General features: G+C 35.2%; 101 protein-coding genes and 2 tRNA genes (2 of these 103 only partly in view). 60 read left to right on the top strand and 43 right to left on the bottom strand.

The genetic code is table 11. The annotated features are described in order from the left end of the window. The 30 genes from ACFX5D_RS04180 to ACFX5D_RS04035 form a co-directional block, all read left to right on the top strand. Nucleotides 1–2,200 carry the 3' portion of a hypothetical protein gene (locus tag ACFX5D_RS04180; RefSeq protein WP_379856998.1) on the top strand. 689 nt of this gene lie to the left of the window's left edge, so only the last 2,200 of its 2,889 coding nucleotides appear in the window; its start codon lies beyond the left edge, outside the window; it ends in the stop codon at nucleotides 2,198–2,200. 2 nt (nucleotides 2,201–2,202) lie between these two features. Beyond that, nucleotides 2,203–2,412, top strand: coding sequence for a hypothetical protein (locus ACFX5D_RS04175; protein WP_379856997.1), 210 nt, complete (start codon nucleotides 2,203–2,205; stop codon nucleotides 2,410–2,412). 45 nt (nucleotides 2,413–2,457) lie between these two features. Further along, the gene (locus tag ACFX5D_RS04170; RefSeq protein WP_379856996.1) at nucleotides 2,458–2,739 is read left to right on the top strand and encodes a hypothetical protein; all 282 of its coding nucleotides are present in this window, start codon (nucleotides 2,458–2,460) and stop codon (nucleotides 2,737–2,739) included. 71 nt (nucleotides 2,740–2,810) lie between these two features. Further along, nucleotides 2,811–3,116, top strand: a complete 306-nt coding sequence (locus ACFX5D_RS04165) for a hypothetical protein (RefSeq protein ID WP_379856995.1) — start codon at nucleotides 2,811–2,813, stop codon at nucleotides 3,114–3,116. A 2-nt stretch (nucleotides 3,117–3,118) separates the two neighbouring features. Continuing rightward, nucleotides 3,119–3,352 (top strand): DUF3850 domain-containing protein, encoded by a 234-nt coding sequence (locus ACFX5D_RS04160; RefSeq protein WP_379856994.1) that lies wholly within the window; start codon nucleotides 3,119–3,121, stop codon nucleotides 3,350–3,352. A gap of 3 nt (nucleotides 3,353–3,355) precedes the next feature. Further along, nucleotides 3,356–3,601 carry a hypothetical protein gene (locus ACFX5D_RS04155; RefSeq protein ID WP_379856993.1) on the top strand — a complete coding sequence of 82 codons (246 nt, stop codon included), beginning with the start codon at nucleotides 3,356–3,358 and terminating at the stop codon, nucleotides 3,599–3,601. A gap of 17 nt (nucleotides 3,602–3,618) precedes the next feature. Beyond that, the gene (locus ACFX5D_RS04150; RefSeq protein ID WP_379856992.1) at nucleotides 3,619–4,296 is read left to right on the top strand and encodes a hypothetical protein; all 678 of its coding nucleotides are present in this window, start codon (nucleotides 3,619–3,621) and stop codon (nucleotides 4,294–4,296) included. 10 nt (nucleotides 4,297–4,306) lie between these two features. Then, nucleotides 4,307–4,516 carry a hypothetical protein gene (locus ACFX5D_RS04145; protein WP_379856991.1) on the top strand — a complete coding sequence of 70 codons (210 nt, stop codon included), beginning with the start codon at nucleotides 4,307–4,309 and terminating at the stop codon, nucleotides 4,514–4,516. Nucleotides 4,517–4,518: 2 nt separating this feature from the next. Further along, entirely contained in the window at nucleotides 4,519–4,758 is a 240-nt protein-coding gene (locus ACFX5D_RS04140; protein WP_379856990.1) for a hypothetical protein, read from the top strand. 260 nt (nucleotides 4,759–5,018) lie between these two features. Next, complete coding sequence (locus tag ACFX5D_RS04135) at nucleotides 5,019–5,723, top strand: hypothetical protein (protein ID WP_379856989.1); 705 nt, start codon at nucleotides 5,019–5,021, stop codon at nucleotides 5,721–5,723. 9 nt (nucleotides 5,724–5,732) lie between these two features. Continuing rightward, nucleotides 5,733–6,395 carry a hypothetical protein gene (locus ACFX5D_RS04130; RefSeq protein WP_379856988.1) on the top strand — a complete coding sequence of 221 codons (663 nt, stop codon included), beginning with the start codon at nucleotides 5,733–5,735 and terminating at the stop codon, nucleotides 6,393–6,395. 17 nt (nucleotides 6,396–6,412) lie between these two features. Continuing rightward, nucleotides 6,413–6,946 carry a hypothetical protein gene (locus tag ACFX5D_RS04125; protein ID WP_379856987.1) on the top strand — a complete coding sequence of 178 codons (534 nt, stop codon included), beginning with the start codon at nucleotides 6,413–6,415 and terminating at the stop codon, nucleotides 6,944–6,946. A gap of 70 nt (nucleotides 6,947–7,016) precedes the next feature. Continuing rightward, nucleotides 7,017–7,571: a hypothetical protein gene (locus ACFX5D_RS04120; RefSeq protein ID WP_379856986.1), complete on the top strand. Its 555-nt coding sequence runs from the start codon at nucleotides 7,017–7,019 to the stop codon at nucleotides 7,569–7,571. 65 nt (nucleotides 7,572–7,636) lie between these two features. After that, nucleotides 7,637–7,984, top strand: a complete 348-nt coding sequence (locus ACFX5D_RS04115; RefSeq protein WP_379856985.1) for a hypothetical protein — start codon at nucleotides 7,637–7,639, stop codon at nucleotides 7,982–7,984. 16 nt (nucleotides 7,985–8,000) lie between these two features. Then, nucleotides 8,001–8,276: a hypothetical protein gene (locus tag ACFX5D_RS04110; protein ID WP_379856984.1), complete on the top strand. Its 276-nt coding sequence runs from the start codon at nucleotides 8,001–8,003 to the stop codon at nucleotides 8,274–8,276. Beyond that, nucleotides 8,264–9,043 carry a hypothetical protein gene (locus tag ACFX5D_RS04105; RefSeq protein ID WP_379856983.1) on the top strand — a complete coding sequence of 260 codons (780 nt, stop codon included), beginning with the start codon at nucleotides 8,264–8,266 and terminating at the stop codon, nucleotides 9,041–9,043. The genes ACFX5D_RS04110 and ACFX5D_RS04105 overlap by 13 nt, the downstream gene beginning before the upstream one ends. Next, nucleotides 9,034–9,231, top strand: a complete 198-nt coding sequence (locus tag ACFX5D_RS04100; protein ID WP_379856982.1) for a hypothetical protein — start codon at nucleotides 9,034–9,036, stop codon at nucleotides 9,229–9,231. Before ACFX5D_RS04105 ends, ACFX5D_RS04100 begins: the two co-directional genes overlap by 10 nt. Before the next feature lie 11 nt (nucleotides 9,232–9,242). Then, the gene (locus ACFX5D_RS04095) at nucleotides 9,243–9,695 is read left to right on the top strand and encodes a hypothetical protein (protein WP_379856981.1); all 453 of its coding nucleotides are present in this window, start codon (nucleotides 9,243–9,245) and stop codon (nucleotides 9,693–9,695) included. Next, nucleotides 9,695–10,123, top strand: a complete 429-nt coding sequence (locus tag ACFX5D_RS04090; RefSeq protein ID WP_379856980.1) for a hypothetical protein — start codon at nucleotides 9,695–9,697, stop codon at nucleotides 10,121–10,123. Before ACFX5D_RS04095 ends, ACFX5D_RS04090 begins: the two co-directional genes overlap by 1 nt. Before the next feature lie 10 nt (nucleotides 10,124–10,133). After that, the gene (locus ACFX5D_RS04085) at nucleotides 10,134–10,766 is read left to right on the top strand and encodes a peptidoglycan-binding domain-containing protein (RefSeq protein WP_379856979.1); all 633 of its coding nucleotides are present in this window, start codon (nucleotides 10,134–10,136) and stop codon (nucleotides 10,764–10,766) included. Nucleotides 10,767–10,868: 102 nt separating this feature from the next. Continuing rightward, complete coding sequence (locus ACFX5D_RS04080) at nucleotides 10,869–11,468, top strand: glycoside hydrolase family 19 protein (protein ID WP_379856978.1); 600 nt, start codon at nucleotides 10,869–10,871, stop codon at nucleotides 11,466–11,468. A 3-nt stretch (nucleotides 11,469–11,471) separates the two neighbouring features. Beyond that, nucleotides 11,472–11,810: a hypothetical protein gene (locus ACFX5D_RS04075; RefSeq protein ID WP_379856977.1), complete on the top strand. Its 339-nt coding sequence runs from the start codon at nucleotides 11,472–11,474 to the stop codon at nucleotides 11,808–11,810. Between the two features lie 2 nt (nucleotides 11,811–11,812). Further along, nucleotides 11,813–12,367, top strand: a complete 555-nt coding sequence (locus tag ACFX5D_RS04070) for a hypothetical protein (protein WP_379856976.1) — start codon at nucleotides 11,813–11,815, stop codon at nucleotides 12,365–12,367. A gap of 19 nt (nucleotides 12,368–12,386) precedes the next feature. Next, entirely contained in the window at nucleotides 12,387–12,869 is a 483-nt protein-coding gene (locus ACFX5D_RS04065) for a hypothetical protein (protein ID WP_379856975.1), read from the top strand. Nucleotide 12,870: 1 nt separating this feature from the next. Then, nucleotides 12,871–15,057, top strand: a complete 2,187-nt coding sequence (locus tag ACFX5D_RS04060) for a zincin-like metallopeptidase domain-containing protein (RefSeq protein WP_379856974.1) — start codon at nucleotides 12,871–12,873, stop codon at nucleotides 15,055–15,057. Nucleotide 15,058: 1 nt separating this feature from the next. Beyond that, entirely contained in the window at nucleotides 15,059–15,568 is a 510-nt protein-coding gene (locus ACFX5D_RS04055) for a hypothetical protein (protein WP_379856973.1), read from the top strand. A gap of 82 nt (nucleotides 15,569–15,650) precedes the next feature. Beyond that, nucleotides 15,651–16,136 carry a hypothetical protein gene (locus ACFX5D_RS04050; protein WP_379856972.1) on the top strand — a complete coding sequence of 162 codons (486 nt, stop codon included), beginning with the start codon at nucleotides 15,651–15,653 and terminating at the stop codon, nucleotides 16,134–16,136. A gap of 3 nt (nucleotides 16,137–16,139) precedes the next feature. Further along, nucleotides 16,140–17,864 (top strand): hypothetical protein, encoded by a 1,725-nt coding sequence (locus ACFX5D_RS04045; RefSeq protein ID WP_379856971.1) that lies wholly within the window; start codon nucleotides 16,140–16,142, stop codon nucleotides 17,862–17,864. Nucleotides 17,865–17,875: 11 nt separating this feature from the next. Continuing rightward, nucleotides 17,876–21,148 carry a hypothetical protein gene (locus ACFX5D_RS04040; protein ID WP_379856970.1) on the top strand — a complete coding sequence of 1,091 codons (3,273 nt, stop codon included), beginning with the start codon at nucleotides 17,876–17,878 and terminating at the stop codon, nucleotides 21,146–21,148. Nucleotides 21,149–21,204: 56 nt separating this feature from the next. Next, nucleotides 21,205–21,546, top strand: a complete 342-nt coding sequence (locus ACFX5D_RS04035) for a hypothetical protein (RefSeq protein ID WP_379856969.1) — start codon at nucleotides 21,205–21,207, stop codon at nucleotides 21,544–21,546. A gap of 452 nt (nucleotides 21,547–21,998) precedes the next feature. On the opposite strand, the gene ACFX5D_RS04030 is transcribed toward ACFX5D_RS04035, so the two are convergent. The 5 genes from ACFX5D_RS04030 to ACFX5D_RS04010 form a co-directional block, all read right to left on the bottom strand. Next, the gene (locus tag ACFX5D_RS04030) at nucleotides 21,999–23,168 is read right to left on the bottom strand and encodes a tyrosine-type recombinase/integrase (protein WP_379856968.1); all 1,170 of its coding nucleotides are present in this window, start codon (nucleotides 23,166–23,168) and stop codon (nucleotides 21,999–22,001) included. 122 nt (nucleotides 23,169–23,290) lie between these two features. Continuing rightward, nucleotides 23,291–23,377: transfer RNA gene (locus tag ACFX5D_RS04025), tRNA-Ser, on the bottom strand. A gap of 59 nt (nucleotides 23,378–23,436) precedes the next feature. Beyond that, a complete protein-coding gene (locus ACFX5D_RS04020) occupies nucleotides 23,437–24,465 on the bottom strand; it encodes an asparaginase (protein WP_379856967.1) in 1,029 nt (342 codons plus the stop codon). Beyond that, a complete protein-coding gene (locus ACFX5D_RS04015; protein ID WP_379856966.1) occupies nucleotides 24,455–25,591 on the bottom strand; it encodes a 1-acyl-sn-glycerol-3-phosphate acyltransferase in 1,137 nt (378 codons plus the stop codon). The genes ACFX5D_RS04020 and ACFX5D_RS04015 overlap by 11 nt, the downstream gene beginning before the upstream one ends. 64 nt (nucleotides 25,592–25,655) lie before the next feature. After that, a complete protein-coding gene (locus ACFX5D_RS04010) occupies nucleotides 25,656–26,435 on the bottom strand; it encodes a TatD family hydrolase (RefSeq protein ID WP_379856965.1) in 780 nt (259 codons plus the stop codon). A 168-nt stretch (nucleotides 26,436–26,603) separates the two neighbouring features. Here ACFX5D_RS04010 and ACFX5D_RS04005 point away from each other — a divergent pair, with 168 nt between their 5' ends. Then, nucleotides 26,604–27,044: a retropepsin-like aspartic protease gene (locus tag ACFX5D_RS04005; protein WP_379856964.1), complete on the top strand. Its 441-nt coding sequence runs from the start codon at nucleotides 26,604–26,606 to the stop codon at nucleotides 27,042–27,044. 70 nt (nucleotides 27,045–27,114) lie between these two features. Here ACFX5D_RS04005 and ACFX5D_RS04000 read toward each other — a convergent pair whose 3' ends face one another. The 3 genes from ACFX5D_RS04000 to ACFX5D_RS03990 form a co-directional block, all read right to left on the bottom strand. Then, nucleotides 27,115–30,024: a T9SS type A sorting domain-containing protein gene (locus tag ACFX5D_RS04000; protein WP_379856963.1), complete on the bottom strand. Its 2,910-nt coding sequence runs from the start codon at nucleotides 30,022–30,024 to the stop codon at nucleotides 27,115–27,117. A gap of 403 nt (nucleotides 30,025–30,427) precedes the next feature. Next, nucleotides 30,428–31,681 (bottom strand): 2-oxoglutarate dehydrogenase complex dihydrolipoyllysine-residue succinyltransferase, encoded by a 1,254-nt coding sequence (gene odhB, locus ACFX5D_RS03995; protein WP_379856962.1) that lies wholly within the window; start codon nucleotides 31,679–31,681, stop codon nucleotides 30,428–30,430. Nucleotides 31,682–31,765: 84 nt separating this feature from the next. Continuing rightward, nucleotides 31,766–34,540, bottom strand: coding sequence for a 2-oxoglutarate dehydrogenase E1 component (locus ACFX5D_RS03990; RefSeq protein WP_379856961.1), 2,775 nt, complete (start codon nucleotides 34,538–34,540; stop codon nucleotides 31,766–31,768). A 118-nt stretch (nucleotides 34,541–34,658) separates the two neighbouring features. On the opposite strand from ACFX5D_RS03990, the gene ACFX5D_RS03985 reads away from it, so the two are divergent. Next, nucleotides 34,659–35,201 carry a hypothetical protein gene (locus ACFX5D_RS03985; RefSeq protein ID WP_379856960.1) on the top strand — a complete coding sequence of 181 codons (543 nt, stop codon included), beginning with the start codon at nucleotides 34,659–34,661 and terminating at the stop codon, nucleotides 35,199–35,201. Between the two features lie 143 nt (nucleotides 35,202–35,344). Next, nucleotides 35,345–36,355 (top strand): hypothetical protein, encoded by a 1,011-nt coding sequence (locus ACFX5D_RS03980; RefSeq protein ID WP_379856959.1) that lies wholly within the window; start codon nucleotides 35,345–35,347, stop codon nucleotides 36,353–36,355. Between the two features lie 264 nt (nucleotides 36,356–36,619). Here ACFX5D_RS03980 and ACFX5D_RS03975 read toward each other — a convergent pair whose 3' ends face one another. Beyond that, nucleotides 36,620–36,970: a hypothetical protein gene (locus ACFX5D_RS03975; RefSeq protein ID WP_379856958.1), complete on the bottom strand. Its 351-nt coding sequence runs from the start codon at nucleotides 36,968–36,970 to the stop codon at nucleotides 36,620–36,622. A 108-nt stretch (nucleotides 36,971–37,078) separates the two neighbouring features. Beyond that, nucleotides 37,079–38,053: a polyprenyl synthetase family protein gene (locus tag ACFX5D_RS03970; RefSeq protein ID WP_379856957.1), complete on the bottom strand. Its 975-nt coding sequence runs from the start codon at nucleotides 38,051–38,053 to the stop codon at nucleotides 37,079–37,081. Between the two features lie 178 nt (nucleotides 38,054–38,231). On the opposite strand from ACFX5D_RS03970, the gene ACFX5D_RS03965 reads away from it, so the two are divergent. From ACFX5D_RS03965 to ACFX5D_RS03940, 6 genes are all read left to right on the top strand, one after another. Then, nucleotides 38,232–38,753 carry a YceI family protein gene (locus ACFX5D_RS03965; RefSeq protein ID WP_379856956.1) on the top strand — a complete coding sequence of 174 codons (522 nt, stop codon included), beginning with the start codon at nucleotides 38,232–38,234 and terminating at the stop codon, nucleotides 38,751–38,753. A gap of 165 nt (nucleotides 38,754–38,918) precedes the next feature. Further along, nucleotides 38,919–39,518, top strand: coding sequence for a TetR/AcrR family transcriptional regulator (locus ACFX5D_RS03960; RefSeq protein WP_379856955.1), 600 nt, complete (start codon nucleotides 38,919–38,921; stop codon nucleotides 39,516–39,518). Then, entirely contained in the window at nucleotides 39,515–40,858 is a 1,344-nt protein-coding gene (locus ACFX5D_RS03955; RefSeq protein WP_379856954.1) for a TolC family protein, read from the top strand. The genes ACFX5D_RS03960 and ACFX5D_RS03955 overlap by 4 nt, the downstream gene beginning before the upstream one ends. Before the next feature lie 4 nt (nucleotides 40,859–40,862). Beyond that, nucleotides 40,863–41,924, top strand: coding sequence for an efflux RND transporter periplasmic adaptor subunit (locus ACFX5D_RS03950; RefSeq protein ID WP_379856953.1), 1,062 nt, complete (start codon nucleotides 40,863–40,865; stop codon nucleotides 41,922–41,924). A gap of 89 nt (nucleotides 41,925–42,013) precedes the next feature. After that, entirely contained in the window at nucleotides 42,014–45,187 is a 3,174-nt protein-coding gene (locus ACFX5D_RS03945; protein WP_379856952.1) for an efflux RND transporter permease subunit, read from the top strand. A gap of 461 nt (nucleotides 45,188–45,648) precedes the next feature. Then, nucleotides 45,649–46,362: a hypothetical protein gene (locus ACFX5D_RS03940; protein ID WP_379856951.1), complete on the top strand. Its 714-nt coding sequence runs from the start codon at nucleotides 45,649–45,651 to the stop codon at nucleotides 46,360–46,362. An 84-nt stretch (nucleotides 46,363–46,446) separates the two neighbouring features. Here ACFX5D_RS03940 and ACFX5D_RS03935 read toward each other — a convergent pair whose 3' ends face one another. The 18 genes from ACFX5D_RS03935 to aspS form a co-directional block, all read right to left on the bottom strand. After that, nucleotides 46,447–47,163 carry a DsbA family oxidoreductase gene (locus ACFX5D_RS03935; protein ID WP_379856950.1) on the bottom strand — a complete coding sequence of 239 codons (717 nt, stop codon included), beginning with the start codon at nucleotides 47,161–47,163 and terminating at the stop codon, nucleotides 46,447–46,449. A 173-nt stretch (nucleotides 47,164–47,336) separates the two neighbouring features. Then, a complete protein-coding gene (locus ACFX5D_RS03930; protein ID WP_379856949.1) occupies nucleotides 47,337–48,329 on the bottom strand; it encodes a Gfo/Idh/MocA family protein in 993 nt (330 codons plus the stop codon). Nucleotides 48,330–48,487: 158 nt separating this feature from the next. Then, nucleotides 48,488–49,858, bottom strand: a complete 1,371-nt coding sequence (locus ACFX5D_RS03925) for an NADH-quinone oxidoreductase subunit N (protein ID WP_379856948.1) — start codon at nucleotides 49,856–49,858, stop codon at nucleotides 48,488–48,490. A 12-nt stretch (nucleotides 49,859–49,870) separates the two neighbouring features. Then, a complete protein-coding gene (locus ACFX5D_RS03920) occupies nucleotides 49,871–51,313 on the bottom strand; it encodes a complex I subunit 4 family protein (RefSeq protein WP_379856947.1) in 1,443 nt (480 codons plus the stop codon). A gap of 9 nt (nucleotides 51,314–51,322) precedes the next feature. Then, on the bottom strand, nucleotides 51,323–53,218 hold the full coding sequence (gene nuoL / locus ACFX5D_RS03915) for an NADH-quinone oxidoreductase subunit L (protein WP_379856946.1): 1,896 nt from the start codon (nucleotides 53,216–53,218) through the stop codon (nucleotides 51,323–51,325). Between the two features lie 6 nt (nucleotides 53,219–53,224). Continuing rightward, nucleotides 53,225–53,545 carry an NADH-quinone oxidoreductase subunit NuoK gene (gene nuoK, locus ACFX5D_RS03910; protein ID WP_066079401.1) on the bottom strand — a complete coding sequence of 107 codons (321 nt, stop codon included), beginning with the start codon at nucleotides 53,543–53,545 and terminating at the stop codon, nucleotides 53,225–53,227. A 1-nt stretch (nucleotide 53,546) separates the two neighbouring features. Next, a complete protein-coding gene (locus ACFX5D_RS03905; RefSeq protein WP_379851656.1) occupies nucleotides 53,547–54,059 on the bottom strand; it encodes an NADH-quinone oxidoreductase subunit J family protein in 513 nt (170 codons plus the stop codon). After that, nucleotides 54,059–54,604 (bottom strand): NuoI/complex I 23 kDa subunit family protein, encoded by a 546-nt coding sequence (locus ACFX5D_RS03900; protein ID WP_379851657.1) that lies wholly within the window; start codon nucleotides 54,602–54,604, stop codon nucleotides 54,059–54,061. The genes ACFX5D_RS03905 and ACFX5D_RS03900 overlap by 1 nt, the downstream gene beginning before the upstream one ends. A gap of 115 nt (nucleotides 54,605–54,719) precedes the next feature. Beyond that, nucleotides 54,720–55,772 (bottom strand): NADH-quinone oxidoreductase subunit NuoH, encoded by a 1,053-nt coding sequence (gene nuoH / locus ACFX5D_RS03895; protein WP_379856945.1) that lies wholly within the window; start codon nucleotides 55,770–55,772, stop codon nucleotides 54,720–54,722. Beyond that, entirely contained in the window at nucleotides 55,765–56,814 is a 1,050-nt protein-coding gene (locus ACFX5D_RS03890) for an NADH-quinone oxidoreductase subunit G (protein WP_379856944.1), read from the bottom strand. Before ACFX5D_RS03890 ends, nuoH begins: the two co-directional genes overlap by 8 nt. A gap of 18 nt (nucleotides 56,815–56,832) precedes the next feature. Then, nucleotides 56,833–58,200: an NADH-quinone oxidoreductase subunit NuoF gene (gene nuoF / locus ACFX5D_RS03885; protein ID WP_379856943.1), complete on the bottom strand. Its 1,368-nt coding sequence runs from the start codon at nucleotides 58,198–58,200 to the stop codon at nucleotides 56,833–56,835. A 1-nt stretch (nucleotide 58,201) separates the two neighbouring features. After that, nucleotides 58,202–58,732, bottom strand: coding sequence for a complex I 24 kDa subunit family protein (locus tag ACFX5D_RS03880; protein WP_379856942.1), 531 nt, complete (start codon nucleotides 58,730–58,732; stop codon nucleotides 58,202–58,204). Nucleotides 58,733–58,781: 49 nt separating this feature from the next. After that, nucleotides 58,782–60,020 carry an NADH-quinone oxidoreductase subunit D gene (locus ACFX5D_RS03875; protein WP_379856941.1) on the bottom strand — a complete coding sequence of 413 codons (1,239 nt, stop codon included), beginning with the start codon at nucleotides 60,018–60,020 and terminating at the stop codon, nucleotides 58,782–58,784. A 35-nt stretch (nucleotides 60,021–60,055) separates the two neighbouring features. After that, complete coding sequence (locus tag ACFX5D_RS03870) at nucleotides 60,056–60,577, bottom strand: NADH-quinone oxidoreductase subunit C (protein ID WP_379856940.1); 522 nt, start codon at nucleotides 60,575–60,577, stop codon at nucleotides 60,056–60,058. Between the two features lie 3 nt (nucleotides 60,578–60,580). Next, nucleotides 60,581–61,129 carry an NADH-quinone oxidoreductase subunit B gene (locus ACFX5D_RS03865; RefSeq protein WP_035668744.1) on the bottom strand — a complete coding sequence of 183 codons (549 nt, stop codon included), beginning with the start codon at nucleotides 61,127–61,129 and terminating at the stop codon, nucleotides 60,581–60,583. An 86-nt stretch (nucleotides 61,130–61,215) separates the two neighbouring features. Next, nucleotides 61,216–61,581: an NADH-quinone oxidoreductase subunit A gene (locus ACFX5D_RS03860; RefSeq protein WP_379851665.1), complete on the bottom strand. Its 366-nt coding sequence runs from the start codon at nucleotides 61,579–61,581 to the stop codon at nucleotides 61,216–61,218. A 240-nt stretch (nucleotides 61,582–61,821) separates the two neighbouring features. Then, entirely contained in the window at nucleotides 61,822–62,016 is a 195-nt protein-coding gene (locus ACFX5D_RS03855; RefSeq protein ID WP_007137066.1) for a cold-shock protein, read from the bottom strand. 126 nt (nucleotides 62,017–62,142) lie between these two features. After that, nucleotides 62,143–63,894 carry an aspartate--tRNA ligase gene (gene aspS, locus ACFX5D_RS03850; RefSeq protein WP_379856939.1) on the bottom strand — a complete coding sequence of 584 codons (1,752 nt, stop codon included), beginning with the start codon at nucleotides 63,892–63,894 and terminating at the stop codon, nucleotides 62,143–62,145. Between the two features lie 160 nt (nucleotides 63,895–64,054). Between aspS and ACFX5D_RS03845 the strand changes: the two genes are divergently transcribed. Further along, nucleotides 64,055–65,068 (top strand): TlpA family protein disulfide reductase, encoded by a 1,014-nt coding sequence (locus ACFX5D_RS03845; RefSeq protein WP_379856938.1) that lies wholly within the window; start codon nucleotides 64,055–64,057, stop codon nucleotides 65,066–65,068. Nucleotides 65,069–65,245: 177 nt separating this feature from the next. Further along, the gene (locus ACFX5D_RS03840; protein ID WP_379856937.1) at nucleotides 65,246–65,611 is read left to right on the top strand and encodes a toxin-antitoxin system YwqK family antitoxin; all 366 of its coding nucleotides are present in this window, start codon (nucleotides 65,246–65,248) and stop codon (nucleotides 65,609–65,611) included. A gap of 327 nt (nucleotides 65,612–65,938) precedes the next feature. Here the strand turns inward: ACFX5D_RS03840 and ACFX5D_RS03835 are convergent, their stop codons facing one another. The 10 genes from ACFX5D_RS03835 to ACFX5D_RS03790 all read right to left on the bottom strand — a co-directional run bounded on the left by ACFX5D_RS03835 (nucleotide 65,939) and on the right by ACFX5D_RS03790 (nucleotide 82,077). Beyond that, nucleotides 65,939–67,624: a sodium/sugar symporter gene (locus ACFX5D_RS03835; protein ID WP_379856936.1), complete on the bottom strand. Its 1,686-nt coding sequence runs from the start codon at nucleotides 67,622–67,624 to the stop codon at nucleotides 65,939–65,941. 366 nt (nucleotides 67,625–67,990) lie between these two features. Further along, complete coding sequence (gene galE, locus ACFX5D_RS03830; protein ID WP_379856935.1) at nucleotides 67,991–69,010, bottom strand: UDP-glucose 4-epimerase GalE; 1,020 nt, start codon at nucleotides 69,008–69,010, stop codon at nucleotides 67,991–67,993. Next, entirely contained in the window at nucleotides 69,007–70,086 is a 1,080-nt protein-coding gene (locus ACFX5D_RS03825) for a UDP-glucose--hexose-1-phosphate uridylyltransferase (protein WP_379856934.1), read from the bottom strand. The genes galE and ACFX5D_RS03825 overlap by 4 nt, the downstream gene beginning before the upstream one ends. 1 nt (nucleotide 70,087) lies before the next feature. Continuing rightward, nucleotides 70,088–71,257, bottom strand: coding sequence for a galactokinase (gene galK / locus ACFX5D_RS03820; protein ID WP_379856933.1), 1,170 nt, complete (start codon nucleotides 71,255–71,257; stop codon nucleotides 70,088–70,090). Between the two features lie 96 nt (nucleotides 71,258–71,353). Continuing rightward, nucleotides 71,354–73,780 (bottom strand): DUF4982 domain-containing protein, encoded by a 2,427-nt coding sequence (locus ACFX5D_RS03815; protein ID WP_379856932.1) that lies wholly within the window; start codon nucleotides 73,778–73,780, stop codon nucleotides 71,354–71,356. 88 nt (nucleotides 73,781–73,868) lie between these two features. Continuing rightward, nucleotides 73,869–74,915, bottom strand: coding sequence for a glycoside hydrolase family 53 protein (locus ACFX5D_RS03810; RefSeq protein WP_379856931.1), 1,047 nt, complete (start codon nucleotides 74,913–74,915; stop codon nucleotides 73,869–73,871). A 1-nt stretch (nucleotide 74,916) separates the two neighbouring features. After that, on the bottom strand, nucleotides 74,917–75,969 hold the full coding sequence (locus ACFX5D_RS03805; protein WP_379856930.1) for an aldose epimerase family protein: 1,053 nt from the start codon (nucleotides 75,967–75,969) through the stop codon (nucleotides 74,917–74,919). A gap of 471 nt (nucleotides 75,970–76,440) precedes the next feature. Further along, on the bottom strand, nucleotides 76,441–77,502 hold the full coding sequence (locus ACFX5D_RS03800) for a SusE domain-containing protein (RefSeq protein ID WP_379856929.1): 1,062 nt from the start codon (nucleotides 77,500–77,502) through the stop codon (nucleotides 76,441–76,443). 21 nt (nucleotides 77,503–77,523) lie between these two features. Further along, nucleotides 77,524–79,113: a RagB/SusD family nutrient uptake outer membrane protein gene (locus tag ACFX5D_RS03795; protein ID WP_379856928.1), complete on the bottom strand. Its 1,590-nt coding sequence runs from the start codon at nucleotides 79,111–79,113 to the stop codon at nucleotides 77,524–77,526. An 18-nt stretch (nucleotides 79,114–79,131) separates the two neighbouring features. Then, complete coding sequence (locus ACFX5D_RS03790; protein ID WP_379856927.1) at nucleotides 79,132–82,077, bottom strand: SusC/RagA family TonB-linked outer membrane protein; 2,946 nt, start codon at nucleotides 82,075–82,077, stop codon at nucleotides 79,132–79,134. Between the two features lie 472 nt (nucleotides 82,078–82,549). Here ACFX5D_RS03790 and ACFX5D_RS03785 point away from each other — a divergent pair, with 472 nt between their 5' ends. The 3 genes from ACFX5D_RS03785 to fsa all read left to right on the top strand — a co-directional run bounded on the left by ACFX5D_RS03785 (nucleotide 82,550) and on the right by fsa (nucleotide 86,679). Continuing rightward, nucleotides 82,550–83,548: a GntR family transcriptional regulator gene (locus ACFX5D_RS03785; protein WP_379856926.1), complete on the top strand. Its 999-nt coding sequence runs from the start codon at nucleotides 82,550–82,552 to the stop codon at nucleotides 83,546–83,548. A gap of 408 nt (nucleotides 83,549–83,956) precedes the next feature. After that, nucleotides 83,957–86,002, top strand: coding sequence for a transketolase family protein (locus ACFX5D_RS03780; RefSeq protein WP_379856925.1), 2,046 nt, complete (start codon nucleotides 83,957–83,959; stop codon nucleotides 86,000–86,002). Nucleotides 86,003–86,022: 20 nt separating this feature from the next. Beyond that, nucleotides 86,023–86,679, top strand: a complete 657-nt coding sequence (fsa, locus tag ACFX5D_RS03775) for a fructose-6-phosphate aldolase (protein WP_379856924.1) — start codon at nucleotides 86,023–86,025, stop codon at nucleotides 86,677–86,679. A gap of 192 nt (nucleotides 86,680–86,871) precedes the next feature. On the opposite strand, the gene ACFX5D_RS03770 is transcribed toward fsa, so the two are convergent. After that, nucleotides 86,872–87,561 carry an NUDIX hydrolase gene (locus tag ACFX5D_RS03770; RefSeq protein WP_379856923.1) on the bottom strand — a complete coding sequence of 230 codons (690 nt, stop codon included), beginning with the start codon at nucleotides 87,559–87,561 and terminating at the stop codon, nucleotides 86,872–86,874. Between the two features lie 669 nt (nucleotides 87,562–88,230). Between ACFX5D_RS03770 and ACFX5D_RS03765 the strand changes: the two genes are divergently transcribed. The 13 genes from ACFX5D_RS03765 (at nucleotide 88,231) to ACFX5D_RS03705 (ending at nucleotide 108,710) form a co-directional block, all read left to right on the top strand. After that, complete coding sequence (locus tag ACFX5D_RS03765; protein ID WP_379856922.1) at nucleotides 88,231–91,272, top strand: SusC/RagA family TonB-linked outer membrane protein; 3,042 nt, start codon at nucleotides 88,231–88,233, stop codon at nucleotides 91,270–91,272. Between the two features lie 28 nt (nucleotides 91,273–91,300). Beyond that, complete coding sequence (locus ACFX5D_RS03760; RefSeq protein WP_379856921.1) at nucleotides 91,301–92,863, top strand: RagB/SusD family nutrient uptake outer membrane protein; 1,563 nt, start codon at nucleotides 91,301–91,303, stop codon at nucleotides 92,861–92,863. Nucleotides 92,864–92,941: 78 nt separating this feature from the next. After that, nucleotides 92,942–94,489, top strand: coding sequence for an alpha-N-arabinofuranosidase (locus ACFX5D_RS03755; RefSeq protein WP_379856920.1), 1,548 nt, complete (start codon nucleotides 92,942–92,944; stop codon nucleotides 94,487–94,489). Between the two features lies 1 nt (nucleotide 94,490). Next, nucleotides 94,491–96,113, top strand: a complete 1,623-nt coding sequence (locus ACFX5D_RS03750; RefSeq protein ID WP_379856919.1) for an arabinan endo-1,5-alpha-L-arabinosidase — start codon at nucleotides 94,491–94,493, stop codon at nucleotides 96,111–96,113. Between the two features lie 107 nt (nucleotides 96,114–96,220). Further along, a complete protein-coding gene (locus ACFX5D_RS03745; protein ID WP_379856918.1) occupies nucleotides 96,221–97,213 on the top strand; it encodes a glycoside hydrolase family 43 protein in 993 nt (330 codons plus the stop codon). Between the two features lie 14 nt (nucleotides 97,214–97,227). Further along, the gene (locus ACFX5D_RS03740) at nucleotides 97,228–98,223 is read left to right on the top strand and encodes a glycoside hydrolase family 43 protein (RefSeq protein WP_379856917.1); all 996 of its coding nucleotides are present in this window, start codon (nucleotides 97,228–97,230) and stop codon (nucleotides 98,221–98,223) included. Nucleotides 98,224–98,328: 105 nt separating this feature from the next. Beyond that, the gene (locus tag ACFX5D_RS03735) at nucleotides 98,329–99,309 is read left to right on the top strand and encodes an arabinan endo-1,5-alpha-L-arabinosidase (RefSeq protein WP_379856916.1); all 981 of its coding nucleotides are present in this window, start codon (nucleotides 98,329–98,331) and stop codon (nucleotides 99,307–99,309) included. Nucleotides 99,310–99,341: 32 nt separating this feature from the next. Then, entirely contained in the window at nucleotides 99,342–101,309 is a 1,968-nt protein-coding gene (locus ACFX5D_RS03730; RefSeq protein ID WP_379856915.1) for a glycoside hydrolase family 127 protein, read from the top strand. A gap of 92 nt (nucleotides 101,310–101,401) precedes the next feature. After that, on the top strand, nucleotides 101,402–103,387 hold the full coding sequence (locus ACFX5D_RS03725) for an alpha-L-arabinofuranosidase C-terminal domain-containing protein (protein ID WP_379856914.1): 1,986 nt from the start codon (nucleotides 101,402–101,404) through the stop codon (nucleotides 103,385–103,387). A gap of 167 nt (nucleotides 103,388–103,554) precedes the next feature. Then, a complete protein-coding gene (locus tag ACFX5D_RS03720) occupies nucleotides 103,555–105,246 on the top strand; it encodes a ribulokinase (protein WP_379856913.1) in 1,692 nt (563 codons plus the stop codon). Further along, nucleotides 105,239–105,931, top strand: coding sequence for an L-ribulose-5-phosphate 4-epimerase (locus ACFX5D_RS03715; RefSeq protein ID WP_379856912.1), 693 nt, complete (start codon nucleotides 105,239–105,241; stop codon nucleotides 105,929–105,931). The genes ACFX5D_RS03720 and ACFX5D_RS03715 overlap by 8 nt, the downstream gene beginning before the upstream one ends. Before the next feature lie 57 nt (nucleotides 105,932–105,988). After that, the gene (gene araA / locus ACFX5D_RS03710; RefSeq protein ID WP_379856911.1) at nucleotides 105,989–107,503 is read left to right on the top strand and encodes an L-arabinose isomerase; all 1,515 of its coding nucleotides are present in this window, start codon (nucleotides 105,989–105,991) and stop codon (nucleotides 107,501–107,503) included. A 19-nt stretch (nucleotides 107,504–107,522) separates the two neighbouring features. Next, nucleotides 107,523–108,710: an aldose epimerase family protein gene (locus ACFX5D_RS03705; protein ID WP_379856910.1), complete on the top strand. Its 1,188-nt coding sequence runs from the start codon at nucleotides 107,523–107,525 to the stop codon at nucleotides 108,708–108,710. 274 nt (nucleotides 108,711–108,984) lie between these two features. On the opposite strand, the gene ACFX5D_RS03700 is transcribed toward ACFX5D_RS03705, so the two are convergent. The 4 genes from ACFX5D_RS03700 to ACFX5D_RS03685 form a co-directional block, all read right to left on the bottom strand. Next, the gene (locus tag ACFX5D_RS03700) at nucleotides 108,985–109,611 is read right to left on the bottom strand and encodes a hypothetical protein (protein WP_379856909.1); all 627 of its coding nucleotides are present in this window, start codon (nucleotides 109,609–109,611) and stop codon (nucleotides 108,985–108,987) included. Nucleotides 109,612–109,984: 373 nt separating this feature from the next. Beyond that, the gene (locus ACFX5D_RS03695; protein WP_379856908.1) at nucleotides 109,985–111,904 is read right to left on the bottom strand and encodes a glycoside hydrolase family 97 protein; all 1,920 of its coding nucleotides are present in this window, start codon (nucleotides 111,902–111,904) and stop codon (nucleotides 109,985–109,987) included. A gap of 236 nt (nucleotides 111,905–112,140) precedes the next feature. Beyond that, nucleotides 112,141–112,446, bottom strand: a complete 306-nt coding sequence (locus ACFX5D_RS03690) for a hypothetical protein (RefSeq protein ID WP_379856907.1) — start codon at nucleotides 112,444–112,446, stop codon at nucleotides 112,141–112,143. 230 nt (nucleotides 112,447–112,676) lie between these two features. Continuing rightward, nucleotides 112,677–112,756 (bottom strand) — tRNA-Leu (locus ACFX5D_RS03685). Nucleotides 112,757–113,047: 291 nt separating this feature from the next. Between ACFX5D_RS03685 and ACFX5D_RS03680 the strand changes: the two genes are divergently transcribed. From ACFX5D_RS03680 to pth, 3 genes are all read left to right on the top strand, one after another. Then, entirely contained in the window at nucleotides 113,048–113,989 is a 942-nt protein-coding gene (locus ACFX5D_RS03680) for a ribose-phosphate pyrophosphokinase (RefSeq protein ID WP_379856906.1), read from the top strand. A gap of 106 nt (nucleotides 113,990–114,095) precedes the next feature. Next, a complete protein-coding gene (locus ACFX5D_RS03675; RefSeq protein ID WP_379856905.1) occupies nucleotides 114,096–114,707 on the top strand; it encodes a 50S ribosomal protein L25/general stress protein Ctc in 612 nt (203 codons plus the stop codon). A 281-nt stretch (nucleotides 114,708–114,988) separates the two neighbouring features. Then, on the top strand, nucleotides 114,989–115,343 hold the 5' portion of the coding sequence (gene pth, locus ACFX5D_RS03670) for an aminoacyl-tRNA hydrolase (protein WP_379856904.1). The gene runs 320 nt beyond the window's last position; the window shows 355 of its 675 coding nt (coding positions 1–355); its start codon is at nucleotides 114,989–114,991; its stop codon lies beyond the right edge, outside the window.

Below are 115,343 nucleotides of genomic sequence, written 5' to 3'. Positions count from 1 at the left end.
TGATGTTGAATATATCAAGGAAGTTAGAGAACGTATCAGAACGGAAAAAGCTGCCAAAATAAAAGAGGCGTATCTTGAAGAATTGGACGAACTTCTACTGGATGAAATATTTATTTGTACAGGCGGGAGCGATGGGCTTAACCTTGCTTCATTGGGCTATGATGTGATTTGGTTCAACTCCGAAAGTGAGCAAGTAAGCCACAAAGAATATTCATTGCTAAAAACCATTGCAAAGAACGTGTACAATCTTCCTGACATTGATAAAAGCGGTTTAATATACGGTAAAGAAGTTGCGGAAAACTTTTGGGAATTGAAATCAGTTTGGTTGCCAAAGGATAAAATGACAGCAAACGGTAAAGATTTTAGAGACTGGTTAGCCTTTTACCGTTCGTCTGATCTAAACGCTATTAAAGGATTTTTTGAAAACCTAAAACGTGGGGCTTTAAAGTGCAAATTCTTTGACAAAAAACCATCAAAAAGCGGTGCAGGAGTTTACAAAATAAACCTTTCGAACTTGCATTATTTTTTGAATGTAAAAAACTATTACACCTACAAAATTGAGCATAGAAACATAGACATAGCCACCGAGGAGCAAATCATATTTATAAGCATAAAAGGAAATATTGCCAGCAAATCATCCCCGCAATTGATACGCAAGTTTTGCGAGCGCTATTTGAAAGACAAAGGACAAAACCTAGATGTTATCAACTTGATAAAATCAAGCCCTTATTTCAATGAAAATCATTTATTATCCTTGGATAATATCGAATTGGATTTTAAAAATTATGATGCTGAAACGCAATATTTCTTCTTTGAAAATCAAGTTGCAAAAATCACAAAGGAAGGTATCGAACTGAAAAAGCACGGTTTAGCTGAAAATTTCTCTTGGGATAAATCAGTAATAAAGCACACGATTTTAAAAGAAGATCCTTTTTTTGAATATTACAAAGACGAACTAGGGAATGACAGAATTAAAATTTTACGTCAAGATTGTGAATTTCAAAATTACCTTATCAATGGATCACGCATTTACTGGAGAAAAGATTTAGAAGAGCCTTTTAAAAACGAACTTGAAAAACAAAAATACCACCAAGAAAACCTTTTTAATTTGAACGGGGACAACCTAGAGGAAGCACAACACATTGTGCAGGAAAAGCATTATTTGAATAAGTGTTTTGCCCTTGGATATATGTTGCACCGCTACAAACAGGAAGATTACGCAAAGATGTTGTACATCATGGATGATACGGTAAAAGACAGTGATGAAGATGCCAACGGGCGTTCCGGAAAATCTTTGATGTTGAGAGGGCTAAGATGTTTGTTACCACAACGTTTTTTGGTAGATGGAAAAAATAAAAGCATTACAACCGACAAACATATTTTTGACGGACTGGACGAAAACTCAGGATTTATTGAGATTGAGGATGCCGATAAGTTTTTAGATTTCAAATTTTTCTATACCAAAATCACAACGGGCGTAGTGGTGAACCCAAAACAAAGAAAGCCGTTCGAATTAGATTTTGAGGAAGTGCCAAAATTAACCTTAACAACCAATTACGGGCTTGCAAATATTAAGGGTTCGGATATTGGGCGATTGCTTTTTGTTTCCTTCTCGGATTATTACCATGAAAAGACAGATAAGTTTTTAGAACAAAGAAAAGTAAGTACTGATTTTAACAACAAAGCATTTTTTCAAACTTGGAGCAAAGAGCAGTACAATATTTTTTACAATTACTTGATGTTTTGCAATCAATTTTATTTGCAAAACAGAGGTCGTGAGTTTCAGGCTCCACAAGACAACATTTCGATTAACAACTTGAAAGCAGGAATTGGGGACGGTTTCCTAGAATGGGCTGAATCTTATTTCTTAGAAGAGAATTTAAACGTGAAGATCAACAAACATGAATTAAGAGATAATTATGTTCATGTTATTGGTGCAAAATCGGCTAAATCAGTTCAGGAGTTCAGGAAGTCATTGCAAAGCTATTGCAAATTGAAAGGATGGGTTTTCAATCCAGCAGAACAACAGCGAAAAGACGGGCGTATTGTTATCAATGCACAAGATCACCAAGGCAAGAAAACCACTATAGAATGTTTCTACATCAAAGCCGACGACACCGAAGGACCAGGAGAACCGAAAGAGGAACAATCAGAAATGGATTTTGCAAATGAGAATATTAACACTGAATTAGATTTTTAGCTATGAATGAAAATTTAGAATTATACAGAGATTGGTGTTTTGCAAATCATATTTATTTCTATGGCTTTTCAAAGGATTGTCCAGCGGGATTTTGCAAAGTAGTAAAATGGGTAAAAGGAATAGCACAGGAAGGAAAAAAGCTGTTTGCAATTTCCAGTATTGAAAATGAAGTAATGCAGTTATATAAAATAGTTTATCAAATTAATCATTAAAATTTATATTTAAAAAGAATGGCAAAGCAAGGCAAAAAAAGAACAATGAGCATCTGTTTAACAGACGTGGACAAAGCAAGGGTTTTAGTTCACGCCAACGGCAAAAAATACTTAATGATCGAAACTTGGGACTATGATGCTCCAGATAAATTTGACAATGATTTTAGTGTTTCAATTTCCCGAAACAAGGAAGAAGTCGAGAAAGTGAAAAACGGCGAAAAACTAGACCGTATTTTTATTGGCAACGGTAGAATTTGGGAACAAACAGAAGCCACTCGACCAATGACAGAAGCCGAAATAGATGCAGCCGATGATTTACCATTTTAATGAATAATCCAGTCTCCAGTTTCAATCATCAATCCATCAATCAAAATTAATCAATAACCACGCATTATTTTATGAATCTCAAAATCTTAAACTACATAAGAAATAAATCACAATTACAAGCATTATTTATAAGCCAGTTTCCAGCAGATTACATTCGAAATGAAATAAATGCAATTATTCAAAAAACAAGAAAAAGCAGCACACCCGGAACAAATTATTTTGCAAAAAACATATCTACACTAGAAGTTTTAATTTTCATTGACACAAACGGAGTTCCTGACGGTCATCTTTTATCCGAAGAGTTAAAAATCAAACTTCAAGATTACAGGGAAAATTTGGCAAAGGAAAACAGATCTAAATCACTTATAGAAAATTAAAGATGATACATGATTTAAAGATAAAATATGAGTTTGCCCAGCTTCATTTTCAAGGAAAAAAGAACTGGGAACTCAGGAAAAATGACAGAGGTTTCAAAGTAGGCGATTTAATACGGTTTACGGTAGTAGAATTTGGGTTTATGTACACTAGAAAAATAACCCACATTTATCAAAGTACAGAATACGGACTGAATTCTGACTATGTGATACTATCAATTGACAAAACTGAATTATAAAACATGGCACTCAAATCAAGCAATCCAACAAATGCCTTAATAAATCGAAATTTTGTCATTCGTGTACTGGATAATCCCAAAGAAAATCCAGTTAAAAACACAAAACTAACCTCGGCAAACAAGTTGTCGGGGTTCATAAATGACGAAGAACTAAAAATAAAGCTTTTTAACAAGGTTTTAGATGGTGGCAAAGACAAATACACCTTTATGATAAGAAACCGTCTTAAAATCGAATTTCACTCAAAATAACTTTTAAAACGAACACAATGGCAAAAGTAGGCACTGAACGCATATATCATAAAGGGTCTGGAAAGGAAATTTATTGTCAAGTAAATTTCTACAGCAAATCAAAGTTATTTAAAATAATAGATTTTCCAGAAGATATTGAAAAATGGTATGGTTCAAAAGAAACAAGAGAAAATAAATATGGTACTAAATTATATAGCGGAGAAATATGCGCTAAAAGTTACGATGAATGTATTGATTTAGGTAAAAAAGTATATTCAGAATATTATGACCAAAATATTAAAGAAGATAAGATAATTTGTTATCAATTAAAAACAAATCATCCAAGACCAGAATTTCACGGACATAACGATAAACGTGATTTATATCACGCTCCTAGTTTAGCGATTGGACTTCAATACAAAGTAATGTATAGAATTACTATTGGTGAAGAGTGTTTTATAAGTAATTGGAATTATGAAGATTCAAAAACCCCCGACGAAGGCACTAGGTTAGGTGGCGAAAGATTAAATAGAGAAGATGGACATTTAGGTTTATATGATTGGCATAAAATATCTTATACCGGTGAAGCACATTTGTTTTTCAAAAACGTTGAAAAAGGGTTATTGGATATGATTACCAATGTAAATGCTTTTTTCGGCGAATCACCAACTGTTTTACTTGAGAAGATAGAGTCAGGTAAGTTTTTAATGCAATAAGTAGATTTTTATGAATGTAAAATTAAGAATAATTGCAATGCTTATGAGATTGCAAGAACTAGAAAAAGAAAGAATAGAAAGTATAAACAATCGTCTTTATCGGCAATTTGATAACCACTCAGTTATGTTAACTAGACATCCAACGCCTGAACCATTGATTTCTTTATACGACAAAAAAGGCAGACCACTTGAATTGCCTAAATCAAAATATCATAAGTAATCATGAACTATACAAATATCACATTACAAGAATGTATGAAAATAATAGAAGATTTATCTAAAAAAGATTATGCTTTTATAGATGAAATTCCAGAAATTTTACAAAAAGATTTTAATCAATTTATTATAGGTCATACAATTTCATTAATTGAAAATAGAAGTGTTACTTACGATATGAAAGCATATTACAGTAAATTAATGAAACAAGGTACTTCCTATTCAATTCATTGGAAACTACATTAAACGTTCCATCAAACTGACGATTAACTGTTTTACAAAACAATACCACAAACCCTAACCGCTTCACCCCGAAGCGGTTATTTTTTTGCAAAAATTTTGCAAAAGCTTTGCAAAGTTACGCTAACGTACGATAGCGAATGACATCCTATGTTGTCGTTAAATCGTTGGTTTTATCCTACTTATGTTTACAATCGAAATGAATCACACATTAAAATTTTTAAAGTGAAAAAAGCCTAATACTCTATTACAAGCACGAAACGAATATGGACATTGATAACTTGTTAAGAAGAAATTTGTTAGGCGGTCAGGAGTACGAGCCGTTGTTTCCAGTGGTAAGCTGTGATAAGACGAACCTAGGCAGCGGCAATACTTTTGATACCGTAAGATTGATTAAACAAATGGTGATTAAATACAATCATCAGACAAAGAAAGTTGCAATGCTTTTGCAACAAAGTTCATTGAAAGAAACAACCGATAAGATTTACTGGTTTTTGTTCAACCATATCCAGTATAAAGCGGACGGAATGGAACAAATGCTGAGAAGCCCTGCGTGTGCTTTCAAGCAAAGAGTTGAGGGCGTGGATTGTAAAACCTATTCAATATTTGCTAGTTGTTTGCTTGCTAATATAGGTGTTAGGCATTTTATCCGCCAAATAAAACAACCAAGTTTCAGACCGGATCTGTTTACCCATGTGTACGTTATCGTGCCTATAAACCAAGGAACGGGGGACATAAAAGACGGGTATTTCATCGTAGACGGTACAACCAGTAATAACAGAGAACCAATATATACAATGGCACACGACACGGAAGTTAATTTACCACATTACGGGCTTAATGCTCCAAAAACAAACCGCAAAACTGTTGCAAAGAAAACGATAATCGTTGCAAAGGGAAATTCAAACAAACCTATTTATTTAGGTATAGTTGGTTTTTTCGGCTTGTTATTTCTTGGAAAATCTAAATAAAAAAGGGAAATGATATATATCAATGAAGGAGAGATAGGGCTTGGAAAAGCTAAGATTTTAAAAAAAATCAAACTTAAAAAAATCGTCAAACAAGTAAGTATAAAAAATGCAGTCAAAGCGGTAAAGTTTGCCGCACCTATTGCAGCTGGTTTTATACCTGTAGGCGGCGGGGTTGCAAGCAAACTGACATCAAAGGTTTTGAATTCTAAAGCCGGAAATCTGGTAAAAAAAGTCTCAAAATCAAAGGTTGCTAAGAAAGTGGTAAAACTTTCTAAAACGCAAGCTGGAAAATTAGTAGTTAATCAGGCAAAAGCCGTGGCACAGCCTAAAATTGAAGCGATTAAATCCATGACTGCTGCAACTTTTTCAAAAACAGAACCACTGGGCGACTTAACTCCTGTTAAGCAAACTTCACCCGTTGCAAAGGTCGTTACTCCAGTTAATAAAACAGCTACAGCTTATGTAACCGAAGAGCAAAGCGACAATACAGAGCCAGTGGGAGAATTAACTCCCGTTAAGCAAACTTCAGGCTTTGCAAATGAATTGCGAAACATCAAGGTAGATGATTTAGATGTTAATCCCCCTGCAAAAAAAGACAATACCGTGCTTTATGTAGGAGGTGCGGTTGCCTTGGGTGCGATAGCCTATTTGGCTACAAAAAAAAGTAAGTAATTAAATAAATAGTAAAAATGAATAAAGAAGTAGTAATCATTGGAGGAGGGATTCTAGGCGGGATGGTATCAAATGGTGCAAGTACGTTATTACCTCAATCAGAAAGCCCAATACTAAACATTGTATTGGCGGGTGCATCAGTATTTGGTGCAACAAAAGTAAGTGGATCAAGTACAAAGGACAACTTGCTTAAAGGTGCATTAGTTGGTAGTGCAATTGTTCAGGCTTTAATAGCCGTGAAAAAAATATCAGAGAAACATTTAGGTACTGCCATTACCGGAACGGGTAAAGCTTCCCTTTTTGCAAAAGGTGCGGTGGGTTTAGGTTGTCCTGATTATGACGGCGGTTTAAACGGTCAATTCATGGGAGCTGACGGTCATGTTTACGAATTGGACGAAGCAGGTTTAAGCGGGACTTTCATGGACGCAAACGGGAATGTTTTCGAACAAGCGGAAGAAGGATTGCACGGTGCGGATAGCATTTACGGTCAAGACGACGAATCAGGCCTTAATGGTGCAGATGACGCTTTAGAAGCAGAATTATACAGCTAAGAAACGGCTAAAAGTTTCAATCATCAATCAAAAATCAATCATCAGGAGAAATCCTAAAACAATCAATCAAATGAGCAGAAAAGCACAATTATTGTCGGCAGTATCGACATTGAAAGCAAAAGACAACAAAGGAATTCCGCACGTAGGAAGAGTAGCGTTGACAGACAAAACACTTTACTTGAATGTAAATGTGAAAGGTCAAGGAGGAACAATACAGTTAATTGATGTGAATACCAAACGTGAAGTAGGTGTTACAAATCTTGACGGGAATAAATTGAACGCTGGTCGTGATTATATCATTGACGGAATCAGAGTGTTGAAAGGTTCCACTGCCTCCGCAAACGTAAAATCTGAGGTTTATGTGGCTACAGGTACATTGATTGAAGCGTTGCAAAATGCAGAAATCAGAATCAAACAAGCGGGTAACGTATTGGTTGATATGCCAATGAGCGATTTGTATAACCCAAATGCACAGGAACTGTTCAGAAATATTTCAACTTCTCCATTAATCGTTTCAAATCAAGAGTTTGAATTTGAAATCGAATACCCAAGAGGGGTTGCGGTTTCTGGAGCAGCGGATTTAAACATTCGTTTCGAATTCAGAGCGCACCAAGCTAAAGTATAGTACTTATAAAGATAAAAATCAAAAGCCGTAAGCGTTAGGCTTACGGCTTTTTTTAATAAGAAATTATGAAAACAAAAGAAAAAGTAATCAATCTGTTGATCGCTAACGGAGAAAAGGAAGCTTCTGTATTGCTTTCGCTAGAGACTGGTTTTGTGCTTGGTGCAGAGGTTCACACCAATCACGTGAATATGGATAACATAGCAGAATTTGGCTTTAATGATGACAGTGGAATTCCTATTGCAAAATCAAGCCACATAGAGCACTGGAAAAGAAGAGAGGGCGCTGGCTTCCTAGACAGCTTCAAGCCGTTGAATTTCGAAACCGCTTCTAAATCGTTCAATTTTATAGCAAAAACCAAAACTGCCGTAGCCAAAGACACCTATTTCAATATCATCCTTATTTACAAACAATAAGCGTAAAAAAAGTAAAATGAAAGTATCAAACGTTGTTGTTGCAATTGTAAACGAAAACACAAATGTTCCTATAAAAAGCATCACAACCATGGAGGTGCTGAATATTGGCGATGTTTCCGCTGTAGTTAATCGTGTAACGATAAAAGCAGGAGAGAGAAAAACGCTTATAGTCGCAGATGGCACGGTGTCAGACATTAGTCTGGAGGTTGTTTTTTCAGAAGATTTTGCAGCACTGGCGTATGTTAAAAAGATAGAAATAATTTATAAAAAATTAGTGCAATGCGAGAATTAGACGAATTAATAGACAAACTCAATAAGGACCAATATGCAGCGGTTTCTGTTTTCGATTTAGATGCTAATTCGTTTCTGTTTCGCAACAAAACGAATTTTGAAATTATTGAACAATACGGGACGGCAGAGGCTTTCTTTGAATCGCTTTTTGCAAAAGGACACAAAAGATTGAATTTGAATTTGAAGCGCAAAAACGGAAGCACTTACAAAGTGGATGGAGCAGGTTTTGAGGTTAAATTTTCAAACGACAATCAGGAACTGCAACCACAAACGCAAATGCAAGTACAGCCCGCACAAGCAAAAAAAACAGAAGGTGTGTTTTCTAATTCCTTAGGGTTGGGAACGCTCGATGTTATGAATTTGTTGGTTTCTAAAAATGATGCGACACGCCTTATGGCTGAAAATTCGGTTTTAATTTCTGACAACAAGTTGTTAAAAGAAACTAACGAAAGATTGAAAGAAGATGCTTTGGCAACAAAGTACAGCGATAATAAAAGCAAAGGGAATCAGGAAATGTTAATGGGAGCAATCCAAAACCTACCTGCTTTAATGAGTTTTGTAAAGGGAACTCCAATGCCGGCAGCGGGATTAATGGCAGCGGTTGAGGCTTATTCAAGTCCTATAAAACAATCCTTTGCTGATGCATTGCAAAACATTGATGATACAGTTGTGACGGTATTGGGCAGTATCAGCAACGGTTTAAATACCAACGTAGAATTTTCAGGAGAATTAGCGGAACTGTTAAAAAAACACAAGTTATGGGCATAAAGACAAAAATTGAACTGGAGATCACCACAAACAATCCTTTTGAATTAAAACCAAAAATGGAAGCTTTGATTGAATTGTCAAAACTAGATAACGAGGTGTTATTGAAATTGGCAGAATTGTCGAGAAGCCCAAAAGCGATCACGCAATTAAAAACCAATTTTCCGATGATTAAAGGGTTTTTAAGTTAAAAAAACAACAAATGAAACAAGGATTAAAAAACCCGGCTATTGCCGCTTTTGCTTCCAGCCCAAAAGGGCAGGAAGCCATTGCAAAAACAGCTAATCTAGGTATTATGATTTTGAAAATTGGTGTTATAGCCGGTGCGTTAACGTTTGCTTATTACAAAATTTTCAAAGGTTTTTCTAAAGTAAAAGAAGACGTATTATACAAGCCCAGTAACATAAGCGTGACGATAGCCAAAGCAAGAGCAGAAGCGATTTACACCGCTTTGTTAGGATCAGCTAAAAATTACAGTACCGTCGAAAAAAACTTATCAGGATTGAACCACAACGGTTTCGTACGACTTTATAACGAGTTTGGAGAAAGGCGAAGCGCATTATTGACAAATATGAATTTGGTCGAATGGTTACAGGACCAGTTTAATGAAGATGACATTGCAAAATTAAGATTTTTAATAAAAGGATTTTTCTAATGGTAAGCACAAAAAAGAAAATAATAGTAGGCGTGTCCATTTTGGTGTTTGTAACCGGTGTTTATTTCCTGACTAAAAAAGGAAAAGACGGCACTTCAGTACTGGGAGGGAAAAAACCAAAGTACATAGACGAAGGCGATATAAATTTAGTTCCCGTATTCTCTGCGAAGCAAAAAGTAAGCATTTTGTATGATGCGATGAACAAATACAACGGCACGGATGAAACTTTAATATTTGAAGCCTTGACCGATGTAACACAATCCCAATTTGGATTGATAAACAAAGCGTTTGGACATAAAAACTACAATCGAATACTAGGTTACAACACTGTAGGTGGGACTAATTTACCGCTAAAAACATGGCTAAGAGAAGAACTTGGTGATGCAGATTACAATTTATTAAGAAAGAAATTTCCAATTTATCTATAAAAGAAATAATATGAAAGTGAGCAATGATGATAAAATATTAATCGGGGCCGGTGGCTTGGGAGTGATCCTATTGGGTTTTTTGTACTGGAAGAAAAAACAGGTTGAAAAAATTGATGATTTACCAACCTACACGCCCGAAGTAGAACCCGTTTCTACTCCAAAAATGACAAATACACCAGTACAGGGTGCAACTTTAGACCGGAACAAACTTCTAAAAGTGGGAAGCAAAGGACTTGAAGTAAGAGAATTGCAAAGGCTTTTGGGAATTGCGATAGATGGTGCTTTTGGCAGCAAAGAAACCTTACCCGCTTTGCAAAAGGCAAAAGGAGTTTCGGAAATAAGCCTTAATGCGTTTGCTTTTAAAAAAAAAGTAGCAACAGTCTTACCAATAAAAGCATCGTTGCCAAAATCATACCCCAAAAAGGGTCAGAAGTTAATGGCTGCGAAAAACGATACTGCGATTACCAACTCTAAGAAATTGGCTAACGGTTCTTATACCAATACTGGAAAAAGAATTTTAGGGACTTTCAATTATGGAGATTCTCTAGGGACTTTTGTTTCAGTAAATATCAACGGCTATTATTTGATAAACATGTCTGGAGAATTTTATTTTGTTAAACAAGATCAAGTTAAAACCTATTAGAATGACTCAAACAACAGAATCAACATTAATGATTGGCGGAACAATAGCAATACTAGCATTAATGTTGCTATTGCCAAAATCAGAACCTAAAAAAGTGATATTATGACAAGTTTTATAACATTAAATAGTGGTGCTTTTTTAAAGTCTTTTATAAAGTACGGGATTAATAGCCCACTTAGAATTGCTCACTTTTTTGGACAATTAGCTGTAGAAAGTGCCAATTTCACCGCAAACGTTGAAGATATTTCCGTTGCAAAGGCGCAAGCGAATTATCAGAATCACCCCTATTTAGGAAATAAATTGCCGGGTGACGGATACCGATTTAGAGGGCGTGGATTGATCCAATTAACAGGACGTGGAAATTATCAGAAATACAAAGATTATTCAGGTGTCGATGTTGTTAATCATCCCGAATTAGCCTCTGTATTATCTACTTCAATTGATATTGCTTGCTGGTATTGGGTGCATGGCAGTTCTTGGGGAAACCTAAACAAATATGCAGATAAGGACAGTGTAGAATCTGTTACTAAGGGTGTAAATGGAGGAACTAATCATTTAGCACAAAGAAAAACAGCTACCACCTACTACAAAGCCCAAAAAATAACATTGGACTATTTAAAAAAAAAAATCAAATTACTACCAGTTAAACGCATTAGCTGGTCTTGGTTTAATAGCGGTGTTAACAACCATTTGCATTATTAAAAAATGAAAAACACCATAATAACTGAACTCGAATACTTGAAAGATTACTTTTTATTTTGCCTAGTTGTCTTTGCAGGAGTTTTCACCAAAACATACAATGCAGTAAAGAAAGGAAAAAAACCCAGTTTAAGTTGGTTTTTAGCGGAAGCAATAGTAAGCTTTTTTGTTGCAGTCTCAGTATATGCAGTTTGCGACCAATACTTGAATTTAAATAAAATGTTTACCTACGTTATTTGTGCGTGGGGTGGTTCGCTCTCCACACTGATCCATAGCGAAGTTGAGGAGTTAATATCCAGCTTCTTTGAAAGTTTAAAAAAATTAATAAAAACAAAACTTACCTAATTATGATTACAAATTCTCAACATCAAAACCCATTCAATTTATTTTTCAAAGTGCTTTTAATCTGCATCACTCTTTTCGCAATTTTAGTGCTTTTGGATAGTTGCGCTTCAAAGCCAGTGCAGAACACGCACACCATCGAGCGTATTATCGAGCACAGAACCGACAGCGTAAAAACAACGCAGGTGAATGCTGCCATAATTGATAGTTTAATAGTTCAAATTGCAAAAGTGAAAACCGCAAAGCCTGAATGCGACAGTATTACACAAGCTACTTTAGATCAAGTTTTGAAGCAATTAAATACCAGTAAGAAATCAGGCAATAATGAAGCTACCATTCATTATGACGAATTTTTAAAAAAGCTGGTAATAATTTTAAAACAAGCCGAAACCAAAACCGAAAATACCGCTACAAAGAAAATTGATACCGATACCAGCAAGGATAAAGAAATAGTAAAAGTTGAAGTAAAATACATCCCATGGTGGGTTAAATGTTTCGCTTATTGGGGCTTTGCTTGTCTTTTGTATGTCGCATGGAGAATTTCAAGGATTTGGATTTAAAATTTTAAAAAACAACAAAATGAAATTTCAAAAAATTGCCATAGCAGGAGGAATAATAGTATTAGGAATCTATTTACTGAAAGAAAAAGCAAAAAAGTTAACGGCTCAATTTTCGGAGGTTAAAATTTTGCCAGTAGGTTTTAAAAATCTGGACGGTAAATGGAACGACGGAAAACCGTTTGTTACATTCAATTTGGATTTGAATTTTATCAATCCTACCCTTCAAAAATTCACAGCCGACGGTGTTGTTATCACCTTAAAAAAGTTGTTGTTTTATGACAAAAACAATGTTTTTTTAGGAGAATCAACCCTTAACATGACTTCTTTAAGTATTCCAGCAAAATCAAGTACGATTGTTAGAAACGTGCCTGTAATACTCGATTTGCAAACGACAATTGTAAATGCAATTGCAATTATAAACAAAGGCGGTTTCAGTCCTGAAAACATAAAAACGGAAGCTGTTATCAGCGTTTTTGGATTGGAATATAAATTGAAACAATAAAATGAATTTAGCCCAACAATTCAATAGCCTTAACGGTATGATAGTTTCAAGGAAAACCCTTGAATTACTATTAGAAAAAGCCGAAAAAGAAAAACATACTGTAATATCAAAACGGGTCCTGAAAGTGCTTGAAGCTTTTCAGGATGATACGTTTTTGATTGAGATTAATAATTTAGTAGAGCCTTTTGGCTTGAATGGTTCTGACGATGTTCATGGATTACTGGGAGGACTGGATTTTGTACCAACATCAGAAGATGTAGGACTTGGAAAACCTGTTTCTCCTTCCGAAATTTATGACATGGTTACTCAGCGAATGATTGACCTAATCAAAGAAGCAAATAAAGGCGATTATAAAAGGGCTTGGAAAGAAGAGGGTTATTTAATCCCATACAACTTCGTATCTAAAAAAGCATATAGAGGCGTAAACGTGATTATGTTAACACCCATTTTTGGTTTGTTGGACAATCCTTATTTTTTGACTTTCAACCAAATTCAAGAAAAGGGCGGAAAATTAAGAAAGGGAGCAAAAGGGCACAAAGTGATCTATTACTCGACTTTCAGTAAAGAGTATTCCGATGCCGAAATAGAAAAGCTAAACACGGTTATTGTTGATAATAAGCTTGAAAAAGGAGACGAAAAAACAATGTATTTCTTGAAATATTACAACGTTTTTAACGGTTCAGATATTGAGGGAATCAATTTTGATTTAGATAATTTTCCTTTTGCCGGTAAAGTTTCAGACGACAAAATTTTGTCAGGGAATAATAAGAAAATAGAAATGGCCGAGGCAATTATCAAAAATTATCCACAGCCACAACCTGAAATATTTTTCAAAGGAAGCAGGGCTTTTTATTCTCCTGGTGAAGATACAATCAGTATGCCGGATATTTCAAAATTTGACAGTTCTATTGATTTTTACCGTACACAATTGCACGAGTTAAGTCATAGTACAGGACATAAAAGCCGCCTAAAAAGACCTTTTGAAAATGAGTTTGGAACTCCTGAATACGCTTTTGAAGAATTGATTGCAGAATTTGGTTCAGTATTCTTGTCAGCACAAGCGGGAATTATGTTTTTTACCAATAAAAATCACGCTGGGTACTTGAAAGGTTGGAATGAGAGCTTATTGACAGTATTAGAAAATGACAATCGATTTTTAATGAAAGCAAGTAGTCAAGCCCAAAAATTAGCCGATTTTGTATTACAACCTGATGCAAACGGAAATTTCAAGTTTATGAAAGATGTAAATACGGAATCGAAAGCCAAAAAAGCAGTTATAAAGACCATTGCAAAGCCAGTTCCTACAAAATCGACCTCAGGGCTAAAAACCCTGAGGTTACGAAAACCAAAAGAAAAGGTGTTGTCAATTCCTGAACCTGAAAAAGTTGACAAAAACGGACAATACGCACTTTTGGGAGCAGTAAAAAAAGGTTTGAACGCTCCGAGAGTAGAGAAAGTAACCGTTGCAAAGAATGTAAATAAAAACTCCCTTGCGTACAAAATGGCTAATAAGCCTACAAATGTTGACTTTTTTAAAATTGAGAATAAAGACATTGCCGACTTTTTAGGGAAAATAGAGCATAAGAAAAAAGAGAGTATTGTGATCTCTCTCACAGGTGGTCAGGGTTCAATGAAAACTAGAATGTGTTTCCAGTTTATAAATGCCTTGGCTCAAAATTACAAAGTTGGTCATGCCAGTATCGAAGAGCATCCCGAGAGTAGTTTGTATTATGACAAAGCCGAACAATATTTGAATGCCAAAGCGTTGCAAAACATTGAAAGCCCCGAGATCAAAAACGTTTCGGATTTAGAAATATTAATACGAAAAAGCGAAGTAGTTATAATTGACAGTTTCTCAAAAATGCAGGAAATGCAAAAGGGTTTTGAGGTCGATAAGGATTTACGGAAAAAATATAACGGGAAATTATTCATAGTCATATTCCAACAAACCACGGACGGAAAAATGAGGGGCGGAAGCAAAAGCCAGTTTGATGCTGATATTGTTTTGTTTACAGAGAAATTGGCAGATTATCGAGATAATTACATTTATGCCGATAAAAACCGTTACCAAAACAAACCGCTGGATGGGTTGAAATTCAATATTTTCAGTAAAAAGCTTGTCCAGGATAAAACAGAAGAAGTGGCAGAACCAACAACAAATAAAAAATTATCATTTAAAGTAAATTAAGATGAATCTCTACGACTATTACAAGGAAGAATTAGCGACAAAAAAAACATTGTCCTCGAAAAAAGCATTTTTGACAAAATCAGAAAAGGCGCTAAAAGTACATTTAAGTGATTTGGAAGAAGGTAAAAAAACAGGTCCGCATGGCAATATGAAATACGCATATCTACACGGAGAACCTATTACGCATATCAGAATTTCAAAAGTAAAGACAGAAATAAAAGTAATTCAGAATCTAAAAAAATCAATTGAAGACATGAAAGCATCAGGATTAAAAAAACCAACAGTAAGAGGATTAAAAAAAGTATGCAGTCACTTAGTAAAAGCTACAGGTTTGAAAGTAGATGGAACACTAAAAAAAGGCTACAAATATGCGACGGGTGGTAAAATTGTAAAAGTAGCTCCGGCTAAAAAACCAGTTGTAAAAAAGAAAGTGGTCAAAAAACCCGTTGCAAAGAAAAAACCCGTTGCAAAGAAAAAGCCAGCAGTTAAAAAGAAAGCAGCAAAAAAATAAGCGTTAACAAAAAAACAATTAGGCATTAATTTTTTGGGGGATTGTACCAGTTGCAATTTCCCATTAAAATAAAAATAAATACATGGCAATCCAAAAAACACTAAAATTTATAAAAGACTCGACTGGTATTGTTTTGTTGTACAACACACAAAATAATTCACTTGTAGCTTCTTTCAATCCTGCTCAAAGTATGGTGCGAGAAAATGAAGACCCTTACAGATTTAGAATTGTATCTAGTTTAGCCCTTGACAGAGAGGGCTTTCTTTTGGATTATAGGACTATAAATACGGTATTATGTGTGCCTTTAATTGTAGAGGCTAACATCAATGATTTTTTGGCTGAATTGTCGAGGAAGTTTTTTTTTTTAGAGAATAAAGAAAAACACCGCCCGTATGCGGAGGGTGAATTATGTATTTTCAAAAGAAATGGCAATCCAAACAAATTGATATTAGAGGTTAATGATTTTGTTATGGGGATGGTGGAAGGCATTTTTATAGAGGGAACTTATTTGGGAGGAAATTCTGCTTTATTAGTGAGTTTTGATATTGTTGAACGGAAAGAATTTTAAATTATGAAAAAAATAGTACTACTTATTGTCGTTTTGATGCAAACTTGTTTGTTTGCACAAGCCACACAAATCATTGACAAACCCCTAAAATTATCTAGCGTTTCCAAAGGAACTGCTAATGATAGTATTTTGCTTTTGAGTGCTTCAAGATTGGTGAAATACATACCCGTTTCGGAACTTAAAACAGCTACAAATTTAAACTATTTAGCCAATCCAACGGGTGGAACGGTTTTTTCCAGTACAGGAAGCGATGCCTTTTTACCATTGGCAACGGCAACTAATGCGGGCTTGTTTTCACCAGCAGAAAAAACCTCTTTAGGATTGAAAGCAAATATAGCTTCGCCTACTTTCACAGGTTCAGTAATTGTTCCCGATGCTACTTTGTCAACACAAGCTGTAAATAAAGGGCAATTGGATATTGTAAGTCAGTGGACTAAGACTGGTAATGATATAGAAAATAATAATATAGGAAATACCTCCATTAAAATTCTACCACTTAAGAATTTTAGGTTATTAAATTCTGTAAATACTGTAGTAGGACAAATTGATGAAAGTGGTATCGGAACCTTTGGTGCAGGATCAACTTACACATCATTTGGACCAGCTAGTGCTAATGTCCATCTTAAGATGGTTCGCTCCCAAGCCAATGCTGATTTTACTATAGGTAATCCCCAAATCGCACAGGCATACACCTTACGCTCCAGTAATTATTTTGGAACAAGCTACTGGGCAGGAAGTTCTGAAAATTCTGGTTCAGCAGTTGCAGAGCATAGTTTTAACATTGGTAATTCTGTAGGTGATGGTATTACTTCAGGTATCTTTAGAATAGGAAGAACAAGATTGCAGTCTACTGTTGCTATTAAGTACGCTACTGATATATCGGCTAGTTATGATGCAAGAACTCTCATTGATAAAGGCTATCTTGACGCAAGACTAGGAGCTTCAGGTGGCGGTGATATGGTATTGGCATCAATTCAAACTATTTCAGGATTAAAAACATTTCTAGCGGGTAAGTTTGGACTTCGTAATATAGCTGATACATCCACTTCGTTTTTTACCAATACCAATACGGCAAATAGAACATACACTTTACAAGACCGGGATGGGATTTTATTAGACGATACAGATTTAGCTTCTTTGGCACCAAAAGCTTCCCCAATTTTCACTGGTTCCGTTACTGTTCCTGATGCTACGCTATTAACACAAGCAGTGAATAAAGGACAATTAGATTTAAAACAAAATATAAATTCTACATACTACATTGGAACGACAGCAAACGCATTAAACAGAACTTCTGCAATTCAAAATCTAACAGGGGTTAATATTGATGGATCTTCTTTTTCTACTTCATTCATATCTATTTTTAACGGTGTAACAAATACGGATTTTAATATTCCTTTTGCATCTACAAGCGGTAATATTGAATCATTGTATAAAAAAACATCTTTTTCTTTTAATGCAGTTGCAGAACTATTTAAAACCAAGAATGCAACATTTAGCGGTTCAGTTGTGGTCCCTGATGCGACGCTATCAACACAAGCAGTAAATAAAGGACAATTAGATTTAAAACAAAATTTACAAATAGTAAATGATATTGATACAGCAAGTATCTCTAATGTAGGCAAATTGAGGTATTACACCAGCGGAAATATTTCTTACGTTGATATGTCCATGCAAATAGGATCAGGCACTTACGCTTGGGTAAATATTATACAAAACATCTGGTAAAATAAAAAATAATGGGAAAAACATATATAGCGGACAGTTTCAAAACTACTGCAGGGGTTGATTTATTGGCTAGTATTGGTGGCAAGACTGAGAAAGAGATAAATACTTTCTATATTCCGAACAATTATAACTTCGCCTTAATTGGCACGGTAACGGAGAAAAATATAATTATTTCATTTGCACATGACTTATTGAATACGACAGTTAATTTCGGAAGCAATAAAAATATTACATTTAATGGAGGGTCTTTAGTAAATGGCACTATACAAGGTGCTAATTGTCAAGTCGTCGCAGATAAGATTAAAATATTTTCAAGCATGAATACCACTTTTACTGGGACATGGCTTAATGATGTGTACCCAGAGTGGTGGGGAGACAGGAGTATTACTTCCTATGACTGGCAACCAGCCCTACAAAAATCTTTGGACTTTGTGAAATTGAGCAGCGGAAAAGTGAAGTTGTCAGCATACTTATATACTTATTACAACCAATTAACGGTGAGTTCAGGAGTGTCTATTGAAGGCGTATCGAGAGGAGAAACGGCATTGGGAGCAGCAGCTGTAAAAGGTTCGGTATTGTGGTGTCTAGGTAGTTCGTTGGGGTCTACCACTTATGACAATACAGCAATTAAGATTGTTGGAGGAATGACTACATTATCTAATTTTACGATTAAAGGACAACGCTCCTTGACTAAATATGGTTCTGGAATTCAGGTATGTGGCGTAGGTAATGGTTCTGGAAGCGCTGCGTTGTTAGAAGGACTGGTTTTTGAAAACCTTCTGATTCACGGATTTCAAAAAGGCAAGGGATTGCATTTAGTAGCTGGTAATTCAGGAGCGATTACCTATAGTAACTTTAACAACATAAGGCTAAGGGATTGCGCGGAACACTTAACAATTGAATCACTGTCGTCAAATCCGATTTACGGAAATTTAGGTTCGACTGGACTGGCATACACAAATCCCGCAGGTTTTATAAATTCAAATGATTTTAAAGGGTTGTACTTGTCTGGTTACTGCGAAAGTGGGATAAAGATAATAACACAGTACAACACGGATTTAATAAACAGTCAATTAGTCTATACTCCAGCTAATAATTTAACTTTTTCTGGAGTAGTGATAGAGCCGCCATCTTCATCAAATTCACACATCAGACTTGAAGGTGGAGGATCATGTGTTAGAATGCACGACATTAGAATAGAAGCGTTAAATCAAAATTCTACTTTTCAGAATGTGCCAGTAGTGTATTTAGGCGAAGGAGTTAATGGAGTGTACATCAATGGAGATCAATGTTCTGTGCCTATTGTGGATTTAGGATATAACAATCGCATAGAGGGACATAGCGCAAAGAATGCAAATGCATCGCCAGACACCACTAATTTATATAAAAATTCCGCTTTTAAAAGTTTAGATAAAACTGGAACGAACATATACTTACCGGAATGGACTGTTGATGAATTATCCTCAGACGTTGCTGACACTTACTATTGGAGACCTTTACAAAGTAGTAGTACAGTGACGATTAATGAAAGTTCAAATTTTGTAGACACTGAATATAAAACATTATCAATATCGGTTCCACCAAATAAGCAAATCAGAATTTATCAGGATATTGATAGAACACTGCATAAAATTCCATCTGGAAAAGTAAACTGCTTTGCAAAGGCAAGTAATATTAAAGATGTTATATGGACATATCAAGACAGTGTAACTCCTATAGTTTCTGGAGGAACAACTTTTGGAAGAAATTCTTTTGAACAAATTGGAGGATTTTTCCATATAACAGATACTGCTGTGAGTTCTTATTATAGAATTAGTATATTTTGTCAAAATTACGGTAGTACTAACATTGATTTTGAAATTACCATGCCATCTTTCGTTGTTGGTGATGTAACTCCTGCCTTGCCAGCCAAAGTCTTAACAGACAATGGAGGAACTATTTATGGAGTTTTGGCGTATAATACTGTTAAAAATATTAAACCTATATCAAATTCAAATCATAGGGTAGCAGAGGCTCCTAGCGATGTAGTGTTACCTAAAGACGGGAACTTTTTTGAAATCAACGAGACAGGGTTCTACTTTCAAAAAATAAACGCAAATAGTAATAGATTCCCACGAGGAGCTGTTATAACACTACTTTTCAATTTTTCAAACATAGATATAATTGATTCTAATTACATAGATATATTAAAGCCTTTTATATCAAAGATTGGTTCAACAATAACATTACAGACAGTTGAAGGGAATGGCTTATGGAAAGAGATATCAAGGTCGGAACCACAATCGGAGGGATTGTTTTCTGGAGAAATCTCACCAATGGTTAGTGCTGGATATATTACAATAGACAATAGTTACAACTTATTTGAATTGACTAATTCATCAGCTACACCTTTGAATATAAGTCGAATTAACAACATAACGCAACGTTTTACAGCAGGTAAAAGCATCACAATAAGATTTGTGTCAACAGGTAGCAATGTAGTATCGATAATCAATAGCGGTTATATAATACTTAAAAAAACAGGTAACTGGACACCTAACGACGGTGATTGGATAAAATTAGAGACTAGAGGAGATGGTAGTTGGTATGAGATAGAAAGAAAACCATTATTATTACCTGAAATGTACATAGGGTACTCTTTAATAGAAACAAGTGCAAGTATTGCTACAAGTTTTTTAACCCTTCCGATAACAGGTGAAAATTATTTTAAATTAAACAACAGCAGTGCAGGAGGATTAAGCATTGCCCGTATAAATCAGGCAACACAACGATTTAGCCCTGGAACAGAAATAATATTATCGTTTGGAACATTAACTAATGGATTATCTATTGTCAACAGTGCTTATATAACACTATTATACCCAGGTAATTTTACAGCCATAACAGGTGACTGGATAAAGCTAATCACTACAGGGGACGGAACATGGATGGAAGTTCAAAGAAAACCATCAGCACAATACCCATTGGATTTAAGTGTCACGCTTTCAGCATCTAATCTGGCTACAAATTTTTTAACCCTACCTATAACAGGAGAGAATTACTTCAAACTAAGTGCTGCAACATTAGGAGGTTCAATAAGCAGAGTTAATAATGGGGGAACTGCTCGTTTCGGAGGAGGAAAGATAATTATGTTAGAATTCATCAACGTCACAAATACTATTACATTAGTGAATAGTGGTTATTTAACATTAGCAGGAGGAGTTAATTATACGCCGGCAGTGAATGCTGTAATAATTTTATTCACAAGAGGAGATGGTACGTGGAGAGAGATGTCTAGGTTTTAATAATTATGAATAAGCTGAACTTTGAGCCATCTTTTTAAATAAATAAAACATCCACTATGAATAAATTTTTAAACTTAATACTTGGTACAACAGATTTGCCAACATATTTTGCGGGACTGTTTTTTGCTTTGATCGGGCTGGCGTTTTTCTATAAAAGAAAACTTTCAAAAAGAAACAAGGTGTCGAGAAATACACCGTATCGTTTTGATCTAAAATTTTTCACACAGGATAACCTTGTCGAACTTGTTTTTTCAATTATGGCGATTTTCTTGGCTTTACGCTTTTGCGTGGAGTATGCTGGGGTAAAACTTACAATGTTTTACGCTTTGGGTATTGGTTTGGGCTTGCCTAATGTGATCTCTTATTTGTACTCGGTACAGGGTAAAGCACGAAAATAGGTTTTATTTGGGTTAGTTGGTTAAAAATCGTGTTACAGCAATGTAACACGATTTTTTTTGTTTTATATGTTCTGGGCGATTGTCAGGAAGTTACGGGCTGGCAATTCTCTCTTTATAGTAGTTTTTGTGTGTAGTAATCCACATCTTCACAAAAAAACGACATTTGCAATTAAAAACCAAATTTTTGTAAAAATATTTTTTGCACTCCCTCACCCTCTTTTTTGTCAAAATACAGGAAATACAAAACTGTATTATAGTGTATTTGTCTGTTTAGTGCGGTTGTATTACTTTTAAAAAGCTAAAAAACAAGCATTTAAACACAAAAAATACAAAAATACAAAAAATACAGTTTTTTTCCGCTTCGTATAGCGTGCTGTAACAAATTTCTGTTTTACTGGGCTTGCAAGCGTTTTTCGCTAAAATCAGGAGTTTTGCAAATATTTTGCAAAATGCTAAAAAGATACGTTTGCATCTTGAATTGTCACGTCACAACCTTTGTTTCTTGGCGTGTATAGTTCTGTTATTTTTATATCGTAATGGCGCGCCTGGTCCCGAACTTTTATGGCAGGAATTCCGCTGTTTAATAAATCGGTTATTCCGGTATCTTTTAAAGAGTAGAATTGATATTTACTTTCAAGGTTTAATTCTTTTCTTAATTTTTCCCAAGCCGTTGCAATTTTGCGTACTGGCATTTGAACTGCTCCCACATTGAAATTATCACTTGAAAATAAATAATGATTGGGATTAGAATTTCCAATATGCTTTTTTAAAATTGGTAAAAATTGAGAAGGAATCGTAATGAATTCATCTTTTCTGTTTTTAGTAATTTCTTTCGGCAAAAAAATAGAACTTTCTTTGAGATTAACCATGTTTACCAAAAGCTTTCCAAGTTCTGTATTTCTGACAAGGCAAAAATAAGTAGTCATGCACAACACATAAAATCCATTGTCGTAACTCTGTAGTTTTTCGGTTATTTTATTCCTAATATTCTCGGGGAAAACTTCACGCTTTTTTGGCTGTGATTTCATTGGCAGGATCCCATTGACTGGATTTTCATTAATAATGCCTCTACTCACAAGAAAACTACAAAAAAGCCTTAAAAATGCTAGGTGATTGTTTCTAGTTCTGGGCGAGTTATTCCGGTCAATATAAACCCAATCCAAATATTGCACGCAAAGCTTTTTATTGATCTCCAGTGCAAAAGTGATTTTGATGCGTTTTTCTACAAAAAACTGCTGCAACAAATTCAAATTAGAATTGTAGGTTCTTAGCGTGTCCTCTCGAACTACTCCGTCTTTCAATTGTTTTTTCAACTGCTTCAAAAAGCCCTCAACAACTTCCGTAAACGTTTTGTAATTTTTACCTGTCTCTTCAAGAAATGGCGACCAACCCTCAGCAAGCCTAATATTGATTTCCAGTACAATTTTCTTCCCGTGTTTAATTCGTTCCGTTTTGCTGGCTATCGTTGGCACACGTAATCGCTGACACTCTAATTTTCTGTTTACAGGATTTTTTGCGTAGTACACAATTATCCAGTCTTTGTTCATTCGGAGTTCTGCTGGCTTGTAGTCTAAAAAAGCGATGCTTTTATTACGTGTAGAGAAGTTTTTAGAATTTGGCATTTTTTTATATGGCTTAAAAAACTCATCATTTTTTAAACTATAAATATTTGACACAAATTTGACACGCATTTTTAATAAAAACCCCGTAACCCCTTTGTATATAAGGGTTTACGGGATTTCAGCAGAGAGGATGGGATTCGAACCCACGATGCAGTTACCCACATACTAGCTTTCCAGGCTAGCTCCTTCAACCACTCGGACACCTCTCTATTTATTTGGTTTGCAAAGAACACGAAAAAAAATGAGTTAGAAAAGTAAAATCTAATTATTATACCATTTCTCCGCGCAAAGATGTTTCAAAGATCTCTTTAAAGTCGCCCGAAGCTATTTCTTGGCCTATTAAATACATTAATTTCGTGATTGCTGCTTCGGTGGTGATGTCCTTTCCAGAAATAACACCAATTTCTTTCATAGAAGTACTCGTTTCATATTGACCCATACTCACGCTTCCTGCAGAACACTGTGTCACATTAATGACATGCAGGCCTTTATTAATGGCTTTTTTCAAAAGATTGATAAACCAATCTTCTGTAGGAGCGTTTCCGGCTCCATAAGTCTCTAAAATAACTCCTTTAAGATTCGGAATATTAAGAATAGCAGCCAAAACAACTTCGCTAATTCCCGGAAACATTTTAATAATAGCAACATTGTTATCTAACTTCTTATGCACCTTCAAATGTAAATCAGTTTTTAAAGGTAAAAATAATTCTGAATTCAGTGTTAGATGCACGCCAGACTCTACTAAATGCGGATAATTTGGAGATGTGAATGCGTTGAAATGTTCCGCATTTATTTTTGTAGTTCTATTACCTCTGTATAATTTATATTCAAAGTAAAGACCTACTTCACTAATGACTGGCTTTCCATTTTCACGCAAAGAAGCAATTTGAATAGCAGTTATTAGATTCTCTTTTGCATCAGTACGCAAATCTCCAATAGGCAATTGGGATCCGGTAAAAATGACTGGTTTAGATAAATTTTCTAGCATAAAACTTAAAGCAGATGCTGAATAAGACATCGTATCTGAACCATGAAGCACTACAAACCCATCAAAAGAGCTGTAATTATCGGCAATGATCGTGGCAATCTTTGCCCATTTTTCTGGATTCATATTAGATGAATCAATAGGATTCTCAAAAGAAATAGTTTCTATCTCACAGTCCAATTGTTTCAATTCCGGTATTCTTTGCAATAGTTTACTGAAATTAAACGCTCGAAGTGCCCCTGTCTCAAAATCTTTTTTCATACCAATCGTACCTCCGGTATAAATCAAAAGTATTTTGGATTTAGACAACATCGTGATATTTTAATTTATTTACAACAGGATTGGCATACATGGCAAGAAAACCTTCCAAAGCAACTGGATTATCATGATCAATTCTCATTTCTAATCGGCGCTCAAAAAGTAATTTCTCGCTCTCCGTATATAAGCACGAATAGGTATTGGATTTATTTACAATATCATAAGCGATGAAATTCGTAGGCCATAATTTATAATTACTTAATACCGTGTCGTCTATAACTTTAGCTAAAGCTTGTATTTGCTTGTTTCCGTTGTCGTTTTCTACTGCAATTTTATCAATTTCAGTATCTAAAACTTTATCAACATGAATGTGGATTCTTTTCTTTTGTCCCATGGTACCGCTAAGAATAGTCATGAAATCCTCATTTTTTTCCTTAATATAAATTTCGTTATTGGCTTCTGCCATCAATTGAGGCATTTTTAACGCATCAGTAGGGTCATATTCATATGAAATAGATACCGGAACGATTTTTATTTTTTTGAAATAATCCATCAAATTCTTCTCGTCAGAACCCATTCCTACCATTTTTAAAACCCCGGGGTTAGTCACATCATTTCCATCTTTTGTTCTTCCTTCTCGCTGTGCAATCCAAACGGAACGATTTTCATGAAGTAATAGATTCCCAATATATTCTGATAGTAATTTGGAGCTTTGCAGCATTTCTCTCGGAGTCTGCCCTCGTAATACCAGAAAATTACGATTCAGTTTCGCTAACGTACTTAAAAAAGCTTTTTTAACTAAATTGTCTCCAATTGCTGAAGCCGTCATTCCTAAACCATTTTCAAATAATGCGGTATTCAACAAGGTTGTATCCAAAAGAATATCTCGATGGTTTGATATGAATAAATAGGAAGTACTTTTTTCTAAATTTTCAAAACCAGAAGTCGTCAAACCCTCAGAGCTCTTCTCTAGTACTTTTTGAACGGAATGATAGATGAAATTACATTGAAAATCACGTATAGAATGCGTTTTCTTGAGTTGTTCTTTCCAAACTTCGTCTTCCACATCAGGGAAAGTAAAGTTCATTAATGCCTTCATCATCGGATGATGTATCACATGGTGAAGAGCCTCGTTTACTTCGGAATCGTAAAATGGCCGAATAGCGTCAAATTTTTGCATTTTGGTTCTCAATTTTTGTGTGGCAAATGAACAAAAAAAATATTAAAATAATGTAACTTCTTCTTTAAATCCCAAAAATAGCTTTAGAATTCTCAGTTGTTACCCTCGCAATTTCATTTGCCAAAAGACTATAAATCAGAGCCAATTTATCTACGACATTAATTAAATAACTACTTTCATTGCGTTTTCCGCGAAAGGGAATTGGGGCCAAATAAGGAGAATCCGTTTCCAGAACGATGTGTTTTAAATCTATTTTATGTAAGAATTGATCAATTTTCCCATTTTTAAATGTTACAACGCCCCCAATTCCAAGTTTCATATTATAGGAAATCGCTTTCAAAGCCTGTTCATAAGTCCCAGTAAAGCAATGAAAAACCCCAAACAGATCATCCGATTTTTCATCTTCCAAAATACTGAATATTTCATCGAAAGCTTCTCGACAATGAATGACAATAGGTAATTTATAGTGTTTTGCCAATCGTATTTGAGTTCTGAAAGCAATTTGCTGCTCTTGCAAATGGGTTTTATCCCAATACAAATCAATCCCAATTTCGCCTATCGCATAGAATTTTCTTTTCTTCAATTCATTTTCAACATGCTGTAATTCTTCCAGATAATTCTCCTTTACATAGGTTGGGTGTAAACCCATCATCAAGAAAACATTTTCAGGATAATTTTCCTCTAATTCGTACATCGCTTTCGTACACGTTGAATCAATAGCGGGAATAAAGAACCGTGAAACTCCAACATTGATCGCGCGTTGTATCATTTCGTTCCGATCTTGATCGAATTCCTCACTATAAAGGTGCGTATGTGTGTCGGTAATTATTGTTGTTGTTTCCAAGTGCAAAGTTTAAGAATACAAATTTACAAGATTAAAACTACTCGAAAAAGTAGTTTCATAAAGATTCTCAAAGAAAAATAGGATTCTCAAAATTCCTTCAGAAAGTCCTAAAAACTCCGTGTATCTTTGTGAAACACAAATTAAAATTCTCAAATAAATTCAGCATAAATGAAAAACCTCCACGATATTCTTAAAAAAGAAAATTATAAAAAAGTAAAGTTCAAAATTACCAAAACACAACATCTTCTAATAAAAGCTAAAATCAATGGAGTCTTGGGAAACTTTATTCTTGATACGGGAGCTTCAAATAGTTGTGTAGGATTTGAAAGTATTGACCTGTTTTTATTGGAAGCGAAAAAATCAAAAACGAAAGCTTCTGGCGCCGGAGCAAACGGAATGTTTACCCAACTTGCTTCAAAAAATCAACTACAACTTGGCTCGTGGAAAAATTTGGATTTCAATGTCGTTATTTTTGATTTATCTCATGTAAATGAAGCACTCATGCAGCACAAATCAAAACCAGTACATGGAATTATTGGTGCCGATGTGTTAATGAAAGGAAGAGCGATTGTGGATTACTACAATCATTATTTGTATTTAATGAAATGAAAAATAATTACAAAAAAAAGAGAGCATTAAATATCTAACACTCTCCAATTCTACTACAAACCCAACTAACTTATTCTTTGATAATTTTACTGCTATTCAATTTTCCATAAATATCTATTTTTACGATATACACTCCTTTTTGAAGTTCGTTTGTTTGCAAAATAGTTAAATTACTTTTTGGGATTTTTACCAAAACCTCTTGCCCCAAAAGATTATAAACAGACACTTTTTCAATTGTACTATTTGCCTCAATTGTTAAATAATTAGTAACCGGATTTGGATACATTCTAACTTCTGAAGTTTCAAAATTGGCAACACTTAAATTTGTAGCCACTTTGCTAAAATAAATATTGTCCATATAAATCATCCCTGCGGATCCGGAAAAAACAAACTGTGCAACTTGTGCCTTTGTTGTCAAACCTGTAAATTCTGACATCGGAATATCTAAACTATTCCAACCACTTAGTGTTAAAGTACGAGTTACTTCAAATTCTTTATCATCCCCGCCTTGATAAACACCATCAGCACCAAAATCAACTATTTTGATTTTGAAGGTAGTTACGTTTGGCGTCCAAACATCAACATGAAAATAAAGCATTGTAGTCGCATCAATTTTATTAGCCTCTGTAATAACTCCAAAATAACTTAAATCAGTATATTTTTTAGTGTCATTTCCGGCAATTTGAATATCAGATAAAACATTCCCTGATTGTCCCCAATCGGCTCTCCAATTGTCAACCGTTACATTGGTGTAAGCATTACTAAATAATGAAATAACATTTGACTGAGCAGTCGTTGGCGTAGGTGCAGCCATAGTAGGAACAGTTGGTAAAACAACTACAGCTGTTTTATTAAAATAGACATTATCAATATATATCGTTCCTGCTGATCCTGAGAAAACAAACTGTGCAATATGCCCTTTTGTAGTTAAACCTGTAAACTCTGAAAGCGGAATTTCCAAACTATTCCAACCACCTAATGCTAATGTACGAGTCACTTCAAATTCCTTATCATCTCCACCTTGATAAGCACCATCAGCTCCAAAATCTACTATTTTAATTTTAAATGTAGTTACATTTGGCGTCCAAACATCAACATGGAAATTAAGCATTGCAGAAGCATCTATCTTATTAGCCTCCGTGATGACTCCAAAATAAGTTAAGTCAGTATATTTTTTTGTATCATTTCCAGCAATTTGAATATCGGACAAAACATTGCCTGATTGTCCCCAATCCGCTCTCCAATTATCAACAGTGACATTTGTATAAGCGTTACTAAATAACGAAATAACATTTGCGGCAAAAACGGTGGGTGTTGGTGCGGCAACTGTTGGCACACTTGATACAACAGGCACATCTATTTTTGCAGAAAATCGAATATTATCGACATAACACACCTGATCAGCCGTTCTTGTAGTTCCTTCTGGAATAAAATCAGGAAATACAATTATTTGATCAATCCCCGTTGAAACTCCTTCCCCTATTTTTCCCGCAAAATTGAAGGTCAACTCTTCCCATTCATTTATTTTAGTATTGGTAACAGTTATCTCACCTGTCGAACCTCCATCAGGACGTGCAAACTTGATTCCTACTTTACTAATAACATCTTTATATACCATCATTTTAACGGTGCTATTTGTAACATCCAAAGTAAAAGTTCCAATACCATTTACCCCAGAACCGTGCGTTGTTTCAAAACCTGTGTACCAAGCGCCAGCAACCAATGCCGTAAATTTAGCAGCGGTATTTGAGGCGTTAATTCCTGTTTTATTCGGATTTGGGGCTAACAGGGAAGCCGTCGAACCTCCAGATGGATTATCAAAAGAAGTCAGCGTCCAAGTAGAACCATACTCACCTGATTCAAAGGTAACTGGCGCGTAAGGAGCAGCAGGAGGAGGAATAACTACCGCCGTTTTGTTAAAATAAACATTGTCTATATATATCGTTCCTGCAGTTCCAGAGAAAACAAACTGTGCAATATGCGCTTTTGTAGTTAAACCTGTAAACTCTGAAAGCGGAATTTCTAAGCTATTCCACCCACTCAATGTTAAAGTACGAGTCACTTCAAATTCTTTATCATCGCCGCCTTGGTAAGCGCCATCAGCTCCAAAATCAACTATTTTGATTTTAAAGGTAGTCACATTTGGTGTCCAAACATCAAGATGGAAATTAAGCATTGCAGAAGCATCGATTTTATTAGCCTCCGTGATAACTCCAAAATAACTTAAATCTGTATATTTTTTAGTGTCATTTCCGGCAATTTGAATATCCGATAAAACATTACCTGATTGTCCCCAATCTGCTCTCCAATTATCAACAGTAACGTTAGTATAAGCATTACTAAATAACGAAATTACATCTGCTGGCGGTTTCACAGGAGTTAAAGCGGCAACCGTTGGGACAGTAGCGGCTGGTTTAGCTGAAAAAGTAACATTATCAAAATAACTGGTAGTTTCAGCTGTTCTGGCATTGAAATCTAGAAAAAATATGATTTGATCGATATTGATGGTTTCAAATAATCCTATCTTTCCTGAAAAGTCAAAAGTTAATTCCTCCCATTGGTTGATCTTAGTGTTTGGCACTTTGATTTCTGGCTGAGCACCACCATTCGCTATTGCAAATTTGATTGCCACATCGCTTATAATAGTTTTGTAAACCATTATTTTGACAATACTATTGGAAGCACTTAAAGTAAAGGTTCCAATGCCGTTTGCGCCCGAAGCGTGGGCGGTCTCAAATCCGGCATATGGAGCAGCACCCGATGCGCTTGTTCCTGCGATAAATTTACCTACTGTGGCAGAACTGTTAATTCCGCCCGGAAATGGATTTGAAACTTTTGAATATCCAGCACCACTTCCGTTTTCAAAAGAGGCAAGTGTCCACGTAGAACCAAACTGTCCCGTTTCGAAAGATATAGGTGCATTTTGCGAATATCCTACAATCGAGATTAGTAGCAAAATGAACAAAGTAATTTTTTTCATGATTTTGAGTTTTTGGTTGTTCTCAAATTTATGAATGTATTACATTACACGTTCAAATCAGCAGTATGTAAAAACTATACAACTGTAGAAAGAAATTATTTATTCACAAGTAGATGTAAATATTAGTATCACTGACACTTAACTTTATTTTCCTAAAGTTTAAAAAATGCATTTGAATCTTTTTGTTTTCTGAATGTTGTGGTGTTGTATTGGTATATTCTTATTTTAATTTGTTATTTTTTACACTAATCATACATTTATTTACAATCAAAAAATATAACCGTAAAAAAACACAAATATATTACACATTTGTAGTCTAGTTTTTAAGACATAATAAAAAATCCCGCCTTGAAAAACAAGGCGGGATTAGCATTCTTTATTGTCATCTGACAAAGTTACAGTATTATAATTCTAATGCTTTTTTAGGATTGTTGTCCATCAATAATTCTAATGGGTTTTCTAAAGCTTCTTTCACCGCTACCAAGAAACCAACAGACTCACGACCATCAATAATTCTGTGGTCATAAGATAACGCCACATACATCATTGGGTGAATTTCCACTTTTCCATTTACAGCAATAGGACGCTCGATAATGTTGTGCATTCCTAGAATTCCAGATTGTGGAGGATTAATAATTGGAGTAGATAACATACTTCCAAAAACACCCCCATTAGTAATCGTGAACGTTCCACCAGTCATATCATCAACTGTGATTTGTCCATCACGTGCTTTGATGGCTAATCTTTTAATATCAGATTCTACGCCACGGAAAGTCAAGTTCTCTGCATTACGAACAACAGGAACCATAAGTCCTTTTGGTCCTGAAACTGCAATAGAGATATCACAAAAATCGAAAGCAATCTTATGATCACCATCCATCATTGAGTTAACATCTGGGAATAATTTTAATGCTCTCGTTACTGCTTTAGTGAAGAAAGACATATAACCCAAACCAATTCCACCATGTTTCGCTTTGAACGCATCTTTATATTCATTACGCAATGTATTGATAGGCGTCATGTTTACTTCATTGAAAGTAGTCAACATCGCTGTTTCATTTTTAGCAGCAACCAATCTTTCTGCTACTTTACGACGCAACATAGATAATTTAGTTCTTTCCGTACCACGAGATCCTCCGGTAGGAGTTCCCATTGATGGCACAGCATTTACCGCATCATCTTTGGTGATTCTTCCGTCTTTTCCTGTTCCTGTAACTGATCCAGGAGTTATGTTTTTTTCGTCTAATATTTTTCTTGCTGCTGGTGACGGTGTTCCTGAAGCATAACTTGCTGCTACTACGGGAGCGGCAACCGGAGCTACTTTTGGCGCTTCAACTTTAACTTCCGCTTTTGGCCCCGAAGTCTCGGGATCAACTGTTTTTGCAACTTCAGCCGCTGGTACATCGCCTGATGGTTTGGTTGCATCTGTATCAATAAGACAAACAACTGCACCAACTGCAACTGCATCACCTTCTTCTGCTTTCAATGTAATAATTCCGCTTGCTTCTGCTGGCAATTCTAAGGTTGCTTTATCAGAATCAACCTCCGCAATTGCTTGGTCTTTTTCTACATAATCGCCGTCTTTTACCAACCAAGTTGCAATTTCAACTTCTTTTATAGATTCCCCTGGTGATGGGACTTTCATTTCTAAAATCATCTTTTTTTGTTTAAGGTTTGAATTGTTTAAAGTTCAAAGTTCTGTAAATAGCAACTTTAAACCTTAAACGTTAAACTATTCTTTTTATCTATATAAATTTTTATCAAAAACCATTCTTATTGCATCGGCCTGACGACGTTTTGCTCGTGTATAACTTCCTGCTGCTGGTGCCGCATAGGCTTTAAGCGATGCCAGTCTCCACTTTACCAAATCAAAATTCATCAACATATAGCTATAAGCCCCCATATTTTTAGGCTCTTCCTGTGCCCAAACATAATCATCAGCATTTGGATATTTAGCGATAATGGCTTTTAATTGTTCTACCGGTAATGGGAATAATTGTTCGATTCTAACTACAGCAACATCTTTACGACCATTGATTTCTCTTTCGCTAGTGATGTCATAATAGAATTTACCTGTACAGAAAACTAATGTTTTTACATCTGCTTTATTCACTATTACATCATCGAATGTTTCCTGAAAACTACCGTTTGCAAACTCCTCTACACTTGAAACAACTCTTGGATCACGTAATAAACTTTTTGGAGTAAAGACAATTAGCGGTTTACGGAAAGTTGTTTTCATTTGTCTTCTCAATAAGTGGAAGAAGTTGGCGGGTGTTGTACAATCAGCAACATACATATTTTGTCTGGCACACAATTGTAAATAACGCTCCATTCTTGCAGATGAATGCTCTGCTCCTTGTCCTTCATATCCGTGAGGCAATAACAAAACGATTCCGTTTTGATTGTTCCATTTATCTTCTCCACAAGAAATATATTGGTCAATCATAATTTGGGCTCCATTACTGAAATCTCCAAATTGTGCTTCCCATATCGTAAGTGTATTTGGATTTGTTAGAGCGTAGCCATAATCAAAACCTAAAACACCATATTCAGATAAAAGGGAATTGAAAATATTAAATTTCCCTACCTTACCTTCTAAATTATTGATCAAAACTACCTCTTCCTCAGAATCTTCAACTTTCACTACGGCATGACGATGAGAAAAAGTACCTCTTTCTACATCTTGTCCAGAAATACGGACATCATATCCTTCTTTTAATAAAGATCCGTAAGCTAAATGTTCGGCCATAGCCCAATCCAACTTATTAGTTTCGAAAAACATTGTTTTTCTATCGTTTATTAATTTTTGGATTTTGCTGATAAACTTTTTATCCGCCGGCAAATTACAAATTGCATTTGCAACGTCAGTAAGTCCTTCCTTAGGATAAGAAGTATCAACATTTAAAAGCATTTCAACATCAGTAACTTGTTTGAAACCGCTCCATTCATTTTTCATAAACGGAGTAATAATCGTCAAATTCTTTTTGCGGGATGCTTCAAGATTTACTTCAAGATTTGACTTGTATTCTTTTTCTAATCCATTTACATAAGTAGCATCAATAACTCCTTCTGATAAGAGTTTCTCTGCATAGATATCTCTAGGATTTTGATGTTTTGCAATAATTTTATATAGAACTGGCTGCGTAAAACGAGGCTCATCCCCTTCATTATGCCCATATTTTCGATATCCTAATAAATCAATGAATACATCTTTACCAAATTGCATTCTGAAATCTAAAGCAAATGACATAGCATGTACCACCGCTTCCGCATCATCTGCATTAACGTGCAAGACTGGCGACAGCGTTACTTTGGCAACATCCGTACAATACGTTGATGAACGAGCATCGAGATAATTAGTTGTAAAACCAACTTGATTATTGATTACAATGTGAATTGTACCTCCCGTTTTGTATCCATCCAATTGTGCCATTTGCACAATTTCATAAAGAATTCCTTGACCAGCGATTGCTGCATCACCGTGAACAGCAATTGGCAATACTTTTGAGAAATCGTTAGGGAAATATTTATCTTGTTTTGCTCTTGTAATTCCTTCAATTACGGCACCTACTGTTTCAAGATGCGAAGGATTTGGAGCCAAATTAATATTGATATTTTTTCCTGATCTGGTTACTTTTTCAGCCGTAAGCCCTAAGTGATACTTTACATCTCCGTCAAAATATTCCTGATCGTAGTCTTTTCCGTCAAATTCTCCAAAAATGTCCTGAGTAGATTTACCAAAAATATTGGCTAGAACATTCAAACGACCACGATGTGCCATTCCCATCACAAATTGCTCTACTCCCTGCTCTGCTGCTTTTTCTATCAAAGCATCGAGTGCCGGAATAATAGATTCTCCTCCTTCAAGTGAAAACCGTTTCTGACCTACATATTTAGTATGCAAGAAATTCTCAAAAGAAACAGCTTGATTTAATTTTTCAAGGATTATTTTCTTTTCACTGACAGAAAAACTGGGTTGGTTGTCATTTTTCCCTAATTTTTTCTGGATCCATTCCACCACTTCCGGTTTACGAATATACATATATTCGACCCCAATATGCTGACAATAAATAGTCTCAAGATGTATTATAATTTCCTGTAGCGTACAAGGTTGAATCCCGATAACTTTAGCCGCATCAAAAACCGTATTTAAGTCGGCTGAAGAAAGACCAAAATTAACAATATCCAATGTAGGCGATGATGTTCGTCTGTCTCTTACGGGATTTGTTTTTGTAAACAAATGTCCACGAGAACGATACCCGTCAATCAGCTTTAATACATTAAATTCTTTTTGAAGTTTTTCCGACACATGCGTACTCTCCATATTCCCAGAAGCAACATTTGCTAAGTAGGTTATAGGATTTTCTTCATTATAAGTAGTCATTCCAAAGTCGAAACCTTGAAAAAAACTTCTCCAACTTGGCTCTACGCTGTCTGGATTTACTAAATATTGATCGTATAATTGTGCGAAAAATTCGGTGTGTGCTGCGTTTAAAAATGAAAACCTATCCATATTGTTAGTGTCTGTACTTTTTTGTTAAATAGTTTGACAAAAGTACAATAATCAATTATATCTAAATCTTTTTTTTACCTACTTTTACGTAAAGATTTGTTAAAATAACCAACGAAATATGAAAAAAACACGGCTTTTACCCATTTTAAAACCAATTATAATTTTTTCGGTCCTCTTGTCTTCTGGTTTTTTATTGGCGCAACAGCAAACGACATTGCCTAAAACTCAAAGTGATTTCTGGAGAAAAGTACAATTTGGTGGAGGCATTGGATTAAGTTTTGATTCCGGTTATACGGATGTTTCTCTTGCACCAAGTGCTATTTACAATTTTAATCAGTATCTGGCTTTGGGGCTTGGCGCCCAATACAGGTATGTAAAGCAAAAAAATTATTATGCATCCCATTTATATGGAGCAAGCATAATAGGGTTGTTTAATCCAATCCCAGAAATCCAACTTTCGGCAGAAATAGAAAAATTGAGGGTTAACGTTAATTTGATTAATTCTAATAATAGTTCTCAAGACTATTGGAACACCGGTTTATTTCTTGGTGCTGGTTATAGAACCGGCAATGTGACTATTGGCGCTCGTTATAATGTACTAAGCGATAATAACAATGTTTATGGTAATGCCTTTATGCCATTTGTAAGGGTGTATTTTTAATATTCCTGCCTTTTTCAAAGGCAAGAAAAAATTGTACGAATTTTTTTATTAAATTTACAAAGTTTTTTGAAAAAAAACAAAACAATAGAATCATCTTTTTTTTCGAAAAAATCCAAAAAAAATATTTATACCCTAAAAGAATTATGAAAAAAATTAATTTTAAAGCATTAGCATTTATACTTGTTATATCAATCTTATTTTTATCATGTAGTAAAAATGATGTCGTTGAAAATCAACTTTCCACGAATGTTTATGCTGCAGGTTATGAGTATAATGGCACTCATAACGTTGCTAAGTACTGGAAAAATGGCATTCCTGTTGATTTAACTCACGGGAGCAATGATGCAGAATTGACATCAATCTACATTTCAGGTAACGATGTATATGCTGCTGGTTATGAATATAATAATTTAAATGCCGTTGCAAAATATTGGAAAAATGGAGTAGAAAACATATTAAGTAATGGAAGTAAAGGTGTTTTAACAAATTCTATTTGCATTGTATCTGATGATGTGTATGTTGGCGGTACCGAGTATAATAACATAAACAATACTGCTATTGCAAAATATTGGAAGAATGGTGTTTCGGTTAACTTAACGGATGGAAGTAAACACGAAGAATCCACTGGTATATTTATCGTAGGTACAGATGTATATGTTACGGGCTGGGAATCTAGTAATGGTTCTCGGGTCGCTAAGTATTGGAAAAATGGTACACCTATATATTTAAGTAATGGTGCTGAAGCAACTAATCTTTATGTTTCAGGTTATGACATATATGTTTCAGGTTATGGATCTGACGGTGCTAAATATTGGAAAAATGGAGTCGCCACGACTTTAATAGGCAAAAATAACTATAGTAGTTCTATTTTTGTGTCGGAAAATAACGTGTATATTTCAGGTTATGAACGTTTTGGCGCCACAAACAATATAGCAAAATATTGGAAAAATGGCATTTCGATACCTTTAAGTGATGGTAGCAATGATGCATTTACCACTTCTATTTCTATTTCACAAAATGATATATATGTTTCAGGCTATGAGAATAAGAATAGCTACGTTGTTGCAAAATATTGGAAAAATGGGACAGCTACTAATTTAACCGATGGGACTAAAGATTCACGAGTAAATTCCATTTTTGTAGATATTAAGTAACAGAATTAAATGAATAAATTAAAATACAAACTCAAAAAGTCTGTTTTTAGCAGCATGATTTACATTTAAAAAATTATATTCAAAGTTAGTTTTTCATCTCAAATAAAGGATTTTCAAGTTTTAAAATTATTAAAGAATAAGAAAACTTCATCATATTCAAAAACGAAAAAGATTAACACAAATCTTTTCCGTTTTCGTTTAGTATAATAAACACCTTCCCAGGTGTTTATTAATAATTTTCAGATGTATCGATATAAAATGAGTCTAATATTTATTCCTAAACCACACTTTTTGCCATTCTCTTTTTAGAATTAAAAAAGATACTTTTTCGGCAAGAATTACTAAATCTGATCCGTCCAGTTGTTTTATTTGTTCTTCAGAAACATCAATGATGTATAGCAGATTAAGATATTCGGTAAATTTATACTGTATGAGTCTATAAATCTTTTCGTGTAATTGCAGTTTCAACTCAGCAGGAGAAATGCTCATAGGAAAATCAATTGCTTCATTAGCTAGATTAAAATCCTTATTCATTTGTTCAATTAACTTAAGATACAAGGCTTCTTTTTCAGCTTCTGAAATAAGCAAATCGATATTTTGTGGCGCTACGAACATTTTATTTTAGATTTTAGATTAACGAATTGAGATTTTAGATTTGGTAGCCTTGTTTGTTTTGATTTTAGAATACAATTTAATCAGAAGTAATCATCAACAATTAAAAAACTATACTTTTCGCCCCATTAAATTTTCCCCAAAATTTCTCAATATTGATTTTTTATCATCGTCAATATTCATTTTCTCTATTATTTCAAATGCCTTAAACGTAAATTCCTGAATGGCATCCTGAGTAGCTTTTGAAGCGCCTGAATTATTAAATATTTCTTTTACGGAACTAATTTTATCTGAATTGTGATGCAGTTGCTTAGCAAATAAACTCGTTAATTGCTGTGCTTCTTTTTTTTCCGAAAACGCTAAAGCTTTTAAATACAAATAGGTTTTTTTGTTTTCAATAATATCACCTCCAACTTGTTTACCAAAGGTTTCAGGATCACCAAAAGCGTCTAAATAATCATCTTGCAATTGAAAAGCAAGTCCTAAATTTAATCCGAAATCATAAATTAAATTCGCATTTTCTTTGGAAGTTTTAGCAATAATCGCTCCCATTTTCATCGCTGCAGCCACTAAAACTGCTGTTTTGTATTCGATCATTTTCAGGTAATCCGGAATTGTAACATCTATACGAGTTTCAAAATCTACATCCCATTGCTGTCCTTCGCAAACCTGAAGCGCTGTTTTACTAAACAATTTGGCTAGTTTCCGGAATATTTTTGGTTGATATTTTTCAAAATACTGGTAGGCTAAAATCAGCATAGCGTCACCAGATAAAATCCCGGTATTTATATTCCATTTTTCATGAACAGTTGCCTGTCCTCTTCGCAAGGGAGCATCATCCATAATATCGTCATGAACCAATGAAAAATTATGAAAAACTTCAACAGCTAATGCTGCAGGTAATGCTTTTTTATAGTCAGTATCAAAAATTTCAGCCGTCATCAACGTAAGTACAGGACGTATTCTTTTCCCCCCTAAATCTAATATATAATGAATGGGTTCATATAGATGTTTAGGCTCTTTGATTTCATATTGTGATTGCAAATATTCTGAAATGAACTCCTGATACTGATAAATGCTATGCATAAAAATTAATTTTTGGCTAATTTACAGTATTCATAATAGATTACAAACTGCGTTCCTTAAGGAAATGTTAAATAAACAAAAATACAATGGAAACTTCTTTGGTATTCAAAGTTTCCGTATTACCTTTGCACACAAAATTTCAAAATTTCAATTACACAAAATAACCTTTCCAATTATTATGAAAACAAAATGGACAATTGATTCAAGCCAATCAGATGTTATGATCAAAAATAGACACTCCATAATTGCTTATTTGGATGGCACAATAAATAAATTCGAAGGTCACGTAGATATTCAAGATAACGAACTTGAAGATGCTTCGATTGAATTTGCTTTAGATATAAACTATACAGATACAAAACTAGAACAAATAGATACGCACTTAAGACTGAACGATTTATTTGACACCACTGAATATCCTGTTATTAGCTTTAAATCGACTTCTTTTCAGAAAGTAAATAAGAATATTAACTTTTTGAAAGGAAATCTAACGATCAAAAATATTACTAAAGTAATTGAATTAGACGCAGAATTCATTGGAATCAATACTACCAATGGCATTGAAAAGGCAGCTTTTGAAATTATAGGAAAAATAAATCGCAAAGATTTTGGCTTAAAGTATAATTCTTTTGCACAAACTGGAGGCTTAGCAATAGGACAAGACATCAAATTAATTGCCAATTTAGAATTCACTGCCTAAAAAACAAGTTTACTTAAATGTTAAATTCATGTGAATATTTAGGAAACTATTTTAGTTTCTAAAGTTTCCTTATTAAATTTACACTCTAATTTGACCATTCAAATACTGAATTTGAAATAAATTAAAAAACTGAAACATCCCAACACTAAGGGTCAGCACAAAAAAATGAAAGATAAAATTATATCAAAAGCAAGCGACATGTTTTTAAAACTAGGTTTTAAGAGCATCACCATGGATGATATTGCAGGAGAAATGTGCATATCTAAAAAAACAATTTACAAGTATTTCTGTAATAAAGAAATACTTATTGAAGAAAGTACAGCAGCAATTCATAAAGAAATTCATGAAATTATTGACACCATCATTAAAAAAGATCACAACGCAATTGAGGAAAATTTTGAGATCAGGAAGATGTTTAAAGAAATGTTTAAATCATCTGACACCTCCCCCATCTACCAATTGAAAAAACATTACCCAGAAATATATGAAAAGGTAATGTTGAGAGAAATCGATGAATGCAATTCAGTTTTTGAACAAAATATAAAAAAAGGAATACAACAGGGTCTATATCGAGAAAACATCAATATTGATAATTATATCCAATTTTATTATCAGCTAGTATTTAACATAAAAGCAAATATTGTTTCTGAAAAAGAAGGGCAAAAAATAGAACTTGAAATATTAGAATATCATACGCGAGCAATGGCAACACCAAAAGGATTACTTGAACTTGAAAAACATTTACTAAACTATACTATACAATGAAGAAACTAATCGTAATCACATTCTTGATTTTTGCCATTACGGCGAAATCACAAGAAGCAAAATCGCTGACACTAAAAGATGCGATTACTTATGCTTTAGAAAACAAAGCAGATGCAAAAAAAGCAAAACTAAAAGTGGAAAATAGTGAATATCAAATCCAAGAGGTTCGTTCTAGAGCATTGCCCCAAATTTCTGCTAATGGAGGATTAACGTACAATCCTATCCTTCAAACTACATTTCTTGATGCCGGTTCCTTCGGTGGTGAAAAAGGGCAAACCATTAAAGCTACTTTTGGACAAAAATGGAGTTCTACAGCTGGTTTGTCATTGACTCAAGCCCTTTTTGACCAATCCGTTTTTACAGGTTTAAAAGCGGCAAAATCCACCAGAGAATTTTACCAAATAAATAATCAATTAACGGAAGAGCAGGTAATAGAGAGAATCGCTAACAACTACTACCAAGTTTATGTTCAAAGACAAAAATTAAATGTTTTGGACAATAATTATGTTAACACCAACAAAGTAAAAAACATAATTAAAGGGCAATTTGATAATGGATTGGCTAAAAAAATTGATTTAGACAGGATTTTAGTAAAAATATCAAATATCAATACACAACGTCAGCAAGTTTTGAACGCAGTTCAACTACAGGAAAACGCCTTGAAATTTTATATTGGAATGCCAATTGAAACGAAAATAATCATTCCTCAAACAGAGTTTCAAGTTACCCCGCAGGCACTATCTGAAACCCCGAATACAGAAAACAGAACGGAGTATTTACTTTTGAAAAAACAAGAACAACTATTAACTTTTCAAAAGAAAGCGGACCAAGCAGCCTATTACCCAGCGCTCAATCTATCTGCAGGTTATAACTATATCGGTCAGGGTCCAAAAATACCTTGGGGAGCAAAACCAGCTGAGGGCGTTTATTGGTCTGATTTCTCTTCTATTGGTTTGAATTTAAAAGTGCCTATTTTTTCCGGATTCGCAACTCGTGCGAAAGTGAGACAGGCGGACATTAATTTAAGATCAATTAAAGAGGATTTAAACGACACTAAATTAGGACTTGATCTAGCTTACGAAAATGCAAAAATTCAAATAAACAACAGCATCATTACCATTGAAAACCAAAAAACAAATGCGCAATTAGCTCAGGATGTTTTGAGTAACACAAGAAATAACTACATACAAGGATTAGCTTCTTTAACTGATTTATTGGATGCTGAAAATTCATTAACCGAGGCACAAAATAACTACACATCTGCGATATTAGATTACAAACTGGCAGAAATTCAATTGATCAAATCAAAAGGAGAATTAAGAACATTAATAAACAACTAACAAAATGAAAAAAAATATAATAACGATAGGATTAATCGTAGCCGCCTTAGCAATTATTTCTTACACTTTAATGAATAATAAAAAGGAAAACGAAGCAAAAACTGCTATTGTAGCGGAGAAAAATGCCAGCGTTTCTGTTAAAGTTGCAACTGTTAAGAACGAAGACGTTTCCCTAGATTTTTCTGCTAACGGTAATTTTGAACCTTTACAGGAATTAAAATTTTCTGCAGAGAAACCAGGCAGAGTGGTACGTGTTCTTGTAAAAGAAGGAGACAATGTGAGAATTGGACAAACTTTAGCAATTATTAGAAGTGAGCAAATTTCATCTGACTTACAGACTGCACAAGCTTCATACCAAAATGCACAAGCAGATTACAGTCGTTTTGAGAATGCGTATAAAACCGGCGGAGTTACAAAACAGCAATTAGATCAAGCCAAGTTAGGTTTAGTAACATCACAATCCAGATTGCAACAAGCTAAAGTTAATATTGGAGATACCAATATCAAAGCTACCATTAGTGGAATTGTAAATAAAAGATATATTGAACCAGGTTCCGTTCTTGGAGCTGCAACACAAATGTTTGACATCGTTAATGTTTCAAAATTAAAACTGAAAGTTACTGTTAACGAAAGTCAAGTGGCCAGTTTGAAATTAGGCAACATTGTGCAAGTTAGCGCCAGCGTTTATCCTGATACAAAATTTTCAGGGAAAATTACTTTCATCGCTCCAAAAGCAGATACAAGTTTAAACTTCCCCGTAGAAATAGAAATTGCTAATAATTCTTCCAATGATTTAAAAGCGGGAATGTATGGAACAGCTGAATTTGCATCCAACCAACAAAAACAAACGTTGATGATTGTTCCAAGAAATGCATTTGTAGGAAGTGTTAGCAGTAACCAAATTTTTGTTGCAGAAAACGGTGTGGCTAAACTAAAAACTGTTGCGGCCGGAAGAATCCTTGGTGATAAAGTAGAAATTATAAATGGACTTTCTGATGGAGAAACGGTAATTACAACGGGTCAAATCAACCTTCAAGACGGATCTAAAGTGGATATTATAAAATAGTCGAAAGTCATAAAGTCAAAAGTCGCAAAGTCAAAAGTAGAAACACCAAGACTTTACAGCTTAAACTTTAAGACCTAAAAAACAAACATATGAAATTAGCAGAAATATCCATAAAACGTCCTTCATTAGTAATCGTGTTATTCACGATTCTAATCCTTGGTGGACTATTCAGTTACAGTCAATTAGGCTATGAATTGATTCCGAAATTTGAACAAAACGTAATTACAATTGCTACCATTTATCCAGGAGCTTCGCCAAGTGAGGTTGAAAATACGGTGACTAAAAAAGTGGAAGATGCCGTAGCATCATTGGAAAACATCAAAAAAATTGACTCTCGCTCCTACGAAAGTTTATCAACCGTATCGATTACTTTAAACACAAAAGCCAAAGTAGATATTTCGTTGAACGATGCACAACGAAAAATAAATGCCATAATTAGTGATTTACCCGATAATGCAAAGACACCTTCGTTAAGTAAATTCTCATTGAGTGATTTACCTATTATGACTATTGGTGCCAATGGAAAAATGGATGAAGTCGAATTTTATGACTTGATCGACAAAAAAATTGCTCCTGTGTTATCCCGTGTGACAGGTGTGGCTCAGGTAAACATCATTGGCGGACAAGAAAGAGAAATTCAAGTCAGTCTTGATGCAGTTAAAATGCAGGGTTACGGACTTTCTGTTCCGCAAGTGCAACAGGTAATCTTGTCTTCAAATCTGGATTTCCCAACAGGAAACATTCAGACAAGGGAACAAAAAATCCTGATTCGTTTAGCCGGAAAATACAAAAATGTTGAAGAATTAAAAAACTTAATTGTATCATCAAAAAATGGAATCCAAGTTCGTTTAGCAGATATTGCCGATGTTCAGGATGCTCAAAAAACAGCGGAGAAAATAGCTCGTATTGATAGAAAAAGCGCCATCATTTTACAAATTGTTAAACAATCAGATGCTAATGCTGTTGCGGTTAGTGAACAAGTACTAAAAACCATAACAAAATTAGAAAATGATTATAAAGCCAATGACGTAAAACTGAATGTTGCTAATGACAGCACAGTTTTCACATTGGAAGCCGCTGATTCTGTAATTCATGATTTATTGATTGCGGTATTTCTTGTGGCATTTGTAATGTTGTTTTTCTTGCACAGTGTTAGAAACTCATTGATTGTAATGGTTTCTATTCCAGCGTCTTTAATCTCAACTTTTATTGGGTTTTACTACCTTGGATATACGCTGAATTTAATGAGTTTGCTAGGGCTATCACTGGTTGTAGGTATTCTTGTGGATGATGCGATTGTAGTTTTGGAGAATATTTACAGGCATATGGAAATGGGTAAAAACCGTGTTCGTGCTGCGTACGAAGGAACTGCAGAAATTGGTGGGACGGTAACCTCGATCACCCTAGTAATTGTTGTGGTATTTTTACCAATTGCAATGAGTACCGGACTAGTTTCAAATATTATTACCCAGTTTTGTGTTACCGTAATTATTTCAACATTATTCTCCTTATTAGCTTCTTTCACCATAATCCCTTGGTTGTCTTCCCGTTTTGGAAAACTAGAACATATTGAAGGTAAAAATGTTTTTGGAAGAGTAATCCTTGGATTCGAAAAACAATTAACCCGTTTTACCAACTGGATTTCAGGTTTATTAGAATGGTGTCTGAACCATTATAAAACAACGCTATTAGTTGTTTTGGTACTGTTTTTTGGATCTGTTGCGCTTGTTCCTGCAGGGTTTATTGGTGGGGAGTTTTTTGCCCATTCCGATAGTGGGGAGTTTTTAGTTCAAATAGAATTGCCTAAAGATGCTTCCTTAGAACAAAGTAACTTCATGACTCAAAAAGCAGAAGCCTATTTGAATACGCAAGAATACATCAAAAGTTTGATTACTAAAGTTGGTCAAACCAGTGAAGGTATGGGTTCGTCTCAAGCGACTGCATACAAAGCAGAGATTGATGTGAAAATGATTGATCAAAAAGACAGATCGGACGATGCATCTGTTTATGCCGCAAAAATGAAACGCCAATTAGAAAAAATATTGGTTGGAGCCAAAGTAACAACGACTCCGGTAGGTATTTTAGGAACGGCAGAGGATGCCCCAATAGCCTTAATTGTTACCGGTTCCAGTTTAGACAACGCTATGATTTTTGCGAAGGCAGCAGAAGCTGAATTGAATAAAATTCCTGGATCAACTGGTGTGAAATTATCGGTAGAATCCGGAAATCCTGAAATTAATGTTCAGGTTGACAGAGATAAAATGGCTGCCCTTGGTTTGTCCTTACAAACCGTAGGTTTAACCATGCAAACGGCCTATAGCGGAAATACAGACGGAAAATTTAGAGCTGGAGAATATGAATATGACATTAATATTAAATACAGCAGTTTCGACAGAAAAAGCATAGATGATGTAAGTAATCTTCTTTTTATAAATGAAAGAGGAGAACAAATTAAGTTGTCACAATTTGCAACCGTAAAAGAAGGTTCCGGGCCAAGCCAATTAGAAAGAAGAGACAAAACAGCATCTGTCACCGTAAAAGGACAAACTGTAGGTGTACCGGTGGGAACCGTTGTTGCAGAACTTGAATCAAGATTAACTAAAATGAAAAAACCTGTAGGTGTAAATTACATCTGGGGTGGTGATCAGGAAAATCAAAGTGAAGGTTTTGGAACGTTAGGTTTTGCTTTATTAGCAGCGATTATTTTGGTTTATCTGGTAATGGTTGGATTGTATGATAGTTTTGCTCACCCATTTGTAGTATTATTTGCTATTCCGCTTTCGTTTATCGGAGCGTTATTAGCTTTGGCTTTGACCAACAATACGTTGAATATATTTACGATTCTTGGGGTAATTATGTTGATTGGTCTGGTTTGTAAAAATGCAATTATGTTGGTAGATTATACCAATCAGCGAAGAGCTGCGGGTGAAACTATAAGAACAGCACTAATTCAAGCTAATCACGCACGTCTTCGTCCAATTTTGATGACCACGATTGCGATGGTATTTGGTATGTTCCCAATTGCATTAGCATCTGGTGCTGGTGCTGAATGGAAAAATGGTTTGGCATGGGTAATTATCGGCGGATTAATCAGTTCATTATTCCTAACATTGATTATTGTTCCTGTGATTTATGAAATCATGGAGAAATTAATTTACAAATTCACAAAAGGAGAAAAAACCGATTACGAAGCTGAAATGGTAGCCGATTACGACCATAAGGAATTGAGTGAAGATGGATTTAATCCAAAACATACAATCTAAAAAATATTAAATTTTAGAATTTAGAACCTGTTCATTAATTTGGACAGGTTTTTTTTGTTTTTATTCTAAAACAGCCAACTTATTTTATACTTTCTAGAAACTATTTTGGAATTTACTTACCGACAACAAAAACTTAACTACTGCAAAATAGATATTAGTGTAAGTATTTCTACTTTTTTCCAAGTTCTTGATTCTTGTAAAAACAAAAAAAACATTAAAGCATAATAGGAATTACCTTTGAAAAAAAGTAAATATACTTTCCTAAATAATTTTATCATCCATTCTTAAAATTGCAAACAGATGATTTAAAACACATTAAACAATAAAAACCAACCCTTTGCACAGTAACACAGAAACGTGATTCAAAACTTTGGCACGCTACTTGAATATCCCTAATCAAATAAGTAAAAAAGCGAAAGCCGAAAAGCTCAAGAGTAGGCAAAACACAAATAACATATATTATGAAAAAAATTACGTTTTTAGTAGCTAGTATCTTCCTTATTGGAGGTGGTGTAGCAAATGCAACAGAGAAAAATAGTTTTTCTCATGAGAGAAGATCGCCTGTTGATTTTAGAAATGCAGAACCAATTGTGTTCACAGAAAGAGGAGTTGAGTTCTTCGTGTTTCCTGACGGACAATTTGATTTCAATACACGCCCATCAACTGGCGGCCGCGATATGTATTATAAAGCTGCAAGGACTAGTGCGGTAAATAGAACGTACGGTGCTCCGTCGAATTTTAGAAATGAAAATTACGGTGTAAAAGTGGAACACGATAATTTTGGACGTGTGAGACGTATTGGAAACGTATTTATCAACTATGATGCGAATGATAGAATTAAAAGAGTTGGTTCCGTTTACATGACGTACAATCGCTATGCATTGGAACAAGTAGGTGGATTGCAGATTATCTACAACCGTCGTGGTCAAATTATTGATATGGTTGGAAGTGTAAAAGGAAGTCGCGCTTATGAAAATAATGATGGCAATTACGAACCTAATTATGGTGGTAACCAAAATAACAATGATAACGACGACTGCGATGATGATCAGGAAAACAATCAAAATTCAAACGTTCAAAATCAGTACTACTTTAAAAATGGTGGGGCAAAAGCCCAAAAAGAAGAAACTAAAGTAGTAGGAAGTGTAGATATCAGAATTGATAAAAGACGTTAGTTAGGTTTAAATGGTTAGTTAAAAAACCCCGTTGATATTCGTATCAATGGGGTTTTTGTTTGAAGATAAACCTTTACCTTAAATTTAGTCACAACCATTGATATCACAACTGTTAGCGGTTGTTGTATTCAATAAAGTAACTTTGGATTCAAATTTTCCTTCTTGCCATACTTTTTCTAAAGTTTCTAAAAAAGCAGTAGCAGGTTGCGCTCCGGAAATTGCATATTTATTATCTAAAACAAAAAAAGGAACACCTTGAACACCAATAGCATTTGCCTCTTCCTGGTCTTGCTGCACTTCGGCACCATAAGTATCAGAATTCAACACCTGAGCAATAGCTTCAGCATCCAGTCCTACTTCAATTCCCAATTTGCTCAATGTATCGAGATCATTAATATTCTTTCCTTCGGTTAAATAGGCTTTGAACAAAAGTTCTTCTAAATCATTCGCCAGATTATACTTTTTAGCTAAATGCAACAGTCGATGTGCATTAAAAGAATTAGCAAGAACCGCCTTTTCAAAATGAAAGTCCAATCCTGCTGCTTTTGCATTTTCAGTCATGTTATCGAGCATGTTTTGAGCCCAATCACTGTCCTTTCTATATTTTTCTGCCAGATGTTCTACCATATTATCCTCCGGTGAAGCGACAAAACTCGCATCCAGTTGATAACTTTTCCACTCAATCTCGACATTTTCTTTATATTCGAAATTTTGCAAAGCTTCTTCTATTCTTCTTTTTCCTATATAACAAAACGGACACATAATATCCGACCAGATTTGCACTTTTAATTTATTTTCCATCTTCCATTATTTAGTAATTGCAATTTACAATTGATTCTATGGTGCAAAATTAATCAATTCAGTTTTGAGCTTTTTGGGTTTTAGTATTTTATTATATATACCATTATAGTAAATATCGATTTCGAACTATAAACTTTTCTAAACCATAAAAACCTAAACCTTTTTTAATTTCTCTAAATATTTCCAATAATTTTGTCCATAACCCAACCGGTATGAGCTCCTGTTAAACCAGTAGAAGTGTGAACGCTATTACCCAAAAGATGTTCCCGAATTTGCTGCACATGATAGAGTTGGATGTTTTCTGGATGCGCAATAAAAAGTTCTGTTTTTCCTTGTTTGTTCGAAAGAACTATCGGTTCATCATTAAATACAGAGAATGCTATTTTACCTTTACTACCAAATATTTCTACGGTATCTTCCCGCTCATAACAACCAAAATTCCAGCTGCCTGTTCCCGTAATTCCTGACTCATGTAACCAACAAGCGGTTGCAGCATCTTTGGCGGAATACAATCCCTGCTGGTTAAGACTAATGCCGGAAACTTCTTTTATATCTCCTAACATATGAATCAATAAATCCAATCCATGACTGGCTAAATCATCAAAATAACCTCCTGTGGCGATATCCGCATCGGTACGCCAGTTATAGTTTCCGGACAAATCTTCCGGGGTTGCAGGTGCACTTAAATGCCATCTTACATGTCGCACTTCACCAATTTCATCGGTACCAAGCCATGTTTTTATCTGTTTGAAACGAGGAAGCGACCGCCTGTAATAAGCAACAAACAAAGGAATATTTTTAGCTGCAAATGCTTCAACAATCTCCAGACTATCTTTATAATTTGGCGCTAACGGTTTTTCGATACAGCACGGTTTTCCGGCCAAGGCAACTTTTAGTCCGTAATATTTATGAGTATCCGGCGGAGTTGCGATGTAAACCGCATCAATTTCGGGATCATTGATTAGGGTATCTGCATCGGTGTAGTATTTAGCAATTCCATGTCTCCTAGCATAATCCGCAGCCTTTTCAACGTCTCTTCTCATTACTGCTGTGAGCTGAAACCCTACTGTTTTCTGATAGGCAGGACCACTTTTCACCTCGGTAACATTTCCACATCCCACAATACCCCAACGAATAGTTTCTAAATTCCTGTTTTTATCAATCATTTTTAATTTATTTTAGATGTGTCGCATTTTTACGGAACCTTTACCAAAGTAAATATAATATAAAAACTTACTAGAATAAATTCCGCTTTTCCACTGAAGCAAAAAAAAGCCACCAAAATTTCTCTTGATGGTTCTCTTTATATTTTTAAAGCTTTGGTTTATGCCAATAAATCCAAAACTAAGGAAGGAAACAAACCTAAAACCAAATTCAAAACAATAGCAACAACTGCTACCGCATAAACTAAGAATGGTTTTCCCTTTCTTTCTTCGTTAGATTCTTTAGTATACATCGCTAAAATCAATTTGAAATAGTAACCAACGCTTATAATTGAGTTGACAACTGCAACAATCACTAATGCTAAATAACCCGCCTGAATCGTTTGGTTAAACAAAACCAATTTGGCAAAGAATCCCGCGAAAATTGGAATACCAGCCATAGAAAGCAAAGCCGCAGTAAGAATAGCCGCTAACAAAGGATTGGTTTTTCCTAGACCATGGAAATTCGTAATGTCTTCGTTATTTCTATTTTTACAAACGTATAAAATAACACTAAAAGCAGCGATACCAGAAAAAGAATAAGCAGACGCATAGTACAACAAGCTTCCTGCTGAAGTTGACAAACTCAATAAAGTCATCAACATAAAACCAGCATGAGAAACTCCAGAAAAAGCAAGCATACGTTTGACATTCGTTTGTCTCAACGCCATAATATTTCCTACCGTCATAGACGCCATAGAAATGACAACTACAACCATTTTGAATGCTATAGAAATATCAGCATTCATAACGAATAGTAATTTGTATAAAGTCGCCATCGCAACTACTTTTGCTAGAGTGCTCATCAATGCTGTTGTCAACGCAGGAGAACCTTCGTAAACGTCTGGTGCCCAAAAATGGAAAGGAACAGCAGCCACTTTGAATAACATCCCAATTGTAACCAATATAATACCAATTGGGAACCAAATTGGCAATTCGGCAGATTGCGATAAAGCACTGATTTCGGAAACATCAAAACTTCCCATTGCTCCATAAATTAAACAGATCCCAAACAAAATAATTCCAGAAGCAAAAGATCCCATTAGGAAATACTTCATTCCCGCTTCGTTACTTTTTAAATTCATACGGTCACTTGCCGCAAGAATGTATAGTGATATTGATAATACTTCGATTCCTAAAAAGAACATCGCCAAGTTTCCAAAAGATACCATCGCAACCGCTCCTGCCAATAAGAATACTTTTATAGCAATAAAATCGGATATTTTTGATTGGTGATTTTCGTAAAAATTATGTCCCAAAGCCACCAAGAAAATAGTAAGTACAATAAACAAACAAGAAAATGTAGTTGAAAATTTACTTACAGCAATCATATTGTTGTAGTAACTTTCTGTAGAATTAAACTCCGATATGGTTAGGCCCAGAACACCTAATAATCCCATGATTGTTATAGGCACAATGGCTTTTCTTAAATTAAAAATTTCAAATAAAAGGCATAAAACACCTAATCCTATTATAGCTATTAATGTATTCATTGTTTTATTTGACTAGTTAATTCTATTAATTTGAGTTAAAATTTCTTGAAGACTTGGTGTAATCAAATCTATAATTGGTTTTGGATACATTCCAAAAAAGAATAAAACGGCAATTATTATCACCAGCGTTATTCCTTCATTAAAAGTTACATCAGCAAATATTTTTGTATTATTCTCCCCTAGCATGGCGCGTTGAAACATTTTCAACATATAGTAAGCACCCAAAATTATGGTTGTTCCTCCTAAAATGGCAAACCAAATATTAATTTGTGAAAGACTGTATAAAACGGTGAATTCTCCAATAAAGTTAAAGGTAGTTGGCAAAGCAATAGAAGCCAAAACCAAGATTAAAAACATGGAAGTGAATTTTGGGGTTTGTGAACGAATACCGCCCATTTCAGCAATTGCTCTGGTTTCATATCTTCTTAAAATAATCTCAGCAATAAAAAACAATCCAACAACTACAAAACCGTGAGCGATCATTTGCAAAACGGCTCCACGAAATCCATCTAATGTTAACGTATACGTTCCAGCTGCAATTAAACCAACGTGTGCTAAAGAAGAATACGCTAATAATTTTTTAAGGTCTTTTTGTCTTAAAGCAACGATCGAACCGTAAATTACACCCGCTATTCCAATACTAATAAAAATAAACATATATTCTTTTGCTGCAAGCGGTGCCAATGGCAACTGCCAACGAATGACGCTGTACAATCCCATTTTTAGCATGATACCAGATAAAAGCATGGTTCCAACAGTTGGTGCTTTTTGGTACACATTTGCTTGCCAAGTGTGGAAAGGAATTAAAGGAATTTTGATGGCATAAGCCAAGAAGAAAGACAAAAATATCCAAAGTTGTTCCGTTGGTGATAAATTCAACTTGTATAAATCTTCAATTAGGAAGCTTCCCGCTTTTTGATACAAATAAACAAAAGCCACCAACATAAACAATGATCCTGCAAGTGTGTAGATAAAGAATTTAACTACCGCTTTTTTGCGTAGTTCTGCGTCTCCATTACCCCAAATCAAAGCGATGAAGTAAATTGGAATCAAAGACAATTCCCAAAAAATGTAATACAACAAACCATCTGATGCTAAGAATGTTCCCGCCATTGCAAAGGACATAAACAAGATTAATGCATAAAATGCTTTTGCATTTTTATAGGTATTACCAAAAGAAGAAAAAATAATTATAGGAGTCAATGCCGTTGTCAATAAAAGCATTGCTAAGGAAAGTCCATCTGCTTTTAAAGCAAAGGAGATATTAGGTTTCGTAATCCACTGATTAAGGAAACTAATGTTTTCACCTAAATTATAGTGATTTAATAGTACAATAGTACAGACTGCAGCAGCCAAACCAAAGAACAGTGCCACTTTTGAAGCTAGTTTATCGCCTGCAAGGAAAGTTGCAAACGCACCAATTAAAAGTATAATTAATATTAGAGATACATTCATAGTATAAGATTATTGAGCTAAAAATAAATAGGAAACAATGGCACAAAGCCCCAATACGAAAACCAATAGATAAAGACCAATGCTTCCATTTTGTATTTTCTTTCCTTGGTAACTTATTTCGTTGGTAACTTTTCCGAATCCAAAAACTAAAGCTGACAAACCAGTTTCCACAGTATCTCTGAAAAAACGAGACAAGAAATTAATCGGTTTAACAAAAATAGCGTCATAAAATTCATCAACATAATATTTATTGTAAAGCACTTTAGAAAATCCTGTAATGGCAGCATCTTCTGTAGGAACAGTATTTTGTTTGATGTATTTGGCGTAAGCAATACCAATTCCTACTAATCCACCCACAACAGCAATGGCCATCAAGATATATTCAGTAGTTCCTAAATGGTGTTCTGCACTTGCTAATTTCGGTAAAATTGGAGTCAAATATTCATTCAACCAACTGTTTCCTGGCAAGCTAATCAAACCACCTATTGTTGCAAAAATTGCTAAAACGATTAAAGGAAAAGTGATTAATGAAGGGCTTTCATGTAAATGATGCTTTTGCTCTTCTGTTCCTCTGAACTCTTGGAAAAACGTTAAGAACATTAAACGGAACATATAGAAAGCGGTCATGATAGAAGCAACTGAAGCCACAACCCATAATGGAATATTGTGATGGAAAGCCACTAATAGGATTTCGTCTTTCGAGAAAAACCCGGAGAATAATGGAACTCCAGAAATCGCTAATGAAGCAATTAACATGGTGATAAAAGTAATCGGCATTGCTTTTTTCAAACCGCCCATTTTACGCATGTCTTGTTCTCCATGTAAAGCATGAATTACAGAACCTGAACCCAAGAACAAACAAGCTTTGAAGAAAGCATGAGTAATTACGTGGAAAACCGCAACTTCATAAGCGCCTAAACCTAAAGCCAAAAACATTAATCCCAATTGAGAAACAGTGGAATAAGCCAAGACTTTCTTAATATCATTTTGAACCAATCCAATTGTAGCCGCAACCAAAGCAGTAACTGCTCCAACAATTGCTATAATATCATTTACCAAATTGATACTTGGTAAATCAAGACTATACAAAAAATTTAATCTGGTTATCATAAAAATACCTGCCGTAACCATTGTCGCAGCATGTATCAACGCCGAAACCGGTGTTGGCCCAGCCATCGCGTCCGGTAACCAAGTATACAAAGGTATTTGTGCTGATTTCCCACAAGCCCCAATAAATAAAGCAAAAGCGGCAACACCAATCCAATAGCTATTTAAATTGGTAGCCGTAGCAATTGCAGTTCTTAATGTAGCAAAATCTAACGTAGAGAATAAACTTCCAAGAATAAAAATCCCAACTAATAAACCTAAATCCCCAATTCGGTTCATGATGAAAGCTTTCTTAGCTGCATCATTAAAATCTTGGTTTTTATGCCAAAATCCAATTAACAAATACGAACAAAGACCTACGCCTTCCCACCCAATGAACATTACTAATAAGTTACTTCCTATTACTAAAGTGATCATGAAGAATACAAACAGATTCAAGTAGGCAAAAAACTTGTGCATATTTTCATCTTCGTGCATGTAACTGATCGAATACAAATGAATCAAAGATCCAATCCCGGTTACGAACAGCAACCATAAAATTGACAATTGGTCCAATTGAAATCCGAAATCAACTTTGAAATTACTGATTTGAATCCAGTCAAAAAGTGAAATGTGGATTCCTTCGGGTTGCGACAAAATTCCATTGAAGAAATAAGCGGTAGCAATAAAAGAAACCACAACTGAACTGGTTCCAATTATTCCAGACAAACTTTTCCCCAGACTTTTCCCGAAGAAAACATTGATTAAAAATCCTAAAAAAGGAGTAAGAACTAAAACTAAAGCTATATTGGTATTCATTTCCATTTATCCTTTTAAGTTTTTTAAATTATCAATAGTAATTGAGCCTAGATTTCTAAAAATAGAAACTAGAATTGCCAATCCTACCGCAACCTCTGCCGCAGCAACAGCCATCGAGAAAAACACAAAAACTTGTCCTTGCGCATCTTGATGATAAGTCGAAAATGCTACAAACAATAAATTTACTGCATTCAGCATAATTTCAATTGACATAAATACGATAATGGCATTTCGTCTGTACAATACTCCAAAAACGCCAATACAAAAAAGTATTACGCTTAGGAATATATAATTTTCAATACCAATGTGATTTAAAATATTGTTCATCTTATTTTTGCAATTTTTCTTTTTTAGACAATAACACCGTTCCAATCATAGCAACCAAAAGTAATATCGATGCAAATTCAAAAGGAACCATATATTCATTTAGTAATATTTTACCTAATACTTTTATAGACTGAAAATCTTCTCCTGTAGAAACGTACTCTCCAACAATTGGTTTTGAATTTATAAAAATTAAAATCAGAACAACGCATATTAAACAAAAAGAAACAATAGCGCCTAATCTTGTTATCCTAGGCCTATGAACTTCTTTTTGCTCATTTAAATTCATCAACATGATCGTGAATAAAAATAAAATCATAATCGCTCCCGAATACACAATAATGTGAACAATTGCCAGAAACTGCGCATTCAATAATAGATAATGACCTGCAATCGAAAAGAAACAAATCACTAAATAAATAGCACTGTGAATTGGATTTCTGCTAAAAATTGTCAAAAATGCCGTTGACAAAGTTATCGCTGATAAAACACAAAAAATTATAAGTATCGTAGACATTAGTTAGCGTTTTTAAGTTGAGCGTTTTTCATTGCCATTTCCAACGGCATGACCAATTTGTCTTTTCCAAAGATAAAATCTTCTCTTTCATAACTCGAAGGAACCAATACTTTAGAAGTCGTCAGGTAAATGGCGTCTTTCGGACAAGCCTCCTCACACAATCCACAAAAAATACAACGCAACATATTAATCTCATATATCGACGCATATTTTTCTTCTCTATACAAATGTTTTTCATCTGCTCTGCGCTCTTCCGCTTTCATCGTAATGGCTTCCGCAGGACACGATAACGCACACAAACCACAAGCCGTACAATTCTCACGACCTTCCTCATCGCGTTTCAACATGTGCTGACCACGATATACAGGGCTCCTTTCACGTACCTGCTCCGGATATTGAATCGTTACTTTTCTGGTGAACAAATGCTGAATCGTAATTATCAAACCTTTGACAATCGCAATAAGATACATTCTTTCCCAAAAAGTCATCTCCTTGTTAGAGACTAGCTTTTTTCTTCCCGATAAGGATATACTTTCTATTGACATTTTTTATTTTTATTTGAAGCTTAATCCTGCTCTTCGTTTCAATCTTTATTGTTTTTAAAGAAAAACAAATAAAGGATTTCCACTGCTATCAGGGCTAGGGCTTTTTCGGTACTAATTAAAATCCTAAATAAGTAGCAATTTCTACTCGCAAAATTACAATTCCGGTGATGATGATATTAATGATTGCCAATGGAATTAATATCCTCCAACCCAAATGCATCAGTTGATCGTATCTAAATCTTGGAATAGTCCAGCGAACCCACATATAGAAAAAGATAAATCCACATAATTTGATAAACAAAGCGCCAAATCCTAAAACATTCGCAATATTTACCCCCCAATTTTCAACAACCCAACTCATTCCAGGATAATTATAGCCTCCAAAGAATAAAACCGCCAAAATCGTAGAGGAAATAAACATATTCGCATATTCAGCAAATAAATAAAAACCCATTTTCATCGATGAATATTCCGTATGGTATCCTCCAATAAGTTCTGTTTCGCATTCCGCTAAGTCAAAAGGAGTTCGGTTTGATTCTGCAAAAGCACAAATTAAAAATATAATAAAAGACAACGGTTGGTAAAACACATTCCAATTCATTCCTGCTTGCTGTTCAGATATCTCTCTTAAACTCAACGTTCCGGTCATCATCAACAAAGCAATCATCGAAAGCCCCATCGCAACTTCATAAGACACCATTTGTGAAGCAGCACGAACCGCACCAATCAGAGAGAACTTATTATTAGATGCCCAACCCCCAATCATAATACCATAAACACCCACTGAAACAACTCCAAAAAAGTATAACAATCCAATGTTTAAATCAGTTGCCTGCAATAAAATATCTCTTCCAAATAAATGCAGCCTGTCTCCCCAAGGAATTACGGCACTCGTCATTAAAGCGGTACTCATTGCAATTGCCGGACCTACAAAAAACAAAAATCTGTTTGGTGTATTAGGTTCAAATTCTTCTTTTGAGAATAGTTTTAAACCATCAGCAAGCGGTTGAAACAATCCAAAAGGACCGGCTCTGTTTGGTCCAACACGATCTTGAAGCCAAGCGGCCACTTTACGTTCTGCCCAAGTGGAATACATTGCCATCAACATTGTCAAAGCAAAAACTGCAACAATAATGACACTTTTTTCTATGATAATAGTACTATCCATTATTACCCAAGCTTTTTTGATTAATAATGTCTTCTTCGGTCAATGGAATTTCGGCCATGCTTATTTTCTTGCGGTCTTCTTCTCTACCTAAAAGGATATGATCTTCGGTAGCGATTTCCACTTTTTGTAATTTTCTGTTGTATTTATTTTGATTGATAACCGAATCTTTTTCGAATGCTCTCGGTCCTTCAATAGTCCAATCTGAAATCTCTTTGTGATCAAAACGACATCCATTACAAATAAATTCATCTACTTCATGGTACTCATCTTTTCTTCCGGTAACACGTTGGATTTCGTCACCAAACATCCAAACGGTCGTTTTTCCGGAGCAAGTAGGGCAATTTCTGTGTGCGTTATAAGGCTTACTGAACCAAACTCTAGATTTAAATCGAAACGTTTTGTCTGTTAAAGCACCTACAGGACACACGTCAATCATATTTCCAGAAAATTCATTATCAACCGCTTTTGAGATACAAGTCGAGATATTCGAATGATCTCCTCTGTCCATTACTCCATGTACACGATCGTCAGTCAATTGATCCGCCACCATTACGCAACGGTAACATAGAATACAACGGTTCATGTGCAATTGAATATTGGGACCTATATTTTCGGGTTCAAAAGTTCTTTTTTCTTCGATAAAACGAGTTTCTGATTTCCCGTGTTCGAAGCTTAAATTTTGCAGATCACACTCTCCTGCCTGGTCACAAACCGGACAATCTAAAGGGTGATTGATCAATAAAAACTCTGTTACTGATTTTCTGGCTTCGGTTACTCTCGGTGAAGATTTACTATTCACTTCCATTCCGTCCATACAACCGGTGACACAAGATGCCATTAATTTAGGCATTGGTCTTGGATCAGCTTCACTTCCTTTGGCAACTTCCACTAAACAACAACGGCATTTTCCCCCGCTTCCTTTTAGTTTAGAATAATAGCACATTGCCGGCGGAACTACCTCTCCACCTATCATACGTGCTGCCTGCAGGATTGTTGTTCCTGGTTCTACTTCTATGCTTTGACCGTCTATGGTTACTTTCATTTTCTGAAATTCTTGACTTTATACGATTACTTTAGAAACTAAATGCTTTACTTTTTCAAAAGGTTCAGCAACAAAATGGTCTCTATTTTTTATTTTTTCCGGGAAACGAATGTGGTATTCAAATTCTTCTCTAAAGTGACGAATTGCCGCTGCCACTGGCCAAGCCGCCGCATCACCTAATGGACAAATTGTATTTCCTTCAATTTTACTTTGAATGCTCAACAGCAAATCGATATCTTCTTCACGACCGTGACCATTTTCTATTCGGTGCAATACTTTTTCCATCCAGCCTGTTCCTTCCCGACAAGGGGAACATTGTCCACAACTTTCATGGTGATAAAAACGGGAGAAATTCCAAGTATTACGGACGATGCAAGCAGTATCATTATAAACAATAAAGCCACCCGATCCTAACATAGAACCAGTTGCAAATCCACCGTCACTTAACGATTCGTATGACATCAAACGATCTTCGCCAGCGGCAGTTTTGTAAATTAAATGGGCAGGTAAAACGGGAACAGAACTTCCTCCCGGTACAAAAGCTTTTAAAGGTCTATCAGAACTCATTCCGCCTAAATATTCATCAGAATTCATGAATTCATAAACACTTAAACCCATTTCAATTTCGTAAACACCCGGATTTTTTATATGTCCTGAAGCCGAAATCAATTTGGTTCCTGTAGAACGTCCAATACCAATTTTGGCATATTCCGCACCTGAATTATTAACAATCCAAGGCACTGCGGCGATCGTCTCTACGTTATTTACAACCGTTGGATTTGCCCAAAGTCCTGAAATAGCAGGAAATGGTGGCTTTATGCGAGGATTTCCTCTTTTACCTTCCAACGATTCAATCAACGCAGTTTCCTCACCACAAATATAAGCTCCAGCACCACAATGAACATAAAGTTCTAAATCGTATCCTGACCCTAATATATTTTTACCCAAAAATCCAGCAGCTTTTGCTTCGTTAATGGCTCTTTCTAATATTTTATACACCCACATGTATTCGCCACGAATGTAGATGTAAGAAAGGTTTGCACCCAAAGCATAACTCGATGTAATCATTCCCTCAATCAATAAATGAGGAATAAATTCCATCAAATACCGGTCTTTGAAAGTTCCTGGTTCTGATTCATCCGCATTACAAACTAAATGTCTTGGTTTTCCTGATTTTTTATCAATAAAACTCCATTTCATTCCTGCGGGGAATCCTGCTCCACCACGACCACGCAATCCTGAAGTTTTTACTTCTTCGACCACTTCATCCGGTGTTAATGTTTTTATGGCTTTTTCTACTGAAGCATAACCCCCGTTTTGACGGTACACTTCGTAGGTTTTAATTCCGGGAATATTTATTTTATCTAATAATATTTTTTGTGACATATTATTTATCGTGTAATAGTATTGTATCGTTTTTGCAATCCGCAATTAATTGATCGATTTTTGCTGCAGTCAAATGTTCTTTGTAAAAATCGCCTAACTGCATCATCGGAGCGTATCCGCAAGCCCCTAAACACTCAACACCTCTAACTTCGAACAAACCATCCGCAGTGGGTTCACCCACTTTTACACCTAATTTCTCACAGGTGTAATCCATTAAATCCTCGACTCCATTCAAACAACACGGAGACGTTTGACAAAATTCGAACATGTATTTTCCAACTGGTCTTTGGTTGTACATCGTATAAAACGAAACTACTTCGTAAACCTCAATTGGCTTGATCAAAAGGATTCCGGCTACTTTATTCATTAATTCAATACTCAACCAATTTTCGTGAGCATCTTGAACTTCATGTAAAACAGGCAATAATGCCGATTTTCTTTTGTCTTCAGGATAATGACTAATCAATTCATTGATGCGAGTCATCAATGCTGCAGTCATATTTATTTCTTGTTTGTGATAAGTTCTTTCCATTTTTTTTAAATCTGAAATCTAAAATCGTTAATCAACAATCTGATATCTTTTATGCGTCTAATTCTCCAGCAATAACATTTAAACTTGACAAAATAACAATTGCGTCCGATAGTAATGCCCCTTTAATCATTTCTGGATACGCTTGATAGTAAATAAAGCATGGTCTACGGAAATGCAATCTATAAGGCGTTCTGCTTCCGTCAGTAACTAAATAAAAACCTAATTCACCGTTTCCGCCTTCTACAGGATGGTATATTTCGGCAACTGGAACAGGAATTTCACCCATTACAATTTTGAAATGATAAATTAAGGATTCCATATTATGGTACACATCTTCTTTTGGCGGAAGATAATAATCCGGAACATCCGCATGAAAATCATTTCCTTCCGGCATTTTGTCTAAAGCTTGGCGAATGATACTCAAACTCTCCCAAACTTCAGCATTACGAACACAAAAACGGTCGTAAGTATCACCTGACTTTCCAACAGGAATAATAAAGTCAAAATCCTCATAAGAAGAATACGGCTGCGCTACACGAACATCATAATCAACACCTGCCGCACGTAAATTTGGACCTGTAAATCCGTAAGCCATAGCTTGCTCAGCAGTTATAGCTCCTACATTTACCGTTCTGTCAATAAAAATTCTATTTCTTTCGAATAAGTTTTCAAATTCTTTCCAAGCTGCTGGAAATTCTTCTAAAAACACATCTAATTTTCTAAAAGCTTCTGGAGACCAATCCCTTTCGAAGCCCCCAATTCTTCCCATATTAGTGGTCAAACGCGCTCCACAAATTTCTTCGTAGATTTCATACACTTTTTCTCTAAATTGGAACACATATAAAAATCCGGTATAGGCTCCGGTATCTACACCAAGAATCGAATTACAAATAATATGGTCCGTGATTCTCGCCAACTCCATTACAATAACTCTTAAATATTGCGCTCTTTTTGGAACTTTAATATCCAACAATTTTTCTAATGTCATCCACCAACCCATATTATTTATAGGCGATGAACAATAGTTCATTCTATCAGTAAGAGGCGTGATTTGGTAAAAAGGACGATTTTCAGCAATTTTTTCGAAAGCTCTGTGAATATAACCAATAGTTGGTTCCGCTTCCAGAATTCTTTCCCCATCCATCAACAAGATATTTTGAAAAATACCATGTGTCGCTGGGTGTGTAGGCCCTAAATTAAGAATCGAAAGCTCGCTTCCGTCTTCGTTTAGTTGCTCCTTTATTCTTTTAGCATAGCGATGCTCTGGTGGTAATAATAGTTCTGACATTTAGTTAATGTGAAAAATTATAATAGTGAGTATTTTTAATAATTGTCGGTTGTTCTTCCAAAGAAGCGGTCATCTTTATCAGTTCTTCCGCTATCTTCCATTGGGAATTCTTTTCGCATTGGAAAAGAAATCATTTCATCCATATTCAAAATACGTTTCAATTGTGGATGACCAATGAAGTTTATCCCATAAAAATCATACGTTTCTCTTTCCATCCAGTTTGAACTTAAGAAAATGTTTGAAATCGTTTTTATTTCTGGGTTTTCACCGCTAATAAATGCCTTGATTTTAATTCTTTTGTTTTCGTACCAATTATGCAGATGATAAACAACTGCAAATTGATGATCTACATCATTGTCAGGATAGTGAATCCCACACAGGTCAGTTAAAAAATGAAAACGTAATGTTGGGTCATTTTTCAAAAAAAGAATTACTGCCGTAATTTTATCGGAAGCGACTTCAAATGAAAATATATCTTTTTCCTGCTTGAATTCAAAAACAGCTGAATCAAATGTTTCAACTAATTTTTCTTGGATTTGTATTGTTTCTAGCGCCATTATTTATTTGATATTATAAGAAGCCAATAATTCTTGGTATTCCGGAGAACTTCTTCTTCTTACAGATTCGTTTCTTACTAATTCCTGCAATTTCATAACACCATCAACAATTTGCTCTGGTCTTGGTGGACAACCAGGAACATAGACATCAACCGGAATCACTTTATCAATCCCTTGCAAAACAGAATAGGTATCAAAAATTCCACCCGAACAAGCACAAGCACCTACAGCAATTACCCAACGAGGTTCTGACATTTGCTCATAAACCTGACGTAAAATAGGCGCCATTTTTTTTGAAATTGTTCCCATCACCATAAGCATATCCGCTTGACGAGGAGAAAAACTCACTCGCTCCGAACCAAAACGTGCTAAATCATAATGCGAAGCCATTGTAGCCATAAATTCAATCCCGCAACAAGAAGTTGCAAAAGGCAAAGGCCATAATGAATTGGCGCGAGCCATTCCCACAACATCATTTAGTTTTGTAGCGAAGAAACCTTCCCCAACAACACCTTCAGGTGGCTCAACCATATTTATTTTAGAATCGCTCATTTTTTATTATTTTGAATTGTAAAATTTAGATTATAAATTAAAATGACACCATTTTAAATTTATAATCCAGCTTTTAAAATAAATCTTTATTCCCACTCTAACGCTTTCTTTTTGATAATGTAGAAAAAACCTACCAAAAGCAAAAGCATAAAAATCACCATTTTAACCATCCCTTCCATTCCTAATTCTTTGAAATTGATTGCCCAGGGATAAAGAAAAATTACCTCAACGTCAAACAAAACAAACAATATAGCAACAAGAAAATATTTTACCGAAAACGGAATTCTTGCATTACCTACAGATTCGATACCACATTCGAAGTTTTTATCTTTGATTTCGGATGATCTTTTAGGACCTAATTTTCCAGAAATAAATATGGTACCAACAACAAATCCTACAGCTAAAATGAACTGCATTAAAATTGGGATATAATTTAATTGATCGGATTGCATGTTACGTATATTTATGAATGAGAATAAGCCACAAAGATAGGTTTCAAGTATTTAAAACACAAGTTTAAAACAATTTTTAGTTTAAACGAAAATACCATAACTCACTAATTTTTATTGATTCCAAATAAGAGCGAACTTTTTCAATTTTCTCAATAAGTCTTTTCGATAGAAACAAAAAAAACGTTTCGAAATAAATCGAAACGTTTTTAAACATTCTTAACAAAAAAATGATTTTTTTGCTTAGATAACTGCTACTTTCGCAGCAACTTTTCCTTTTCTTCCTTCTTCTTCTTCATAACTAACTCTGTCACCTTCGCGCAATTCTTCCGCGTTGATTCCTGATGCATGAACAAAAATGTCTTTTCCTGTTTCTTCGTCTGTAATGAATCCGTAACCTTTAGACTCATTGAAAAATTTAACTGTACCTGTACGCATTGTAATTGTAATAATAATTTATAATGAAGCAAATGTAATATTTAATATAATACGAAATGCTATCTTCTGTTTTTATTTTGTAAAAATATTGATATTCAACGTTTTCTAACAATTTTAACCGACAAACTACACAATATCTATTTTGATATGCAGCTCTTTTAACTGCGATTCGTCAATTACAGATGGTGCATCAATCATAACATCCCTTCCAGAATTATTTTTTGGGAAAGCAATAAAGTCCCGAATCGTTTCTTGACCTCCAAGAATCGCTACCAATCGATCCAATCCAAAAGCCAAGCCTCCGTGTGGTGGCGCACCAAACTGGAATGCATCCATTAAGAATCCGAATTGTGCCTTAGCCTCCTCTTCTGTAAAACCTAAATATTTGAACATTAGTTGTTGTGTCGCTTTATCATGGATACGAATTGAACCACCGCCAATTTCATTTCCATTCAAAACCATATCATAGGCATTAGCACGAACTTTCCCAGGATTAGTTTCTAATAAATGCATATCTTCTGGTTTCGGAGAAGTAAAAGGATGATGCATGGCATGATAACGGCCGCTCTCATCATCAAACTCCAACAACGGAAAATCAACAACCCAAAGTGGCGCAAATTCAGTTGATTTTCTCAAACCTAATCGTGTTGCTAATTCCATACGCAATGCGCTTAATTGGGAACGGGTTTTGCCAGCCGGCCCCGAAAGGACAAAAATCATATCTCCACGTTGTGCCCCTGTAGTTTTTGCCCAATTGCTTAAATCATTTTGATCGTAGAATTTATCTACCGAAGACTTATAAGTTCCGTCTTCGTTGCATTTTACATATACCATTCCTGAGGCACCAACTTGAGGACGCTTTACCCAGTCAATTAAACCATCTATTTCCTTACGGGTATAATTCCCTACTCCGGGAACGGCAATTCCAACCACTAATTCCGCAGCATTAAAAACTGGGAATTCTTTGCTTTTCGCAACTTCATTCAACTCACCAAATTCCATTCCAAAACGGATATCCGGTTTGTCATTTCCGTATGTTTTCATGGCATGTTCGTAGGTCATTCTTGGAAACTTCTCTACTTCGATGCCTTTTATTTCTTTTAGCAAATGTCTTGTCAAACCTTCAAAAATATTTAATATATCTTCTTGTTCCACGAAAGCCATTTCGCAATCTATTTGCGTAAACTCTGGTTGTCTGTCTGCACGTAAATCTTCATCACGGAAACATTTTACGATTTGGAAATATTTATCCATTCCGCCTACCATCAATAATTGCTTGAAAGTTTGTGGCGATTGAGGCAAGGCATAAAACTGTCCTTCATTCATTCGAGAAGGAACTACGAAATCTCTGGCTCCTTCCGGAGTCGATTTAATCAAATAAGGCGTCTCTACCTCACAAAAATCCAAATCAGAAAGATATTTTCTAACTTCCATCGCTACTTTGTGACGAAACAGCAAGTTGTTTTTTACTGGATTTCTACGAATATCGAGGTAACGATATTTCATACGGATATCTTCACCACCATCCGTTTCATCTTCAATTGTGAAAGGAGGTGTCAATGCAGCATTCAGAATATTTAACTCAGTAACTAAAATTTCAATGTCACCCGTAGTCATGTTTTTATTTTTGGCTTCGCGCTCAATAACAGTTCCTTTTACTTGAATAACAAATTCACGACCAAGTGTTTTTGCCAATTCGAAAACTGATTTTTCAGAACGACCTTCGTCAAATATCAATTGTGTAATTCCATATCGGTCACGTAAATCTACCCAATTCATAAACCCCTTATCGCGAGATTTTTGAACCCAACCGGCAAGCGTAACTTCTGTATTAATATGTGAGGCGTTTAGTTCACCACAATTATGACTTCTGTACATGATTTAAATTTTAGACTGCAAAAGTAAACACAAAAATCAAATTAATACAGAAAACTATACAAGTAGATTACATTATAAATAAAAAATTATGTTAATGCATAATTTTTTTATCAGCAATTTCTTTATTTTTGAAATGCTATAAATTCAAAACCAAACAATTATGAAGAAATTATTTTTTACTGCACTTGTAGTACTCAGTACTTTAAGTGGCATTGCTCAAAAAAGTAAGTATATGACGTTTCAAGGCGAAATAGCCAATAAGAACGGGGATGCAGTTTATATTACTGACGGCAAAAATAAGTTGATTAAAAAAATTCAGGTCACTAGTGAAGGCACCTTTAAAGACACCTTGAACGTAGCACATGGAAGATATAGTTTGTCTGACGGAAATGAATTTACTATTGTATACTTGAAAAATGGCTTTGATTTAAAGTTAAAAATCGATACTAAAAAGTTTGATGAATCCATAATATACTCAGGAAAAGGGGCGCTAGAAAATAATTTTTTAGCGAAGAATTCCTTATTTGAAGAACAAACTGATATGGGCAGTTTACTTGCGGCGTCTGAAGTTGATTTTTTGAAAGGATTGGATAAGAAAAAACTAGAAGATTTAAAACGACTTCAAAACACAAAATTAGACCCTGTTTTTATTGATCTTCAAAAGAAAAGCATTGATGAAAATTATAATGGTGTAGTTAAGTACTACAAAATGAATTATGAAGCTAATTTGGCTAAAAGCAAATTTCTTAATACTATGTCTCCCTCTTTTAATTATGATAACTATGCTGGCGGAAAAACAAAATTAGAAGACTTAAGAGGAAAGTATGTTTACATTGATGTTTGGGCAACATGGTGCGGCCCTTGTCGTGCCGAAATACCATTTTTGAAAAAAATTGAAGAAAAATACTATGGCAAAAATATTTCATTTGTAAGCATCTCCGTTGATGTGCAAAAAGATCTAGACAAATGGAAAGCTTTAATCAAAGACAAAGAATTGGGCGGTGTACAGCTTTTTGCAGATAATAATTGGAATTCTCAATTCATTAAAGACTATTCGATAAACAGTATTCCTCGATTTATTTTGATAGATCCAACAGGCAAAATCGTAAGCGCTGATGCATTAAGACCTTCCTCTGCGGAATTACAGGTGCAATTGGATGCTCTTTTGCATTAATCAAGAAATTTTAAAATAACAAAGTCCGTGCGCAAACACTGGCTTTTTTTATGTTTTTTAATTTTCCAATGTTAAGCTTTTGTCTAATGTTATTAAATTGTTATGTAAATGTATTTTAAATGTAAAATATTATATAATTTTGAATAACAAATCTGTAACACATTAAAAGCTAACGAAATGAAAAATTACATAATTTTAGTAGCAATATTATTCTCTGGAATGATTTATGCTCAAGAAGTAAAACCAGTATTAGAACCTTTTGGAAAAAAACTTAAAGCAACTTACTTTTTTGAAAACGGTCAAGTACAACAAGAAGGCTTTTTTGAAAACGGAAAATTAGAAGGAGCTTGGGTTTCTTACGATGAGAAGGGAAATAAAACTTCCTCAGGTGAATATAAAAAAGGTGTGAAAACCGGAAAATGGTTTTTCTGGTCTCAAAACAATGACAATGCGTTTACAAATTTAAGTGAAGTTGATTATTCTAATAACAGAATAGCTTCCGTTAAAAACTGGAAACGAGAGGCAATAGTTAACAGAGACTAGGTTAATTTTTTAAATTTATAAAAAAAGCTTTCGCAAAACGAAAGCTTTTTTTCTATTATTTTTTTCCCTTCTCTACATCACAATACCCATTTCTGATAAAGCATTTTTCTTCGGTAAAGATTTTATAAATAGCAATATTTTATCCAAAAACAATAAAATCAACTACAAGTAATAATGATTTCTCTTGATAATAAACGCCATACTTTATGCATAACACATTAAATCAAATACTCTTTAGTAAATTCTTCAGCGAATTATTTACTGGAATCCAGTAAAAGGACTTTAATTTATATTATTTTAGAGTTCCAAAAATATCGAAAAGCACCTTTACCAGAACTTAACATACAAAGCAAAAATAATCAATAACGTAATTACAATCAAAACTGTAGTTTGTGGTTTAACCTTAAACATTTCTGTATCTAATTCGAATGCTTTTGGATTCACTTTTGGTCCAGCAAAACTGATGGCAATCATTAAAAGCATAGTAAATGCAAAGGACAATCCCATACAGATATGGAATGGTATTTCGAAACCACCTTTCCCATTTGCGAACGCAGTGTATAATAACGTTTCATTTCCAAATAATGCAGGTGCAAATTCATTAAACAAAACAGACAATAAGAAACCGGATATTACACCTACTATTGCCGCTGTACCCGTTGTTCTTTTCCAGAACATTCCAAGAAAAAACATGGCAAATACACCTGGACTAATAAACCCTGTATATTTTTGAATGTATGTGAAACCACCCACACCGCCAATTCCTAAAACATCATTCCAAGTAAACAAAACAGCAAGAAGCATCGCTGCAAAAACTGCATATCTACCTATGTTTACTTGAGCTCTATCAGTGGCGTCTTTTTGAATGTATTTTTTGTGTACATCTAAAGTATAAATAGTGGAAATACTGTTCACTTTACCCGCTAACGAAGCAACAATCGCAGCTGTCAAAGCAGCCACAGATAATCCTTTTAAACCCGTAGGAAGGAATGTTAACATCGCTGAATACGCTCCATCTTTTCCACCAACTAATTGTGGCAAATGTCCATTTTCATATAATACATAAGCGGCAATACCAGGTAACATAACGATTAGTGGCATTAATAATTTCAACATACCAGCAAATAAAATACCTGTTCGGGCCGTTTGTAAATCCGCTCCTAAAGCTCTTTGTGTAATATATTGATTACAGCCCCAATAATTAAGATTTATAATCCAAATCCCCGCTAAATAAGACATCATCCCAGGAAAAGTAAGATACTTATTGATTTCTAATTGAGACGATGTAGCGGTAGGTCTTGGAATAATCATTTTGAAATGCTCTGGTGCTTTTTCCATCAGCACTTTGAAACCTGCGATTGCGTTTTCACCAAAACCAAAATAGTGTCCAACCGTAGTCAGCGCTATATAAGACGTAACTAATCCTCCGATGATTAAAACCGCTACTTGAATTACATCCGTATAAGCCACCACTTTCATTCCTCCTAAAGAAATTAGCAGTGCAAAAAGAGCCAATCCAACCATAATAACATGTAAGTATTCCCCCCCTGCTAATCCATTAATGGCAACTGCACCTAAATATAAAATAGAAGTTAAGTTTACAAAAACATATAAAAACAGCCAGAAAACAGCCATAATCAAAGCGGTAGATTCGTTATATCTGGTTTTTAAAAACTGAGGCATCGTATAAATCTTGTTTTTTAAATAAACAGGGATAAACCAAACGGCTACAATAATCAATGCTATAGCAGCAATCCACTCATAAGCAGCAACAGCGATTCCTAAAAAGAATCCCTCTCCACTCATTCCGATGAATTGCTCTGCTGAAATATTAGAAGCAATCAGCGAAGCCCCGATAGCCCACCAGGTAAGCGTTCCTTCCGCAAGAAAATAAGCTTTTGCATCGTGTTCGTTTTTTTCACGTTTGCGATAAATGGTATATCCATAAGTGGACACCACGATAAAATAGATAATAAATACTGCGTAATCCGCAAAAGCAAGGTTCTGGTTCATGAGTAAATGGTTTGTTAGAAATTAATATAAATGTATGCGACTTGTATTATTTTTTAATGTTAGCAGAACTATTTCTATTCCTACAACAACAACATCGGATATTTTGGGTAAAAATATACAATTCCGTTACAAAATTAAGATGTAAAATGTGATATGTGTTTAAATTATATTGTTGTTTTATGAATTATGAAAGTCAAAAGTAAAATAAAAATATTTATTCACATCATTTATAAATGTATTTTTTACATTTATAAATGATGTTTAACTTGAATAGTTGTAAAACAAGGCTTTTTCCATACTTTTCACTACTATTTTTATTTTATCAATGCATTTTATCGGTTTATAAAAATTATTGCTGTGTTTATTTTAATTGCTACTTCTGATTTTTTGTTCCCATTTCCAAGCACTTGCCATACCTTCTTCAAGGGTTGATTCACTTTTCCAGCCAAGGATGTTATTCGCCTTATCAGTATTGGCGTAAGCCGAAACAACATCACCTTCCCTTCTAGCAACAATTTTGTATGGCAATTTTTGTCCGCTTACTTTTTCAAAAGCTTTAATTACTTCCAAAACAGAACTTCCACTTCCAGTTCCTAGATTAAAAGTCTCTATTTTAGATAAATTCTTTTTGTTCAATAATCTTTGTAAAGCAATAACATGCGCTTTTGCTAAATCAACCACATGAATATAATCCCGTTCACAAGTTCCATCAGGTGTTAAGTAATCTTCTCCGTAAACGGATAATTCTTTTCGCAATCCAATTCCGGTTTGGGTAATAAAGGGCACCAAATTTTGTGGTACTCCAATAGGCAATTCCCCAATTTCCATTGAAGGATGAGCGCCGATAGGATTAAAATAGCGCAATAGAATTGCGTTTATAGCACTTACTTTAGCGACATCAGTTATAATCTCTTCACCAATTTGTTTTGTATTTCCATAAGGCGACATCGCAGGCTGAATTGCTGCTGATTCATTAATAGGCATTGTTTCAGCTTGACCATAAACGGTACAAGAAGAGCTGAAAATAAAATGAGACTCCGGTTTTTGTTGCATTTCCTGTAGCAGAAAGATTAATGTATTAATATTATTTTCATAATACAATAACGGATTCCCCACACTTTCACCAACTGCTTTAGAAGCTGCAAAATGAATTACACCACAAACATCCGCATGTCGTTTGAAAAAGTCCTGAACAGAAGCTTTCTCTCTTAAATCAAGCTTTTCAAAAACTGGCTTTATACCAGTTATGGCACCTATTCCTTTTAAAACATCTTCAGACGAATTAGAAAGATTATCAATAATTACAACTTCAAATCCTTCATTTTGCAATTCAACAACAGTGTGTGAACCAATAAATCCCAGTCCGCCAGTAACTAGTATTTTCATAATTTATTTTTATAGTGAACATCCGACTGCTCTATTAATACTGAAGCACTCTTTTCTGGAGTAATATCTCGTTGTGATTCGCCCATCATTTCGTAACCTACCATAAATTTCTTGACACTTGCTGAACGCAATAAGGGCGGATAAAAATGCATGTGAAATTGCCATTCCTGATGCAATGCACCATCAGTTGGCGATTGATGAATCCCTGATGAATACGGAAATGAAGTTTCAAACAGATTATCGTATTTAGTTGTCAATTGCTTTAAAGTTAAAGCAAAATCAGTTGTTTCATCTTTGGTGAAATCAGTAATTTTTCCTAAATGACGTTTGCTGATTATTATTGTTTCATATGGCCAGATAGCCCAAAAAGGAACCAGTGCCACAAAATGATCATTCTCAATCACGATCCGTTCGTTAAGCTTTAATTCCTCCTTCAAATAATCTTGCAAAAGATTGCTTCCGTGTTGGTCATAATACGCTTTCAGATTATTTTGTGTTTTCTCCACTTCGGTTGGTAAGGACGATTGTGCCCAGATTTGCCCATGTGGGTGCGGGTTACTGCAACCCATCACACTCCCTTTGTTTTCAAAAATCTGAACATGATTAATGTAATCAACATTCCCTAAATCAGTATATTCTTTTTGCCACGTATGAATGATATTTTCAATCGCAGCAACAGGCATTTCCGGCAGTGTAAGATTATGTTTTGGTGAAAAACAAACCACTCTGGAAATTCCTCTTTCTGGTTTAGCTTTAAAAAAAGTTTGCTTCGCCAGTTCGCTGACGCTCGGGTCATTTTTATTTTCTTCAAATGCAATTTCTTCCTGTTTCAAAGCAGCAAAATCATTTTCAAAAACAAAAGCGTTTTCATACGCTGGATTTACCTCCCCATTTGCTCGAACATTATCTGGACATAAATAACAAGTCGGGTCATATTCTGGTAAATCATCTAATGTAACGGTTTCGTTTTGGCCTTGCCAAGGTCTTTTTGATCGGTGTGGCGAAACCAAAACCCATTCATTGATTAACGGATTATAACGTCTGTGCGGATCTTCGTTGATATCGAAATTTTTCATTCTAATTATTGTTATAAAGTGATGTTCCGTTACCGATTTTAACATCATAAATTTTTAATTCTATTCCAAAAGTATCTAAATAAAGTGCAGAAAGCTGCTGTTTAATTCGCTCTTCATGCCCTTTTTTAATCAAGTTGATGGTACAACCACCAAATCCGCCGCCCATTAATCGGGAACCAACTACGGCTTCTTCTTTTTTAAGTGTATCTACAATCATGTCTAATTCGGCACAACTTACTTCATAATCCACCGATAATCCCTGATGAGTTTCATACATTAATCGGCCTAAAGTTTCGATATCACCGTTATCCAAAGCTTCACAGGCTAGTTTTACCCGATTGATTTCTTTTACAACAAAAAGACACCTTTTGAAAACATTGGCACTCATTACATGTTGCAATCCTAAAACATGTTGTTCGTTACAATCTCTAAAACTAGTTATCTCAGGAAAATTACTTTTTATAATCGCAATCCCTTCTTCACATTGCTGTCTTCTTTCATTATAAGCCGATGTCATTAAGGAATGTTTTACATTCGAATCGAATAAAATCAAAGAATAATCATTAAAATCAGCATTGTGATATTCATATTCTAAGGTCTTGCAATCAATTTTTATGACTTTATTTTCTAAACCCATAACACTCGAAAACTGGTCCATAATTCCGCAATTGATTCCTACCCAATGTTCAGCACTTTGACCCATTAAGGCAATATCAACCGGTTTTATTTTTAAATCAAAAAGTTCGTTGATTCCAAACAAAAAGCCACATTCCAATGCTGCCGAAGAAGACAAACCAGAACCTACCGGAATATTACTGCTAAAAACACAGTTGAATCCATCAAATTTAAAACCTTTAATTTTCAATTGATTGACAACGCCTCGAATGTAATTCGTCCAAACATTATCGGTTAACTCCATTGAATCGCTAACGTCGATTTCAAACGAATCGTCAAGGTCAATCGCAATAATTTTCGAGATACTGGAATCACTTTTTTCGAAAGCAAAACAAATAATTTTATCAATCGCTGCCGGCAAAACATAACCATCGTTATAATCAATATGTTCTCCAATGATATTAATTCTTCCTGGAGAAAGCACAACTTTTTGAGGTTCAGCTCCAAAGCTCTTTTCAAAAAAAGCTATCGTATTTTTTATTAATAAATCGTTCATTTTCGTTAAATTATTATTATTTTGGAATTGTTAAAGTATTCGATTTTAAAGCCGTATTTGATACTTGAACAACTATTTTCTTTTTAAAATTTTTACTTATTTAGTAGCTGCTAAAATCAATTTACCACTCTTAAGCCCAGCACTATTTACTTCAAGTTTTACATCACCGGCAGTTGTTGTCGATTTTACAAGCACTACCAATTTTCCGCTAAAAAGTTTCATGGTATCTTTATGAAACATTTCGAGTGAAGTAGCATCACCATTGCAGGCAGCCCTATAAGTACCCGCCCCTGAAACCTTAAATCTTAACTGATTAGTCGCCGTAGGACAAAGGATTCCCTTTTTGTCGACTACTGATACGGTTACAAAAGATATATCCTCACCATCAGCAGTAATTGTTTTCCTGTCAGCATCTAAAACAATTTGGTACGGCTTGCCAGCAGTATGTACTTCTTCTTGAGCAACAGCTTTACCATTGTCATCAAAAGCCACCACCTTTACCGTTCCCGGCTCATATTTAACATCCATCCACATTAATCGGTAGCGATTCTGGGGTGTATTTTTATTTTTTTTCTGCACTCCCATGCTTTTGCCATTTATAAAAAGTTCGGCGCTATTGTAGCTGGTATATACAAAAACAGGAGTTATCTCTCCTTCACGGCCTTCCCAGTTCCAATGTGGCAGGATATGTAGCGTAGATTCCTTTGTATTCCAACGGCTTCGATATAAATAATAACGGTCTTTAGGTAAACCGGCCAAATCGTTAATTCCAAAGTAAGAACTTCGGGACGGCCAGCTTTCGTCATAAGGCGTAGGTTCTCCTAAATAATCAAAACCAGTCCAAACAAACTCCCCAATTACCCAAGGTTTATCATCTTGAAGCACAAAATCTTCATCAGGCACATTAGACCAGCTACAGGCTTCCAAATCATAAGAGGAAGATTGAAAATCAGGATATTGCTTCATTTTTTCCTGAACCACAGGGAATTTATAAATCCCTCTTGAGCTCACCGTTGAAGCGGTTTCTGAACCTAAAATAAACCCTTGCGGAAATTTTGCAAAGGCCTCATCATATAAATGCACCCGATAATTCAATCCTGGAACATCCAGCACAGCTCCAAAACCAGATTCCATAGTCGCTTTTACCTGATCCATCCCTACAGTTACCGGACGTGTTGGATCTTCTCTATGAAATATTTCCTGCAGCCATTTGGCACGTTTTACACCAGCTTCTCCCCATTGATCCGGCACTTCATTTCCAGAACTCCACATCACAATAGAAGGGTGATTTCGTGTTGCCTGCACTAAATTCACGATGTCTTTTTCGGCATACTCCTCAAAAAAACGATGATACCCATTTTCTACTTTTGGCTTTGCCCATTCATCAAAACTCTCGGCCAAAAAGAGAAAGCCCATTTCATCCGCCAATTCCAGCTGCTCAAAAGAGGGCATGTTGTGCGAACTGCGAATCGCATTACAACCCATCTCTTTTAATATCTTCATTTGCCTGCGCAAAGCGGCTTTATTTACTGCAACTCCGAGGGGACCTAGATCGTGGTGAAGACAAACTCCTTTAAATTTGGTTATCTTCCCATTAAGACTAAAGCCTTTATTGGGCTCGTATTTTATTTCTCGGATCCCAAAACGGGTTGAAATTTCATCTTTCAGTTCTTTTCCAACATACAATTGGGAAACCGCTTTATACAAATAAGGGGTATCGGGGCTCCACAATCTTGGTTTTTCTACTTTTATGTTTTGATCGAACTCCTTTCCGAATTGTATAGCCGACTCTTCGGAACTTAGTTTATGTCCTTCGGCATCAAAAATAGTGGTGACCAAACGAGTATTTTCACCAGTAGCTTTGGTCTTAATGTTGACTTTGGCTACTGCTGAACTTATAAAAGGTGTCGTTACAAACTGTCCCCATTGGTCAATACTTTCGTTGTTTTTTACAATAACGCTTACATTTCGATACAAACCGGCACCGGGATACCAGCGGGAAGCAAACTCTTTATTGGTTAATTTTACTGATAATGTGTTAGCTCCTTCTTGTATAAATTGGGAAACATCAAAATAAAAATAACTATAGCCATACGCCCATTCTCCCACTTTTTTTCCGTTCAAATACACTTGAGGTTCGCTCATTGCTCCTTCAAAAAGTAAAATTATTTTTTTCCCTTTTGAATCTTTAGGCAATGAGAATGTATTACGGTACCACGCTGTTCCAACATGAGGTAGTGCGCCTGTTCGTCCCGTTTTTTCGGTAGCTATTTTTTCTCCGTTTTGAATAATGGCAACACTCTGTATATCTACATTTTTATCAAAAGGCCCATAAATTGCCCAGTCATGCGGAACGGTTACCGATTCCCATTTCGAATCATTGAAATTCACTTTATACGCCTCTTCAAAATCGCCTTTTTGAAATTTCCAATTCGTACTTAACACTTTAACGGCTCGTGTTTGAGACAAAGCTATTTGTGTAAATACTAAAAATACAACCAGAAAACGTATCAATTTCTTCATTTCTAAACGGGTTAATTATTTAATATCATTCAATTAAAATCATTTGCGCTCTATTCTCACGCTTCCAATAAAGGCAGAATCAAACTTATTATTTAAACGCATCCAAAGCCATTGACGGTTTTCCGTAAGAATTCCAAGCACTTAACGAATATTGACTCCAGCTTTTTTCTCCCTCTGGCTCCCAATAGACGACACCAAGACCCTTATTATTTGGCACAGCTTTCACAGCTTTTATTGTTGCTGCCAACATATCGTAGGTGTTTTGCACTTTGTCATATTCTCCACCCACTTCTACAACCATCACTTCTTTGTCATATCGGGAAGCCATATCTTTTAAATTGAATGCCAAATCAGCAATAGTTTCTGAGTAATTTTTTTTAATCCAATACGGATAATAAGACAATCCAATCACGTCATATTTCACATTATTTGCCTTAGCTTTATCAAAAAACCATCTGAATCTTGCGTTATCATTTCCTTTGTCAACGTGAACAATTACTTTGATGGCTGCATTGACCGCTTTGGTGGCTTCATATCCTTTATTTAATAGTTGTGCCAATTGACCCCAATTTGAAGTACTTCCCTCTGGCCATAACATGCCACCAGGAATTTCGTTACCTACCTGCACCCATTCTGGAGTTACTCCTACTGATTTCAATGCTGTCAAAACATCATACGTGTGTTTATACACGTCATTTTGCAACTCTACAAAAGAATGGTTCGCCCAAGCAACAGGTTTCGTTTGTTTTCCGGGATCAGCCCAAGTATCACTGTAATGAAAGTCAATCATAATGCGCATTCCCATATTTTTGGCACGAACTGCCATAGTTACCGTTTCTGCCGGGCTACAATGTCCACTTGCTTTATCATCTGAAGGATTTACCCAAACACGAAGGCGAATGGTATTAATTCCTCTGTCTTTTAGCAGTTGCAAGCAATCCTTTTTTGAGCCATCAGTATCGTAAAATTTGTATCCTGTTGCTTCCATCTGAGGCAGCCATCCAACATCTGCACCTTTTGCAAAAGCGGAAACGTTGAGGATCGGCGTTGGAGGTTCATCGTTATTTGTTTGTGAATTACAAGAAATAAAAAATAAAAATAACACCAACAGCACTATAAGATTATTATTTTTCATATTAAAAAGATTGAAATTTGTAAATGGTTTTATGATAATATACTTCTCCTTTTTTCAATATAGAATTCGGAAAATGTTCATGATTTGGTGCATCGGGAAAGTTTTGCGTTTCAAAACAAATTCCGCTTGTTGAATGATAATCCGCATTTTCTTTGCCTTTTATTTTATAGAAACAATTGCCTCCGATATATATATGTACTGCAGGTTGATTCGTATAAACTGACATTCTCAGCAAGTTCTTTTTACTAAAGAGTGACGCCGAAAATTCATCTTCTTTGTTTAAAATAAAGGTGTTATCAATTTTTGAAGGACATTGTTTTGGCTGAATAAAATCAAAAGGATCATTTACTAAATTCAAAAACCTACCAGTTGGAATATTCTCATTTGTAGTTTCTAACATCTCTTTAGCATTTACAATTAATTCCTGTTCTAACAGATCCGCGTTATGTCCATCAAGATTAAAATAACTATGATGCGTTAAATTTACTATAGTATCTTTAGTAGTGGTAGCTTTGTATTCGATAATTAATTCATTTTCTTCAGACAAAGTATAACTCAATCCTACCGACAATTTCCCTGGATAATTTTCTTCATCATCTGAACTGCAATAGATTAAATTAACGGATGGATTTTCGCCTTCCTTTACGTTTTTTATACTCCAAACTTTTTTACTGAAATTAGAATCACCGCCATGTAACGAATGATTTGCGTTGTTCTTGTTTAAATGCCATGCCGTCCCATTCAAATTAAAAACCCCATTGTCAATTCTTCCTGCATAACGACCTACAGTAGCTCCAAGATAAGGCGCACTCTCTAAATTAAAGGAATTTATATAATTTTCTAAAGTATCAAAACCTAAAACCACATCCACCATTTTTCCATTTTTCAATGGTATTTTCAACGATGTAACGGTAGCACCATAACTGATAACGTTCAGTTTTACTCCATTTTTATTTGCTAATTCACAAGAAATCACAACTTCCTTATCAGGCATTAAACCAAATAATTCCATTACAGAATCTTTTATTAAATGAGATATGTATTTTTTTTTCATGTTTTTTTTGTCAAATACGAAACCCAAAATTATAATAATTGTCGTCATTTACATACCAGTACCTACCAGTTTTTATATATGAAATTATTTCTTTCTAAAGCCACATTTATGTCCCTGTGTATAATCAGATAATTTTCGATTAAAAAAAAACCGAACCCGTCTTTTTATCTTTGAAAAAAGTATAATTTTTTGTATCCAACTCAATCCTTCTTCAAAAGCTGAAGGCAGACTATACTCGAGATTCTTTTTAAAATTTCGATTGAGTGAAAACTGTTTCGAATGCGCTCAACCTGTCTGAAATAAAAACTGAGTTTATTCCAGTAAAATAAAAGACACCATACTACTTAAATTTAAAAAAAAATTAAAAAAAATGAATACTAAAAAAAACCTCAGAAGTTTGCACTTCCGAGGTTTAACAACAGATATCTTCCATTATCTGTGTAATTCAAAACCTAACCTATGTAAAACAAATTATTGAACCGGTATGAGTATATACTTACCGTCTAAATCATTAAAATAAATATCATATTTACCAGCCTCTACAAGAATATCTGCACCACCTTGACCCCAACTTACAGCCCAAGCGTTATTGGCTCTGAATTTTAATTTACCCTTCGTTAAAGTTACACCAACTCTCCAAATGTGTGGATCAAAAGTTGACTTTACCATTGGCGTACTAACATCCCAACCACCAGAAGTGGAATCCCCAACTAATCCAATTGTTGCATATGTAGTGGCAGTACTTGCGGTAAAAGGAGTTAGTGAAACTGTCATAGTAGCAATATTAACTACAAATGTGTAATATCCAGCAGTAAGAATTTTGAATGAACCAGGATCAGTACCAGCCCCAGGATTCACAGCCAAAGCTGTTCCTGCGTTTGTTCCCCATTGTGGTTGCCATAAACCTCTTTTCTCTATAAGTTTTACATCACCTGTACCAAAATATCCCGTATACGTATATAAATTATCATTAACTGAATCTCTAAATAATGCGTCATTCGTATTTTTATCCACATTCCATCCAGCTGCTGTAGCATCACCCACTAAAAATAATTGTCTTTTAGGAATTACAGGATTATAAGAATTGATAATAATTCCAACTACATTAGAATACATTGGAGCCATAGCACCAGTACTTGATTTTACTCGAACTTCAAATTCAACAGGGGAACCCGAAGCTGCTTTAAGCACTACTGCCGCATTATTTAATTGCTCTACAGAAACTGAAACTTGATTTGCTGAAATTACAGACCCAATAGATTGAGGCGTTTTGAATGCATTTCCTTTTTTGTCAATTTCAACTGCATACGTAACTTGAACATTTCCACCATAATTTGCAGATTTCCAAGTAAAACGCTCTGCTTGAGTTGCATTATTTTCTTGTTTCAACACATAAGATGCGCCAGTTGCCGGAGCGGTTAATACCGGTGAATCGATTCCTTCGATAACGGGTCTGTCCTGAACATCCTCTACGCTACAAGACAATGCAACTACTGCAAATAAAGCAATTATTGATTTAGTTATATTTTTCATTTTTGTTAGTTTTTTTTATTGTTAGTATCCAGGGTTTTGTTGTAATTTTTGGTTTGATGCAATGGCGCCAGCCGGAATAGGAAATAAATCTCTGTACGATTGTGTTGGAGATCCACCGGCTACCCCACCTTTCCACGGCCATAAATAACTACCTCCAGAGAATTTGCCGAAACGGATTAAATCTGTTCTTCGGTGCCCTTCCCAATGTAATTCTCTGGCTCTTTCGTCAAGAATAAAATTTAAATTTAAATCACCTTGATTTACTGTTGTAGCTTTTGCTCTAGTTCGTAAAGCATTTACATAAGTAGTTGCTTGTGCCATAGTCCCGCCTGCGCCTCTTACGGCACATTCAGCATACATTAAGTAAGCATCTGCCAAACGAAAAATAGGAAAATCAACATCAACAAAAGTACCTGCTTTATCTGAACCTTGAACACCGTTTTTATCGACGTTTTTAAACTTTTGAATCGCATATCCATCACTGAAAGAACCAATGTTTTTGATTTCTTTGGTTTGACCATCTTTATAAAATTGTCCACGAGTATCGGTCGTATTTGCATCAAACTTATCTACAAATGCAGCAGTGGTTCTGACACCTCCCCATCCACCATTGATTCCAAAAGAAGCGGGATTCATGCTACCGCCCACTGGTGCATGTACTAAGAAAGTTGTTCCACCATAATTTTGTGTATGAAGACCATCATAAGCTATAGCAAATATGAATTCGTTCTGAGCTCCGTTTTTGTCATTATCAGCCAAAAATAGTTGATTGTAATTAGTGTGTATTGTATACGACGAACCCGTAATTTTTGTAATCAACGGAACAGCCGCAGCATAGTTATCAGTACCGGTATACACTTTTGCATTCATATACAATTTAGCTTGTAACATCCAGGCGGCAACCTGATCCACACGATATGCTTCATTTGATTTCGGAGCTTTCAATAATGGAGTAATTGCTGTCAATTCCTCATCAACAAATTTGTACAATTCAGCTCTTGTGGCATACTCTGGATAGAAGAATGTACTTGGAGAATCTTCCGTTACTAAAGAACCTCCCCCAAAACTATCGATTAGATGCCAATACGTCATAGCTCTCAAGAAACGGGCTTCTGCTCTGTAAGTAGCAATCTCCCCTTTTAAAGTAGCGTCAATAGCTCTGGCTGCTAATTTTTCATCAGTAGTTTGACGTAAAAATTCATTACAGTTTACAATTTGAAAAGAGTAACGTGCAAAAACAGCCGTTATAAAACGATCCAGAGAAGTCCAGGTTTGTGAATGCAGGTCTTTTATTGTTCCGTCATTCCAGCCAATAACTGCCTCATCAGTAGTCAATTCCTGTAACAACCAATAGCCTCTAATATATTGACTTTCCCCTTCATCTATTCCTGAAATATCAGGTGCTCCGGCAGCGGTCTGCCCTGATGTGGCAAACCCAGCATATAATTTTGCTAAACTTTGTTTATAGGAATTCGGTGTACTGTAAAATTCTTCCCCAGGAATAGCATTAGTGCTCTCTGGACTTTGATTCAGATCATTGGTACACGATGGAAATAATAACACCAACAGTACCAAAGAAATACCCAATAATTGTATTTGTGTCTTTTTCATTTTTTCTTATTCTTTGTATTAGAAATTAACGTTTAAACCTAAGGTGAAAATAATTGGTCTCGGATATAAATTATTATCTATACCTCCAGAAATTTCTGGATCTAACCCGCTATAATCTGTAATTAACAAAACATTTTGAGCCGCCAAAGTTAATTTAACTAAAGAAGTGGAATTTGATTTTTGATTAAAAGTATATCCCACACTTACATTGTCTAACCTAATAAAAGAGGCGTCTTGAATGTAATAATCCGATTCGTATCTTTTAGAATCTTGTGATTTAAAACCCGTTTCCAAAAGATTGGCAACACCATTGGACAAATCAGTTTCTCTTAACAACATATTTTGGGAATTCCCATCAGAATCTACGTTGTTATAATTAAAGTTACCCCATGAACCTCTCCAGTTCATTCCCATATCCCAGTTTTTATAGGTTACACTGGTATTGAAACCGTAAAAAACATCGGCAGCGGGTTTGTGAAAACGGTATTTATCTTTTGCATTTATCTCACCATCCTTGTTTCTGTCAATAAAGACCCCGTCGATTGGTTTTGCGTCTGCTCCATATGCTTGCTCATAAACAAAGAATGAGCTAGGTGCAAAACCTACTTGATGATTTTGAATTGTATTGCCAAGTCCACCGGCATAGTTACCTACATTAATACCCGGAGTATTAGGTAAAACTGTAGTCAATTTAGTGATTTTAGAATCTTGAAAGGTAACATTTCCACCCAGAGTCCACTCTAAATCATCTGTTTTGACAGCAATAACTTGTGCCATCAATTCAATACCTTTATTCTCGATAGAGCCTACATTGTAATTGTCATAATTGGAGAATCCAAAGAAAGAAGGGTTTTGAGTGTACAACAATAAATCGTCAGTAGTTCTCTGATATACATCAGCGCTACCCGTGATTCTATTGTTAAATAACCCATAATCAAAACCTACATTAATGGTTGTGGTTTGTTCCCATTTCAGATTGCTATTATAAGGTTGTGGCCTATAGGTGTTGTAAAAAGTGTCCCCAAACTGGTATTGCGCTGCGTTATCAGAAACTAAATACAAAGGAATAGATGGATAACTTACTCCAATATCCTGTTGGCCTGTTACTCCCCAACCTCCTCTAATTTTTAGGGAAGAGATGCTGCTTACGTTTTTCAGGAAGTTTTCTTCATTGAGTTTCCAAGCCACTGCTACAGCCGGGAAATTAGCCCAGCGATTTGCTTCTGTAAATCTTGAGGTCCCATCACGTCTGTAGGATAAAGTAAATAAATATTTATCGGCTATGGTAATATTTGTTCTCGCAAAAAACGATTGCAGGTTGATTCTTGAAGGAACAGCTACCACATCTATCGCTCTCTTGTTTTCGAAAGAATAAGTAAATCCACCGTTTGAATCCCTGAAATCCTGATAAGAATACCCACCGGTTGCATCAAAAGCGGTATTGATAGATTCTATTTTTTTGTTGTAGTTTAAATACAAATCCATTAATTTATTATTTCTTGAATTTGTTCTTACATAGGTATCCTTAAATCTCGAACCTGAAACTCCATTAAGATAATTAGCCGCTATGTCACCAAATGCTCTTCCGCTCAATTGATCATACCCAAAATTAGCAACTGCTTTTAGCTCCGGTAAAAAATGCATTTTATATTCCGTTTGTATGTTACCAATACTTCTATAAGAATTTCCAAAATTATTTTGTTGTTCTATCAAAGACAGAGGATTTCTACCGGCAAATTGATTTAACTTCTCTATCCCATTGTCTTTAACATACCATTGAAAGTAAGTTCCATCAGTATTCCTTACCGCTTGAGTTGGGTCAAATCGAATGGCTGATCCGATGGCGCCACGGTTACTATAGTTGCTGTTTATCAAAGAGGTATTGTTGTTTAATTCAATTTTCAAATGTTTATCAAAGAAATTTCCTGTAACACCCATGCCCAAAGTGGTTCGTTGCATATTGTCTCTTTTTAAAATACCATTTAAATTAGCGTAACCCACAGAGGCTCTATATACCACATTATCTGAACCTCCGGTTAAAGCGATATTATGATCGGTACCAATGGCTGTTCTGAAAATTTCATTTTGCCAATTTGTATCAGCTCCACCTAATAGCCCTTGCTGAGCTGGACTACCATTGGCGGCTATATAGTCCCTGAATTGTGTACTTGACAAGGCATCTACCTTATTGACAACTTGAGAAACTTGTAAATTGGCGTTGTAATTTATCTGTAACTCTCCTGCTTTTCCTTTTTTGGTAGTAATAATAATTACCCCATTAGAAGCACGAGAACCATAAATAGCTGTTGCTGAAGCATCTTTTAATACCGTAATCGATTCGATATTATTCTGATTAATTGTAGACAGCGGATTTCTACCTCCGTCGATTCCCCCTGCTGCTACCGGAACACCGTCAATAACATACAGAGGATCATTATTAGCAGACAATGAAGAACCACTTCTGATTCTAATAGTAGCTCCCTCACCCGGAGAACCTCCGCCGTTGATGATCTGCAAACCCGCAACTTTACCTTGGATCATTTGATCTGCTGAAGTAACAGGTCCTTTATTAAAATCTTTTGATGTTAAAACCGTTACAGCTCCTGTTGCATCCTTTTTCTTTACAGTACCGTACCCTACCTGAATTACAACTTCTTTCAGTTGATTTGCGTCTTCATTAAGGCTTACCCTAATGGTTTTCTGATTATCAAAAGTTATAATTTCATTTATATATCCAATAAACGAAAAAACGATTTTATTGCCTTTATTAATATTTGAAATTTGAAATTTACCATCAAAATCAGTCGAAACCCCTTTGGCGGTACCTTGTACATTTATATTTACTCCCGGAATTGGCTGGCCTGATACTTTATCGAGAACCACCCCTGTCAGCGTATTCTGAGCCAGAATACTAAACGGAAGGAACAGTGATAAAAATAACAACTTTTTATAAATTGTTTTCATACTTTTTGTCTTCATACTTTTTATTTAAATTAAGTTTTAGTTAGGTTATGTGGAATTTAGGGTATTTATATTGGTGTTATTACTAGTAATTCATTCAAATCATTTGCTATTAAAAATTTATAATAAAAGGATAAATATGGGATCAGTTCCTCATATGTTTGAGATAGTCACACCACTTAATTTATGCTGCCCTGTTTCTCCAAAATAAAAAGCTAGCTACGCGATCTTTTATGGATTAAAAATTAATATAGCTAATGCATCCTATTGTTTATTAAAATATGGCACTTACGAATAAAATGACTTATTAATAAATAAAAAATCATATATTCAGTTAAACAGAAGAAAAATTATGATTTTGATCTTAATACCATAATTTTAATGTCAGATAATAAATCCAAAATTATACGCTTAACTCAATTTCACATACCAGTACCTACCAGTTTTTCGTATATTGCACAAAAATCACACTTCGATGAAAATTATTTCGATTCAAAACAATCTTGGTTTACCAAAATATAAGCAGATAATTCTTTCGATTGAAAAAGCAATTGAAGAAGAAAAACTAACAAAAGGCGATACGCTCCCATCCATAAACAAAGTCTGTTTAGCCTTTGCATTATCTCGGGATACCGTTTTACAAGCATACGAGGAATTAAAAAAAAGAGGTATTATTTTTGCTATTCCAGGCAAAGGATATTATGTTAAAAGCACAGAAATTACAATTAAACAAAGGATTTTTTTACTTTTTGATGAGTTAAATATTTTCAAGGAAGACATTTACAATTCCTTTCTAAAAAACATTGGTAAAAATGTACAAGTTGATATTTTTTTTCATCATTTTAATGTTCAGGTATTTCAGAAATTAATAAATGACTGTAATGGCAATTATACTAAATACATCATAATGCCAACCAACCTAATTGATGTGGCGACTTTTATAAAAACCCTACCAGTAAATGAGGTAATCATATTAGACCAAACTAATTCTGCTTTAAAATTATACCCTGCAATTTACCAGAATCATAAAAAAGATATCTTCGATGGACTCAACAAAGGAAAATTCAGGCTAAATAAATATAAAAAACTCATTATGATTTTCCCTGGATTTAGAGAACCTCCCGGAATGAAAATTGGTTTCGAAAATTTCTGTATTGAGTTTTCATTTGATTACGAAATAATTACTGAATTTAAGGATCGAGAAATAACGATAGGAGAAGTTTACGTCATCCCAAATGACAGAGATCTTGTCCAGGTAATCCTAAAAGCCAAAGTTCAAAACTTAAAATTAGGCAGTGATTTTGGCATTATTTCCTATAATGAAACCCCGTTAAAGAAAGTTGTGGCTAATGGAATAACAACCATTTCCACCAATTTTGAAGCGATGGGAAAAATTTTAGCAGAGATGGTTCTGCGCGGAAAAAAGGAACAAATAGAAAACAAGTGCGCCTTAATTATTCGCAATTCTTTATAAAAAAGCAATTCTCTTATTTACCCATAACTTTAAAAAAATAAGGATTTCCGTTTTAATTGGCAAATAAAATCTGATACTTGTTTTAGAACAGCAAGAAAAATAATTTATTTGTTATTGTAAAATAAATTTACATATATTTGCAAATGTATTTTTTACACTTATTATTATTTCAACGTTATTCCCTCAACAACAGCCTCTTATTTTATTGATTCAAATACCGAAGAAAAAAATAATTAAATACAGCAGTTCGTTTTTAAAATTATTCACACTTTGATTTTTGACTAACCATTTCAAAACAAAACCATTTAAAATGGGTTTAGCACCTTTAAAATTTCGATGTTGAAATGGGTATACTAAATACGAACAATGTACTTTTTTCCGTTTACACCAAATTATTACAAAAAAATTATGAATAAAAAAATTGACCAATTAGCAGCCGATAATATAAGAGCACTTGCTATTTCAATGGTAGAAAAAGCAAATTCAGGACATCCGGGGGGTGCGATGGGAGGTGCTGATTTTATGCACATTTTGTACAGTGAATTTGTAAATTTTGATCCGACCGAAATGGATTGGACTTTTAGAGATCGTTTCTTCATGGATGCCGGACATCTATCCACATTAATGTATTCTCAATATTATTTATTGGGAAATTATAAAAAAACAGATCTTCAAAATTTTAGACAGTGGGGTTCTGTAACCCCAGGTCACCCAGAAGTAGACGTACTTAGAGGAATAGAAAACACTTCCGGACCATTGGGACAAGGGCATACAATGGGAGTGGGCGCAGCTATAGCAGCCAAATTTTTAGATGCGAGATTCAAAGGAATTTTTAATCACAAAATATACGGTTTCATTACCGATGGCGGTGTTCAGGAAGAAATTTCGCAAGGAGCGGGAAGAATTGCCGGACATTTAGGTTTGAACAATTTTATCCTGTTTTATGATTCGAATGATGTACAGCTTTCAACTGTGACAAAGGAAGTAACATCTGAAAACACGGCTATGAAATACGAAGCATGGGGCTGGAAAGTCATCACTATTGACGGTCACGATCACGAGCAAATTAGAAAAGCATTGCATGATGCCAATGAAGAATCAGAAAAACCAACCTTAATAATCGGAAAAACCATTATGGGAAAAGGTTGTGTTACCGCCACTGGCGATATTTATGAAGGCGAATGTGAATTGCACGGAAAACCTATTGGGGATACCAAAGCCGACTATGTAAAAACCTTAATAAACCTTGGAGCAAATCCTAAAAATCCTTTTGCAATTTATGAAGATGTGGCAACGCATTATGCTCAAATAAAAGCCAAAAAATATGAAGATGCCGCATACAAAAAGCAACGTATAGCAACTTGGAAAAAAGAAAATCCAGAATTGGCTCAAAAAATGGATTCATTTCTATCTGGAAAACTTCCTGAACTGGATTTGAGTACTGTTATCCAAAAACCAAATGCAGCCACAAGAGATGCTTCATCAGCTGTACTGGCCTACTTAGCGGAACACGTGGAAAACATGATTGTTTCTTCCGCAGATTTATCTAATAGTGACAAAACAGATGGTTTCCTGAAAAAATCATCCGTTTTGCAAAAAAATGATTTTAGCGGAGCTTTTTTACAGGCTGGAGTTGCCGAACTTACGATGACCTCAATCGCTAATGGCATTGCACTTCACGGAGGTGTTATTCCTGTAGTGGCGACGTTTTTTGTGTTCTCGGATTATATGAAACCCGCTATTCGATTGGCCGCCATTCAAGAACTCCCTGTTAAATATATCTGGACACACGATTCTTTCCGAGTTGGTGAAGACGGACCAACACACCAACCTATCGAGCAGGAAGCACAAATACGTTTAATGGAAAAAATAAAAAACCATTCCGGTAATCAAAGTTTACTAGCGCTACGCCCTGCCGATGCTATTGAAACTTCAGTGGCTTGGAATATGGCATTAAACAATACAAAAACACCAACAGGTTTAATTCTTTCGAGACAAAACATCAAAGACATTCCAGCTCAAGGAACTTCAAAATCAAGATATGAAGAAGCAACGCAGTCAACAAAAGGAGGTTATTTAGTTAAAGAAACGCAAGATCCTGACATCACTTTAATTGCAAATGGATCAGAAGTGGCAACGCTTTTAGAAGCCGCGACTATATTAGAGAAATCTAAAAATCTAAAAATAAATGTAGCGTCCATTATATCTGAAGGACTGTTCAGAGAACAGTCTAAATTATACCAAGAAAGTATCATTCCTAAAGGAAAATTAGTCTTCGGTCTTACCGCCGGGCTTCCAGTTAATTTGGAAGGGTTGATTGGGGATAGCGGAAAAGTAGTTGGACTGGACCATTTTGGATATTCTGCGCCGGCCAGTGTTTTGGATCAAGAATTTGGATTTACCAGCGAAAGTGTATGCGTAGAAATACTAAACTACATTGAAGAAAATAAATAAACATTTAAATAAATAAAGACATGAAATTTTTTATAGATACAGCAAATTTAAAAGACATAAAAGAAGCTAATGATTTAGGAATTCTGGATGGTGTAACCACAAATCCATCGCTAATGGCGAAAGAAGGAATTACCGGTGCAGACAATATTATTGCTCATTATGTAAAAATATGTGAACTGGTTGACGGTGATGTAAGTGCCGAAGTAATTTCAACTAATTTAGAAGGAATGATTATTGAAGGAGAACGATTAGCGGCTTTGCATCCTCAAATTGTAGTAAAAATTCCAATGATTAAAGAGGGTATAAAAGCAATAAAATACTTTTCGAATAAAGGAATCAGAACCAATTGCACTTTAGTATTTTCAGCAGGACAAGCCTTACTTGCTGCTAAAGCTGGGGCCACTTATGTGTCACCTTTCATCGGAAGATTAGACGATATTTCTACAGATGGAATGGCATTAATTGCAGAAATCAAGCTGATTTACGATAATTATGGATATGAAACTCAAATTTTGGCTGCGTCAGTGCGTCACGTCATGCATATTTTAAATTGTGCGAAAATTGGAGCCCATGTAATAACTGGTCCATTAAGCGCCATTGAAGGTCTACTCAAACACCCCCTCACAGATAGTGGCTTAGCTACATTCTTAGCCGATTATAACAAAGGGAATAGTTAGGAATTTAAACTCCATTTGGGCTACATTTTGTCATTTTACCTGTAGTTCCATTTATAAAACTATTATAAAAATCATTGAAATTGTAGTTAAACAAAGAATAAAAGAGTAGTTTTTTCCTATGATCAGCTATAAAAAGGGAAGTCTCTTAATTGAGAACTTCCTTTTTTTAGTTTATGATTATTAAGGAATGAGTTATAAGTTTAAAACAAAATCATTCAAAAGTTTTGCATCGTATTTTTCTTTGTCAAAAGTATATAGGTAAGATCCTTTTCTGGAGGACATCATATCCTTCTCTTCTAATTTTATAAGAATATCCAATGAATTTATTTTGCTGATAAAATTTCTTTTATCCAGTTCTTTACTTAAAATAGCTTCATATAATTCCAGTAATTGACGCATGGTAAATTTTTCGGGTAAAAGCTCAAATCCTATTGGTTTTATAGAAGTTTTATAGCGCAATCTTCTAATAGCGTGCCTTAACATACTATCGTGGTCAAAAATTAATTTTGGAGCATTTGAAACACTAAACCATTGCGCATCATAATTTTTTATTAGGTCCGCATTATGATTTTCAATATTAATTAATGCATAATAGGCAACTGAAATTGTTCTTTCTACTGGGTCACGATCAATCTCACTATAGGCGTGCAGTTGCTCCATGTAAATATCCTGAAGCCCAGTATAGGAATTCAGTATCCTAATGGCTGCACTATCTAATACTTCGTCTTTTTTAAGAAATCCTCCTATTAAAGACCACTTGCCTTTTTCAGGTTCAAAATCCCTTTTAATTAAAAGTATTTTTAATCCTTCGCTATCAAAACCAAAAATGATACAATCTACTGCCAGTAAAACTTTATCAGCAGAACTATAACTATTTAACATACTACGTTTTTTAGGGTAAATATATAAACTTCCTTGTATGTTTCATAATTTATTTAATGTATATTTCACACTTAATATTTTAAAAAACCAAATTTTAAAAAACCAAATTTTGGAAGATAAATTCTAGCAAGATAAATTGTCAAAACTTTTTTAAAAAACAATAAGCGCCATTATTTAACTAATTTATAGTAAAGTCCTTTCAATTAATGCTTAAAATACAACTCTTTTATTTTAAGTGCAAATAAAGTATGGAGTGCTAATTTGTTCTAATTTCATTTGATTCAGGTAATTAATAGTGCTTTATTGGGATGGATCTTTTCTTATTTACACGATATAAACAAGAATAAGGAAGACTTTTTTTAATATCACTTTGATTGAAGGTTTAAAATGACAATATTTTAATGTTTTAAAAGAAAAATTTAAAAAAGTTGTTTTTTTATAGAAATGCTTGTTTTTTGACTAAAAAGGTAGTTTTTGAATAAATTAAATGTAAAAAAGAAGTCTTTTTTTACAAAACCACAATGTTTAAATTTTATTTTAACACTTAATTTACCGGATATATTTTTTTTAGCAGTTTTTTTTATCAGATTAATTTGTTTTTGTCGTTTTTTTTTAATTAAATTTACAAATGTAAAATACACACTTATAAATTAATCAAATCAAATTAGAATGAAAACAAACCAACGATTATTTTTCTATTACAATTTTCTATTGCCAAGAAAAGAATGGCTCTTAGCGATAGTAGTTATGTTATTTTCTTCTTATACTCTATCTGCACAACAAGATAAGACTATAAAAGGAATCGTTACGTCAGCTAAAGACGCGATGCCTTTACCGGGTGTAAATGTTTTAATTAAGGGTACCAACAAAGTAATTGTTACGGGCTTTGATGGAGAATATTCAATAGAAGCAGCGTCAAATGACATTCTGGTCTTCAGTTATATAGGATTTACAAATCAAGAAGTTACCGTAGGAAACAAGACACAAGTTAACATCATTTTAAATAATGATATGAATAAACTCGACGAAGTGGTTGTTATTGGGTACGGAACGCAAAAAAAATCAGATCTTACTGGTGCTATTAGTGTTGTAAATGTTGACAATGCTAAAAAAACGGCAACTTATGATGTTGCCAAAATGCTACAAGGTCAAGTAGCAGGTGTAACGGTGCAATCTTCTGGAGAACCAGGTGGTTTTGTAAGTATTAAAATTAGAGGAATTGGTTCATTTGCTAATAATAATCCACTTTGGGTAATTGATGGAGTTATTGCAGACAGCCCATATGATTTTGCAACAGGTGAAATAGAATCGATGCAAGTCCTTAAGGATGCTTCATCGGCAGCGATCTATGGTGTGCGTGGTGCAAATGGAGTTGTAATTATTACTACAAAAAAAGGAAAAATAGGCACTATGAGTGTTAAATATAGGTCTATTATAAGTATGCAAAATGTAGGTAGAAGATGGTCTTTAACTGATCGAGCTGGGTATCAAAACATTGTTTCAGCAGCAGAACGAAATGCAGGTTTGGCTACTATTGCGCCTGGAAATGACCCTACTAGTGCTTCTTTTATCAACAATGTAAATACGAACTGGCAAGAGGAAGCTTTTGGCACTGGTATAGTTGAAAATCACTCACTTACTCTTGCAGGGGGTGCGGAATCTCTAGGATATAGTTTGAATTTAGACTATTTCAATAATGATAGTTATCTTAAAACACCTCAAAATTATGAGCGATATGCCATGAATTTGAATTTAAATGGTAAAAAGGGTAAATTCAAATATGGCTCAAAAATAAGTTACACACAATCAGGCAAAGAAAATTTTAATACCTATTTTGGGACTGCAATAAGTGGTTTGGTAACAGCAATACCTACAATGCCTGTTTATGATGCCAACAGACTTGGTGGGTACGGAGGAACAGATGCAAACACTCAAAGAGCCATTTCTTTAAACGTAATTGGTTTTAATAATCTAGTACAAAATGAATCCAGAAGAAATCGTTTTTTAGGAAGCGTTTGGGGTGAACTAGAAATTGTCAAAGGACTAAAATATAAAATGAGCGTTAGTGCCGATAGATTAGACTTTAAAAACAGATTTTTTAATCCACCAAGTGATTTAGGCTGGTACTTTATCGTCGTAAATGCAAAAGCGTCACTTAATGTTAATAATGGTAGTGAAACAAGAACCTTTTTTGACAACATTTTAACGTATGATTTAAATGTAGGGAAACACAAAATTGAACTTTTGGCTGGTATGACCCAAGAAAATTTCAATCATTATAATCATATATCAAGCGGTTTAGGCTATGAAACAGGTGAAATTGCTCATTTAGAATATGCTGATAAAACAAGCACACGGGAATATATGTCACGAGTAACTGCAAAATCATATATCAGCAGAATAAATTACAACTATGAAGATCGTTATTTTCTCCAAGGTAATTTTAGACAAGATAAATCATCTCTTTTTGCCGAAAAATATAATACAGCTAACGCATACTCTTTCTCTGCGGGATGGAAATTAAGTAGTGAAAAATTCTTAACGCTACCTTCTTGGGTAAATTTAATTAAGTTTAGAGGTGGATACGGTATTTTAGGAAATAATACTTTGGGAGCTTACAGTTATGCAGAAACTACAAACCCTTTTATCAGTTATACTTTTAATGGGTCATTAGCTCCCGGTACATCAGTTGTTTCTTTAAAAGATCCCAATCTTAGATGGGAAACCTCAAAATCAAGCTCTGTTGCTTTAGAGTTAGGATTGTTTGACAATAAATTGCAGTTTACAGGTGAATATTATGAAAAAAGAACCTCTGATCTTTTAGCTGGTGCGCCACTACCGTTTTCAACAGGTTCTTTTCCGGCACTTATCACAACTAATGTTGCAGAGGTGAAAAATACGGGATTAGAGTTTTTAGCATCCTATGCTAATAATGACCATCCTTTTAAATACAATATTTCTGCCAATATCACTACTTTAAAAAATGAAGTGCTAAAATTGAACGAAAATAACGACCCCATTTATGGAGCTGCATCAAAAACAGAAGTTGGTCGATCAATAGGGGAGTTGTTTGCGTATGAAACAGCTGGTATTTTTCAAAATGCTGCCGACATTGTTGCTTCACCATTGCAGAACGGTGCTGCACCTGGAGATATAAAGTTCAAAGATGTAAACGGAGACAACAAAATTACAGATGCCGATAGAACCTTTCAAGGGTCTTCTATTCCAAAATATACTTATGGTTTGAATTTGGGTTGTTCTTACAAAAATTTTGATGCTTCAGTATTTTGGCAAGGTAGCGCAGGTAATAAAGTCTTTAATGCAACTTACCGTGACCTGATGAATGGGCAGTATTCTAATGCCAGCACAGATATGCTAAATTATTGGACACCTACAAATACAAATACAAATGTACCTCGACCAATAATTGGTGATCCAAATGCAAATGGTAGAGACTCTAACCGTTTTATAGAAAGTGGGGATTATCTAAAATTGCAAAATGCTCAATTAGGGTATAATATTCCTCTAAAAAACTCTAAAATTATAAATAAAGCAAGAATTTATGCTAGTGGTCAAAATATATTAACACTTACCAAATACAGAGGTTATGATCCAGATTTTATAAGTGACGGATTGTTTTCTAGAGGCTATGAGGGAGGCTCCTTTCCTAATCCTAGAACTTTTGCTATGGGTCTAGATATAGAATTTTAATAAATTAATAAATTTAAAAAGATACAAGATGAAATATAAAATATTAAGTTATGCTACTCTATCTCTTTCACTTTTGGTGTTAGTAACGAGTTGTGTAAACGATGAAGATTTAGTACAAGCAGATCCCAATCTTGCTACAACTGGAACATTTTGGAAAACAGATGTTGACGCAATGCAAGGGGTTAATGCTACTTATGCCGCATTAATAGCGGATGGAACTTATGGTCGAAGTACTCCATTATTATTAGATCTCAAAGGGGATGATGCACGAAGCTATAGTCCGTGGGATGCCATGTACAATGTGGGTCGTTTTAATAATTCTGTTTCGAATTTTGCAATTTATGGCTGGGCTTATGAAACCTATTTTATAGGTATAAATCGTGCCAATCAGGTTTTACAAAATGTACCAAAAATAAGCATGACCGATGCTGCTCTTAAAAACAGGATTTTAGGCCAAGCCTATTTTTTAAGAGGACTATATTTGTTTCATGCGGTAAATATGTTTCAAAACGTACCAGTGCCAACTGAAATTGCTGCTATCTACAAGCAAAAAACAAACGCGGAAGGATGGTTACAAGTTATTGCTGATTTTAAAGCAGCAGCTGATTTATTACCAACTTCTTACAGTAATATTACTGGTTTAGATGCGGGTCAAAAAGGACGTGCCACAAAAGGAGCTGCTTTAGGATATTTAGGAAAAGCCTACTTGTTCACTAAAGATTTTGAAAACGCCAAAACTACATTCAAAAAAGTGATTGATTTAGGTGCGTATTCATTAATGGCAAAATATAGCGATAATTTTACCGAAGCAACCGAAAATAATTCAGAGTCATTGTTTGAGGTTCAATTTGATAGAAATTTGGGCGGTACTTGGATTTTTCCAACAGGTGGTACTCCTGACACTTCATGGGGTAAAGCTTCGGCAAGAGCTATTACATATGGACCAAGAGGTTTTGGTTGGACTGATGTGCAACCTACTTTTGCGTTATTCAATGAATATAAAATTGAAAAAACAGAGACAGGCCAATTAGACCCTCGACTAGATGCGACGGTGCTATACAACAAACCTGGAGGTGTTAAGTTATATGGTGTTGATTTTGCTACCTACTACAAAAATAGTCCAAAAGACTTAAATGATTTGTTTTGTAAAAAATATGAAAATACAGATACAAAATCAAATGAATTTGACTGGAAATCAGGAATTAATGAACGACTGTTGCGTTATTCGGATATTTTACTAATGTATGCCGAATCTTTAAACGAAACAGGCGATACGCCTGGGGCCTACACCTATATACAAATGGTTAGAAACAGAGTCGGCTTACCGAATTTAAGCACCGTCATGCCAGGATTAACTAAAACTGCAATGAGAGAACAAATTGGACACGAAAGATTCTTGGAATTCCCTTTAGAAGGACACCGTTTTGATGATATTCGCCGTTGGGGTTGGTTGCAAGATTCTGCAAAATTAGCCTGGCTAAAATCTAGAGATGATGAGTTTAATTCTTATTTAACAGGCAGAGAATTCTTTCCAATACCGCAAGGAGAAATGGACAATAATATAGGCACAATTCAAAATAGTGGTTATTAATATTATTTATTTAAATTAGTTAAAACTTTAATATTACATGGTAAATTTTACCATGTAATATTATTACTTAAAGACAACATGAAAAAAGCCTTATTAATCTTATTTATTTTTACTTTTTGCAATCAAACTAGTTTTGCACAAAAAGAAATCACCTTACTTTCAATAAAAAATACCGCCAATACACCTACCATCAACAAAAATATTTACGGCCATTTTGCAGAACATTTAGGAAGATCAATTTATGGCGGCTTCTTTGTGGGGGATACTTCAAAAATACCAAATACAAATGGCGTACGTAACGATATTGTTGATGCACTTAAAAAACTAAAAATTCCTAACTTACGATGGCCGGGTGGCTGTTTTGCAGATACGTATCATTGGAAGGATGGCATTGGACCAAAAGAAAACAGGCCTACCATTGTAAACCAATGGTGGGGCGGTGTTACCGAAGACAATAGTTTTGGAACCCACGATTTTTTAAACTTATGCGAACTCTTGGAAACGGAACCTTATTTAGCAGGAAACATGGGGAGTGGAACAGTGCAGGAATTGGCAGATTGGGTACAATATGTAAATTTTGGAGGCAAAAGTCCAATGAGTGATTTGCGTATTAAAAATGGAAGAAAAGAACCCTGGAAAGTAAAAATGTGGGGAGTTGGAAACGAAGCTTGGGGTTGTGGTGGTAATATGACAGCCGATTATTATGCAGGAGAATACCGAAAATATGCCACTTTTATGTCAGATTGGGAGAACACGGGGGGCTTGATGCGCATAGCTTCAGGAGCAAACAGTGCGGATTATAATTGGACTGAAACCTTAATGAAAAACATTCCAGGAAATATGATTGGTGGAGTAGCGTTACATCATTATTCTGTGATTGATTGGGCGAAAAAAGGAGATGCTGTCGATTTTACCGAAGACCTTTATTTCAAAACGATGCAACAAGCCTTAAAAATGGAGGAACTCGTTACCAAACATTCCGCAATAATGGATAAATACGATCCAAATAAAAAAATTGCCTTGGTTGTGGATGAGTGGGGTGGTTGGTACGATGTAGAAAAAGGGTCTAATCCAGGGTTTTTATACCAACAAAATACAATGAGAGATGCCGTTTTGGCGGGGGCAACCCTTGACATTTTTAACAATCATGCGGATAGAGTTCGCGTTGCAAATCTAGCACAATGTGTAAACGTATTACAAGCTGTTATTCTTACTGATGAAACTAAAATGCTTTTAACGCCAACGTATCATGTAATGCAAATGTACAGCGTACATCAAGACGCAAAATTATTGCCCATTTCTATAAAATCTCCCTTATACACACATAATGGAGAATCACTTCCTGCTTTATCCGCTTCGGTATCAAAAGATAAAAACGGATTAATTCATATTTCATTAGTAAATATTGATGCTAAAAAAGAACACAAAATAGAAATCGACATGCAGGAACTTGGAATTAAAAATGTTACTGGAACTATTTTAGCATCATCAAAATTACAAGATCACAATTCATTTGATAACCCAACAAAAATCCAACCTACCACTTTCAAAGGTTTTGAAATAAAAAAGGGTAAGTTAGTCATAACAGTTCCTCCTTTTTCTGTAATAATGTTAGAAGGTAAATAAAATGAAAAAATCAAATTCCATTTTAAAATTAGCATCCTATTTAATACTTTTTTTAGCAACTGTTTCAGTTAGTAGTTGTTCGAATAGTGACGCTCCTCCTACCCCAACTCCAACTCCAGCGCCAGATCCTGTGCCGCCAGTAGTGGTTGCACCAGGTTTTCCAGGACCTAGCTACTTAGATAATTACACCTCTATTTCTTCATGGGGTTCTAATTCACAATGGAATTTAGCAAACGTTCACGACCCAACAGTTGCAAAATGTGGCGATTATTATTATATGTACCAAACAGATGCTTCTTACGGAAACGCCACCGAAGGGCATGGACATTTCTTTTACAGACGTTCTAAAGATCTTGTAAATTGGGAATTCATGGGGTCATCTATGACAACAGCTCCAGCTTGGGTAAAGGATTCTTTGAACAACAAAAGAGCTCGAATGGTACCTGCTCTACCAGCAATAGCAAACCCAACTTATGGCTATTGGGCACCATGTGTTCGAAAAGTTGGAAATAAATATAGAATGTATTACAGCATTGTAGTTACGGAGCCTATTACAGGAACAGATTATAATACCTCTTGGTCAGAACGTGCTTTTATTGGTCTTGCAGAAACGGATGATTTAGCTTCGAATGTTTGGACAGACAAGGGAATGGTAGTTTGTTCTGAACCAGATGGTGTAAAAAGTTACGTCAGAAATGGTGGCAATGACTGGGAAGCGTATTTCAAATTTAACGCCATTGATCCAAGTTTTACGGAAACCCCTGGTGGAGAACAATATTTGGTTTACGGCTCGTGGCATTCAGGCATCGCTGCCTTAAAACTAAATCCTACAACGGGCAAACCGGATCAATTGAAAACTTTGAGCGATTATGGAACCCGAATTGCCACTCGTAATGCCACTAGTCGATGGCAAGGTTCCGAAGGTCCAGAGATTATATACAATTCAGATACCGGATATTACTATTTATTTATGGCGTATGACGGCCTTGATGTCCCCTACAATACTCGGGTGGCACGCTCCAAAAATATTACGGGCCCTTATTTAGGAATCAATGGTGCCAATGTGACCAGTGGTGCCGATTGTTGGCCAATGCTAACACATCCGTACTCGTTCAATAATCACACCGGTTGGGTTGGAATCTCCCACTGCGCTGTTTTCCAAAATCCAGAAACCAAAGAATGGTTTTATTCTTCTCAAGCACGTTTACCCGAAGGAGTTCCCGGAATCGCAGTATCTAATGCAATAATGATGGGTCACGTTCGTGGTATACAATGGACAGAAGATGGATGGCCAGTAATTGCTCCTGAACGTTATGCTGCTGCACCAACCACAGCTATTACCGAAACCTCCTTTATAGGAACATGGGAACAAATAACAATGAATTACCAATACAAAGTCATTCAAAAATCAGTCACTATATACTTAACTGCCGACAAAAAAGTGAGCGGTGGTGTTACAGGAGTTTGGTCGTATGATAGCTCCAATAAAACATTAACCGTCAATGGTATAAAATGTAAAGTAAGCGATGCTTGGGACTGGGAACGGGCAATACGTAAAGTAACAATAACCTATTCCGGATTTACCGTCGGAGGATTACCCGTTTGGGGAAAACAAATCAATTAAGTTACCATTTTTTAAGGATATTTTAAATGTAGTTAGAAATGCTCTTTCTGAAATAGAAAGAGCATTTAAATATAGCATATAATAACCCCATCTAAAAAACGTAAAGCATGCACAAAAATATAGCAATACTAACAATCTCTTCAATCCTTCTCTTATCCTCTTGTGATAAAAACAACACTGACAACACCATTATTAATGACATTCCAAAAATAACTGTGATTAATAACAATCCTATAATAGATCACATTTTTACCGCAGATCCAGCGGCCTTAGTGCATAACGAAACCGTTTATATTTATACTGGACATGACGAACAAGTGTATGCTACAAATGGTTTTTTGATGAAAGATTGGCATATATTTTCCTCTAAAAACATGGTAGATTGGAAAGATCATGGAGCTGCTTTATCACTTTCAGCATTTGCTTGGGCAAAAGCAGATGCATGGGCTGGACAATGTGTGGAAAGAGCAGGTAAATTTTACTGGTACGTTCCCATCGCGCACAAAACAATTGGATGGTTTGGCATAGGAGTAGCTGTATCAGATACACCAACTGGTCCCTTCTCAGATGCTATAGGCGCCGCACTAATAACGGATAAAACTCCAAATTCTATTGAATTAAATATAGACCCAACTGTTTTTGTAGATGATGATGGCAAGGCCTATTTGTATTGGGGAGGTTTTGGACATTGCCGAATGGTAAAATTAAAAGACAATATGATCGAACTTGATGGAGACGTCGCAGATGTTCCAGGGTTAACAGGATTTACCGAAGCTCCTTGGTTACATAAAAGAAATGGCATTTATTATTTAAGCTTTGCTTCTGGATTTCCAGAAAAAATTAGTTACGCTACAAGCTCAAGCCCTTTAGGTCCATGGACATACAAAGGAGTCGTAAATGATCTCGTAAAAAATTCCCCGACCAATCATCAGTCTATAATCGAATTTAAAAATCAGTCTTATTTTATTTATCACAATGGCGGATTACATTCTGGCGGTGAATACAGAAGATCCGTATGTGTTGACTCCTTATTTTACAATTCTGACGGAACCATGAAACAAGTAAAACAAACGACTAAAGGAGTTGGTAAAGTTTTATAACTAAAATAAAAAACATGAAAAATCTATTTTTAGCACTATTTACTTTTGCAATGCTGTCTTCTTGCAAAACAATAAAATCTAACGGAAATTCCGCTTACGCCAATGATAAAAAACCGAATGCAACATCGCTTATTAACAACCCCATTATAAAAGATAAATATACTGGTGATCCTGCAGCTTTGGTTTACAAAGACAAAGTATATCTTTATGCAGGACACGATGAAGCGCCAAATGATTTCAATTTTTATAAAATGAATGAATGGTTGGTATATTCGTCATCGGATATGGTACATTGGGAGGAACATTCCGTACCGCTCAAAGTGACTGATTTTGCCTGGGCAAAATCCGATGCTTGGGCTTCTCAAGTTATTGAACGCAACGGAAAATTTTATTGGTATGTAACCGTTTCACATGGAGCCATCAATGGGAAAGCCATAGGTGTTGGTGTTTCTGACAGTCCTACAGGACCTTTCAAGGATGCGATAGGAAAAGCACTCGTTACTAATGATATGACCACACAAACCACGATTGATTGGGATGACATTGATCCAACAGTCCTAATTGATGATGATGGTCAAGCCTACCTATTTTGGGGAAATACCGTTTGTCATTATGCCAAATTAAAATCAAACATGACTGAACTCGATGGTCCAATACAAACCATCTCTTTACCCAGTTTTACAGAAGCACCTTGGATTCATAAAAAAAACGATTGGTATTATTTATCGTATGCGTATCAGTTTCCAGAAAAAATCGCTTATGCCATGAGCAAGTCAATCAATGGGCCATGGGAATACAAAGGAATTTTGAATGAACTCGCTGGAAACTCCAATACAAATCATCAAGCAATTATTGAGTTTAAAGGAAAAGATTATTTTATTTATCACAATGGTGCTACTCAACCTAACGGTGGCAGTTTTAGAAGGTCTGTGTGCGTAGACCGTTTGTATTATAACAAAGATGGAACTATGAAACGAGTAATTATGACGTCAGAAGGGATAACATATTAGGCAGATTGAGTCTCAGTTGCAAAATTGCATTTGAACATAATCTTTTAATAAAACCATTTATACTTACATTTTCTTAAATGCCTTATATCGTTAAAAAAGCAAAACATGAAATTACACCACCAAATACAAAATCTAATCTTTCTCTTAACACTATTAATTAGCTGTCTATCATTTGCCCAAGACATTACCGTTCATGACCCGGTAATGATTAAACAAAAAGACACCTACTATATTTACTGTACAGGTCAAGGAATTAGCGTTTTTAGTTCTAAAGACTTGAAAAACTGGAATCCGGAACCTGCAATATTTAAAGAAAAACCTGTTTGGATTGATTCCGTAGTTCCAGATTTTAAAAATCACATTTGGGCACCAGATGTTTCCTTTCACAACAACACTTATTATTTGTATTACTCAGTCTCCGCTTTCGCAAAAAATACTTCGGCGATAGCGCTGGCTACTAATACCACTTTAGACCCAAAAGACCCAGCTTACAAGTGGGTCGATCACGGAATTGTAATCCGATCCATTCCTAACCGTGATATGTGGAATGCAATAGATCCAAATTTAACATTCGATGAAAATAACGTTCCTTGGTTGGCTTTTGGCTCTTTTTGGGATGGTTTGAAAATGGTGAAATTAAGTCCCGATCTTAAATCAATTGCTCAACCTGAAGAATGGCATACGATAGCCAGACGCAAACGAACCTTCGAATTAGCAGATACTGACCCCGGCGATGCTGCTTTAGAAGCTCCTTTTGTATTTAGAAAAAATGGTTATTATTACTTGTTCCTTTCTTGGGATTTGTGTTGCCGAGGTGAAAACAGCACCTACAAAGTAGTGGTGGGAAGATCAAAAAATATAATTGGACCTTATGTCGATAAAGACGGCAAACTATTAACTGAAGGCGGAGGTTCTCTACTGATTCAAGGAGATAAAAACTGGTACGGAGCAGGTCACAACAGCACCTACACTTTTGACGGGAAAGATTACATTGTTTTTCATGCCTATGAAATCAAAAATAATGGAAGACCAAAATTAGTAATCAAAGAATTACAATGGGATGCCAATTTATGGCCTAAGTTCTAGATTAAATACATAATTGATTAATATTAGGTAAAATGATCTTGATAAAAAAAACACTACTTTCAATTTCTGTATTAATGACCGTTTACGGACATAGTCAACAGCATTCAGGGAATCCAAATACAACAAAAATATCAAGTTATAATATTACCCCCGTAAACATTCAGAATGTAAAATTAACTGATGCGTTTTGGTTACCTATAATAAAAAAGGTCCAGGGAAAAACCATCGAATATGCTATTCATAAATGTGAAGAAGAAGGACGCCTTGATAATTTTTTAATTGCAGGCGGTAAAATGAAAGGAACCGTAAAAGGACAAATGCCTTTTGACGATACTGACGTATACAAAATCATCGAAGGCGCTTCAAACACATTGATTAGCGAGCCCAACCAAAAACTAGAAAATCTACTGGATTCACTCATCAGCATTGTGAAAATTGGTCAGGAAAAAGATGGCTATCTTACGACTTGGAGAACTATAAATCCAGCTAAACCACCAGCTCCATGGGTTCCCGTGATAGAAGGTAAGCGTTGGGAATCCCTACAAATAAGTCATGAATTATACAACTCAGGCCATCTGATAGAAGCTGCCGTGGTGCATTATCAAGCTACCGGAAAAAGAAATTTCTTGGATATAGCCATCAAAAATGCGGATCTGTTAGTCCGTACTTTTGGCGATGGTGCAAACCAAGTTCATGGTGTTCCCGGCCATCAAATTGTAGAAACTGGTTTGGTAAAACTGTATAAAATCACCAAAAATAAAGCGTATTTAAATTTAGCCAAATACTACCTGGACAATAGAGGAAATTCAAAAAATCATAAATTATACGGAGCCTATTCGCAAGATGACATTCCTGTTATTCAACAAAAAGAAGCGGTGGGTCATGCCGTAAGAGCGGTGTATATGTACGCCGGAATGACGGACATAGCCGTTATAGAAAATGACAAAGCCTACGGTGATGCGGTGAATAATTTATGGAGCAACATGGTCAACAAAAAAATGTACATAACTGGTGGTATTGGCGCTATACATGAAGGCGAAGCCTTTGGAGAAAACTACGAATTACCAAATCTTACCGCTTATAACGAAACCTGCGCTGCTATAGGAAATGTATATTGGAATCACAGACTGCATAATTTATCTGGCAGTTCTGATTATTTTGATGTCATTGAACGCACTTTATATAACGGATTAATCTCTGGATTGTCTTTAGACGGAAAAAAATTCTTTTATCCAAATGCATTAGAATCAGATGGGGTTTATAAATTCAACCGTGGCGAATGCACGCGTCAATCTTGGTTTGATTGTTCTTGTTGTCCAACCAATTTAATTCGGTTTATTCCTTCAATTCCGGGATTGATTTATTCGACAACTAAAGATGTGCTTTATGTTAATTTATATGCGTCCAATACAGCAAAAATAGCTTTAGAAAACACAAAGTTGGAAATTTCACAAAAAACAAATTATCCTTGGGATGGCAAAGTCACACTTGCCGTTTCTCCAAAAAAAGAGGCTAAATTCACAATAAAATTACGTATCCCAGGCTGGGCGAGAAACCAAGTATTACTAGGAGATTTATACCATTATAAAAACACGGCGGCGGCAAAAACTTCCGTTTTTATAGACGGAAAACGTATAGTCTATAGAGAAGACGCAGGATATATTATCATTACCAGAAAATGGAAAAAAGGAGAAACAATAGTGCTAGATCTCCCCATGGAAGTGAAAGAAGTCGTAACTAATACAAAAGTAGCAGGCAATATTGGAAAAGTAGCTTTAGAATACGGACCACTTGTATATGCTATTGAGGAAATTGACAATGCAACCGCTTTTGATAAAATTGCTATCAATGCAAATGATCCTTTCGAAGTTAAAAAAGAATCCAATCTTCTAGAAGGTGTGAATACTATTCAAAACAAAAAATTAAAAGCTATTCCATATTATTCCTGGTCTAATAGAGGCGTTGGAAAAATGAAAGTATGGATCGATTATAAGAAGTAAAAAAATAGATACCTAGAAAATATATAAATCATTAAAGTTTGAAAGTGTAAAAACACCACTTTAGACTGTAAGCCTTAAATAAATATACGAAAATGAAACCAAATTTAATTATCAAAATTACCCTTTGCGGCCTGTTACTAAATGGTATATACGCCAATGCCCAAAAAACAAATCTCAAAGTAAATACCAGCAAAACAATTACTAAAATTCAACCAACGATGTATGGTGCCTTTTTTGAAGACATCAATTTTGCTGCTGATGGGGGATTGTATGCTGAAATGATCAAGAACCGTTCTTTTGAATTTGACACACCGCTTATGGGCTGGGAACAACCCAATAGTGACACCCATTCTTTCAATACAGCATCCGGTATTGCCACAACTATCAAAGCATTAGAAAACAAAACAAATCCTAGTTTTTGTAGAGTTCTCGTAAATAATGACAAAGGATTTGAAATAATTAATACAGGATTTAGAGGAATGGGAATTAAGAAAGATGCTCAATACAATCTTTCTCTAAAAGCAGCGAATCACAATGGCGCTATCAAAAAAATCATTATCCAATTTATTGATAAAAACAAAAAAGTTTTAGGCGAAACCACCATCATACCGACATCCAATGACTGGAAAGGGTATTCTGCTCAATTTACAGCAACCCAAACCGAAGCAAAAGCACAATTGAAAATCACTTTTGAAGGAAGTGGAACTATCGATTTAGATATGATTTCCCTATTCCCGGAAGACACTTGGAACCATCGAAAAAATGGTTTACGAAAAGACATTGTACAATTATTATATGATATGAAACCAGGATTTTTAAGATTTCCCGGAGGTTGTATCGTTGAAGGAAGAACATTGGCACAACGCTACCAATGGAAAAAAACCGTGGGTGATGTAGAAAAAAGAGAGACATTAATCAACCGATGGAACACCGAATTCACACATAAACCAGCACCGGATTATTTCCAAACTTTTGGATTGGGATTTTATGAATATTTCCAACTTTCCGAAGATCTCGGCGCACAACCATTACCTATTTTAAGTTGTGGAATGGCTTGTCAGTTCAATACTGGAGAATTAGTTCCAATGGATGAATTAGATCCCTACGTGCAAGATGCTCTGGATTTAATCGAATTTGCAAATGGTGACGTTGAAACTCCTTGGGGTAGAATCCGTTCAGAAATGGGACATCCAAAACCTTTCAACTTAAAACTTATTGGTGTTGGAAATGAGCAATGGGGTCCTCAATACATCGAAAGATTTAAAGTATTTGAAAAAGCCATAAAATCAAAATATCCAAAAATGACTATCGTTTCAGGAGCCGGTCCATTTCCAGAAGGTGATTATTTTGATTATGGTATGCAGGAACTTAAAAAATTAAATGCCGAAATCGTTGATGAACATTATTATAAAAACCCACAATGGTTTAGAGAAAATGCAACTCGTTATGACAAATACGACAGAAAAGGACCTAAAGTTTTTGCAGGAGAATATGCCGCTCAAAGTGTTGCTATTGCAAGCCCTGATAATAAAAACAACTGGGAATGTGCATTTTCTGAAGCCGCTTTCATGACTGGCTTAGAAAGAAATGCCGAAGTGGTAAACCTAACTTCCTATGCCCCATTAATGGCTCATGAAGAAGCTTGGCAATGGACACCGGATTTACTTTGGTTCAATAATTTAGAAGCTTATGGTTCTGCTAATTATTATGTTCAAAAATTATTTTCAACCAATAAGGGAACTGACTTAATTGCAATTACCAAAGACGGAAAACCAGTAACGGGACAAAATAATTTATTTGCTTCAGCGGTAAAAGATGTAAATACAAAAGAAGTAATTGTAAAATTGGTTAATACCTCTGCAACTGCACAAGAGGTAATTATTGATTTAAAAGGAAGCAAATTAGCCTCAAAAGGAACTCTTATAACACTTACTAGTGCGAACCTGGAAGACGAAAATTCTTTTGCTGCACCTAAAAAAATAAGTCCTACAGAAAAGGAATTTAAGTTAAAAGGTGACAAGGCCCAAACAAGCCTTCCAGCCTATTCAGTAACAGTTTTGAAGTTAAAGATGAAATAATCGCAATAGAATAAATGTATAGTAAAGAATTATTATTTATTCTATTTCCAAACTGCTTTATTTCTGCAGTTTTAATAAAAATTACACTGCTAAATTAAATTAAGTGTTTTTTGTACACTTATAAATTATTTATCCTATATTTGTTATTACAATTAAAAGAATCTAGAATGAAAAATTATGTTATTGGATTAGACTATGGAACAGATTCTGTTCGAGCGATGTTAATAGACACTGAAAATGGACAAGAAATTGCATCAAATGTATGTCAATACAAGCGCTGGAAAAACAAGGAATATTGTAACGCATCTATAAATCAGTTTCGTCAACATCCTTTAGATCATATCGAAGGATTAGAAACCACTATAAAATATGTTGTTGAAAACAGCAATGTAGACCCTTCACTTATACGAAGTATTTGCATCGACACAACCGGTTCTTCCCCTGTACCAGTTACTGAAGACGGGACACCTTTAGCTTTGACAAAAGGTTTTGAGAACAATCCTAATGCCATGATGGTATTATGGAAAGATCATACTGCTATACATGAAGCAAATGAAATCAATGAACTTGCCGCTACTTGGGGTGGAGAAAATTTCACAAAATATGTTGGTGGAATTTATTCTTCAGAATGGTTTTGGGCAAAAATTCTTCACATAGCCAAACAAGACGAAGCAGTAAAAAATGCGGCTTACACTTGGATGGAACATTGTGATTTAATGACGTATTTATTGATTGAGGATAAAGACTTAAAAACCTTTAAAAGAAGCCGTTGCGCGGCGGGTCATAAAGCGATGTGGCATGAAGACTGGAATGGTTTACCTCCAGAAGAATTTCTGGGGAAACTACATCCTTATCTTGCGGCACTTCGCAGAAGATTGTACGATGAAACCTATACCTCAGATCTTGTGGCAGGAAATTTAAGCCAAGAATGGGCTACCCGATTGGGACTTACCACAAATACAGTTATTGCTGTTGGAACATTTGATGCGCACTCAGGTGCTGTTGGAGCAAAAATAGAAGAACATACCTTGGTTCGTGTTATGGGAACCTCAACTTGTGATATTATTATTGCTTCAGAAGAGGCAATAGGAACTAAATCAGTACGTGGAATCTGCGGACAAGTTGATGGATCAGTAATTCCCGGTTTCATTGGTTTAGAAGCTGGTCAGTCCGCTTTTGGAGATTTATTGGCTTGGTATAAAGAATTACTACTGTGGCCAACGGATCATTTATTAGCTACTTCTACCCTTTTGACAGACACTCAAAAAGAGCAACTAAAAGAAGAAATGAGCGATAATTTAATTGTAAAATTAACGGAAGAAGCAGAGAAAATCCCATTATCAGAAAGTGTTCCAATCGCCTTAGATTGGATTAACGGAAGAAGAACACCAGATGCCAATCAGGAAATAAAAAGTGCCATTTCTAATTTGTCTTTAGGAACCAAAGCACCTCATTTATTCAAATCACTAGTTAACGCAATCTGTTTTGGTTCTAAAAAAATAGTAGACCGTTTTGAAGAAGAAGGGGTAAAAATAAACAGTGTTATCGGAATCGGTGGTGTAGCGAGAAAATCTCCTTATATCATGCAGACTTTGGCTAATGTTTTGAACAAGCCAATCAAAATTGCAGCTTCTGACCAAACACCGGCATTGGGCGCAGCCATTTATGCAGCAGTTGCGGCAGGAATTTATCCTAACGTAATTGAAGCCAGTCAAAAAATGGGAAGTAATTTTGATGGAGAATATTTTCCTCAATTAGACAAAGTTGCAGCGTATCACAAGTTGTTGTTAGCGTATGACCAATTAAGTTCATTTGCAGATCCATCTCTTAAAAAACTTCAACAGGAACACTATGTATAAAGATTTAAAACAAGAATGCTACGAAGCAAATATGCAATTAAACGCATTGAATTTAGTAGTCTATACTTTTGGAAATGTAAGTGCAGTAGATAGAAAAAATGGTGTTTTTGCTATAAAACCAAGCGGCGTTCCTTACGAAGATTTAAAACCGGAAGACATTGTTATTGTAGATTTTGACAACAACATTATCGAAGGCAACATGCGTCCTTCATCGGATACAAAAACGCATGCCTATTTATATAAAAATTGGCCAAACATTGGTGGTGTGGCACATACTCACGCTACGTATTCTGTGGCTTGGGCACAAGCACAAAGAGACATTCCAATATTTGGAACAACGCATGCCGATCACTTAACATCCGATATTCCCTGTGCAGCGCCAATGGCTGACTCACTTATCGAAGGAAATTACGAACACAACACAGGAATTCAAATCTTGGATTGCTTCAAAGAAAAAAATCTTTCGTACGAAGAGGTAGAAATGGTTCTCATAGGCAATCACGGTCCTTTTGCTTGGGGAAAGAATGCAGCAAAAGCAGTTTACAACAGTAAAGTTTTAGAAGTAATAGCTGAAATGGCTCACTTAACATTACTGATAAATCCAAATGCACCAAGACTGAAAGATTCCTTAATAAAAAAACATTACGAACGTAAACACGGAAAAGACTCGTATTATGGACAGTAATTATCCAACACATTGAACAGTTAAACGATTAAACAAATAAACGATTAAACAAAAAATATGATCGATATATCTCAAAAAGAAATTTGGTTTGTAGTAGGAAGCCAAGAATTATACGGTGAAGAAACACTACGAAAAGTAGCGGAACATTCCCAACACATTGCAAAAGGATTAGATGCTTCATCACATATACCGGTAAAAATCGTGTATAAAGATGTTGTAAAATCTCCATCTCAAATTACAAATGTATGTTTAGAAGCTAATTCGAACAAAAACTGTATTGGTATTGTGGCTTGGATGCATACTTTTTCGCCAGCTAAAATGTGGATTGGCGGATTAAGTATTCTTAAAAAACCATTATGTCACTTGCATACGCAGTTCAACGCTGAAATTCCATGGGCTTCAATGGATATGGATTTTATGAACTTAAATCAATCGGCTCACGGAGACAGAGAGTTTGGTTTCATCATGTCCAGAATGCGTAAAAAACGCAAAGTGGTTGTAGGACACTGGGAAGACGAACGAGTTCAAAAAAAATTAGGCATTTGGTCCAGAGTGGTTTTAGGTTGGGATGAATTCCAAAACTTAAAAGTCGCGAGAATTGGAGACAATATGCGTGAAGTTGCAGTAACCGAAGGAGACAAAGTCGAAGCCCAAATCCGTTTTGGTTTTTCGGTAAATGGTTTCGACTCTTCGGATGTTACAAAACATATTGACATGGTTTCTGATAACGATACGAATGCACTAGTTGCAATATATGAAGCTTCGTATACTTTGGCTCCAGCCCTTCAAAAAGGAGGAGAAAAAAGAGATTCATTAGTAGAAGCCGCTAAAATAGAAATAGGACTTAGAGCTTTCCTGGAAGAAGGTGGCTTCAAAGCATTTACAGATACTTTCGAAAATCTTGGTTCATTAAAACAACTTCCTGGAATCGCAGTACAACGGCTGATGGCTGACGGATATGGTTTTGGTGGCGAAGGCGACTGGAAAACAGCGGCGATGCTTAGAGCAATGAAAGTGATGAATGTTGGTCTTGAAAACCAAGGCGGAACTTCATTCATGGAAGATTACACCTATCATTTTACACCTGAAAAATCATATGTTTTAGGTTCTCACATGCTCGAAATCTGTTCTTCTATTGCGGATGCAAAACCTTCTTGTGAAGTGCACCCACTAGGAATTGGAGGAAAAGAAGATCCGGTTCGTCTCGTATTTAATGTAGCTGCTGGAAATGCCATTAATGCTTCATTGATTGATATGGGTAATCGTTTCCGATTGATTGTAAACGAAGTAGAAGCAGTAGCGCCGATGGCTAATTTGCCTAAACTTCCTGTTGCACGTGTATTATGGGATTGCAAACCTAACCTTGATATTGCTGCAACTACATGGATTTTAGCCGGTGGTGCGCATCATACGGTGTACAGCCAAGTGCTTACAACGGAATATATGGAAGATTTTGCCGATATTGCAGGCATAGAATTGCTTGTTATCGATGAGAAAACGACTATCAGAGACTTTAAAGATAAAATTAATGCTAACGAAGCCTACTATCATTTGTTTCAGCACGGTCTATAATAACTAAAAACAAATAATTATGAATGTAATAAAGCGTTGTATTTATGGAATTTCCATTATGGGTTTGGCAAGTATGAGTATTCAATGTAAAGGAGATAAAAAGACTGGAGCCGATGAAACTGCTTTAGAAGCAAAAGCTACTGATTCAGTGTCTATAGCAAAAACAGCCTATGGCACTACGCCAAAAGGAGAAAAGGTAGAACGCTATACCCTTAAAAACCAAAAGGGAATGGAAGTAAATATCATTACTTATGGTGGTATTATTTCTTCTCTTAAAGTGCCTAATAAAGAGGGGAAATCAGAAGAAGTGGTTATTGGTTTTAATTCTTTAGAACAATACATGAAACCCAATCCGTACTTTGGAGCTATCATTGGAAGATATGGCAACCGAATTGCAAAAGGTAAGTTTACTTTAGACGGAAAAGAATATTCTTTAGCGATCAACAATGCGCCTAATGCCTTACATGGTGGCCCAGAAGGTTTTAATAGAGTCGTTTGGTCAGCTGCTGAAGCAAAAGGCGGAGACAATGCATCCTTGAAATTGAAGTATGTGAGCAAGGATATGGAAGAAGGATATCCAGGAAACTTGACCGTTTTTGTAACTTATACTTTGAAAAATGATAATTCTTTAGATGTACTTTATGAAGCGACAACTGATAAGAAAACGGTTGTGAATTTGACTCAGCATTCGTATTTTAACCTGTCTTCTGATTTTTCTAAACCCATTTTAGATCATGAAATCACGATCGATGCGGATAAATTAGTTCCTGTAGCTGCAACACTTATTCCAACAGGTAAACTAACAGATGTAACCAATACACCTTTCGATTTCAGAAAAGCGAAAGCTATTGGGGCAGAAATCGAAGCCAAAGATGAGCAAATAAAAAATGGATTGGGTTACGACCATTGCTGGGTGCTGAACAATCAAGACAAAGGAGAGCGTTTTGCAGCATCGGCTTATGACGCAGGAAGCGGCCGATTGTTGGAAGTATATACAGACCAACCGGGAATACAGTTCTATTCTGGAAACTTCTTAGACGGTACTTTACCCATGAGAAATGGCGGAACGTATGCGCGCAGAACTGGTTTTTGTTTAGAAACACAACACTATCCGGATTCACCAAATCAAAAAGATTTTCCAACCACGGTCTTAAACCCAGGTGAAAATTACAAAACAAAAACAAGCTTTAAATTCTCGGTTAAATAAAATTCGCTAACTACGTATAGATTAGTTTCTATCCTCATAAATAAGTTGAATGGTTTGGTTTAAATAGGGAACTAGTTAGTAACCCCGGAAGTTTTACTTCCGGGGTTTTTTTATGGCATTAGCCAATGTTATACTGCTGTTTTAATGTTGTGTTGAATAAATTTTTCTACTGCGAGAAGAAGCGTCCCGCTAGTCCTATTACAATTTTAGCTATTTACTTTTGAGAATGTTCACGAGGGGGAGGTTTGCGCTAGCGGGGGTCAGCGGATAGCCGTTACTGCACCATTATTTTAATCGAATCATAGCTATTCGAATCTATACCTATCAATCCATAAATAGTTTCGCCTTTTTTGATTGTTTTCCCATTAAGATCAAATTGCATTAGTTCATTTTTAAAATTCTTATTTGCTGAACTTGCTGCAATCATATTACCCCCCGCTAATCCTGGTCCTACAATCAGTCCAATAGGAAATGTGTTTGCTGGTTTAGTTTCAGTATAATAACCATTTGATTTAGTTGAAGTTCCTGAATAAAATTGAAGTGGAGATAAGAGTAAGTACCATAAATATGAAGCTGGACTTTGTTTAATAGTTTTAAATAATTTTTGAGTTTCAATTAAACTAACTTCATTACCGTTTGCATAAGAAAGCTTAAAATCTCTTCCAAAAACTATTTCTTTTTCAGTGTTATTTATAATCTTAACTGCTATGAGCTTAATATTATTTTTAGTTTCTTTCTTTTTATATTTTTTTTGTAACAAATCATATTTGTATTCTAACAAAATATTGCTTTCAATATTTTTTGACGCATAATTTATTGTTTCAGGATTTATTTTTTTATACCCAGATGCACAACTATTCAAAAGCATTGCAAAAACTAAAAGCGAACTAATTTTAATCATTTTTGTATTTATTTTAAAGTTTAATAATTTATTATCGTTTTTCTTACGATTTGCGCTAACATATAAAACAAACCCTTGTATGTACTCCCAAAATAGTTCAATTGAGAAAGGTTAGTTTCGCTTTATCTATTTTCAAATATATAAAAAATTTCTTATAAATAGTCAAAAAGACTTTATAGTTGTCACAATCAGTTGGGACTACCGTATTTATCGATTTACTACTTAAAATCTAAATTAGAAATAAAAGTTCTGGACATGCAGAATTCCCTAGCCCCGATTGCAACGGAAATCCTTTTTGTAATCCTGTCAGGGTTTACCCTGACAGGATTACAAAAAGATTGCAGTATAAAGCGAGAAATAGCTCCTAAAAAAACTAAATCTTTATGACAAAGCCACCATGGGGTTTCATAGTGATTTTTAGTTTGCTACTTTTTGATACTGTTTTTTGCTGAAATCCGTTCTCATCTTCGGCGATACTAAAACCTTTGGAATTAGTCACAAAAGACAAATCAATTTCTATTACTTTGGTAGTGGTTTCTCCGTTAATTCCAACGATATGCCATATATTATCTTTCTTTCTGGCCATGATAATGTACTTTCCCGGATAACCATCAATAAATTTAGAATCATCCCAATTAGTTGGAATGTCTTTTAAATAATCGACTACATAAGCAGGCATTTTAGCCATTCCGTAAGGCGTTTCGGCCAGGTGTTGAATTCCGGATAAGAATAAAACGGGCAAGGCTAATTCAAATGCTGGAGTTGTTTTTCGGGTAATATTTGGAATAGAATCCAAAACCATGGGTGTAAAATCCATTGGGTCAAAAACATTTCGGGCAAAAGGGAGCATGGCACAATGTGTTGGGGCTAAATCAGCAATATCTTGAAAAAAAGTAATGTATTCATATCCTTTTACCGCTTCAGTAGTCAGCAAATTTGGATAGGTGCGTTGCCAACCTCTGGGTAAAGTTGCACCGTGTAAATTGATCACTAATTTATGCGCCGCAGCATCTTTTAGCATATCATGATAATAGGAAATCATCGATTGTCCGTCGCCACCAAAAAAATCAACTTTGATTCCCGCAATTCCCATTTCATTTAGTCTGGTAAACTCCCGAACTCTGTCTGCATGGGTAATCAATTTACTCTTTGGATGGTATTCTGTACTGTTCCAAGATCCTGATGAATTGTACCAAACGAGTAATTTTACCTTTTTACCTTTGGCGTAAGCCGACAATTCTTTCATTTTTTCATCGCCTATTCGGGTATCCCAATCGGCATCTATCAAGCAATACGGCCAATTCATAGCAGCAGCATAATCAATAAATTTATGGGTAGTTTCATAATTAACCGATTCATCTTTCAATAAAACCCAGCTCCAAGACGCAATTCCGCTTTTTATAAACGAAGTGTCGGTGACCGTTGAAGGATCGGCTAGGTCTGTTCCCATCGTACTTTCGGTAATCGTTTTGAGTGACCCAATAGTAATGATGCGCCAAGGCGTGTACCAAGGCAAAACAGATTCCGGATTTAGAGCACCGTTAGGGAAAATCTCTTCTTTTTGAGGAAAAGTTACCTGCATTGCTTTGGCAGTATCATTATAAACCAATCGGGTGCCGCAATAATTGGCTTGCAATCCTGTTTCGGAAATCAAAACCCAAGTATCATTGGCATGAAACAAAGCCGGATACACCCACCCTTCGCCTATGGCGGGTTTTGTATTTACGGGAACGCCCATCGCATAATGCTCTTCATAGGAAGGATTGGTTTCTTTCCATCCTGTTTTCGCTCTAGACATGGGTTGCAACCAGGCTTTTGTAGTGGTGTCAAAATTATAAGTGGTTTTCTCTTCGACTATTTTTTTAATTGCTGTCGAAGTTTCTGGAAAATGGTATCGCAACGCAATTCCATCGTGGGATACTTGAAAAATAATATCCATTGCTTCGCCCTTAATGCTTTGCAAGCTAACGGTATATTGATTTGCCGCATAAGCGATTTTTTTTCGTTTCCCTTGCAGCATCGAATAGTTGGATTGAATTGGTTTCGATTTAGAAACAGCCACTATTTTTAAATCGGTATAAAAATTAGCATCTTCTCTAATAATCCCCAAATCAGAAGTATTGACAACCAATTTATCTTTGAAGAAAACTTTGTAAGAAGGCGTTTTCTTTGGGTTTAGACTAAATTCAATTTTTATCGTTTTATCCGAGTTGACAAAAAAATAATGGGTTGATTTCCCCACAAACGAAGTCAATGACAGCGCCAAAAAAGCTAGCAAAACTATTTTTTTCATAATTAAGTGTTTTATTTACACTTACAAGAATACGAAAATAAATTTATATAAAAAACGATGTAGATAAAATAGTATCACGGTGCTGGTTAATTATGTGGATAACGTTAGAAAAGAGATTGAAAACCAGAAAAAAAATATTTTTACACGATTTAAGACTAAACTGTCTAATAAACTTTTAACCGACTGACATCAACCCATAATTATGAGAGAACAAATTAAACTTTTGTTGATACTAGCTATTTATCAAGGAGATTTATACTGTAAACAAGATTTTCTCTTCTAAAAACTAACATGTCTGTCGATTTTTTTCGTTTCAATAAACTATCTCCAATCCTTATTTCTCCTTTATGTTTTGGGAAATAGTTTATTATTTCACTTCCATTTGAAAGTTTAAGCATTGGAGTCATATGCTCATAAACATTAACATATTTACTTATTACTCTTGACGAAAATTCTTCATTCAAAATAGCATCTCTATATTTATTTTCAAAATAGCCATAATGGCCTAATAAAATTATTAAGCCAAATACAATTAATAACATTGTACCAAGAATAATTTTATCTTTCTTGTTTAATATTTGATTGACATTACTAACCCTATTTATATTTTTTGCAACTTAAATAAAATAATAAATAACACCGTCTTATAAACTGTTCTTTCTATCCCAAACAAATACAAAGAAAAATATCACTAGCCGAATCACTTACAAAAATGAAATAACACAGCAAACATATAAAACCAAAAAAACCGCTTCTTTCGAAGCGGTTTTTGTACCCGGAGCCGGAGTCGAACCGGCACGGTTTCCCACAGGTGTTTGAGACCAGCGCGTCTACCAATTCCGCCATCCGGGCTTAGCTAGACATGAAATAACAACAGTTACTTCAACGCAATAAAAGAGGTGATTGTGTTTAAATCAACCATCAATTCCTTTAACACGGTGCAAATGTAAAAAATAATATTAAATGTTCAACTAAAAATACTTAATTTTTTCCTTTCAGAGTTGAATAAATTTTATAAATTTGCACCTCGTTAAAAACACAACACACAACTAACTACACCCGAGGCAAATACACACATACGGCTTTATACAAATAACAAAGTCAAACTGTATGGATCGCAGCGGAATAAAAACAACAAATTAAATGTCACACCTAGAACCAGAAGCTAAAATTTTTGCTTGTTCACAAAGTGTCTATCTTGCTGAAAAAATAGCAGAGCAATACGGAATCCCTTTAGGGAAAATCACCATGTCAAAATACAGTGACGGTGAATTTCAGCCTTCTTACGAAGAATCTATCAGAGGATTACGAGTTTTTATCGTTTGTTCGACTTTTCCAACTGCAGATAATTTGATGGAATTGTTATTGATGATTGATGCTGCAAAACGTGCTTCAGCAAGACACATTACGGCAGTAATTCCATACTTTGGTTGGGCAAGACAAGACAGAAAAGACAAGCCAAGAGTTCCGATAGGAGCTAAATTAGTGGCTAAATTATTAGAAAGCGCTGGAGCAACAAGAGTAATGACTATGGATTTGCACGCCGATCAAATTCAAGGATTCTTTGAAAAACCAGTAGATCACCTTTTTGCATCCACAATATTTTTGCCATATGTAAAGAGTTTAGGATTAGATAATTTAACCATTGCTTCTCCAGACATGGGTGGTTCTAAAAGAGCTTACGCTTATTCTAAATTTTTAGAATCTGACGTAGTTATTTGTTACAAACAAAGAAAAGAGGCCAATATTATTGACACCATGGAATTGATTGGTGAAGTAAAAGGTAAAAATGTAATCTTAGTAGATGACATGATTGATACCGGAGGTACTTTGGCGAAAGCCGCAGATTTAATGATGGAAAAAGGAGCATTAAGCGTTAGAGCAATATGTACTCACGCCATCTTATCCGGCAGTGCTTACGAAAAAATAGAGAATTCAAAATTATTAGAACTAATAGTTACCGATTCTATTCCATTAAAAAAAGAATCAAAAAAAATAAGAGTGTTGAGTTGTGCACCTCTTTTTGCCGAAGTTATGCACATGGTGCACCACAACAATTCCATTAGTGGAAAGTTTATAATGTAATGCATTAGTCGTAAAGTCCAATGTCTTAAAATTATAAAGTCATGCTGATAGCCAAAAGCTAAAAGCCAAACAAGTAATATTATTTAATAACTATATTTTTTTTACAATGAAATCGATTACAATTAAAGGATCAGAAAGAGAAAGCGTGGGTAAAGTTGCGACTAAAGCCCTACGTAATGCTGGATTGGTTCCTTGCGTATTATACGGAGGAAATCAGGCAGTTCATTTCTCAGCAGAAGTTATGGCTTTCAAAAACTTGGTTTACACTCCAAACGCTCACACAGTTGAGATCGATCTTGGTGAAGGAAAATCGTTTAATGCTATTTTACAAGACATTCAGGTTCACCCGGTGTCTGACAAGATTTTACATATTGACTTCTTTCAATTATTTGATGACAAAGAAATCACTATGGAAGTTCCTGTAAAAGTAGTAGGAACATCTAAAGGAGTTCTTGCTGGTGGTGTTTTACGTTTGAACACTCGCAAACTTAAAGTAAAAGCTTTACCAAAAAATCTTCCAGATTTTATTGAAGCTGACATTACTCCACTTGAAATGGGGAACAAATTGTACGTTACTAAATTAGTTAACGAAAACTACAAATTGATTCACCCTGACAACACTGTTGTTGCTCAAGTAAGAATCTCTCGTGCAGCTATGAAAGCAGCTCAAGAAGCAGCAAAAGCAGCGAAAGCTCCTGTAAAAGGAAAGAAAAAATAATATTTTTTCAATCATTCAAGAAAGCATCAGTTGTAAAACTGGTGCTTTTTTTATGCGCATTACTTTTTTATAATTAGGAGCACAAATATCTCCATTTTAATCACCACTCCTCCTGCTGTCCGTTCTATCTTTTTCTCCTGAACTTGTTTCAGGATCCTGAAACAAGTTCAGGAGAAAAAGGATGCCACTTCCATCAGGGCTATCCAGAACTATTTTGTTCTCAATAACGATTTTCTAAAAATCTAATAGTCCAATACTCTAATTAAGACTATTTTTGCAGCATGATAAAATGGATTTCAAATTTATTCTCATCACCAAAAACAGAAGACAACACGGATTGTATGAAACCAGAGGTTTACGAACACCAAAAAAACAATATAGAAAGCGTGAGTAATAAATTTTTAATAGTAGGACTCGGCAATATTGGCGCCGAATATGTAAACACTCGCCACAACGTTGGTTTTAAAATAGTGGATTTCCTGGCCCGAAAAGAAGGAGTCAACTTTGAAACTGTAAAACTGGGCACTCTTGCCGAATGCAAGTTTAAAGGAAGAACTTTTTTGCTACTCAAACCAAACACGTATATGAATTTGAGCGGTAAAGCAGTACAATACTGGATGGTCAAGGAAAACATTC

This window comes from Flavobacterium fructosi, assembly GCF_042787335.1.
GTDB classification, from domain to species: Bacteria; Bacteroidota; Bacteroidia; order Flavobacteriales; family Flavobacteriaceae; genus Flavobacterium; species Flavobacterium fructosi.
The sequence above is the reverse complement of the archived record's forward strand: the minus strand, read 5'-3'. Positions and strand labels throughout refer to the sequence as shown.

Excerpts from the sequence above, each read along its gene's own strand:
- ACFX5D_RS03950 (WP_379856953.1), top strand. The coding sequence starts at position 40,863 with ATGAAAAAAAATATAATAACGATAGGATTAATCGTAGCCGCCTTAGCA.
- ACFX5D_RS04005 (WP_379856964.1), top strand. The coding sequence starts at position 26,604 with ATGAAAAACCTCCACGATATTCTTAAAAAAGAAAATTATAAAAAAGTA.
- ACFX5D_RS03745 (WP_379856918.1), top strand. The coding sequence starts at position 96,221 with ATGCACAAAAATATAGCAATACTAACAATCTCTTCAATCCTTCTCTTA.
- ACFX5D_RS04095 (WP_379856981.1), top strand. The coding sequence starts at position 9,243 with ATGAAACAAGGATTAAAAAACCCGGCTATTGCCGCTTTTGCTTCCAGC.
- ACFX5D_RS03770 (WP_379856923.1), bottom strand. The coding sequence starts at position 87,561 with ATGTTAAATAGTTATAGTTCTGCTGATAAAGTTTTACTGGCAGTAGAT.
- ACFX5D_RS03890 (WP_379856944.1), bottom strand. The coding sequence starts at position 56,814 with ATGAAAGTAACCATAGACGGTCAAAGCATAGAAGTAGAACCAGGAACA.
- ACFX5D_RS03925 (WP_379856948.1), bottom strand. The coding sequence starts at position 49,858 with ATGAATACATTAATAGCTATAATAGGATTAGGTGTTTTATGCCTTTTA.
- ACFX5D_RS04050 (WP_379856972.1), top strand. The coding sequence starts at position 15,651 with ATGGCAATCCAAAAAACACTAAAATTTATAAAAGACTCGACTGGTATT.
- ACFX5D_RS03905 (WP_379851656.1), bottom strand. The coding sequence starts at position 54,059 with ATGTCTACGATACTTATAATTTTTTGTGTTTTATCAGCGATAACTTTG.
- araA (WP_379856911.1), top strand. The coding sequence starts at position 105,989 with ATGATCGATATATCTCAAAAAGAAATTTGGTTTGTAGTAGGAAGCCAA.
- ACFX5D_RS04170 (WP_379856996.1), top strand. The coding sequence starts at position 2,458 with ATGAGCATCTGTTTAACAGACGTGGACAAAGCAAGGGTTTTAGTTCAC.
- ACFX5D_RS03800 (WP_379856929.1), bottom strand. The coding sequence starts at position 77,502 with ATGAAAAATATAACTAAATCAATAATTGCTTTATTTGCAGTAGTTGCA.
- ACFX5D_RS03845 (WP_379856938.1), top strand. The coding sequence starts at position 64,055 with ATGAAGAAATTATTTTTTACTGCACTTGTAGTACTCAGTACTTTAAGT.
- ACFX5D_RS04145 (WP_379856991.1), top strand. The coding sequence starts at position 4,307 with ATGAATGTAAAATTAAGAATAATTGCAATGCTTATGAGATTGCAAGAA.
- ACFX5D_RS03785 (WP_379856926.1), top strand. The coding sequence starts at position 82,550 with ATGAAAATTATTTCGATTCAAAACAATCTTGGTTTACCAAAATATAAG.
- ACFX5D_RS03880 (WP_379856942.1), bottom strand. The coding sequence starts at position 58,732 with ATGGAAAGAACTTATCACAAACAAGAAATAAATATGACTGCAGCATTG.
- ACFX5D_RS03985 (WP_379856960.1), top strand. The coding sequence starts at position 34,659 with ATGAAAAAAACACGGCTTTTACCCATTTTAAAACCAATTATAATTTTT.
- ACFX5D_RS04015 (WP_379856966.1), bottom strand. The coding sequence starts at position 25,591 with ATGCAAAAATTTGACGCTATTCGGCCATTTTACGATTCCGAAGTAAAC.
- ACFX5D_RS03715 (WP_379856912.1), top strand. The coding sequence starts at position 105,239 with ATGTATAAAGATTTAAAACAAGAATGCTACGAAGCAAATATGCAATTA.
- ACFX5D_RS03790 (WP_379856927.1), bottom strand. The coding sequence starts at position 82,077 with ATGAAAACAATTTATAAAAAGTTGTTATTTTTATCACTGTTCCTTCCG.
- ACFX5D_RS03700 (WP_379856909.1), bottom strand. The coding sequence starts at position 109,611 with ATGATTAAAATTAGTTCGCTTTTAGTTTTTGCAATGCTTTTGAATAGT.
- ACFX5D_RS03980 (WP_379856959.1), top strand. The coding sequence starts at position 35,345 with ATGAAAAAAATTAATTTTAAAGCATTAGCATTTATACTTGTTATATCA.
- ACFX5D_RS03720 (WP_379856913.1), top strand. The coding sequence starts at position 103,555 with ATGAAAAATTATGTTATTGGATTAGACTATGGAACAGATTCTGTTCGA.
- ACFX5D_RS04120 (WP_379856986.1), top strand. The coding sequence starts at position 7,017 with ATGAGCAGAAAAGCACAATTATTGTCGGCAGTATCGACATTGAAAGCA.
- ACFX5D_RS03920 (WP_379856947.1), bottom strand. The coding sequence starts at position 51,313 with ATGAATGTATCTCTAATATTAATTATACTTTTAATTGGTGCGTTTGCA.
- ACFX5D_RS03855 (WP_007137066.1), bottom strand. The coding sequence starts at position 62,016 with ATGCGTACAGGTACAGTTAAATTTTTCAATGAGTCTAAAGGTTACGGA.
- ACFX5D_RS03945 (WP_379856952.1), top strand. The coding sequence starts at position 42,014 with ATGAAATTAGCAGAAATATCCATAAAACGTCCTTCATTAGTAATCGTG.
- ACFX5D_RS04045 (WP_379856971.1), top strand. The coding sequence starts at position 16,140 with ATGAAAAAAATAGTACTACTTATTGTCGTTTTGATGCAAACTTGTTTG.
- ACFX5D_RS04000 (WP_379856963.1), bottom strand. The coding sequence starts at position 30,024 with ATGAAAAAAATTACTTTGTTCATTTTGCTACTAATCTCGATTGTAGGA.
- ACFX5D_RS04155 (WP_379856993.1), top strand. The coding sequence starts at position 3,356 with ATGGCACTCAAATCAAGCAATCCAACAAATGCCTTAATAAATCGAAAT.
- ACFX5D_RS03955 (WP_379856954.1), top strand. The coding sequence starts at position 39,515 with ATGAAGAAACTAATCGTAATCACATTCTTGATTTTTGCCATTACGGCG.
- ACFX5D_RS03935 (WP_379856950.1), bottom strand. The coding sequence starts at position 47,163 with ATGGAAAATAAATTAAAAGTGCAAATCTGGTCGGATATTATGTGTCCG.
- ACFX5D_RS04160 (WP_379856994.1), top strand. The coding sequence starts at position 3,119 with ATGATACATGATTTAAAGATAAAATATGAGTTTGCCCAGCTTCATTTT.
- fsa (WP_379856924.1), top strand. The coding sequence starts at position 86,023 with ATGAAATTTTTTATAGATACAGCAAATTTAAAAGACATAAAAGAAGCT.
- ACFX5D_RS04035 (WP_379856969.1), top strand. The coding sequence starts at position 21,205 with ATGAATAAATTTTTAAACTTAATACTTGGTACAACAGATTTGCCAACA.
- ACFX5D_RS04065 (WP_379856975.1), top strand. The coding sequence starts at position 12,387 with ATGAAATTTCAAAAAATTGCCATAGCAGGAGGAATAATAGTATTAGGA.
- ACFX5D_RS03960 (WP_379856955.1), top strand. The coding sequence starts at position 38,919 with ATGAAAGATAAAATTATATCAAAAGCAAGCGACATGTTTTTAAAACTA.
- ACFX5D_RS03690 (WP_379856907.1), bottom strand. The coding sequence starts at position 112,446 with ATGTTATTAATTGTATTTGGCTTAATAATTTTATTAGGCCATTATGGC.
- ACFX5D_RS03695 (WP_379856908.1), bottom strand. The coding sequence starts at position 111,904 with ATGAAAAAAATAGTTTTGCTAGCTTTTTTGGCGCTGTCATTGACTTCG.
- ACFX5D_RS03815 (WP_379856932.1), bottom strand. The coding sequence starts at position 73,780 with ATGAAGAAATTGATACGTTTTCTGGTTGTATTTTTAGTATTTACACAA.
- ACFX5D_RS03705 (WP_379856910.1), top strand. The coding sequence starts at position 107,523 with ATGAATGTAATAAAGCGTTGTATTTATGGAATTTCCATTATGGGTTTG.
- ACFX5D_RS03810 (WP_379856931.1), bottom strand. The coding sequence starts at position 74,915 with ATGAAAAATAATAATCTTATAGTGCTGTTGGTGTTATTTTTATTTTTT.
- ACFX5D_RS03795 (WP_379856928.1), bottom strand. The coding sequence starts at position 79,113 with ATGAAAAAGACACAAATACAATTATTGGGTATTTCTTTGGTACTGTTG.
- ACFX5D_RS03975 (WP_379856958.1), bottom strand. The coding sequence starts at position 36,970 with ATGTTCGTAGCGCCACAAAATATCGATTTGCTTATTTCAGAAGCTGAA.
- ACFX5D_RS03805 (WP_379856930.1), bottom strand. The coding sequence starts at position 75,969 with ATGAAAAAAAAATACATATCTCATTTAATAAAAGATTCTGTAATGGAA.
- ACFX5D_RS03900 (WP_379851657.1), bottom strand. The coding sequence starts at position 54,604 with ATGTCAATAGAAAGTATATCCTTATCGGGAAGAAAAAAGCTAGTCTCT.
- ACFX5D_RS04125 (WP_379856987.1), top strand. The coding sequence starts at position 6,413 with ATGAATAAAGAAGTAGTAATCATTGGAGGAGGGATTCTAGGCGGGATG.
- ACFX5D_RS03930 (WP_379856949.1), bottom strand. The coding sequence starts at position 48,329 with ATGATTGATAAAAACAGGAATTTAGAAACTATTCGTTGGGGTATTGTG.
- ACFX5D_RS04020 (WP_379856967.1), bottom strand. The coding sequence starts at position 24,465 with ATGTTGTCTAAATCCAAAATACTTTTGATTTATACCGGAGGTACGATT.
- ACFX5D_RS03835 (WP_379856936.1), bottom strand. The coding sequence starts at position 67,624 with ATGAACCAGAACCTTGCTTTTGCGGATTACGCAGTATTTATTATCTAT.
- ACFX5D_RS03680 (WP_379856906.1), top strand. The coding sequence starts at position 113,048 with ATGTCACACCTAGAACCAGAAGCTAAAATTTTTGCTTGTTCACAAAGT.
- nuoL (WP_379856946.1), bottom strand. The coding sequence starts at position 53,218 with ATGAATACCAATATAGCTTTAGTTTTAGTTCTTACTCCTTTTTTAGGA.
- ACFX5D_RS04085 (WP_379856979.1), top strand. The coding sequence starts at position 10,134 with ATGAAAGTGAGCAATGATGATAAAATATTAATCGGGGCCGGTGGCTTG.
- ACFX5D_RS03970 (WP_379856957.1), bottom strand. The coding sequence starts at position 38,053 with ATGCATAGCATTTATCAGTATCAGGAGTTCATTTCAGAATATTTGCAA.
- ACFX5D_RS03735 (WP_379856916.1), top strand. The coding sequence starts at position 98,329 with ATGAAATTACACCACCAAATACAAAATCTAATCTTTCTCTTAACACTA.
- ACFX5D_RS03990 (WP_379856961.1), bottom strand. The coding sequence starts at position 34,540 with ATGGATAGGTTTTCATTTTTAAACGCAGCACACACCGAATTTTTCGCA.
- ACFX5D_RS04135 (WP_379856989.1), top strand. The coding sequence starts at position 5,019 with ATGGACATTGATAACTTGTTAAGAAGAAATTTGTTAGGCGGTCAGGAG.
- ACFX5D_RS03875 (WP_379856941.1), bottom strand. The coding sequence starts at position 60,020 with ATGTCAGAACTATTATTACCACCAGAGCATCGCTATGCTAAAAGAATA.
- ACFX5D_RS03860 (WP_379851665.1), bottom strand. The coding sequence starts at position 61,581 with ATGCAATCCGATCAATTAAATTATATCCCAATTTTAATGCAGTTCATT.
- nuoH (WP_379856945.1), bottom strand. The coding sequence starts at position 55,772 with ATGGATAGTACTATTATCATAGAAAAAAGTGTCATTATTGTTGCAGTT.
- ACFX5D_RS04030 (WP_379856968.1), bottom strand. The coding sequence starts at position 23,168 with ATGCCAAATTCTAAAAACTTCTCTACACGTAATAAAAGCATCGCTTTT.
- ACFX5D_RS04165 (WP_379856995.1), top strand. The coding sequence starts at position 2,811 with ATGAATCTCAAAATCTTAAACTACATAAGAAATAAATCACAATTACAA.
- ACFX5D_RS04105 (WP_379856983.1), top strand. The coding sequence starts at position 8,264 with ATGCGAGAATTAGACGAATTAATAGACAAACTCAATAAGGACCAATAT.
- ACFX5D_RS04100 (WP_379856982.1), top strand. The coding sequence starts at position 9,034 with ATGGGCATAAAGACAAAAATTGAACTGGAGATCACCACAAACAATCCT.
- aspS (WP_379856939.1), bottom strand. The coding sequence starts at position 63,894 with ATGTACAGAAGTCATAATTGTGGTGAACTAAACGCCTCACATATTAAT.
- ACFX5D_RS03675 (WP_379856905.1), top strand. The coding sequence starts at position 114,096 with ATGAAATCGATTACAATTAAAGGATCAGAAAGAGAAAGCGTGGGTAAA.
- ACFX5D_RS04080 (WP_379856978.1), top strand. The coding sequence starts at position 10,869 with ATGACAAGTTTTATAACATTAAATAGTGGTGCTTTTTTAAAGTCTTTT.
- odhB (WP_379856962.1), bottom strand. The coding sequence starts at position 31,681 with ATGATTTTAGAAATGAAAGTCCCATCACCAGGGGAATCTATAAAAGAA.
- nuoF (WP_379856943.1), bottom strand. The coding sequence starts at position 58,200 with ATGTCACAAAAAATATTATTAGATAAAATAAATATTCCCGGAATTAAA.
- ACFX5D_RS04115 (WP_379856985.1), top strand. The coding sequence starts at position 7,637 with ATGAAAACAAAAGAAAAAGTAATCAATCTGTTGATCGCTAACGGAGAA.
- ACFX5D_RS03840 (WP_379856937.1), top strand. The coding sequence starts at position 65,246 with ATGAAAAATTACATAATTTTAGTAGCAATATTATTCTCTGGAATGATT.
- ACFX5D_RS03740 (WP_379856917.1), top strand. The coding sequence starts at position 97,228 with ATGAAAAATCTATTTTTAGCACTATTTACTTTTGCAATGCTGTCTTCT.
- ACFX5D_RS04140 (WP_379856990.1), top strand. The coding sequence starts at position 4,519 with ATGAACTATACAAATATCACATTACAAGAATGTATGAAAATAATAGAA.
- ACFX5D_RS03725 (WP_379856914.1), top strand. The coding sequence starts at position 101,402 with ATGAAACCAAATTTAATTATCAAAATTACCCTTTGCGGCCTGTTACTA.
- ACFX5D_RS04040 (WP_379856970.1), top strand. The coding sequence starts at position 17,876 with ATGGGAAAAACATATATAGCGGACAGTTTCAAAACTACTGCAGGGGTT.
- ACFX5D_RS03825 (WP_379856934.1), bottom strand. The coding sequence starts at position 70,086 with ATGAAAAATTTCGATATCAACGAAGATCCGCACAGACGTTATAATCCG.
- ACFX5D_RS03760 (WP_379856921.1), top strand. The coding sequence starts at position 91,301 with ATGAAATATAAAATATTAAGTTATGCTACTCTATCTCTTTCACTTTTG.
- nuoK (WP_066079401.1), bottom strand. The coding sequence starts at position 53,545 with ATGAACAATATTTTAAATCACATTGGTATTGAAAATTATATATTCCTA.
- ACFX5D_RS04075 (WP_379856977.1), top strand. The coding sequence starts at position 11,472 with ATGAAAAACACCATAATAACTGAACTCGAATACTTGAAAGATTACTTT.
- ACFX5D_RS04060 (WP_379856974.1), top strand. The coding sequence starts at position 12,871 with ATGAATTTAGCCCAACAATTCAATAGCCTTAACGGTATGATAGTTTCA.
- ACFX5D_RS03765 (WP_379856922.1), top strand. The coding sequence starts at position 88,231 with ATGAAAACAAACCAACGATTATTTTTCTATTACAATTTTCTATTGCCA.
- galK (WP_379856933.1), bottom strand. The coding sequence starts at position 71,257 with ATGAACGATTTATTAATAAAAAATACGATAGCTTTTTTTGAAAAGAGC.
- ACFX5D_RS03870 (WP_379856940.1), bottom strand. The coding sequence starts at position 60,577 with ATGGCGCTAGAAACAATACAAATCCAAGAAAAATTAGTTGAAACATTT.
- ACFX5D_RS03940 (WP_379856951.1), top strand. The coding sequence starts at position 45,649 with ATGAAAAAAATTACGTTTTTAGTAGCTAGTATCTTCCTTATTGGAGGT.
- galE (WP_379856935.1), bottom strand. The coding sequence starts at position 69,010 with ATGAAAATACTAGTTACTGGCGGACTGGGATTTATTGGTTCACACACT.
- ACFX5D_RS03965 (WP_379856956.1), top strand. The coding sequence starts at position 38,232 with ATGAAAACAAAATGGACAATTGATTCAAGCCAATCAGATGTTATGATC.
- ACFX5D_RS03755 (WP_379856920.1), top strand. The coding sequence starts at position 92,942 with ATGAAAAAAGCCTTATTAATCTTATTTATTTTTACTTTTTGCAATCAA.
- ACFX5D_RS04055 (WP_379856973.1), top strand. The coding sequence starts at position 15,059 with ATGAATCTCTACGACTATTACAAGGAAGAATTAGCGACAAAAAAAACA.
- ACFX5D_RS04090 (WP_379856980.1), top strand. The coding sequence starts at position 9,695 with ATGGTAAGCACAAAAAAGAAAATAATAGTAGGCGTGTCCATTTTGGTG.
- ACFX5D_RS03730 (WP_379856915.1), top strand. The coding sequence starts at position 99,342 with ATGATCTTGATAAAAAAAACACTACTTTCAATTTCTGTATTAATGACC.
- ACFX5D_RS04070 (WP_379856976.1), top strand. The coding sequence starts at position 11,813 with ATGATTACAAATTCTCAACATCAAAACCCATTCAATTTATTTTTCAAA.
- ACFX5D_RS04130 (WP_379856988.1), top strand. The coding sequence starts at position 5,733 with ATGATATATATCAATGAAGGAGAGATAGGGCTTGGAAAAGCTAAGATT.
- ACFX5D_RS04110 (WP_379856984.1), top strand. The coding sequence starts at position 8,001 with ATGAAAGTATCAAACGTTGTTGTTGCAATTGTAAACGAAAACACAAAT.
- ACFX5D_RS04150 (WP_379856992.1), top strand. The coding sequence starts at position 3,619 with ATGGCAAAAGTAGGCACTGAACGCATATATCATAAAGGGTCTGGAAAG.
- ACFX5D_RS03780 (WP_379856925.1), top strand. The coding sequence starts at position 83,957 with ATGAATAAAAAAATTGACCAATTAGCAGCCGATAATATAAGAGCACTT.
- ACFX5D_RS03865 (WP_035668744.1), bottom strand. The coding sequence starts at position 61,129 with ATGAGCGATTCTAAAATAAATATGGTTGAGCCACCTGAAGGTGTTGTT.
- ACFX5D_RS04175 (WP_379856997.1), top strand. The coding sequence starts at position 2,203 with ATGAATGAAAATTTAGAATTATACAGAGATTGGTGTTTTGCAAATCAT.
- ACFX5D_RS03750 (WP_379856919.1), top strand. The coding sequence starts at position 94,491 with ATGAAAAAATCAAATTCCATTTTAAAATTAGCATCCTATTTAATACTT.